Source organism: Cellulomonas wangleii (genome assembly GCF_018388445.1).
Lineage (GTDB): Bacteria > Actinomycetota > Actinomycetes > Actinomycetales > Cellulomonadaceae > Cellulomonas > Cellulomonas wangleii.
The window spans coordinates 285,820-395,162 of sequence record NZ_CP074405.1 but is presented as its reverse complement, the minus strand read 5'-3'; the positions used below and the strand labels follow the sequence as shown (position 1 = coordinate 395,162).

The following is a 109,343-nucleotide window of genomic DNA, read 5'->3' as shown; positions in this document are numbered from 1 at the left end:
AGCGGGCGGCTTCAGCTCGCTCGTGGATGTGCGTCACCCTGCCCCCGCTCCCCGTCGGCAACAAGGGCTCCGCGGCCGTCGAAGCGTTTCACCGCGGACATCGCCGGGCCGCTCCTCGGGTGAGCGGGAGGAGGGATCGGCCGGGCGCCGCCGGGCGGGCCGTCGCCGCGCACGAAAGGTTTCTCGCCCTGGGTGGTCGGCTCATGGACTCGTAACGTCGTTCGTCCATGTCCGACCCGACCCGGTCGAGGTGACCGCCATGAGATCGTCCGCTCTCCCCCGTGCCCAACGACCCCCCGCCCTCCGGCTGCTCCTGTCCGCCCTGGCGGCGGTCGCACTGGCCTTCGCGATGCTCACCGCCGCACCCGCGCCGTCCGCCCAGGCGCACGGCTGGATCTCCGACCCGCCCAGCCGGCAGGACCTCTGCTACACCGGCGCCGTGAAGGACTGCGGCCCGGTCCAGTACGAGCCGTGGAGCGTGGAGGCCAAGAAGGGCTCGATGCTCTGTTCCGGCGGTGGCCGCTTCACCGAGCTCGACAACGAGTCCCGGGCCTGGCCGCGCCAGAACCTCACCACCAACGAGACCTTCACCTGGGACATCGTCGCCAACCACTCCACGTCGACGTGGGAGTACTTCGTGGACGGCCGGCTGCACACCACGATCAACGACAACGGCGCCCAGCCGCCCAAGCGGTTCACCCACACCATCAACAACCTGCCCGAGGGCAACCACAAGATCTTCGTGCGGTGGAACATCGCCGACACGGTGAACGCCTTCTACCAGTGCATCGACGCCTACATCACGCCGGGTGGGAACCCGGCGCCGCAGCCCACCGCCACCACGCCGGCACCGGAGCCCAGCGTGACGACCCCGGCACCGCAGCCGGGCACCGGCGCCTGCACCGCCACGGTGCGTGCGGCCAACTCGTGGGGCAGCGGCTTCCAGGGTGAGGTCACCGTGAAGGCGGGCAGCGCCGCGATCAACGGCTGGAAGGTCACCGTGAACGGCGCCACGATCACGCAGGCGTGGAGCTCCACCCTCAGCGGCAGCGACACGCTCGCCAACGCGGAGTGGAACGGCAAGCTCGGCGCCGGCGCCTCGACGACCGCGGGCTTCATCTCCAGCGGGAGCGGCAGCAACCTGAGCGCCACCTGCACCGCGAGCTGACAGGTACCGCGACGACCGGCCGGGGCGAGTGCGCCCCGGCCGGTCGTGCGTCCGGGCACGGCAGGAGCGATGAGTCCCGTCCCCCTCGGCGGTCTGCACCCATACCCGCGACGCGAGGAGAACCGATGACGACCGCCGACGACCCGCAGCACGCGCACCCGACCGAGCACGCCGTCGTCGTCTCCCGGGAGCTCGACGCCCCGCCCGACGTGGCGTGGACGGCGTGGAGCGACCCGAACCTGGTGCGCCGGTGGTGGGGGCCGACCGGCTTCACGTGCCCGCGCGCGGACGTGGACGTGCGCGTCGGCGGCTCGACCGTCGTGACCATGCAGGCACCCGATGCGTGGGGCGGCTTCCGGATCCACAACCGGTGGTCGTTCCGCGTCGTCCAGCCACCCGAGCGCCTCGCGTTCGTCAGCACGTTCGTCGACGAGGCGGGCACGGCCCTCACCCCGGGCGAGGCAGGCGTGCCGGCGACCGTGCCCGCCGAGGTGCCGCACGTGGTCCTCCTCGAAGCCCTGCCGGACGGGCGCACGCGGCTGACCCTGACCGAGACCGGGTACGTGGACGAGGAGACGCGGGCGCAGTCGCAGGCCGGGCAGGAGCAGTGCCTCGACAAGATGCAGGCGATCTTCGCGCCGTCCCGGAGCGGAAGCGACGCTCCCCTCTCCTGAGCCCCTCACCCCGGAGGCACGCATGGGCAAGCTGATCTACGCCGCCAACACCTCGCTCGACGGCTACCTGGAGGACGAGACCGGCGCCTTCGACTGGTCGGTCCCCGACGAGGCCGTGCACGCGTTCTGGAACGAGCACGAGCGAGGCATCGGCACGTCCCTCTACGGCCGGCGCATGTACGAGACGATGCGCGTCTGGGAGGACGACGACTGGCTGACCGACCAGCCCGCCGTGGTGCGCGAGTACGCGGGGATCTGGCGCGACACCGACAAGGTCGTCTACTCCACGACCCTCGACACCGTGTCGAGCACCCGAACCCGGATCGAGCGGCAGTTCGACGCCGACGCGGTGCGCCGCCTCAAGGAGGAGTCCGACACCGACCTCAGCGTGGGCGGCGCGATCCTCGGCGCGGAGGCGTTCCGCCTCGGGCTCGTCGACGAGACGGTGCTGCTGCTGTGCCCGGTGGCCGTGGGCGGCGGCAAGCCGGCCCTGCCCCTCGGGGTGCGGCTGGAGCTCGAGCTGCTGGACACGCGGCGGTTCGACAACGGGGTGGTCTACGTGCGCCACGCGGTGCGGCACGCCCGGTGACGCGGGACCAGCCACGGAGGGAACCACCCCTCCACGGCACGCCGTCAGCGACGTGCGTGCCGTGACCCCGGGTGCCGAACCACAGCCCACCGAGAGGCATCACATGGACTTCTCCTCGACCCGGCTCCTCGACGACGGCACCCGCGAACGGCGGTTCACGCTCGACGGGGCACCGGGCGTCCTGTGGACACCCTCGACCGCCTCACCGTCCACACCCGTCCCGCTGGTCCTGCTGGGTCACCCCGGCGGGCTGCAGGCGATGCAGACCCGGCTCGAGGCGCGGGCGCGCCAGTCGGCGGGACTGGGGTACGCGAGCGCGACCCTCGAGCTGCCCGGGGGCGGCGGGCGGCCGCCCGTCCCCGAGATCGACCGCGCACGCGATGACCTGCGCGAGGCGATCGGTGCCGGGCGACGGCCCGACGACGATGTCGTCGACCGACTCGTCCTCCCCCTCGTCGAGCAGGCCGTCCCCGAGTGGCGGGCACTCCTCGATGCCGTGCTCGCCCTTCCCGAGGTCGGCGGCCCGGTCGCCGTCTCCGGGGGCGTGACCGCCATGGGCGTCCGGCTGGCGGCCGTCGAGCCCCGTGTGGTGGCCGTCGGCCTGTTCGCCGGCACCGCCGTCCCGCGCAGCATCATCGAGGAGGCGCGGCGGGTCACCGTCCCCGTGCACGTGCTCCTGCAGTGGGACGACCAGGACAACGACCGGCAGAGGGCTCTCGAGCTCTTCGACGCCTTCGGTTCCCCGCAGAAGACCCTCCAGGCGAACACGGGCGGGCACACCGGGGTCCCGCCGCACGCGGGCGAGGACGCCGGGCGCTTCCTCGTCCGCCACCTCGGGTGACGCACGGGCCGCGCGTCGCGCCCTGCCGGCGAGACGTCGACCGCGCCGCGCCGCCGGCCGCGGCGACGTGATCCACCCGGAGGCTTGACCTGGAGCGCGCTCCAGGTTGCACGCTCGTCGTCATGGACACCACGCAGCGCACCCCCGAGCCGGTCCTCGGGGCCATGTACTTCGGCACCCGCGCGGACGAGGCGCTCTCGACCACCCTGCTGGACGCGTTCGTCGACCTCGGCGGGCGCTGGATCGACACCGCGAACTGCTACAGCTTCTGGGAGGACCCGTCAGGGGTCGGCGGGCAGAGCGAGCGCCTGCTCGGCCGGTGGTTCGCGGCACGCCCGGGCGTGCGGGACCGGGTGCGGCTCGCGACGAAGGTCCGGCACCAGCCGCTCGTCCCGCACGAGTGGCCCTCGTCCTCCGAGGGGCTGTCCGCCGACGCCATCGCCCGGGGCTTCGCGGCGTCGCTCGAGCGGCTGGGCCTGGACTCGGTCGACCTGCTGTGGGCGCACGCGGAGGACCGCGACGTCCCCCTGGCCGAGACCGTCGACGCGTTCGGTGCGCTCGTGGCCGCGGGGCAGGTCGGCCGGCTGGGTGCGTCGAACCACGCCGCGTGGCGCGTCGAGCAGGCACGCGCGATCGCCCGCGAGCGCGGCGTCGAGCCGTGGTCGGCCGTGCAGCTGCGCTACTCGTACGTGTGGCCGCGTCCGGGCGTGACGCTCCCCGAGGGCGGGCACGTGCACGCCGAGCGCGACCAGCTCGACCACGCCCGCACGCAGGGCCTCGACCTGTGGGCGTACTCGCCGCTGCTCACCGGGGCGTACGTCCGCGACGACCGCCCGCTCGCGGAGGGCTACGACCACCCCGGGACGTACCGGCGCCTGGCGGTCCTCGCCGAGGTCGCGGACGAGCTGGGCGCGACCCGCAACCAGGTGGTGCTCGCGTGGCTGCTGGCGCAGGGCATCAGCCCGATCCTCGGGGTGAGCTCGCTCGCCCAGCTCACCGAGGCCATGGCGGCCCGCGACGTCGACCTGCCCGACGAGCTCCGGGCGCGCCTCGACGCCGCGGTCTGACGGGCGCTGCCACGATGGCCCGCATGACGGGGTACGCACCGGGTGAGGTCGCGCAGCGCACGGGCCTGACGGTGGACACGCTGCGGTACTACGAGCGCGAGGGCCTGGTCGGCCCGATCGCACGGTCGGCGGGCGGGCAGCGACGGTACGACGAGGACGACGTGGCGTGGATCGGCCTGGTCACGTGCCTGCGCGACGCCGGGCTGGGGATCGCGGAGCTGCGCCGGTTCACCGACCTCCTGCGCACCGAGGCCGGTGCGGCCGACCGGGTCGCGTTCCTGCGCGCTCGCCGCGCGGAGCTCGAGGAGCAGGCGGAGCGGATCCTCGCCGCCGTCCGCGTGCTCGACGGGAAGATCGCCCACTACGCGCAGGGGTCCGGCGACGGCACGGCGCACGGGCCGACTCCTGGCCCGCCCGCGCCCGGAGCCGCCGCTACGGTCGCCGGATGAGGTCGCGGTCGATGCTCCTGCCGGTCGTCCTCGTCGTCGTCTCACCCACGCCCGCGCGTGTGAGAGCGCCTTCGCCGCACTGCTCGCCGCGAGCCCGGAGGAGAGCGCAGGCCCGCTCACGGCGACGTCGGACGAGTGCCCCCTGGATGCCTGGCACCAGCAGAACGAGGCCCTGCAGCCGTCACTTCCCGTGGAGCGCGTCTCGGACCCGTCGCAGCAGCTCGCACTGCTGTGCGCCGGCAGCCGGTGGGAGTTGACGCTGGTCTGTACGGAAGCGGGCAGGTAGAACGGGCCGGTGCCGGGGCCCTCAGCTCCCGGCATAGACGAGCATCCGCACTCGGTGTCGTGACCGAGGAACTGGCCGACAGGGCATACTCACGGGCCATGCCCTCCTCCCTGCAGACGGTGTACCTGGCCCGGCACGGGCAGACGGAGGGGAACGTGCAGGGCCGCTGGCAGGGGCAGCTCGACGCGCCGCTGACCGCGCTGGGCCGCGCGCAGGCGCGGACGGTGGCCGAGCTCGTCGCCGACGAGCCCGTGGACGCCGTCTTCTGCAGCCCGCAGGGCCGGGCGGCGGCCACCGCGCAGGTGTGCGGCGAGCGCCTGGGCCTGCCCGTGGTCCCGCTGGACGAGCTCGCGGAGCTGCACCACGGCGCGATGGCCGGCATGTCCCCCGACGACATGGAGCGGGCGTTCCCCGGTGAGCTCGCCCAGCGCCGTCAGGACAAGTACCGGTGGCGGTTCCCCGGCGGGGAGAGCTACGAGGACGCCGTCCCGCGCGCCGCGCGGGCGCTGGCACGCGTCGAGGCGTCCGGCGCACGGCACCCCCTGCTGGTGTCGCACGAGATGATCGGCCGGCTGCTGCAGCACCACCTGCGCCGCGTCGACGTCGCGACCGCGCTGGCCGGCGGCCACCCGCAGGGCGTCGTGTACCGGGTGGACGTCAGCACCGGGGAGATGACGACGCTCGGCGAGGTCTGACGGCTCCTGGGGTCAGGACGAACCGCTCGGTGTCGAGCCGGTCCGGCATCGGGGAGAAGGCCATCGCCCGATGGCAACACCTCCCAGCACCGCAACGGGAGGACATCCGCCGACCGCTGCCCGGCACCGGCCGGTGTTGACTCTGACACCGTGTGAGGAGGTCCGATGGACCACATGCTGAGGATCGGGGAGATCGCACGGGGCACGGGCGTCTCGCGGCGCATGCTGCGCCACTGGGAGCAGCTCGGACTCGTGGAGCCGGCGTCGACCGACCCCATGACCGGGTACCGCCGCTACGCACCCAGCCAGGTCGGCCGGGTGCGCGCGGTCGCGTCCCTGCGCGCCCTGGGGTTCGGGCTCGACGCGATCGGCGACCTGCTCGACGGGAACCTCGACGAGCGGCGGCTGGTCGACCTGCTCCGGACGCGCGAGCAGGAGCTCGTCGCCCAGGTCGACGAGGCGTCGCGCCGGCTCGCCGAGGTGCGGTCGCGCCTCGCGGCCTTCGAGAAGGGACGGAACACCGTCATGAGCACACTCGACCTGGCGCCCCTGCCGGCGCTGCGGCTGTGGAGCGTCCGCGCCTCCGTGCGGGACGAGACCGAGATCCCCGACACGGCACGTCGGCTGCGCCGCGAGCTGCGCGACCGGCTCGGTGACGACGACGCCGTCGTGCTGCTCTACGACGGCACCGCGGACGACGCGATCGTCGTCACGGCCGGGACGCCGACCCCCGTGGACGGTCTGACCGTGGTCGACGTCGCGGCGGTCGACGAGGGCGTCGCGGTGACCTTCGACGCGCCCCCTGACGTGGCGGACGCCTGGATCGCCCTCGACGCGGCACTCGCGGACCGCGGCCTGCGCGCGACGGGGGTGTACCGCCAGACCTCCGCGCCCGACGGCACCGTGACGCTCCAGGCGCAGGTGCGGCGGCCGGGCTGAACGACGCCCGGCGCGCCCGTCCGCGTCATGGCCCCCGGGCGTGACCCGCGGGCCCGGCGTCAGCTCGGTCAGTCCTCGTCCTCGTCCGCGTCGTCCTCGTCCTCGTCGTCCTCGTCCTCGTCCTCGACCAGCTCGCCCTCCCACGCCTCCCTGCCTTCGTGCACGGCGAAGGCGGCGATGACGAACGCGGCGACCGGGTCGAGCCACGCCGCCCCGGTGAGCGCGTGGAGGACGACCCCCGCCAGGGTGGAGATGCTCAGGAGCACGCAGATGCGAGTCTCGGCGGCGTCGGCGAGGACCAGGTTGTCCCGCAGGCGCAGCCCCACCCGCCGCTTCATCGCGGCCAGCACGGGCATGACGACGATGGACGCGACCAGCAGCCCGATCGCCAACGGCGAGCGGTCCGGCGCCTCGCCGTCGAGGAGGCTGCGAACACCCTCGACCGTGACGTACGCGGCCAGGACGAAGAACGTGACGGCGACCGCTCTCAGGGTCAGCCGCTCCTTGCGCTCGTCGGTCCGGCCGTGGCGCAGCCGAGCCGACAGGCGCAGCGCGACGAGGACGCCGGCCGCGGACTCGATCGCCGAGTCGACGCCGAACCCCACGACGGACACCAGGCCCGCCAGCAGCCCGGCGGTGATCGCGACGGCTCCCTCGACGACGTTGTAGGCGACGGTGAACTGAGCCAGGCGCAGCCCGCGGTGCGTCAGCCGTGCGGTCTCGGCGGCGTCGAGGCCGTGCGTCGCCGCGGTCACGCCGTGACCTCCTCGCGGGCGCCGTACGTCGGGCACCGGACGACGGCGTGGCCGGTGAGGGCCAGCAGGCGTTCCGCGGCGCCGAGCACCTCCGCCAGAGCCTCGGGGTGGGCGAGGCGGAACACCGACGCGCGCCCCTGCGGGCGCGAGGTCACCAGCCCGCACTCGCGCAGGCACGCCAGGTGCTTGGACACCGTGGACTGCGCGAGCCCCAGGTGCTCGGTGAGGTCGACGACACGGTGCTCCCCCAGGGTCAGGTGACGCAGGATCGTGAGCCGCGAGAGGTCGCCCAGACCTCGGAAGAGGCACGCGGCGGCATCGGGGGGCTGCACCTCGGTGTCCGGGGGCTCGGTCTCGATCGCCAGCATCGCCACCCAGCGATGCTAGTCCGAGCCGGTGACCACTGGTCACCCGTCCGGCACGCGCCGAACCGTGTTCGCACCCGTACCGGCGAAACGCTTCGACGGGTGCACCGCGCCGTCCGTCCTGGTGGGCTGGGCGCGCCCGTCCGTACCCGTCGAGAGGGAACCTCCCGTGCACGCTCTGAGGAAAGCGCTGACCGCGACCGCCGCGGCACTCGTCGCCGTCGTCGGCTCGGTCGCGGTGACCGCACCGGCGAGCGCCGCCGCCGGGTGCCGCGTCGACTACACCGTGGCCAGCCAGTGGCCCGGCGGGTTCAACGCCGCCGTGCAGGTGACGAACCTGGGAGACCCGCTCACCTCGTGGGACCTGCGGTTCTCGTTCGGCGCGGGGCAGACCGTCACCCAGCTCTGGAACGGCACCGTCACCCAGACCGCTTCCGCCGTGTCGGTGCGCAACGCCGCGTACAACGGCACCGTGGCGACCAACGGCACCGCGTCGTTCGGCTTCAACGGCACGTTCACCGGCAGCAACCCCGTGCCGACGGCGTTCACGCTCAACGGCGTCGCCTGCACCGGCGCGCCGGTGGTGCCGACGAGCACCCCGTCGACGTCGCCGACCGCCACGCCGACCCAGTCACCCCGGCCGACGTCGACCCCGACGACGACCCCCACACCCGTGCCGTCCGCGGGACCGGTCACCGCCGACCCCGCGCGCCTCGTCGCCGAGATGGGCCAGGGCTGGAACCTCGGCAACCAGCTCGAGGCCAGCATCGACGGGATGCCCAGCGAGACCGCGTGGGGCAACCCGGTGATCACCGGCGCCCTGCTCGACCGCGTCAAGGCCTCCGGCTTCGACACGGTCCGGATCCCCGTCTCCTACCTCGGCAAGATCGGCGCGGCCCCGGACTACACCGTCGACAGCGCCTGGCTCGCCCGGATCCAGCAGGTCGTCGACCTCGCGTACGACCGCGGGCTGTACGTGGTGATCAACATGCACGGTGACGGCTACAAGAGCGTCAGCGGTGCGTGGCTGATCTGCGACGCGTCGGGCCAGGAGCAGATCCGCACCAAGTACCAGAAGGTCTGGCAGCAGGTCGCGACGACGTTCAAGGACTACGACGGCCGGCTCGTCCTGGAGTCGATGAACGAGAACTTCGACGGGCAGTACGGCACCCCGACGGAGCCGTGCTACTCGAACATCAACGCGTACAACCAGGTCTTCGTCGACACGGTGCGCCGCACCGGCGGCACCAACGCCTCGCGGTGGCTGCTCGTCCCGGGCTGGAACACGAACATCGACTACACGACCGGCGGCTACGGCTTCACGATCCCGACCGACCAGTACCGGTCGTCGGCGATCCCCAGCGCCGACAAGCGGATCATGATCTCCGTCCACTACTACGACCCGTGGGACTTCACCGGCACGGAGAGCGGGGCGACCACCCAGTGGGGCCCCAACGTGACCGACCCGTCGCGCAGCGCGACGTGGGGCGACCACGTGCACATGGAGAACCAGCTGAAGAAGGTGCACGACGCGTTCGTGGTGAAGGGCTACCCGGTGTTCATCGGTGAGTACGGGTCGATCGACAAGACGTCCGCCGACCCGACCAACAACCGGTACCGCGCCGACTACGCCCGCACCCTCGTCACGCTGGCGAAGCAGTACGGGGCGGCCACCGCCTACTGGGACAACGGCTACAACGGCGTGTACGGGTTCGGGCTGTTCGACCGGCAGTCCGCGACGGTGACCCAGCAGGGCATCATCACGGCCATCACGGGGTCCTGAGGACGGGCCGGCCGGCGGGTTTCGCGCCCCGCCGGCCGGCACCGGTCACGCCTGCGCCGGTCACGCGTGCGCGGCGGGCACCGTCGACGTCATCACGCAGTTGCCCTTGCCCTTCGGCCGCTGGTACGCGAAGCCCAGCTCCTCGTACATCGTCCGGGTCGCGTTGTAGAGGAAGGACGACGACGTGCGCTTGCCCGGCGGGAGGTCGTGCGGGTAGGCCTCGACCAGACCACCCCCGGCCGCGGCGATGAGCCCCAGGGCGCCACGCACGGCGACCGACGCCATCCCCTGCCGGCGGTACCGGCGGTCGACGAACAGGCACGTGATCCGGAAGTCCGGCCGCTGCTCGAGGCCCTTCTCCCACTCCTTGCGGTGCTGGATGTTCGGCACCTCGTCGACCGTCCCGTACTGGGCCCATGCCACGGCCTCGTCACCGTCCATGACGAGCGCGGCGTGCGCGCGGCCGGCCAGCACGAGCTGCCGCTTGAACTCGCGGTGGCCCAGGGCCCTGCGCTCCTCGACCGGGTCGGGGTACAGGTGGAAGTACGTGCACCAGCACCCACCCCACACGCCGTTGTGCCGCTCGGCCAGGCCCGCGAACGCGTCCCAGGTGCGCTCCTCGAGCGGTTCGATCCGGTAGCCGTCCACGGCCATGCCCCCCATCTCGCGAACGTACGCGCGCCGTCGCACGCGCGGCAAGACCCCGGGGCGCCGGTCCCCTGCGCTCAGCCCGGCGCGCGCCGGGCCGGCCCGTCGACGCGCCCCGCGTCGGGCTCGGCGTCCTCCGCCGCGACGCCCGCCGGGCTGCCCGCGAGCACCACGCACGCGGCCACCGCCACGACGAGGGCGAGCACGACGGGCACCGCCCACCCGTGCCGGACCGTGTCGCCCAGCACCGCGACGCCCACCACGCCGGGCACGAGCACCTCCACGACCGACTCCACCGCGGCCGCGCCGCCCACCGGCCCGCGCTCCAGCGCCCGCAGGTACGCGACCACACCGACGGCCCCGCACACCACGACCACGACCGCCAGGGGCTGCCGCACGGTGGCGAGCAGGTCGCCGGACGCGTGCGCGCCGCGCGCCGCGATCGCGGCTCCCGAGTAGCCCAGCCCGCCGAGCAGCGCGAGCAGCAGCGCACCGCCACGCGCGTACGCGGCGACCGACACCAGGACCAGCGCCCCGGTCGCCACGAGCATGCCCGTGGTGAACCCCCGCGGTGGCGTCACGGCCGGCTGGTCCCCGGACCCGCCGGCCACCACCACCAGGGCGACCACCACGACGGCGACGGCCAGGACGTCACGCCGGCGCAGCCTGGCCCCGAGCACGGGGCGCGCGAGCACCACGGTGACCACGACCGACGACGCGAGCACCGCCTGCACGACGAACAGCGGCAGCCGGTCCAGCGCGAGCAGGGACAGCAGCCACGCGACGCCGTCGAGGAGCAGCGCGGCCAGCACGAGCGGTCGGCGCAGCGCACCCGCCCCCGGGGAGCGCCTGGCCCCGACGGCCTCCATCACGGTGCTGACGCCGTAGCCGACCGCCGCGGCGACGGCAGCGAGCAGCGCCGCGGTCACGCACGTCCCCGGGGCCGCAGGAACGGGAAGGCGAGCGTGTCGCGGATCGTGCCGCCGACGAGCGTCATCACCACCCGGTCGACCCCGACGCCCACGCCGCCGGTCGGCGGCATGCCGAACTCGAGGGCGTCGAGGAAGTCCTCGTCGATCTCCATCGCCTCGGGGTCGCCGGCCGCCGCGAGGACCGACTGCTCGGTGAGGCGCCGGCGCTGCTCGACCGGGTCGGTGAGCTCGGAGTACGCGGTGCCGAGCTCGGCGCCGAACGCGACGAGGTCCCAGCGCTCGGCGAGGCGCGGGTCGGTGCGGTGCGCGCGGGTCAGGGGCGACGTCTCGACGGGGAAGTCGGTGTAGAACGTCGGGACGACGGTCTGCCCCTCGACGAACCGGTCGTACAGCTCCGAGACCAGCGCGCCGTGCGTCTCGGTCGGCTCCCACGCCACGTCGAGCCGGCTGCACAGCGTCTGCAGCTCGGTCAGCGGCAGGTCGGGGGTGACCTCCCGGTCGACCGCGCGCGACACGGCCTCGTGCACGGTGACGACGGGCCACGGGCCGTCGAGGCGCACCACGCCGCCCCCCGGACGGTGCGCCACGGGCTCGCCGTGCACGGCGAGCGCCGCGGCCACGACCAGCTCGCGCGTCAGCTCCCGCATGGTCGTGTAGTCGCCGTACGCCTCGTACGCCTCCATCGACGTGAACTCGGGGTTGTGCGTCGCGTCGACGCCCTCGTTGCGGAAGCTGCGGCCCAGCTCGAACACCTTGCCCGTGCCGCCCACCATGAGGCGCTTGAGGAACAGCTCGGGGGCGATCCGCAGGTACAGGTCCAGGTCGTACGCGTTGATGTGGGTGACGAACGGGCGGGCGTTCGCGCCGCCGTGGATCCGCTGCAGGATCGGCGTCTCGACCTCGAGGAACCCGCGGGCGACGAGCGAGGTGCGGATCGACCACACCGCCGTCGACCGGGCGCGCAGGGCCACCGCCGCGGCGTCGTGCAGCGCCAGGTCCATGTGCCGCAGGCGCACCCGGGCCTCGGCGTCGGCCAGGCCGTGCCGCTTGTCGGGCGGCGGGGTCAGCGCCTTGGTGGCCATCCGCCAGGTGCGCGCGGCGACGCTGAGCTCACCGCTGCGGCTGTGCGTGAGCGGACCGGTCACGCTCACCTGGTCCCCCAGGTCGACCGTGCGCCGGAACAGGTCGAGGCCGGTGGTGCCCGACGCGGTGAGCAGCGCCTGCACCTCATCCGTCCCCTCGCGCAGCACCGCGAACACGACCCCGCCCAGGTCGCGCAGCCGCACGACCCGCCCGACGACCGACACCTCCGGACCGTCGACCTGGACGCCCCGCGCCGCGCGCACGGTGTGGGTGCGCGGCACCGCGACCGGGTACGGGTCCGTCCCGACGGCCCGGAGCACGGCGACCTTGGCCCGGCGGACGCGCTGCTGCTGGGTCAGCCGGCGCGTGGGCGCCCGGACCGCCAGCAGCTCCTGCTCCTGCGCGACGACCGCGGCGACGAGCGCCGGGTCGTCCGCGGCCGCCACGGGCGGCTGCTCGCCGCCGGCCAGGCGACGCAGCGGGGGCACGAAGCCCTCCGCCTGCCCGAGCGCGAGCACCACGCGCGTCAGGTGGCCCGCGGCCTCGTAGCACAGGACCCGCGGCTGCCACTCGGGCAGGTACTTCTCGTTCGAGCGGTACAGCTGCTCCAGCTGCCAGAAGCGCGACGCGAGCAGCAGCACCCGCCGGTTGAGGCGCTGCACCGGCGTGGCCCCGACACGCTCCCCGAGCTGGAACGTCTCGCGGAACATCGCGAAGTTCATCGAGATGCGCTCGACGCCCAGGTCGCGCGACGCGTCCACGAGGCCGGCGACCATGAGCTCGGTGACCCCCGAGACCGCGTCGGGCGAGCGTCGCATGACGTCCAGCGACAGGCCGTGCCGCCCCCAGGGGACGAACGACAGCACCCCCCGCAGGCGGCCGTCCGCGTCGCGCGCGGTGACGACGACCTCGCCCGGGTCGACCGGCGAGCCGAACCGGTCCAGAGCCATGGAGTACCCACGCTCCTGGCCCTGGCGCCACCGGTCGGCCTGCGCCACCACCTCGGCCAGCTCGTCGGGCGGCGTCTCCGCCTGCCGGCGGACCCGGACCTCGTACCCCGCCGCCCGGCCGCGCTCGACGGCGCGGCGCACCCCGCGCATGGCCGGGTTCCGCAGGTCGAACGACCGGGTGACGATCACGGCCTCGTCGCCCATGACGATGGGGTGCAGCCCGGCCGCTCGGTACGCCCGCGCCCCGGCCTCCGTCGTCGACGTCGCCGCGGGTACCCACCCGTAGCGGCGGGCCGTCGCCAACCACCGGGCCACGGCGTCGGGCCACGACGCGGGGTCGCCGATCGGGTCGCCGGCCGCGAGGCAGACCTCCGACACGACGCGGTACGACACGGCGGCCCGCCGGTCGGCGGAGAACTGGGTCGACCGGTCGTCCCGGGTCGCGAAGTACCCCAGGGAGTCGCCGGACGGGTGCTCGAGCAGCAGCCGGCGGACCTGCAGCCGGTCGTCCGCGGCGTCGGTCCCCACCGGCTCACGGGACCGCATGAACAGCACGAGCGCGAGCACCAGCCCGACGGCGGCGACGAGGCCCCCGACGACCCCGACCCACGTCGGCACGTAGCCGACCGTGCCGGGGTCCAGCGCCGAGCCGTACACGCTGAACGCCTGCGCGAACGCCCACTGCAGCTGGTCGCCCACCGTCGGCAGACCACGCCCCAGCACCCGGAGCAGCGCGAACGACAGGAGCGTGCCGGCGGCCACGCCCCCGAACGCCACGAGCAGGGACCGCCACCAGGCGCCGGGCCGCACCCGCGCCGGGAACGCCGAGCGCGCGCTGACCAGCACCGGGACGGCCACGACCGCGACCACCCACGCGACGACGTCCCGCGCCGTCACCCCGGGCTCGCCACGCCCGGCCGGGTCGGCGGCCCACAGGACCGCCGTCACCAGCCCGGCGAGCACCACCGGCGCCTGCCACACCAGCACGAGGACCCACAGCGTGACGCGCAGGCGACGCACGAGCCCCGACGCGACCGTCGCCAGGAGCACGAGCGAGAAGAACCCCGGCTGGGCCGGCAGGTTCAGCACCGAGAGCGCCTCGGCGACGCGACGCACCACACCGGGGGCGAACGGCAGGAGCAGCAGCGCGACCACCTGCCAGGCCGCCATCCCCTGGACGACCCGGCCGGCGACGGTGGCGACCGTGGCGGCCCAGCCCCGCGAGACCGGGTCGTCCCGGCGCGGCGACGCCGGCTCGGGGTCATCCGTGCGCGCGTCCGGGCGGGGTGGCCGGCCCAGCTCCGGCACGGTGTCCACCGGGTCCCTGCTCACGCCGCGCTCCGTCCTGGGCGAGCCGCGAGCGCCCCCCGCTCGTCCGTCCCCCGCACGAGCGTCCCGCGCCAGGGGCAGGACCGCGATCCGACCGACCCCGCCCGCCGCGGTCAGGCCACGCAGACCGCGCCGGTGTTGCCCTCCTGGTCGGCGACCACGGTGAGGGACGGTGCGTCGCTGTCGTCCACCACGGTCCCACCGGCCGCGACCGCGGCGGCGATCCGCTGCTCGAGCACCTCGGCCGGCACGTACACCTCCACGTGGAAGCGCTGGCGTGGCCCGCCCTGCTCGTCGGCGTCGCCGAACCACAGGTTGGGCACCCGGCCCGTGGCGTCGCGGACCTCGTCGCTCGGGGACCCGTGGCCCTGCGCGTCCACGAGGCCCGTCAGCAGCGCGGCCCACACCGGCGCGATGGTCGCGGAGTCCGCCGCGTCCAGTCCGAGCTCGACGACGCTGACCGACGCGGGGTCCGGGGCGAGCCCGTGCTCGGCGGCGATCTGCGTGATCTGCCGGGCCAGGTCGACGTCCTTCTGCGTCACCCACTCCACGACGTGCTCGGTGTCCCCGTCCCGGTAGATCGCGTCCGGGCTGACCAGCTTGAGGTCGACGTGGCCCTTGCTCATCGCCACGGTCGGGTGGTGCCCGGCCGCGTCGCCGGCCTCGCCCACCGCAGCGAGGAACCGGGCGCCGGTGCCGAAGTCGTCGACCAGGTACCGGGCGTGCAGGCCCTGGGCCAGCTTGCGCCAGTCGACCAGCTGCGCCTGGTCGATCTCACGCCCGGAGAGCATGTCCATGTCGCCGGAATCTAGACCTGATCCGCGGACCGCGCGCGCGGACGCGGTCAGGCACGCAGACCTGCGTCCCAGCCCGGCGCCCGGTGCCCGGCCGGTGGCCCCAGGGACGTCACGCCCGCGCGCCCCAGCAGCCACGCGACGACGGAGTTCGACGTCCACATGTCGCCGGTCCCGGCCTCGTCGCGGCCCCACGTCCACACCGGCACGTCGGTCAGGTGCTCGAGCAGGTCCCGTGGGACCGGGACGTCGGCGCTGACGGCCAGGACCCCCGGCGTGGCGTCCGGCCCGTGCACCGTCCGGACCTCGTAGCGGAACAGCGGGCACCGGCCCAGGAGCCGCGAGCCCACCGGTCCGGTCCGCACGACCCGTCGCCCCGCGGCGGTCCGGCCCCAGGTGGGTCCCATGTCGACGCGCGTCGTCGCGCCGTCCACCACGACCTCCAGCACGGCGTGCACGAGCGGCTGCGGTGCCCGGTGCTCCCGGGCTGCGACGGCCCGCTCCCACCACGCGCTCGTCCGCCGCGCGACCCGGCCGCCGGCTCCGACGGCTGCCCACCTCACCCGCGCCACGGCGTCCACGTGCCCATCCCACCGCTGCGCGCCGCGCACGGTCCAGGGGCGACCGTCACGGGTCCGCGGCCGAGGGCCGGGGGTCAGCGCACCGCGGCGAGCGCGTCCTTGATGGCGGCAGCGTCGCGGTCGCGCAGCGCCTTGGCCCGCTCCGGCGGGTCGGTCGGCATGGTCCAGCCGTCGTCGGTGTGACGCGGGATCACGTGCAGGTGGACGTGGAACACCGTCTGGAACGCGGCCCTCCCGTCGCACAGGACGACGTTGATGCCGTCGCAGCGCAGGGTCGAGCGGCGCAGCGCCCTGGCCATGTCGTGCCCGACCGAGAAGACGTGCGCCCCCGTGGCCCCGTCCAGGTCCTCGAGGCCCACCGCGTGCCCACGCGGGACGACGAGAAGATGACCCGGGTTCACGGGGTGCAGGTCCATGAAGACGACGACGGTGTCGTCCTCGAACACCACGCTCGCCTCGGCCCGCCCGGCGGCGATGGCGCAGAAGACGCACTCCTGGTCCGCCGGCGTCTCGTTCGTCGTCATGGGCGCAAGGCTCCCAGCACGTCCGCAGGGGTACCAGCCCTCGCGCGACGTCACCGGGCGGCGGGCCGCCCGACGAGCCTGGACGGCGGATCGTCGGCGTAGGAGCGGGGCGCGAGCCGCGCCGCCGCCCGCGGCCCGATCGTGAGGCGCATGCCCAGGCTCGCCAGCACGCGTGCCACGTCGTCGGCGCCCAGTGAGCCGTGCCGTTCGAGGACCAGGTGGACCCGCCCACGCACCCGCTCGGCGCGGTGCAGGGCGAGGATGCTCGTCGAGACGGGCGTGTGGCAGGGGAAGCGCGCGCGGGCGGCGGCCTCGTCGGCGTGCTCGAGCCAGACGACGGCGTCGGCGACGTCGGCCAGCTCGGTGCGCAGGGCGTCGGCACGCCAGTGGGCGGGTGCGTCCGCGTCGCCCGTGACGTGCCGCGACCGGTTCGCGGAGGTGATCGCGAGCGGGCCTCCGCCGACGGCGTCCGTGGCCGCCGCGAGGAACCGCTGCGACGGGCACGCGTCGCCGGGGACGATCACCTGCGTGGTTCTCGTCGGCCCGTCCCACGCGGTCAGGCCGGCGGGCAGGCGGGCGGCTGCGGGGCCACGGAACCCGAACGGGCCGATCGCCGCGAATGCCTCGACCACGTCGGCCACCAGGCTCGGCGGCACGCCGGGCGGGAGCCGGGACAGGTCGAACGCGTCGAGCACGTGCCCCGTCGCCGCCGTGAGACTGCCCACCTGGTCGCAGGGCCGGCCCTTGAGGACGTTGAGGCGCTGCACCGCGTCACCACGGGCGGTCAGCGCGTAGACGTTGGCGAACCCGTGCGCCACGGGACGCCCCGCGGCGAGCAGCCGCGCGGCCAGCTCGGCGTCGGCGGGACGGTCGAGGACGAGACGGTCGTGGTCGTCGGGCATGGCGGGCCTCCCGGGGTCTTCCGGAAGGAGCACGCAGCGGTGCCACCGGATACCGCCGGCGGGCGCCGGGTCGCCGACGTGGGCGGTGACGGCTCCGGTGCGCCGGGCGGGTCACCGCCCTCGTGGCGTGACGTCACGAGCCTCACCCGGAGGCAGTCCGCCGATCGGCAGAAGTTCCAGCGGCGGGACCGGGTCCGTCGCCAGCCGCGCGTGGGTCTCCACGTCGAACCGGCCGTCCCCGTAGCGCAGCTTGGACCGCTCAAGACCTTCTGCGATGAATCCTGCGCGAGTCGCCACCCGGCACGATGCGGGGTTGTTGACCCGGTGCCCCAGCTCCAGCCGGAAGAGGCCGAGCTCCTCGAGCGCCCACCTGGAGACGGTCGCCAGCGCCCGCGAGGCGAGCCCCTGTCCCCGGTGGGTGGCGGCGACCCAGTAGTACGTCCACGCCGTCTCATGCACCCTGTCGATGCTGCTCAACCCCACGTTGCCCACCGCGCAGCCGTGAACAGTGATCGCGACGTCGTACCGGACGGGGCCGAGGGCCTGCAGATGAGTCTCGATGAACCGGGTGCAGTCCTCCAGCTCGCGAAGGTCGGCCCCGCCCAGCTGCGTGACCAGATCGGGGCTTGCTGCCACCGCGGACTGCAGCGAGGGGCCATCAGCGAGCGACCACGGTCTCAGCTCGACGCGCACCGCCGCGATACTGCCATGCCCGAGGTGCACGTGGGAGACACGCCTAGACCCCCTCGGGGTCCTGCCCGAGCGCGGCGCGACCGCCGTCGACCGGCAGAACAGCACCGGTCACGAACGCGGCGTCGGGCGACAGCAGGAAGGCCACGACGCGCGCCACGTCCTGCGGGCTGCCCACGTGGCCGAGCGGGTGCAGGGCCGCCATCTGCGCGTCGACCCCCGGGTGGACGCGGCGGTACTCCTCGTACCGGGCGGTCGTCACCGAGCCGAGCGCGACCGCGTTGACCCGGATGCCCGCCGGCCCGTGGTCGACGGCTGCCGCGCGCGTGAGCCCCTCGACGGCGGCCTTCGCCACCGCGTACGGCAGCGCACCGCGCACGGGCCGCTGCGCCTGGTGGGAGGACACGTTGACGATCGCACCGGGCCGGCCGTGCGCCAGCAGGTGTCGCACGGCGGTGGAGCAGCCGACGACCGCGAGGTCGAGGTTGCGTCGGACGAGCTCGCTGACCTGCGCGGCGGTCGCCGTGGCGAGGTCCGCGTCCCGGAAGACCGCGGCGTTGTTGACCCAGCCGGTCAGCGGCGCGTGGTGCTCCGCGAGCTCCGCAGCGGCGGCGGCCGCGTCGGCGTCGCCGGCGTCCGCCGCGACGTGGTGCACGCCCGACGTCGCGTGCGCGGGTGCCGCCGGGTCGAGGTTGACGACGACGTGGCCGAGCGCCGCCAGGTGGGCGGCGATCGCGCTCCCCACACCGCCGCTGGCGCCGGTGACGACGACGGACACCGGGCCGCTCACGGCCTCCGCCCCCCTCCGCCGGGCGCACCGAGGTCGGTGCCCAGGTGCGTGCGGAACCAGGCGCGGCCGGCGTCCGTCACGGTGAGCGCTCGCGGCAGGGACTCGACCCGCAGGAGCCAGCCCCGGCGCAGCGCGGTCGCGAGGAGCGCCGCACCGAGCGACCCCCCGAGGTGCTCGCGACGTTCCGTCCAGTCGAGGCACGGGCGCACCGTCGGGCGTCCGTCCGCGCCCGGTTCGACGTCGAGCCCGGAGAGCCACCGGGACCCTGCCGGGGTGAGCGCCGGGGCGTCGCCCGCCGTGAGGAACCTCGCGCCGACCATCCCGTCGAGGAGCGCGACGCCGGCCGCACCGGCGAGGTGGTCGTAGCACGTGCGCGCCGCCCGCAGCCGGGCGTCGGCCCGCACGGCCCGGAACGACGACGGCCGCACGGGCTCGCCGGCCAGCACACCGAGGTCCTCGAGCAGGCGTGCGACCTCTGGGCCGGCGAGGCGCACGTAGCGGTGCCGGCCCTGACGTCGCTCCGTCAGGGCACCCGCGCCGACCAGTGCGCCAAGGTGCTCGGTCGCCGTCGACGGCGCGACCCCGGTGTGACGCGCCAGCTCGCCGGCCGTCCAGGCGCGCCCGTCGAGCAGCGCGAGGCACATCCCGGCGCGTGTCTCGTCGCCCAGGAGCGCCGCGAACCGCGCGATCGACGCCGGTGTGAGGGGCACCCGGCCATCATGCTCGGTCCGGTGCGTGCCGCGACCGGCGACCGTACGGCGACCGGGACGGTTCGGCCCTCGCCGAACCGTCCCCCGCGCACACTCCCGGCATGAGAACCGCACCGTCGTCGGCCCTGGAGGACCCCGCGCTGCGCGTGCCCGACGTGCCCGACGGCACCGCGGGGGTGGCGTGGCTGCGGGCGCACGTGGCCCGCTTCAGCGAGGGCCCGTCGCACACCCGCAGACGCGAGCTCGTGGCGGCGGTCCTCGCGGACCTCACGCGCCGGGTCGTGCCGGGCGGCGACCCGACGGAGTGCCTCCTCCTCGCTCTCGGGCTGCCCGCCGCCCACGGGCCGGACGTCGCGCTGGTGGCGGGTGCGTACCAGCCCCACGTCCCGCAGTCGCCCGAGGCCGACGCGGCCGCCGACCGCCTCGTCGCCGCGCTCGGCCCGCGCGACGAGCTCACCGCCGCCCGCGTCGGCGTCCTCGTGCAGGCGCACGCCGCGACGCGCGCCCTGGTCGACCGGCTGCGCACGGGCGACCCGCGGCCCCCGGTGCCGAGCACCCGGCGGATCGACCCGGACGGCGAGGTCGTCGAGGTGGACCTCGTGGACGCTCCGTTCGGCCGCGGCCCCCACGCCTGCCCGGCGCGGACGCTCGCGCTCCGCCTCGCCACGGCGGTGCCGACGTGACGGCGGTGCCGACGTGACGGCGGTGCCGACGTGACGGCGGTGCCCGACGTGACAGCGGCGCGGACGTGACGGCGACGTCGGGCGAGGCGCTGCGCGCGCTGCACCGGGGCCCCGACCCTTTCGTGCTCCCCAACGCGTGGGACGTCGCCTCGGCGCTCGCGCTGGTGCGGGCCGGGTTCGCGGCGGTCGGGACGACCAGCCTCGGGCTCGCCGCCGGCGCGGGCGTCCTCGACGGCTCACGCGCGGTGCGTCGCCTGACGGCCGACCTCGTCGGGCGCCTCGCCCAGCTGCCGGTGCCGGTGACGGCCGACGTCGAGGACGGGTTCGACGACGACCCGCGGACCGTGGCCTCCTTCGTGGCCTCGTTGCCGGTCGCGGGCGTCAACCTCGAGGACAGCACCGGCGGGCGGCTCGTCGACCCCGAGCGGCACGCGGACAAGATCGCCGCCGTCCGCGAGCGCTGCCCCCTCCTGGTCGTCAACGCCCGCGTCGACACCTTCTGGCTCGGGGAGTCGGCCACCCTCGAGGCGACCACGCGGCGTGCGCAGCGGTACGTGCGGGCGGGTGCCGACTGCGTCTTCGTGCCCGGTGCGCTCGACGCCGCGCAGATCCGCCACCTCGTCGGGGCGGTGGGCGCCCCGCTGAACGTCCTGGCCACGCCGGTGCACCCGCTGTCACGTCTGGCCGCGCTCGGCGTCCGGAGGGTGAGCACCGGGTCGCTGCTCTACCGCGCGGCCCTCGACGCGGCCGTCGACGTCGCACGGCGCGTGCGGGACGACGGGCTGCCGCCGGAGGTGACCGCGTACGGCGAGATCCAGGCGCGGACCGAGTGCATGGCCGCTCCGGGACAGCCGGCGGAGGTCAGGCCGGGACGAGGTTCCGGCGCGGGACCGTGGTCGAGTACACGACGCTCGTGGTGATGGAGCCCAGCGTCGCGAGCCTGCCCGTGAGCCGCTCCAGGTCGGGCATGGAGCGGGCGATCACCTTGATGACGAAGCAGTCGGCGCCGGTGACGTGGTGGGCCTCGACGATCTCCGGCGTGGTGTCCACGAGGTCGTGGAACGGCCGGTAGTTGCCCGACGGGTAGGCCAGGCGCACGAACGCGGTGATCGCGTACCCGAGAGCCTCCGGGTCGACGGTCGCGGTGTACCCGGTGATGACGCCCGCGTCGGTGAGGCGCCGGACCCGGTCGGCCGTCGCGCTGGCCGACAGGTTCACGGCCCGGGCGAGGTCGGCGACGCTCAGCCGGCCGTCCCGCTGCAGGTGCTCGAGGATGCGGTGGTCGGTGGCGTCGAGCACGAGGCGTGGATTCGTCGGCACGACGCGCAACGTACCAGCGGATCCCCGGCGAGATGCCCGATTCCCCGTGCGGAGTGCCTGGTCAGCGGGTCGCGGCCCGCGTTCGATGGTGGGTATGCAGACCTCGATCACCGCCCGCGACTTCTTCGCCGCCAAGCTCGCCTACGAGACCGACCCCGCCGACCTCGCCGCGGACCGCGCCGCCGGCCGCGCGCCGGTGGTCGTCGATGTCCGCTCCGCGGAGGGGTGGCGGCAGGGCCGGATCCCCGGGGCCGTGCACGTCCCCGGCGCCGAGCTCACCGCCCGCGCCGCCGACCTCCTGCCGGACCGCGACGCGGACGTCGTCGTCTACTGCTGGGGGCCGGGCTGCAACGGCAGCACGTGGGGCGCGCTGGCCCTGGCCGAGCTGGGCTACACCCGCGTGCGGGAGCTGATCGGCGGGTACGAGTACTGGGTGCGCGAGGGTTTCGCGACGGTCACCGACGAGGGCCGCACCCGCCGCGCCGCGGACCCGCTGACCGCGCCCGTCGGCGCCACGGTGCCGTCCGCGTGACGCGGCGTCGGCGCGTCAGGCCGGCGGGTCCGGACGGGTGAACACGCTCGGAACGGTCCCGACGCGCGCCCACGCCCTGCCATCGTGCTGCCGTGCCCGACACCCCCCCGGAGCCCGTCGCCGTCCCGTACTGGACGCCTCAGGACGCGCTCGCGGCCGCGTTGCGCGACCTGAGGGACGAGCTGCGCACGAGGCTGGCCGGCTTGGCGGAGGTCGAGGGGCCCTCAACGCCCCCGCCGATGGGCCGGGCCATGCTCGACTGGGACCCGGACGACGTGGCCGTCAGGCCCCGCGCGCCCGGCGCCGCCCCGGTGTGGTGGTCGCAGAGCACGGACCGCGTCAACCTCAACGTCGACGGCACGACCTTCCCGCTCGCACGCGACGACCGCGCCGTCGACATCGTGCGTCAGGTCGTCGAGGCGGCCGTCGAGGGCCGCGTCGAGCGGAGCCGGTACGCCCGCATCGGGTCGCACAGGGTGTGGCTCGCGGACGGGAAGGTCCTCGAGAGGCACCTCAGCCCTACCCTGGCCCCTCGCGTGGGTCTGCCGCCGCAGGGCGACTGGGCCCCGCCCTACGCCGAGCGTCGCGACCTGCTGCAGCGGGCGCTGACCGCCATCGCCCACATGGCGGCGGGGAGGGCAGGGGCCCGCGACGACGGTGCGACGAGCCCCGCCGACCGGTAATCACGCCGGACCAGCCTGGCAGCATCGGGCCATGCGTGTGACGGTGACGCGGGACGACAGCAGGCCGAGCGACGGTCGACCTCTCGACGCGCCCGGCGGCGCGGAGATCTCGACGGACCTGCAGGTCCGTGGCAGGCGCCTCGCCGCCGTGCGGCACGACGCGGGTGGCGACGCCGTCGTGCTGTTCTGCCACGGGTTCCGCGGTGAGAAGTCGGGGCCGAACCGGACCTTCGTGCGCGCCGCACGACGCCTCGCGCAGCACGGCGTCTCCTCCATCCGCTTCGACCAGTACGGGTCGGGCGACTCCTCGGGCGACTTCCTGGAGTCGCGGTTCAGCATCTGGGTCGACGCGATCGCCGCGCTCGCGCGGGAGCAGCAGGACCTGGGGCGACGCGTCGCGCTGTTCGGCCAGAGCATGGGCGGGGCGGCCGTCCTGTGCGCCGCCGCCGAGGTCCCCGTGGACGCGGTGGTGGAGTGGGTGCCGGACGCGAACGTCGACGAGTTCTCCCCCGGCCCGCAGGGCTTCGTCGAGGAGGGCGGCCAGCGGGTCGGCAACGCGTTCTGGCAGGAGGCGCACGACGCCCACGTCCCCGACCGGTTCCGCGAGGTCACAGCCCCGTGCCACCTGGTGTTCGGCACCGCCGACGAGTACGTCTCGACGGAGAACCGCGAGGCGCTGCTGACGGCGGCCCGTCCCGGAGACCTCGTCGACGTCCTGGACGGGTACCCGCACAGCGCGTGGACGTACGACCAGGCGGAGGGCGTCATCGCGCGCAGCGTCGCGTTCCTGGTCGGGCACCTGACGGGCACGGACAAGCCCACGACCCACGACGCCGCCGGTGGCAGCATGCCCCGATGACCGTCACGTCCCTGCGCCTGCGAGCGCTGACACCTCAGGACGAGGCCCCGGCCCGGCGCGCGCACGACGTGATGGCGCGCGAAGGGTTCGAGTTCCTGCTCGGACCGGGTCATGACGGCGACTGGTCCGACTACCTGGGACGCATGGAGGACCACCGCGCGGGCGTCGGCCGGACGACGCGTCGCTACCTCGTGCCGACGGGGTGAGGCGCGGGTCGGACCCGGTGGGCCCACCAGCCGCCGCGTCGCGGTGCCTAGGCTCGCCGCATGGCGACCGTCCCACCCGTCCCCGCTGCCCCCGCTGACCCGCTGTGGCGCCTGGGTGAGCACCCGTGGCTCGCGGACGCCCCGCCCGCGCCCGCCTCCGCGCGGCTGATCCTCGACAACGACTTCGCCGGCGACCCGGACGACCTGTTCCAGCTGGTCCACCACGTGCTGTCGCCGTCGGTGGAGATCCCGCTGGTCGTGTCGTCGCGGCTCCGTCACGACCACGACGGCCGGTCGGAGACGAGCGCCGCCGACGGGGCGCGTGTTGTCGAGGACGTGTTCGCGCGCATGGGCCTGACGTCGACCGATGTCGTGGTGGCGGGCTCGGAGGAGACGCTGACGGACCTGCGCACGCCGCAGCCGTCGGCCGCCACGGAACGGATCGTCGCCGAGGCGATGCGCGACGACCCGCGCCCGCTCTTCTACGTCGCGGGCGGCGGGCTGACCGACCTGGCGTCGGCGTACCTGGCGCACCCCGAGATCGCGGGCAGGTTCGTGGTCGTGTGGATCGGCGGGTTCGAGCACGAGCCCGTGCCGTGGCTCGACGCGCCCCGGTCGGTCGACGAGGAGTACAACCTGTCGATCGACGTGCGCGCCGCGCAGGTGGTGTTCGACGCGCCCGGCCTGGACCTCTGGCAGATCCCCCGCAGCACGTACGCGACGTGCGTGCTGTCCGACGCGGAGTCGCGCACGCGCGTGCGGGCGGCCGGGCCGTTGGGACGCCACCTCGACGAGGAGCTCCGCGCGGAGATGCGGCGGCACGCGAACCCGTCGCGCCCGCCCAGCGAGGCCTACGTGCTGGGCGACTCCTGCCTGGTGGCGCTCACGGCGCTGCGGACCTACTGGACCGGGGACCCGTCGTCGTCGCGGTTCGTCACGCGCCCCAAGCCGGGGCTGACCGACGACGGCCGGTACGTCGAGCGGCCCGACGCCCCGGGGATGCGGGTGTGGACCCACGTCGACGTGCGGCTCGTCCTCGAGGACCTGTTCGCGAAGCTGCGCCTGTTCGAGGCCTGGCGCGCGGGCGCGTAGCCCGGCGGACCTACCGGTGTGTCCACAGCGCTGACCGGCCAGCACGGGTGATCAGGACGTCCAGCGTGACGAACCCTTCCGCCACCTGTGCTGATGCCCTCTCCAGGTCGTCCCGTCGGGCTCGAGACCGCGGTCGAGGAGCGCAGCCGTGAAGTCGCTCAGCGCACGCGGGTGGGCACGCACGTCGATCGCGGCATCGGCGTCGTCGGTCGGGCGCTGGGGCGCCGCGCCGCGCTCCGCGCAGTGCAGGTGGACCATCTGTCCGCCGACGAGCACCCAACCGACCGGCATGTCGCTGTGCAGGTCCATCAGCGTCCACCACGCGTCCCGCTGCGGGACGCGCATAGGCGGGAGCCGGACGCTCACCGTCGGTTCCCGACGACCTCGCGGACGATCTCCCGTGCTCTCGCACGCTCACGCGGCCCGCCGTGCTCGGCGAGGTCCGCCGCGACCTGCAGACGGAGCGATGGCGCCGGCACCAGCTCGGACGAATGCAGCCAGACGTTCGCGCGCCCGCCCGCGGCGTCGACCAGCAGGTGGCGCCGCACGACGGCACGCACGTCGTCCTCGTGGACGTACACCTCGACGTCCACCCCGGCCGACATGCCGGACCGTGCGTCACTGAGGCCGGACGCGACGACGCTGTCGTCCTCGAGCAGAGCACCAGGCTGCTGCGCCCGGTACGGACGGCGTGCCGCCCTGTTGCGGACGAGCGCCTGCAGCGCCACTTCGGGTTCCGGGTCGGCCGCGAGCTTGTCGAGGTGGCGCCTGAGGCGGTAGACCTCGCCGGGTGAGACCCACTCCGGCCGCCGGTCGTCGGCCAGCAGGAGCAGCGCCCACGCCATGCGCGGCGACATCGGGCGCCCCGCCCGACGTGGCATCGCGAGCAGAGCTTCCGGGTCCGTGATGACGTGCTGACGACCGATCCGGCGCGACGGCACCCGGCCTGACCTGACCAGCGCCCCGACACGGGCGTGGCTGAGCCCGGCGGCACGGGCCGCCTCCGCGACGCTCAGGTCGGCGCCGACCCGCTGCTCGGACATGCACACAACCGTAGCAAGCCAACAATGATTGTGTACATGGCACCCCGCCCCGTGATGCGTCAGATCACCGGGTCGAGGTTGACGACGACGTGAGCGAGCGACGCCGGATGGTCGGCGATCGTGCTCCCGACGCCCCCGCTGGCACCGGTGACGACCCCCGCAGTCCTACCCGTGCAGCGGCTCGCGCCCCGGGCTACCGTGCGAGGGTGCCCAGCCGGCTGACGGCCCTCGACGTCGACGCCCACGACCCCGCGCGTGCGGCGCGGTTCTGGTCGGGCCTCCTCGGGCGGACGACCGTCGCCACGGCCGACGGTGTCCTGGTCCCCGGGTCCGCGACGCAGCTCGGGTTGAGGTTCACGGCGAGCAGCGCGCCGCGGGTCGGCCGGGACCGGATGCACCTGCACCTCGCCGGCACCGACCCGGCCGACCAGCGCCGGACGGTCGAGTCCGCGCTGCGGCTCGGCGCCCGCCACCTCGACGTCGGGCAGCGCCCCGAGGAGGGCCACGTCGTGCTGGCCGACCCCGAGGGCGGCGAGCTGTGCGTGATCGAGCCGGGCACGTCCTTCCTCGCCGGCTGCGGGTTCCTCGCGGAGCTGACCTGCGAGGGCTCGCGCGAGGCGGGGTTCTTCTGGTCCGAGGTGCTCGACTGGCCCGTCGTGTGGGACGAGGGTCTCCAGACGGCGATCCAGTCCCCCCTCGGCGGCACCAAGGTGTCGTGGGACGGGCCGATCACGCCCCGGCACGGGCGTGCCCGGCAGCGGCTCGACCTCACCGCCGTCGGCGACCTCGCCGACGAGACCGCGCGGCTGACGGCGCTCGGCGCCGCGCTGCTCGGCGTCAGGCCCGACGGCACGGTCGAGCTGTCCGACCCCGACGGCAACGAGTTCCTCCTGCGGGTCTGACCGCCGGCAGGCGACCCCGCCCGCCTTACAGCAGCTCGACCCGGTCCGCCTGCGGCCCCCGGTCGCTCTGGCGCACCTCGTACTTGACCCGGTCGCCCTCGTAGAGCCCGTCGTCGGACCCGCGCACGACCGACACGTGCACGAACAGGTCGTCGCCGCCCGCGTCGGGGGTGATGAAGCCGAAGCCGCGGTCCGCGTCGTAACGCGCGACCGTGCCCGTGCCACCGCGCGCCGGCGCACCCGAACCCCGGGGCCGCTCGGTGCGGCCGCGGCCGGCGGCGGGCGCACCTCGGCCGGCGGGCGCACCGCGGCGGGCCTGGCCGCCGACGAGCCGCACGTCGTGGGCCTGCGGCCCGCGGTCGCTCTCGGCGACGGTGAAGCTGATGCGGTCGCCCTCGGCAAGGCTGACCGTCCCGACCAGAGCCTTGGCGTGGACGAACACGTCCTCGCCGCCGGCGTCGGGCCGGGCGAACCCGAAGCCCTTGTCCGCGTCGAAGAACGTGATGGTGCCGTCGGCGCCGTCGGGCACGGCGGCCGGGGCGGCGTTCGCGCCGAGCGGCAGCAGGTGGTCGGCCTGCGGGCCCTTCTCGCCGGGCACGACCATGAACGCGACCCGCTGCCCCTCGCGCAGCACGCCACCGCCCACGATGGCGGAGCTGTGCGCGAAGATCTCGGCCTCGCCGCTGTCCGGGGTGATGAAGCCGTACCCCTTGGCCGGCTCGTACCAGGAGACGGTGCCGAGCTGGCCCACGGGCGTGTCGGCGGCGTACTCGCCGACGACCCGGACGTTGCGCGCCTGCGGCCCGCGGTCGCCCTCGCCGAGCTCGAACTCGACCTCCTGCCCCTCCTTCAGCACCTTGCGGTTGTCGTCCCCGACGATCTCGGAGGCGTGGACGAACAGGTCCTCGGCATCCTCCCCGAGGTCGAGGAAGCCGAAGCCTCGCTCGGTGTCGAACCAACGGACGATTCCCTGCGGCACGGTGAGCTCCTCGTCGAAACAGATCCAGCGGCCCCATTCTGCCCCCGCGCGGGAGGTGGATCGCGCGCCGTGCCGGACGGTCGTCCACCGGCATCACCGTGGCACCGGTCGCCGCCGGCCGCGCGTGGGACGAGCGCGAGCCCGCACGGCACGAGGGCCGCACGCCCGGACGGACGTGCGGCCCTCGTGGTGCTCAGACCCCGCGCGCAGGACCGGGCGCGGGTCAGGACGAGACGTCAGGACGCGGTGCAGGTGGCGCTGAGCCCGCTCGAGCTGCCGCTGCCCAGGAACCCGGCGGTGGCCGTCCCCCCGGGTGCGAGCGCACCGTTCCACCCGGCCGAGGTGATGGTGCTGCCGGACGCCGTGCCGTTCCACGCCTGCGTGATGGTCGCGCCGTTCACGGTCGCCTTCCACCCGGTGATCGCGCTCGACCCGGCGGTCACCGTCACCGTGGCCTGGTAGCCGCCCTGCCAGGCGCTCACCACGGACACCGTGGCGGTGCAGCCCGACGGGCCGGGGGCCGGTGTCGTCGGGTTCGGGGCCGGGGTGGTCGGGTTCGGCACCGGGGTCGTCGGGTTCGGCACCGGGGTGGTCGGGTTCGGTGCCGGGGTGGTCGGGTTCGGCACGGGCGTCGTCGGGTTCGGCGCCGGGTCCCCGTCGCCGAGAAGGACGTCGCTGCACTGGTAGTACGGCTGGTCGAGGTGGCTCGCCTGCCAGATCGTGAAGACCACGTGGTGGCCGGTGCGGTCCCGCGGGATGCTCACGTCCGTGACGTACGGGCTGGACGGGGCGTAGCGCCCGGTCGTCGTGAGGAGCTCCAGGTCCGACCACGCGAGCGGCTCGGTGCGCGCGTCGTACCCCTGCTTGGTGACGTAGATCTTCAGGTAGTCGGCCCCGTGGTTGGACGGGTCGTGCAGGGTGAGCCGGAAGTCGTACGGCACCGGGGTGGCCCGCCAGGCGCCAGGGGTGTTCGCCGCGTCGTACAGCGGGTTGTCCGCCGAGCACAGCTTGCCGTCGGGGATGGCCTGCTCGTGGCGCCCACCGACGTTCTCCTTGAACATGCCGTTCCAGTTCCACATGGCGTTCGGGTTGGCCTGCCACGCGCTCCAGCACATGGGGTCCTGGGTCGCCATGGCGGGGTCGGTGTGGTTGCCCGACCAGCGCTGGTAGCACCCGTAGACGCGGGACGGCGGGTCGGACACCGCCCCGTGCGCCGAGGCAGGCGCGGCGAGGGCGACGGAGCCGACCACCGCAGCGGCACCGAGGGCGAGGGCGCCGGCCGCCGCGACGACGCGGCGGCCGGGTGAGAAGCGGGACATGAGCACCTCCGGGACGACGGACGACGTAGATCGACCCTCGGTGGGGGTGGGTGGCGCGGCAACCTCCGAAACGCTTGGGAGGTCAGGTCGGCGCGGCGCGCCCGCGGCGCGGCCGGGGCGGACGCGTGGCCCGCGACCCCGTCGGCCGTCGTTAGGGTGGCGCCCGTGGCGATGACGGCGCAGCAGGTGGCAGAGCGGATCGACGCGCACATCGGTGCGCCGCGACGCGGGACGACGGTCGACGGGTTCCTCACCGGTGACCCCGACGCTCCCGTGCGCGGGGTCGCGGTGACGGTGATGGCGACGTTCGACGTCCTGCGGCGGGCGGTCGAGCAGGGGCTGGACCTCGTCATCACCCACGAGCCGTTGTACTTCGACCACGGCGGCACGTCGGAGGCGACGCTCGCCGCACAGGGCGACCCGGTGCACGCGGCGAAGGCCGCGTTCGTCGCCGAGCACGGCCTACGGGTGCTGCGCGCGCACGACGCCTGGCACGACCGCGAGCCCGACGGGATCCTCACCGGCGTCGCGCGGGCCCTGGGCTGGCTCGACGCCGAGCGCGACGGCGACGCCGGGGTGTACGACCTCCCGACGACGACGCTGGGCCCGACGACGACCCTGGGTGAGCTCGCCGCGCACGTCGCGCGCTCCCTCGGGGCGTGCGCGCTGCGGTACGTCGGCGACCCGGCGGCGGCGGTGTCGGTCGTGGCCGTGCAGCCGGGGTTCCAGGGGTTCGAGTGGAACCGGCGCGTCCTCGCCCGCCCGGACGTCGACGTGCTCGTCATCGGCGAGGGCCACGAGTGGGAGATCGGGGAGTACGCCGCCGACGCAGTCACCGCGGGCACGTCGGCCGGCATGGTCGTCGTGGGGCACGCACCGTCGGAGGAGGCGGGCATGGCCGAGTACGCGCGCTGGCTGACGGACCTCGTGCCCGAGGTGCCGGTCCGGTTCCTCGACGCCCCGGACCACTACCGGACGGTCCCCGCCGAACGGCTCGCCCCGACGACGAGGTGACCGCCGCGCGCGCCCTCGTCTGGGACGGCTACCGCAACGCGCGGGACCTCGGCGGCCTGCCGACACCGCTGTCCCCCACGGGCACCACCCGGTTCGGCCGCGTCGCGCGCGGTCCCCGACGCGAGTGGCTGACCCCCGCCGGCCGGCAGGACGCGGTCCGCTGGGGCGTGCGCACCGTCGTCGACCTGCGCAACACCGACGAGCACGGCACGCGACCCGGTGACCACGGCACGGCGGGCGAGCCGTGGCCCGACGTGACGCTCGTCCACGCCCCCACCGAGGACCCGACGCACGTGCCGTTCATGGCGACGTGCGGTCCGATCCTCGACTCCCCCGAGTACTGGGCGCACAACGCGCGGCTCCTGCCCGACCTGCTGCGCGCGACCCTGCAGGCCGTCGCGACCGCGGAGCCCGGCGTGCTGGTCCACTGCAGCGCCGGCCGCGACCGCACCGGGCTGGTGGTGACGCTCCTGCTCGCGAACGCCGGCGTCCCGCCCGTGGACGTCGCCGCCGACTGGGCGCAGTCCGTGCGCGAGGTCGCCGGACGCCGCGACCACACCGACGACCGGCAGTCGACCTGGGACGAGGCGCAGGTCGAGGCGTTCCTCGCGGAGGCGGTCCCCGTCGCGCAGGAGGCCGCGGCCGACGTCGGCCGGCTGCTCGACGTCATCGGGCTCGACGCGGGCACCCGCCGACGCCTCCGGGACCTCCTGGTCGCCTGACAGGTGCGGACGAGGGCCGGAAACGAGCAGAGGCTGCGCCCGCGGGGTGGCCGCGGCGTTCCTCGACCGGTACGAGGTCCAGCAGGTCGGCGGGCAGACCATCCTCGAGTACTGGATCCCTGCCGAGGACCTGGACGAGCTCAACCGGAACATCGTGGGCCGGATCGAGGTCGTCGCCGAGTACCGCTGAGGACCGCCCGAGGCGGACTCGACGCACGACCTCATCCCTCTCGCCACGGCGCCGGCGGCGCGCCCTCGCGTCCCAGCCGCCCCAGCCACGCGTGCTCCGGCCAGACGCGGGAGACGGCGCCGTGCAGCCAGGTCCGCTGCTCGTCGGTGAGGTGGGGCAGCGCGGACTCGAGGTCGGCGACGTCCTTCGGTCGCGGGTCCTTGGCCTTGTAGTAGAGCTGCACCTCAGGGGCGAGGTACGGCAGGCCGGTGGCCGTCGTCCGGCGGATGGCGGCCACCGGCCGGCGCACGCCCGGGTCACGACGGGACACCCACTCGTCCCCGTCGCTCTCGTCGAGCATCACCTGCACCTGCCACGGGCCCGCCGGGGAGCTGCGGCACCAGATGTCGTGCACGGTCACCGGCAGCACCTCCCCCGGGTGCCACGGGCGCAGGTGCCCGGGCGGGTCCGCGGCGCAGACCTGCCACCCCGGCAACGCCTCGTGCACCGCGGCCTGGTCACGGCGCAGGAGGACGACGTCGACGTCCCCGTGCGGCCGGGTGCGCCGCCCGACGAAGAGGTCGATCGCGACGCCGCCAGCGATCATCCAGACGACGCCGGTGCGGTCGAACCGCGCGGCGACCGCGTCGGGGGTCAGCGGGTCCCACAGGTCGGTCGGCAGGGCGCTCGTGGTCACCCGCCCACCGTGGCACCGGTCGCCGCCGGGCGGGACGCGCTCCTCGTCGCCGAGCGGGCCGGCGAGACGCTCGGTGTCGTGAGCCTGCGGTGGGCGTGCGACTGCGACCCGCCGCAGCCCAGCCGCGGGTCTCGCGGACCCGCGAGCCCAGCAGGTGGTCAGTAGCGGTAGACCGTCTCCGCGCGGTGGACGCCGCGGGGGCCGTAGGGAGCCTTCTCCAACCACACCGACGCCTCGGCGTCCTCCGGCGCGCGCTCGGCGGCCGCCAGCACGCGGGCCGCCGTCTCCTCGTCCGGCCGCAGGTGTGCCAGCGCCTCCCCGGCCGCGTCGCGGTTGAACAGCGCCGCGGACCGGCGGGCGAGCGCGAACGCCTCGACGGGCGTGCGGGCAGCGGCAGCGGTCGCACGCGAGGCCGCGGCGATCGCGATGGCCGCGGCCTCGGCGTCCGGCACCCCGGAGTTGAGCCCGCGCGCTCCGAACGGCGCGAACAGGTGCGCCGCCTCCCCCACCAGCAGCACCCGCCGGTGCGGGTCGGCGAAGTCGTGGGCGACGAGCTGCAGGAACTGGTACGTCGACACCCACGTGGTGCGCTCGGCGTACCCGGGCGGCAGGACCGCGTCGAGCCAGCCGCGCACGCCCTCGGGCGACGCGAGCTCCTCGGGGTCGTCCTTCTCGACGAGCTGCAGGTCGACGCGGTACCCGCCCGCGAAGGGCACGATCAGCACGTTGCGCCCGTCGACCGCCGGGTGGGCGTAGTGGAAGTGCCGCTCGTTCGGCAGGCTCGGCTCGTCCTTCTCGGCGACGTCGACGACGACGTACCAGCCCTCGTCCCGCGTGCCCTCCATCCGCGCACCGATCTGCTTGCGCACGACCGAGCGCGACCCGTCGGCGCCGACGACGTAGGACGCGTCCCACCGGCGCCCGGCCGCGGTCGTCAGCACGACCCCGTCGTCGGAGGTCGTGACGTCCGCGATCTCCTGCTCCCACGCGAACGTGACCCCCGCGGCCACGGCCCGGGCCTGCAGGTACGCCTCGATCTGCACCTGCGGCAGGCTCGTGAAGTGCGGGTACACGCCCGCAGGCGGGTCGGGGTACGTCTTGGCGTACACCTCCTTGCCGGCGTGGAACGTGCGCTGCGTGTTCCAGTACACGCCGTGGCGGTAGAGCTCGGCGCCCAGCCCGGGGCTGATCCGGTCGAGGATCTGCAGGGTCTGGCTGTGCGTGAAGATCGCCCGGCTGCCGGGCCGCTGCCGGCCCTCGGGGCCCGCCTCGAGCACGGTGACGGGCAGCCCGTAGGCCCGCAGCGCGAGCGCGGCGGTCAGCCCGACCGGTCCCGCGCCGACGACGAGGACGTCGCCTGCGGTGCCGTCGCCTGCGGTGCCGTCGCCTGCGGTGCCGGGGCTGGGTGCGCTCACGCCGGGCATGTGTCTCCCTTCGGGGGTGCGACGACGACGGCGTCGAGGACGACCGGGCCGTCGGCGGTCATGCGGACCGGGTTGAGGTCGAGCTCGGTGACGTCGGCGTGGTCGCACACGACCTGCCCGACGGCCCGCAGGACGGCGGCGAGGGCGGCGACGTCGACGGGCGGGGCGCCGCGGAAGCCGTCGAGCACCGTGGCGGGCAGCGCGCGGACCATCTCCTCGGAGCGGGCCACGGACAGCGGGGCGAGCCGCAGCACGGGCTCCCCACCGAGCTCCGCGGCGACGCCGCCCAGGCCCAGCAGGACGACGGGCCCGAAGACGCGGTCACGGACCGCGCCGACGATCAGCTCGGCGCCGGGCTCGGCGAGCTCCTCGAGGAGGTAGCGGCGGGCGGCCGGCGCCGGGGCATGCGCGGGCGGGATCGCGTCGATCGCGTCCAGGGCCCGCTCGAGCCCGGCGGCGTCGTGCACCCCCACGTGGACCCCGCCGACGTCGGACTTGTGCACCACGGCCGTGTCGAGCACCTTCACCACGGTGCGGCCGCCGTCGCGCACCAGGTCGGCGAGCGCCGCGCGGGCCTGCGCCCGGTCGGTGGCGACGCGTCGCGCGGGCGTCCGGACGCCGTAGTGCTCCAGCAGCGTCTTGGCCTCGTACTCGTCCAGCGTGCGGCCGACGGTGCGGGTGGCCGGCACGGGCGGGGCGTCGGCGACGGCGCGGACCCGGGCGTCGCTGACCACGGCGGCGAGCGCGGTCGCCAGGTCGCCGGGGCTCGCGAGCACCGGGACTCCCACGGCGTCGAGGGCCGCACGGCGGGCGGCGAGCGCGTCGGCCGGGCCGCCGCTGGCGAACAGCACCCGGCCGGCGACCGGTGCGAGCGCGGCGACGGGGTCGAGCGCACCGGGCTCGTCGAGCGCGTAGACGCCGACGAGGTCGACCGCCGGGTCGTCGGCGACGGCGCGGAGCACGTCGCCGAACGTCGGCGACGGACGGCCGGTGTCGACGGGGTTGCGCTGGAACGTCAGCGGCGGGAGCAGCTCGGCGATGCGCTCCTGCGTCGCGGCGGTCAGCGTCGGAAGCGCGACGCCCCGCGCCCCGAGCGCGTCGGTGACGACGAGCCCCGGCCCGGCCTGCCCGGTGAGCAGCCCGACCCCGACGTCGCCCGCGGCGGGCAGCCGCACGGCGCGCAGCGCGACGAGCGCGGCGACCATCTCCTCCAGGCTGTCGACGACCACGGCCCCGGCCTGCTGCAGCGCCGCGCGCGTCACCGCGTAGGACCCGGTCAGGGCGCCCGTGTGCGACTGCGCGAACGCCGAGACGTCGGACCGGCCGACCTTGAAGGCGACGACGGGCTTGCGCGCGGTGGTCCGGCGCAGCGCCGCGACCAGCGCCGGGCCGTCGGCGACGCCCTCGACGTGCAGGCCGACGGCGGTGGTCGCGTCGTCCTGGGCGAGGTGGTCGAGCACCTCCGGGAAGTCGACGTCCACCGCGTTCCCGAGCCCGACGCCGAGCCGCAGCCCGACGCCCGCGCGCGCCAGCAGGAACGCCACCGCCAGGTTGACCCCGCCGGACTGCGCGACGACGCCCACCGAGCCGGGCGCCAGGTCGGCGACGGCCGGCATGAAGTTGGCCGTCGTGCGGTCGACCGGGTTCATGAACCCCGACGTGTTGGGGCCGAGCAGCCGGATACCTGCCTCCTGCGCCACCCGGACGACCCGGTCCTGCAGCGCCGCGCCGGCCGGGCCGGACTCCGCGAACCCGCCCGCGCACACCACGGCGGCCCGGACCCCGGCGTCGCGCGCGTCCTCCAGGGCCCCCGGCACGGCGTCCGGCGGCACGACGAGCACCGCCAGGTCGACGTCGGACGCGTCGCGCAGCGTCGTGATGGCCGGGCGCCCGAGCACCTCGCCGCCGCGCGGGTTCACCAGGTGCAGGGTGCCCGGGTAGTGCCGCAGCGCCTGGACCATCGCGTGCCCGGCCTTGCCCGCCCGTGCGCTCGCACCCACGACCGCGATGCTCGCGGGACGGAACAGCGCGTCGAGCGGGCCGGCGCCGGCGCCCGGCCGCCCGGCGCGCGTCCCGGCCGCCGCCGCGGTCGAGGCCGCCGTCACCGGTGCCCCGGCCGGTCGGCGTACGGGATCGCGCCGTCGTCGGTGACCCCGACGTCGAGCCGCCCGAGCCCGGTGATCTCGACCGCCACGCGCTGCCCGGCGGCGATCGGCCCGACGCCGGCCGGGGTGCCCGACGCGATGACGTCCCCGGGATGCAGCGTCATGACGTGGCTCGTGTACGCGACCAGCTCGGCGACCCCGTAGATGAGGTCGGCCGTCGAGGCGTGCTGCCGCAGCTCGTCGTCGACCCAGCAGCGCAGGTCGAGCGCGCCGGGGTCGGGGACCTCGTCGGCCGTGGTGACCCAGGGGCCGAACGGCGTGAAGGTGTCGAAGGACTTGCGGGTCGAGCGGTCCTCCCCCGCGCGGACGGTGATGTCGAGGACCGGGGCGTACCCGAAGACGTGGTCCAGGGCCTGCTCGACCGGCACGCGGCTCGCGGTGCGGCCGATGACGACGGCCAGCTCCCCCTCGTGGTCCGTGCGCACGTCGGTGTACGGCAGGCGGATCGCACCGGTGGGACCGACCACCGACGACGTGGCCTTGAGGAACACCCCGTAGTCGGCGATGGTGCGCTGCTCGCCCATCTCGGCCTGGTGGTCCCGGTAGTTGACGGGGGCACCGACGACCTTGCCGGGGCGGGCGATCGGCGCCGCGAGCCGGGCCGGGTCGAGCGGCCGCGACGGCAGCGCGCCGAGGTCGAGGCGCTGCAGGTCGGCGAGCGTGCCGCCGCGCTCGAGGAAGTCCAGCAGCGGTCCGCCCGCGCCGGGGCGCAGGCCCAGGGCGTCGGTCAGGTCGACCGTCCGGTCGTGCAGGACCGCGTGCAGGCGTGCGTCGTGGGTGCTGGCCAACCTCATCGTCAGTGGCTCCCGGCTCTCAAATGTGACACGACTATCGGCGGACGACGTAAGATATGTCAAGCATCGTCGCCGCCCGCGACGACCGGCAGGGAGGGGATCAGTTCGTGGCACGGAGCAGCGAGGCCGGCACGAGGACGCCGCGCACGCGGGAGGGCTCGCCGCCGAGCCTGCTGCTGACCCTGCTCGGCGACTACTGGTGGGGGCAGACCGACCCGCTGCCGTCCGCGGCCCTGGTCGACCTGCTGGCCGACTTCGGCGTGAGCGACGTCGCGGCCCGGGCCGCCCTCAGCCGCATGGTCAAGCACGGGCTGCTCGTCTCGACCCGCAGCGGCCGCCACACCTTCTACTCCCTGACCCCGCGCGCCCAGACGATCATGCGCACGGGCGCCGAGCGAATCGTCGCCTTCGGCGCCGGCGACGACGCGGACTGGGACGGCCGCTGGAGCCTCGTGGCGTTCTCCGTGCCCGAGGCCAACCGCTCGGCGCGCGAGGCGCTGCGCACGCGGCTGCGCTGGCTCGGGTTCGCGCCGCTGTACGACGCCCTGTGGATCTCCCCGCACGCCCGCCACGACGAGGCCCTCGCCGAGCTCGGGGCCCTCGGCGTCACCCGCGCCACCGCGTTCGTCGCCACGTGCCCCCCGCTGCCCGACGGCACGGTGACGCCCGAGAGCGCGTGGGACCTCGAGGGCCTGGCCGAGACGTACCGGGCGTTCGTCGCCACCTGGGAGCCGACGCACGCGGCGCTGGGCAAGGGCGCGATCTCCCCCGTCGACGCGCTGGTCAAGCGCACCGAGCTCATGGACGCGTGGCGCGCGTTCCCGGGTGTCGACCCCGACCTGCCCCGCCGGCTGCTGCCCGCCGACTGGCCGCGCGACCGGGCGCGGGACCTGTTCCTCGACACCTACGAGCAGCTCGGCGCCCCCGCGTCGGTGCGGGTGCGCCAGGTGATCAGCGGGTACGCGCCCGAGCTCGCGGACCGGGTCGTGCAGTTCTCCGTCGCCTCGGACCCGCCCGGGCCGCGCCCCGCCCTCGCCGCGCCCGCCCGCACCCCGGCCCCCGCACGCTGACGCCCCCGCCCGCCGGGCCGGAGCGGCCTCTCGCGAAGGTCGCAGGGCGCCCGGGCGGGGGTCGGGCCGTCAGGCGTCGAGCGGGGGCAGCGTGATGCCGCTGGGCTGCTGGTGCGGCGCGAAGCCGGCCTCCCACGCCTCGGCGATCGCGTCGGCGGTCCAGCCGCCCTCGCGGAACGTGAGCCCGACCTCCTGCGGCACGGAGTACAGCGACAGCTTGTCGCCACCGATGCCGATGGCCTGCCCGGTGACCCCGGCGGACGCGTCGGACGCGAGCCACACCACGAGCGGCGCGACGTCCTCCGGGCCGCCCAGCGCGTGCTCCTGGCGCACGACGCGCGGCAGCGGCTCCCCGCGGTCGTAGGCGGCAGCGACCTCGGCGTACACCGGGATGGTCGCGGTCATCGCGGTGATCGCCGTGGGCACGACGGCGTTGACCGTGATCCCGGCGCGCGCCAGCTCGAGCGACCAGGTGCGGGCCATCGCGACGATCCCCGCCTTCGCCGCCGCGTAGCTGGTCTGGCCGAAGTTGCCGTGCTGCCCGGCGGGCGACCCGACCAGCACGATCCGCCCGCCCTCGCCCTGCTCACGCATGCGGACAGCCGCCGCGCGGGCCGTCGTGAACGTCCCCCGCAGGTGGGTGTCGACGACCAGGTCGAAGTCCTCGTCGGAGGTCTTCCACAGCACGCGGTCGCGCAGCACGCCGGCGTTGGTGACCAGCACGTCGAGCCGTCCGAACTCCTCGACCGCGGCCGCGACCAGGCGGTCCGCGGTCTCGGTCGGGCCCACGGGCGCGACGACCGCGACGGCCGCGCCGCCGTCGGCGACGATCGCGTCGACCGTGGCCTGCGCGGCGTCGGCGTCGACGTCGTTGACCACGACGCCGGCCCCCGCGGCAGCCAGCGCCCGGGCGTACGCGCGTCCCAGGCCCCGCCCGCTGCCGGTGACGACCGCGGCCCTGCCGGTCAGGTCCGTGCCGGAGGCCGTGCCCGTGCCCACGTTCGCGCCCACCCCGGCGCTCACCGGTAGTACCGCACGATCATGACGGCGACGGCGGCGGGCTTGGCCTGCCCCTCGGCCTCGAAGGTGTTCTCGAACACGGCCTGGTAGCCGCCGGGCACGTCGCTCACGGACGTCAGGGTCGACGTAACGCGGATGCGCGACCCCACGCGCACGGGCGCCGGGAACCGCAGGCGGTCGAGCCCGTAGTTCACGCCGGTACCCACGCCCGTCACCTCGACGACCTCGGCCATGAGCGGCACGACGAGCGCGAGCGTGAGGTAGCCGTGGACGATCGTCCCGCCGAACGGCGTGCCCGCCGCGAACTCGGGGTCGAGGTGGATGGGGTTGTGGTCGCCCGTCAGGTCGGCGAACCGGTCGACCTGCTCCTGCGTGATCGTGCGCCAGGACGACGGGCCGAACGTCGTGCCCACCAGGGACGGCAGGTCGTCCAGGGGCACCGAGGTCAGCAGCGGCGTCGGGTCGGTGGCGGTGGCGGCGGGGTCGGAGGTCATCGGGTGTGCTCCCTCATCGTGGGCTGGTGCGTGGCAGGGCTCGCGGCGTGGACCTGGGTGGGGACGCGGTCGGGGTCGAGCGACGCGATCCGTCGTGCCGCGGTGCGGGACCGCGGGCCGGCGTGGACGCGCGTCATCCGTCGACCCGCACGACGACGGCCCCGGCGGAGTCCCCGGCCGCGCACCCGGTGAACAGCCCGACGCCGCCGCCGCGCGCGTGCAGCGCGTGGACCAGCTCGGTCACGGCGCGCGCGCCGGTCGGGCCCTGCGGGTGGCCGTAGACCAGCGACGACCCGTACGGGTTCATCCGCTCGAGCGGGACGCCGGTCTGCTCGGCGAACCACAGGTCGTTGACGGCGAACGGGTTGTGCGTGGTCACCACGTCCACGTCCCCGATCTCGATCCCCGCGTCCGCGAGCGCGCGCCGGGCCGCGGGGACGGGCGCCTTCGGCATGTACGCCGGCTCCGCGCGTGCGAACCCGGTGGCGAGGATCTGCGCGGTGACGCCGTCGCGCCCCAGCTCCCGTGCCCGGTCGGCGCTCGCGACGACGACGCCCGCGCAGCCGTCGGCCGGGTGGGTCTGCGCGCCGTACGTCACGACGCCGCCCGGGGCCACGGGACGCAGCCGCGCCAGGCCCTCGGCGGTCGTCGGGAAGACGCCGTGGTCCTCCTCGACCCACGTCTCGCCGCGGCGCGTCGGGATGCGGACCGGGACCATGTACTGCCGCTGGACCGCGCGGTCGTCGGCCAGGGCGCTGCGGTACTGCTCGTGGCGCAGCAGCGCGACCTCGTCGACCTGCTCGCGCGTGTAGCCGGCGTCGCGGGCGGTGTTCTCGGCGGTGTCGTTCATGCTCTGCCCGGTGGTCGGGTCGAGCTTCATGGGGTCGAGCACCCAGTGCTCGGGCATGGGCGCACCGCCGGGGCTCGTCGCGCTGCTCCAGAGCATGAGCGGACCGTTGCTGGTGCGGTCCGTGATGACGCCGATGGTCGTGGTGTGCGCGCCGAGCTGCACCTGCGTGGCGAGGTGCTCGATGACGGCGGCCGACGTCGCGCAGGCCCGCGAGATCCACGGCCCGCCGTGCTCTCCCGACCCCAGGCGGCGGGACACGAGCGTGACGCCGTAGAACGAGTGCTGCTGCGGGACGGTGCACCCCAGCGTCCACTCGGTGATCTCCTCCGGCGGCAGCCCGCGGTCGGCCAGGGCGCGGCCCGTGACGTCGACGGCCAGGTCGAGGCTGTTGACCTCGGCCAGCGGCCCCTGCCACTTGGCGAACGGCGAGGTCCAGCTCAGGCCGAACGGGACGTGGGCGTCGGTGAACTTCATCGGGTCCTCTCCGCGGGTGCGGGTCCTGGCGTGGGGGCGGGCGTGACGGGCGCGGGGGCGGGCGCGGGGGCGGGCGCGGGGGCGGCGGCGGGACCGGCCGCGGGGCCGACGACGGCATCGGCCTCGGCGAGGCGCCGCCGCAGCCGGTGCATGTCGACCTTGCCGCTGGGGCTGCGCTGGAGCTCGTCCAGCACGTACAGGCGGCGGGGCTTCTTGTAGCCGGCGAGGCGGCGGCCCACCTCGTCCTGCACCTGCTCGGGGACGAGCGCGACGTCGGGGCCGGTGACGACGACTGCCGTGACGACCTCGCCCCAGCGTGCGTCCGGCAGGCCCAGGACGACGGCGTCCACGACGCCGGGCAGCGCGAGCAGCACCTTCTCGACCTCGCCGGGGAAGACCTTCTCGCCGCCGGTGTTGACGACCCCCGACCCCCGGCCGAGCAGCTCGACGTACCCGTCGCCGAGCACGCGCACCCAGTCGCCGGGCATGACGTGCCGCACGCCGTCGACGACGGGGTACGTCTCGGCGGTGCGCACCGGGTCGCCGTGGTAGCCCAGCGGCATGGCGCCGCGGTAGGCGAGCATCCCGAGGCCGCCGACCTCCTCGACCGGCGTGAGGTCCGGCGCCAGGACGACCGCACCGGGCGCGAGGCGCGGGCGGTTCGGCAGGTCCTCCGGGCCGCGGACGACGCCGTAGGCGAACGGCCCGCCCTCGCTGGACCCGACGATGTCGATGAGGGTGGCGCTCGGCGCGTGCGCGATCAGGCGGCGCTTGAGGTCGTCGGACCAGACCATGCCCGAGCTCAGGACGGTGGTGAGGCACGAGACGTCCGCGTCGGCGCCCGCGTCCAGGGCGTCGACGAGCGGGCCGACGATCGCGTTGCCGGCGACGACCAGGCGCGTGACGCCGTGCTCCTCAATGACCCGGGCGGCGGCGGCGGGGTCGAACCGCGGGCTCGGCAGGAAGACCACGGTGCCGCCGAGCACCATCGCGTTCATGACGTTGAACAGGGCGGTCGCGTGCATCATCGGCGGCAGCGGCAGGCACACCGTGCGGGGCAGGTCCTCGCGGGCGGCGATGCGCGTGACGTCGTCCAGGGTGGCCGGGGGGTCGACGGGCAGCGAGCCGTAGATCGAGAACTGCTGGCTGTCGAACAGGTTGCCGTGCGTCCACACCACGGCCTTGGGCCGGCCGGTGGTGCCGCCGGTGAACAGGAAGATCTTGTGCTCGGGCCCGAGGTCGCGCGGGGCGAGGGGCGCGGCGTCGAGCGCGGTCGCGAACGGCGCACCGGGGCCGATGTGGGTGCCGGGGGGTGCGTCGTCCGGGACGACGAGCACGAGCGGGGGCAGCGGGGACCTCTCGGCGGCGTCGATGACCGCGGTGGCGAGGCTGCTGGGGTAGACGAGCGCGGCGGGCTGCGACATCTCCAGCAGCTCGGCGAGCTCGGCACCCTGGTAGCGGAAGTTGATGTTGACCGGGATCGCGCCGATCTTGTACGCCGCGTACAGCGTGGCCAGGTACTCGACGCGGTTGTACATGAAGACCGCGACGGTGGAGTCGGGACCCAGTCCGTGGGCGACGAACGTCGCGGCGAGCCGGGCGGCCTGCTGCTCGAACGCGGCGTAGGTGAGCGTGGCGCCCTCGGCCCGCACCGCGACACGGTCCGGCACGGCGCGCGCGACCGCGTCCCAGATCGCGGCGTAGTTGGCGCGAGCGAGGTCACCGGGGGACGGCGAGGGGACGTCTGCCACTGCTCACATCCTCGTGGGCGGGCCGCGAGTGACCGCGACGGTGCGGGACGTCCCGATCGTGCCGGTACGCACCTGCACACGTCAATCATTTCCGTGACGATCGTCAGGTAGTTGTCGAATGACGACGGTCGCGGTGGGTGCCCGGAGCCGCGCCTCGAACCTAGAGGGCTCGGAGGTCGAACCTCGAGGGCTCAGGGCTCAGGGCTCCAGCCTTCGGGCCAGCTCGTCGCGCGCCGGCCCGGCGAGGGCGGCGTGCAGCCGCGCGAAGGTCTCGACCGACCGCGTCGCCGGCCAGTCCGGCGCCAGGTGCTCGACCGGCAGGCGGGGGACGGCGCGCAGCAGGTCGAGCCAGTCGGCGACCAGGGCCGTGACGTCCCGCAGCGCGTGCGCGCCCACCGGACCCGCGACCGCGCCTGCGTCCGGCGCCGCGTCCCGGATCGCCTGCGCCCAGCGCTGCTGGAACTGCTCGTGCCGCGCGCGCATCGCGTCCAGCCGCCAGGCGGTCCGGACGCTGCGCGCGGCCGAGAAGCCGGGCACCTCGCGGGCGCGGAACGCGAGGATCTCGACGTCGTCGTCGCGACCGTCACCGTCGTCACGGACCCCGCCCAGCGCCTGCGCCACGTCGACCTCACCGGGGGCGATCCACAGGCCGTCGCGCAGCAGCCCGAACCCCGCCCACGCCAGCTGGGCGCGCACGCGGTGCCGCACGTCGCGGCGGCTCTCCGGGACCGAGAAGCTGACGAGCGTCCACCCGGCACCGCGCGGCGCGAAGGGCTCAGGGTCGAACACGCGGTCGCGCGCCTCGCGCAGCACGCGCTCGCTCTGCGCGGTCAGACCGTAGGAGACCGTGCGCCCGACGCGCTGCGGCGCGAGCAGGCCGCGGCCCGCCATGCGGGTGAGCGCCGCGCGCGTCGCCGCCTCCCCCACCCCGAGCTCCGCCAGGACGCCGATGAGCACGGACGCGGGGAGGGGCCCGATCTCGCCGGCCACCATGAGCTCGCCCATGAACGCCAGCAGCAGCTGCTCGGGGCGCCGCCGGACGGCGGCACCGTCGGGCGCGAGCGCGTCGTCGGGCGGCGTCGGCATGCGGGCGATTCTCGCACGCACACCCGGCCGGCCCCGGACGCGGAGGCGGGGCCCGGAGCATTGACACGTGTGACATTCGACTGCACGATTGCTGGACGAGTGTCATGCATGGTCCGAGCGCTGGTCGGTCCCGACGGCGTGCGGAGGCGCCCGTCACCCCGAGATTCAACGGAGAATTGAGGACCCCCATGAACCGACGTCCCGCACTCGTGGCGGCGCTCGTCGCGGCGCTGTCGCTCGGACTGGCCGCGTGCTCGTCCTCCGGGTCCGCCCCGGACGGCGAGCCGGCGGCCTCGGCCGACGCCCCCGATGCCGACTCCCCGCGCGCCGTGACGATCGGCGCCCTGAGCATCAGCGAGACCGCGCCGCTGTGGGCCGCCGTCGAGGCGGGCGTCTTCGCCGAGCACGGCCTCGACGTCACCGTCCAGCCGATCCAGGGCGGGGCGCAGGCCATGCCCGCGCTGATCAACGGCGACATCGACTTCTCCGTCGGCCAGCCGTTCGGCGCGATGCGCGCGAGCCTGCAGGGCCTCGACGTCAAGATCGTCGCCAACTACGCGCAGAGCCTGACCGAGGGCGACGACATCAACTCGGTCGTCGTGGGCGCCGGCAGCGACATCACGAGCCCCGCCGACCTGGCCGGCAAGAAGGTCGCGGTGAACTCGCTGGGGGCCGCGGGTGACCTGACGATCATGGCCGCGGTCGAGGAGGACGGCGGCGACCCCAGCACCGTCGAGTTCGTCGAGGTCGCCTTCCCCGACGCCCAGGCGCAGCTCGAGGCCGGCAACATCGACGCCGCGTGGGTGCCCGAGCCGTTCGTCTCGATGATCGTCGGCTCCGGCGGCGCCCGCGTCGTCGACCCGTACCAGGCGGTGCTGCCGGGCCTGCCCACGCTCGTCCTGCAGACGACCGGCACGACCGTCGCCGACGACCCGGAGCTCGTCGAGGCCGTGCGCGAGGCGTTCACCGCCGCGTTCGCGTGGGCGGCCGAGCACGACGAGACCATGCGTCAGTCGCTCGTCACCGAGATGTCGCTGCCCGATGCGGCGGCGGCCAACCTGCGACTGCCGCAGTTCTCGACCGAGATCGACGAGGACGTGCTGCAGTGCCTGGCCGACCTCGCGGTCGAGCACGAGTTCTTCGACACCGCCCCGGACCTCGACGAGCTCGTCAGCTCGTGACGTCGACCGACACGGCCACCGGCCCGGGACCCGGGGGCGTCGCCGCCCGGCCCCGGGCCGGTGCGCCGAGCGGGACGGGCGGTGGCCGCACCCGCCGCCCGCGCGGCAGCCGCAGCGCGGTGATGGGTGCCCTCGGGGTCCTCGGCTTCGCGGCCACCTGGGAGATCGTGGCGCTCACGCAGGTCGTGAACCCCGCCTACCTGCCGCGCTTCACGACGACGGCCGCCCGCCTGGTCACCGAGCTCGACGATCCGCGGTTCTGGTCGGCGCTCGGCGACACCGTCGTGACGTGGGCGCTCGGGCTGCTCATCGCGGTGGCCGCCGCCGTCGTCGCCGGCGCGGTCGTCGGCCTCGTGCCGTTCCTGCGCCGGGCCACCCACACCACCGTGGAGTTCCTGCGCCCCATCCCGTCGGTCGCGATCATCCCGCTGGCGGTCCTCGTCGCCGGCCTCTCGCGCGAGGCCGCGCTCGTGGTCGTCGTCTACGCGCCGTTCTGGCAGGTGTTCATCCAGGTGCTGTACGGCGTCGGGGACGTCGACACGGTCGCCGACGACACCGCGCGCGGCTACGGGCTCGGACGGCTGCAGCGCCTGCGGCACGTCGTGCTGCCCACCGCCCTGCCGTACGTCATCACCGGGTTCCGGCTCGCCGCGTCGATCGCGCTGGTGCTCACCATCACCGCCGAGCTCGTCATCGGGAATCCCGGGATCGGCCGGCAGATCGACGTCTACCGGTCCGCCCCCGACGCGCCCGGGCTGTACGCGCTGGTGCTGGTCACGGGCCTGCTCGGGCTGCTCGTCAACCTCGCCACCCGCCTGGTCGAGCGGCGGGTCCTGCACTGGCACCCGTCGGTCCGCAGGGAAGCGGTCGCCTGATGGCCACCGTGCGTCGCGCGCTCGTCTCCGTCGCCTACGGCGCCGGCCTGCCCGTGCTGCTCGTGCTCGGGTGGGCGCTGGCGACCCGCGGCACCACCAACCTGTACTTCCCGCCGCCGTCGCGCGTGCTCGACGCGTTCGTCAGCACGTGGCTCTCCCCCGACACCCTGACGGGGGACGTGCTGCCGAGCCTCGGCCGGTTCGGGATCGGGGTGCTCCTGTCGATCGTCATCGGGATCGTCGCCGGCACCGCGATCGGCGCGACCCCGTGGCTGCGCGCCCTGCTCGAGCCGATGCTCGAGTTCTTCCGGGCGATCCCGCCCGTGGTGCTCGTGCCCGTCCTCATGCTGCTGCTCGGCATCGACGACACCATGAAGCTGGCCGTCATCGTCTCGGGCAGCGTGTGGCCGGTGCTGCTCAACACGATCGAGGGGGTCCGCGGCACCGACCCGGTGCTCGTCGACACCTCGCGCTCGTACCGGGTCCGCGGCGCGCTGGCCTACCGGTACGTCGTCCTGCCGGCCGCGAGCCCGCAGATCATGGCCGGGGTGCGGCTGTGCCTGTCGATCGGCCTGATCCTCATGGTGATCTCGGAGATGTTCGCCTCGTCGTCGGGGCTGGGCTACCAGATCGTCTACTTCCAGCGGCAGTACATGGTCGCCGAGATGTGGGGCGGCATCCTGCTGCTCGGCCTCGTGGGCGTCGCCGTCGCCGTCGTCTTCCAGCTCGTCGAACGCCGGGTGCTGCACTGGTACCACGGCTCGAGAGAGGTCGCCCGTGCCTGAGACCACGCCCCTGCTGTCCGTCCAGGACCTGAAGAAGACCTACCAGGGCTCCTCCGGGCCCGTCGAGGCGATCGGGAGCATCACGTTCGACGTGCGCCCCGGCGAGCTCGTCTGCATCGTCGGGCCGTCCGGGTGCGGCAAGACGACGCTGCTCAAGTGCCTCGCCGGGCTGCTGCCGCCCACGGCGGGCTCGGTCACGCTGGACGGGGCCGCCGTCACCGCGCCGCCGAAGAAGATGGCGCTGGTGTTCCAGGAGTACGGGCGCTCCCTGTACCCGTGGCTCACCGTGCGGGACAACGTCGGGCTGCCGCTCAAGGCGCGCGGCGTGCCGAAGGCGGAACGGCGCCCGGTGATCGAGCGCGCGGTCGAGGAGGTCGGCCTCGGGCACGCGCTCGACACGTACCCCTGGCAGCTGTCCGGCGGCATGCAGCAGCGCGTGGCCATCGCCCGTGCGGTGGCCTACCAGCCGGAGATCCTCGTCATGGACGAGCCGTTCGCCGCCGTCGACGCCCAGACCCGCGCCGACCTCGAGGACCTCGTCCGGCGGGTCTGGCAGGACCTCGGCGTCACCGTCCTGTTCGTCACCCACGACATCGACGAGTCGGTGTACCTGGGCGGACGCGTGCTCATGCTGTCGAGCTCGCCGACGTTCGTGCAGGAGGACCTCGCGATCGACCTCCCCGCCGAGCGCGACCAGCTCACCACCCGGGCGCTGCCGCGGTTCACCGAGCTGCGCACGCACGTGTACGAGCAGATCCAGCGGGCGAAGCGCGGGGAAGTGGTCGCGTCGGGCACCTGAGGCCGGGTCGCCGCCCGTGCGTCCCGCAGGTCCCGGACGGCGCCCCTAGGCGCTGGGCGACGGCTGTGTGAGCCCCGGCGGCGGCTCCGGGCTCCAGCCGGGCTCCGGCTCGCTCGGTGGCAGCCCGCGCATCACGTGGATCCGGTCCACCACGGTGACGACGCCGAGCACGACGACGGCCAGGCCGCCCGCCGCGACGACGTCCGTCAGGAAGTGGTAGCCGAGGTACAGGCGGCTCAGGGCGACCGCGGCGGCACCGACGACACCGACGACCAGCCAGCCGACGACGACCCGCCAGGTCCGGTTCCGGCTCGCCACGAGGTACCCGGCCACCAGCAGGAAGGTCGCCGTCCCGATGGTGTGGCCGGACGGGAACGACCCGGTCGTCTCCGAGCCGGGGATGTACATGGTCTCCTCCGGCGGGCGGGGGCGGGCGACGAGGCCCTTGACCAGGAGCGAGAGCAGCGTGGAGGCGATCATGGCGCCGGCGAGCAGGAGCGGCCGCCACCACTCGCGCGCGCGCAGGCCCCAGGCCACGCACGCGACCAGGATGATGACCGGCAGGACCGTCGGACCGGTGACGAACGTGAGCGCGGCGAGGACCGCGGTGACGACGTCGCTGCGGACGCCGACCAGGAACTCGAGTACCGGCGCGTCCCACAGGGAGAAGTCGTCGCGCTCCTGCACCGCGTCGAACATGCCCCAGAAGACGAGCAGGCCGAGAGCCACGAGCGCGACGCCGGGCAGGACCGCCCGGAGCACGGGCTGGTCGGCGTACCACGCGAGCAGGCGGCGCAGCGGCTCTCGGGCAGGCATCCGGTCACGCTACCGGCGCTCGTCGCGGACGGCTCCCTGACAGCCCTCGGCTCCGCCTACAGGTCGACGGTCACGAGACGGTAGCCGGCGTCGAGCTCGTCGAGCGCCAGCAGGTCGGCGTACCTCTCGGCCCACGCGCCCGTCGCGATGTCGTGCTCGAGCCGCTCCAGACCGTGGCGGATCTCCGCGTCGCCGACCCGGCTCAGCACCGAGATGCCCGCCCGGACCGCGGGATCGAGGTAGGCGGCGGGCCGCCTCCACCAGGCGGCGGCGAACCCGTCGACGCAGTCGTGAGGCACGGGGACGGCCTCCACCTCGCACGGGCCGAGCGCCGCGACGAGGCGCTCCATCGGGACGGCGTGGGCTCGGTCGTACTCCCGTGCGGCAGGCAGGTAGTCGCGCAGCAGCCAGAAGTCACGGGTCACGGTCTCGTCGAACGTCAGGACCACCACGCGGCGACGTGCGACCCGCCTCATCTCGGCGATCCCGCGCTCCAGGTCGGTCCAGTGGTGCACCGTGAGGACCGCCAGGGCCGCGTCCACCGCGTCGTCCGCCAGGGGGATCGACTCGGCCACCGCGCACACGGCCGGGGCAGCTCCCGAGGGGCGCTGGTCGATCATCGTCCTGCTGGGCTCGATGGCGACGACGGTGGTCGGCGGCTCGTAGGACCCCGTGCCGGCGCCGACGTTCACGACGGTCGACGCGCCCTGGAGAGCCCGGTCGATCTGCGCGGCGATGCGGGGGTCGGCCTGGCGGGTGGCGGTGTACGTCCGGCCGATGTCGTCGTAGAGGACCATGCGTCGACTCTGCCAGGCCACGGTCCCCGGCGGCCGTCCCTCAGTCCTCCGTCGGGGCCGCCTGGCCGTCCGCCAGGATCTTGGTGAGCAGCGCCTGCAGCGCCCGTCGCTCCTGACGGGTCAGCGCGGACGTCAGCACGTCGTCCACGCGCGCGGCCGCCGGGACCAGCTCGTCGAGCAGGGCGAGGCCGTCGTCGGTGAGCCGCACGACGTTGCGCCGCCGGTCGTCCTCGGCGCGCACGCGCGCCACCAGGCCACGGGCCTCCAGGCGCGCGACGAGCCCCGCGATGGTCGAGCGGTCGAGGTCCAGGTCGTCGCAGAGCTCGCGCTGGCTGGCCTCGCCGCGGCGGTGCAGCACGTTGAGCACGCCGAACTGCACGTTCGTCAAGCGCGGACCCACCTCCTGCGCCCAGGCCGCGAGGTGGGCCTGCTGCGTGCGGCGCACGAGGAACCCGGTGTGCCGGGCGAGGTCGAGCGGTTCGGTCACGCGCGCCATCGTCCCAGGCGGCGCCGGGGTCTCAGCTCGCGCACGTCCCGGCACCGGAGGCGTTGCCCGCGCGGGTGGCCGCTCACAGCCACCGCGGCGGCGACGGGACGGGCGAGCCGTCCGCCGTCGTCAGCAGGGCGGCACCGCCCCGGCCCGTCGCCCACCGCGCGAGGTCGGCGGCACGGCCGCGGACGTGCACGCCATCACCGACCGGCGCTTGCGCAGGGGCACCGGCCACGGCACCCGCCGCGGACTGCGCCGCCGGTCGCGGCCGGTCCGTCGGTTCGAGCACGGGAACGGGCTCGCCGCCCGGCCGGGCACCCCACATCCGGGCCACGTCCGCGAGCAGCGCGTCGACCAGCTCGGGCGGCAGCTGCCGGAACGACGCCCCGTTGTCCAGGTCGACGGCGTGCACCCAGACCTCGCGCGTGCGCATCCACACCGTCTCGCTCGCCGGCACCGTGCGCCCGAGCGCGGTGCGGACCGGGGCCGCCCACGCCGCGGGCGGCAGGTCGCGCCACTCGACGTCGAGGTGCACGGCCGCGTGCGCGGACAGGCTCCGCAGCGCCCGCGCCGGCAGGGTCGCCCCGTACTCGATCTCCGCGTCCCGCTCCTCGCGCGACGCGTACATCGGGGTCTCGACGCCCGTCGCGGCCCACTCGGTCAGGCGCGTGAGCGCACGCGCGTTGAGCCCGACGTGCGCGACGACGTGCCGGCGCGTCCACCCGGGCACCAGCGACGGCACGTCGAGCTCGTCGTTGCCGAGCTCGTTGAGCTTGCGGGAGAAGTACGCCTGCCCGCGACGCGCCAGCAGCAGGGCCGCGAGCAGGTCCGGGTCGGTGGTCCGGTCGGTGCGTGCGGGCACGTCAGGCCTCCGCGACGACGTCGTTGCGGAGCTCGCCCAGGCCGGTGACCGACGTGGTGAGCGTGTGCCCGGGCCGCAGGTAGCGCGGGGGCGTGCGGGCGTGGCCGACCCCACCGGGCGTGCCCGTCGCGATGACGTCCCCGGGGTGCAGCGTGAGGATCTGCGAGACGTACGCGACGAGCGCGGCCGGGCCGAAGACCATGTCGTCGACGGGTGTGTGCTGCACCTGCTCGTCGTCGACGACGGTCCGCAGCTCACCGGCGGGCGGCGCGTCCGTGACGGTGAGCCACGGCCCGAACGGCGTCGTCGCCTCGAACGTCTTGCCCTGCAGCCACTGCGCGGTGCGGTACTGGTAGTCGCGCATGGTGACGTCGTTGAGGACCGCGTACCCGGCGATCGCGGCGGCCGCGGCGGCCTCGTCGAGCCGCCGGGCGGTCGCGCCGACGACGACGGCGACCTCGCCCTCCCAGTCGACGGCGTCCGCCGCGTGCGCGGGCAGGACGATCGGGTCGTACGGGCCGATGAGCGCCTCGGGGTACTTCGCGAACAGCGTCGGGTGCTCGGGCAGATCGCGGCCCATCTCGAGGATGTGGTTGCGGTAGTTGAGCCCGACGCACACGATCTTCGAGGGCCGCGGGACAGGCGGCGCCCAGGCCCACGGCTCGAGGTCCGCCAGCGCGCGGCGGGGCCCGCCCGCCGACGCGGCACGCTCACGCCAGTCCGGTGCGGCCAGCAGCGCCCCGACGTCCACCGCGCCGGGGATCTCCACGGCGACGGCGTCGGAGTCGATGCGCACCGCGACCGTCGCAGCCGGTGTCGGGCCACCGGGCGCGGCGAGGCGCAGCGTCCCGAGCCTCACGCGAGGTCCTCGTTGCGCTGGCCCGGCACGTACGTGCGCGTGAACTGCAGCCGGTCGATGATCGGCCCGTCGCTGAAGCGGAACAGGTCGAACTGCGTGTCGGCGTGCAGCGACCACGGCACCCAGCTCGGCACGGCGAACAGGTCGCCGGTCTCGACGTCGTGCTCGGTGTCCCCGAGCACGACCGTGCCCTCGCCCTCGAACACCTGCCACACGGACGACCCGACCTCGTGGCGTGCGGGCGTCTCGGCACCCGCGCGCAGCCGGTGGAACTCGCAGCGGAGGGTCGGCATGACGTCACCGCCGGTCGTCGGGTTGGTGTACCGGATCGCGGCGTGGCCCTGCTCGACGGTCGCCGGGTGGCCCTCGTCCTCGAGCCGGAGCTGCTCGGTGAGCGCGCGGTCGGTGTGCTCCCAGCGGTAGGCGGCCAGGGGCGAGCTCGTCTGGTCCTGCAGCCCGGACAGCGGGCGCAGGCCGGGGTGCGCCCACAGCCGCTCGGAGCGCGAGACGTCCGGCGACGCCTCGTCGGTGACGCGCTCGGACCCGAACTCGAAGAAGCCGACGTCGGCGTAGTGCGAGAACGGCACGTCGAGGCCGTCGATCCAGGCCATGGGCTGGTCGGTGTCGTTGTGGTGCCCGTGGTAGTTCCAGCCCGGAGTGAGCAGCAGGTCGCCGCGGCGCATGGCGACGGGATCGCCGTTGACGACGGTCCACACCCCCTCGCCCTCGACGACGAACCGGAACGCGTTCTGGCTGTGCCGGTGCTCGGGCGCGGTCTCGTGGCCGCCGAGGTACTGGATCGCGCACCACAGCGTCGGCGTGGCGTAGGCGGTGCCGGGCAGGCCGGGGTTCGCCAGGCCCATCGCGCGCCGCTCGCCGCCGCGTCCGACGGGCACGAGGTCGCCGGAGCGCCGGGCGATGTCGTACAGGGCCTTCCACCGCCAGACGTACGGCACGGCCTTCGGCGAGGGGGCCATGGGCATGAGGTCGTCGCGCTGGGTCCACAGGGGGGCCAGGCTCTCGGCCTCGAAGTCCGCGTAGAGCTGCTTCAGCTCGGGGGTGTCGGCGGTGCCGTCCATCTGGTGCACGGTGGCCTCCTCGGTGGCGTCGTCGCCAGTCGTTGGTATGCCAACGATAGGGGTGATCCACGTCACACGGAAGGGGTGCGCGCCGCACCGACGGTGAGTGAGACGCCCCGGGACGGAGCCCCGCGGCGTCGGTAGGGTGCGCCGACCGCTCGACGACGAGGAGGCACCCGTGCTGGCACTGCGGCCACCGACCCTGGAGCACTTCTGCACCCTCCAGGTCGAGCTCGCACCGGTCATCGACGTCGGTCTCGGCCGGTTCGCCGAGCGGCGCATCATCCCGATCATCGGCGGCCGGGTCACCGGCAGGGTCAGCGGCACGATCCTCGACCTCGGCGCCGACTGGCAGTCCGTGACCCACGACGGCGTGGCCGAGCTGCACGCGCGGTACGCCTTCGAGACGCCCGACGGGGCGATCGTCGAGATCGTCAACACCGGCTACCGCCACGGCCCGCCCGAGGTGATGCGGCGGCTCGCGTCCGGCGCCCCGACGCCGCCGGAGTCGTACTCCATGCGCTCGACGGCCCGCCTGGAGAGCGGCCACCCGGACTACCGGTGGCTCAACCGGATGGTGTTCGTAGGCACCGGCGCACGCGACGCGGACGCCGTGCAGATCGACCTGTACAGCGTCGGATGAGCGGGCCGGACATGGCGCAGCCGCGTGTGCTGGTCGCCGGCGGCGGGATCGGCGGCCTGGCCGTCGCCCTCACGCTGCACCAGGTCGGTGTGCCGTTCACGGTGCTGGAGGGCGCGCGCGAGCTCGCGCCCCTCGGCGTGGGCATCAACCTGCAGCCCAACGCCGTGCGCGAGCTCGGCGACCTCGGCATCGGCCCCGACCTGCTGGACACGATCGGCGTCCCCGCGCGCGAGTGGGCGCTGGTCGGGCGCAACGGCCATGACATCTACAGCGAGCCCCGCGGTCTGGACGCGGGGTACCGCTGGCCGCAGTACGCGCTGCACCGCGGGCGGCTGCAGCTGCTGCTCGCGCAGGTGCTGCGCGAGCGGGCCGGTGCGGACGCGATCCGGCTGGGCCACCGCGTGACCGGCTACGAGACGCACACCGACGGGACCGTCACGGCGACGGGGCAGCACCCCGACGGCACGGTCTGGCACGAGCACGGGTCCGTGCTGATCGGCGCCGACGGCATCCACTCGGCCGTCCGTGCGCAGATGCACCCCGATCAGCCGCCGATCCACTGGGGCGGGACCATGATGTGGCGCGGCACCACGCAGGCGGTGCCCGTGCGCACGGGCTCGTCGTTCGTGGGCCTGGGCTCGGCCCGGCACCGCGTCGTCGTCTACCCGATCTCCCCCGCCGACCCCGTCACCGGCCTGGCCACCGTCAACTGGATCGCCGAGCTGCGGGTGGACGACACCGCCTGGCAGCGCAGCGGCTGGTTCCGGCAGGTCGACGTCCAGGAGCTCGCGCACCACTTCGACGGCTGGACGTACGACTGGCTCGACGTGCCCGACCTGCTGGCGCGCGCCGAGGTGGTCTACGAGAACCCCATGATCGACCGCGACCCCGTGCCGACCTGGCAGGACGGCCCGGTGCTGCTGGTCGGGGACGCCGCGCACGCCATGTACCCGACGGGGTCCAACGGGGCGAGCCAGGCGATCATGGACGCCCGCCACCTGGGGGCCGCGATGCTGCGGCACGGCGTCACCCCGGCCGCGCTCGCCGCCTTCGACGCGCAGCTGTGCGGACCGGTCTCCCGGCTGGTGCTGCGCAACCGGGGCGCCGGGCCGTTCGGGCTGCTGGACCTCGTCGACGAGCGCTGCGGCGGGGACTTCGACGACATCGACGACGTCGTCCCGGAGGTCGAGCGGACCGCGTTCATGGCCGGGTACAAGGCCGCTGCGGGGTTCGCGGTCGAGCAGCTCAACACCGCCGGGCCGACGATCGCGCCGGGTGCGCGGGTGGAGGGCCTGCGGGTCTGAGCCCGCGCCGGGCTCTGGCCCGTCGGCTGGACGTCCGGAGCCTGGAGCCCGACCGGGACGCGCCGACGGGCCCTCCACCCCGGGGCGGGGGTGAAGGGCCCGTGCGGGCGTCGGGCCGTCCCCTACGCGACGGCCGTCGCCACCCGCGTCGTGCGGCGCGCCGCCAGTGCGGTCGCGATCAGCGCGAAGACCACGACGGCCGCGCTGACGACGCCGTACGCCGGCACGTCCACCACGGGAGGCCCGTCGAGCACGCCCGCGCTCACCCCGATCAGCGCCGGGACGACCGCCAGGGTCCCGACGACCCAGGCCGTCACGCCCGTGATCGCCGCCTCGACGGTGGTCATCGCCATGAGCTGGCGACGCGTGGTGCCGGTGCGGTGCAGCAGCGCGAGCTCGTCGCGCCGCGCGACCGTGGTCATCGCCAGCGTGCTGGCCGCCCCGACCGCCACGACCACGAGCAGCAGCAGGAGCAGTGCCGTCCCGACCTCGTTCTCGTCGCCGGCCGCACTCATGGCGGTGGTGATGTGGGTCTGCGGGTCCGCCGCCGTGGCGCCCAGGGCGGTGATCGCCGCGGTCGTGGCGGTCGCGTCCGCGCCGTCGGCGAGGTCGACCAGAAGGGTGTCGGCCATGACCGGCAGCCCGTGGGCCTCGGCCGTCGCCGGCCCTGTGATGACCCCCGCGACGCCCATGCCGCGGGAGAACACGGCGACGACGGTCGCGTCGACCTCGTCACCCCCGAGGCGGAGCGTGAGCGTCTCCCCCAGCCCGGCACCGGACGTGAACGCCGTGTCGCTGCTGACGGCCACGGTGTCCGGTGCGTCGAGGTCGGCGAGCGACCCCTTCACGACGTCCGGGTCGAGCGCGGTGGTGCCGACGGGGACGACCCGCAGCGCGGCCGCCTCCCAGGCCAGCGCGCCGCCCTCGCTGTCGGTCCGGACCTGCGCCGGGACCGTCGCGAGCGGCACGGCAGCAGCGACCCCGGGCACCTGCGTGACCTGCGCGACCAGGTCCTGCGTCGCGTCCTGCGGGGGCGTGACGACGAGGTCCGCGCTGACCGCGGCGACGAACTCCTGCTCGGCCGCGGTCGTCAGGGCCCGGTTCACGCTCGTCTGGATGGTCGCGGCGGAGACGACCAGGGCGAGCGGCACGACGACCGTGGTCAGGCGCCGCGAGAAGCCGCGGACGTTGCGCACGGCGAGCATGGTGGCGGGACGACCACCGGCCGGGTGCATGCGTGCGACCCGGTCGAAGATCCAGCCGACCAGCACGGGACCGGCGAGCGCGACCGCCCCGATGAGCAGGAACGCCGACAGCGAGGCCATCGCGCTGCCGGTGGCGCCGGGGATCCACAGGGTCGAGAACGCCATGACCAGGCCGACGACGCTCATCGTCGCCGCGGTCAGGCGGCGGCCGGGGCCGACCTGCCGGTCCTCGACGGCGCTCTGCTGGAGCGCGGCGGTGGGTGCGGTGCGGGCGGCCTCGCGTGCGCCGAGCCGCCCCACGGGCACCGCGGTGACCACGATGAGCGCGACGGCGGCCAGGACGGGCAGCGGGGAGAGCGACGACGCGAAGTCCGGCGCGACCATCCCGCTGCGCACGAGCAGCGGGTCCAGCAGGCGGGCGCCGAACAGGCCCGCGACCGCCCCGAGCGGCGCGGCGACGAGCGACACGACCCCCACCTCGAGCGTGACGGTGCGACGCACCTGGGCCGGCGTCGCGCCGACGGCACGCAGGAGCGCGAACTCCCGGCGGCGGCTGCGCAGCGCCAGGCTGACGGTGGCCGCGACGACCATCACGACGACGACGATCAGCGTGCCGGCGTACGACGAGGCGAGGGCGACGAGCAGCCCGCCGGACGTCGGGTCGGCCGCGCCCTGCGTGCGCATGCCCGACTCGAACAGGACGCCGGTGACGGCGAGCACCGCCGCGGCGACGGCCAGGACGACGGCGGTGCCGGCGAAGGCACCGCGGTGGGCGCGGACGCCCGAGGACGCGAGCTGCCACATCGGGCTCACCGTCCCTTCGCGAGGAGCCGGGCGGTGACCTGCTCGGCGGTGGGACGCTCGAGCCGGTCGACGACCAGCCCGTCCGCGAGGACGACGACGCGCTCGGCGGAGGCGGCGACCCCCGCGTCGTGCGTCACGATGACGACCGTCTGGCCGAGCTCGTCGGCCGTGTCCCGCAGCACCTGGAGCACCGCGGCCCCGGTCCTGGAGTCCAGCGCGCCGGTCGGCTCGTCGGCGAAGACGACCGCCGGCCGCGTGATGAGTGCGCGGGCGATGGCGACCCGCTGGGCCTGCCCGCCGGACAGCTCGCCCGGCAGCCTGTCCACGAGGTCCGGCACACCGAGGAACTCCAGCAGCGCCGCCTCCCACGCCGGGTCGACCTGGCGGCCCGCGAGCAGCAGCGGCAGCCGCACGTTCTCGCGGGCCGTGAGGTGCCCGATGAGGTTGTAGGCCTGGAAGACGAAGCCGACGTGCTCGCGGCGGAACCGGGTGAGGTCGTCGGGGCGCATCGTCGTCAGGTCGTGGCCGCCGACGACGACCGAGCCGCGGCTGGGGGTGTCGAGGCCCGCGGCGCAGTTCAGCAGCGTGGACTTGCCGGAACCGGACTGCCCGACGACCGCGGTGACCGACCCGGCCGGCAGGTCGAGGGAGACTCCGCGCAGCGCGTGGACGGGCTCACGAGCGGGGTAGGTCTTGTGCACGTCGACGAGGCGCACCGCGGTGCCCGTCGTCGCGGCCGTGGTCTGCGTGGCCATGGTGGTCTCCTGGTTGTCGAGGTCCTGGTGTTGCTCTCGAACCTAGGGACCGGGCGGGGTCACCATCGAGCCTCGGAAGAGGGCCCCGGGCGAGTTCCATCCTTCGACGGAGGCGCCGTGCGGGACGTGGCGCGTCGGCGTGCGGGACGTGGCGCACCGGGGTGGGATGGGCGGATGCAGACACGACACATCGCCGACGTCCCGGTCAGCGCCATCGGCCTCGGCGGCATGCCCATGTCGATCGAGGGCCGCCCCGACCGGGAGCGCTCGATCGCCACCATCCACGCCGCGCTCGACGCGGGCGTCACGCTCATCGACACCGCGGACGCGTACCACCTGCACGCCGACGAGGTCGGCCACAACGAGGACCTCATCGCCGAGGCGCTGCGCACCTGGTCGGGCGACGCCTCGTCCGTCCTCGTCGCCACCAAGGGCGGGCACCTGCGCCCCGGCGACGGCTCGTGGACGGTGAACGGCCGCCCCGAGTACCTGAAGCAGGCCGCGCAGGAGTCGGCCCGCCGGCTCGGGGTCGAGGCGATCGGCCTGTACCAGTTCCACCGCCCCGACCCGGACGTGCCGTACGAGGAGTCGGTCGGCGCGCTGGCCGAGCTGCTCGACGCCGGCACGATCCGCCTCGCGGGCGTCTCCAACGCGAACCCCGAGCAGATCCGGCTCGCGCGGGAGGTGCTGGGCGGGCGCCTCGCGTCCGTGCAGAACCAGTACTCCCCCGCCTTCCGGTCCTCCCAGCCGGAGCTGGACCTGTGCGCCGAGCTCGGCATCGCGTTCCTGCCGTGGAGCCCGCTCGGCGGCATCGCCAAGGCCGCCGACCTGGGCGACACGTTCGCCCCGTTCGCGCAGGTCGCCCAGGCGCACGGCGTCAGCCCGCAGCAGGTGGCGCTCGCGTGGGAGCTCGCGCAGGCCGACGTCGTCGTCCCGATCCCCGGGGCGTCGCGGCCCGCGTCGATCCAGGACTCCGTCCTGGCGGTGGACCTGCGACTGACGCGCGAGGAGATCGAACGGCTCTCCGCGGCCGCCTGACGCACCGGCAGGCCCGGCCCGCGCGCGCGGGTCAGGCGTGCCTGTCCTTCGTGGCGGAACGACCCCCGCGAGGCGTACCACTGAGGTATGGGCACGTTCGTCCACCGCCTGCTCGACTACCCGGTCGTCCTCGCGACGGTCGCGGTCGCGGCCGTGGGCGGGCTGCTCGAGGCGACGGGCGACGGCACCACGGCCCGGTGGGTCGTCTCCGTGTACGCCGTGGGCGTCGCGCTGCTGCAGGCCCGCGGGATGGTGGCGGACCTGCGGGCGGGGAACCACGGCGTCGACCTGCTCGCGGTGACGGCGATCGCCTCGACGGTCGCGGTGGGCGAGTACTGGGCGGCCCTGGTGGTGTGCCTCATGCTGTCCGGCGGCGAGGCCCTCGAGGACTACGCCGCGGGTCGGGCCCGGCGCGAGCTCACCGGGCTGCTGCAGAACGCGCCCCGCACGGCGCACCTGCTCGGACCGGACGGGGAGCCCACCGACGTCCCGGTCGGGGACGTCGTGGTCGGCGACCGGGTCCTCGTGCGTCCCTTCGAGGTCGTCCCCGTCGACGGCGTGCTGGAGTCGGACGACGCGATCCTCGACGAGTCGTCGCTGACCGGGGAGTCGCTGCCCGTCGAGCACGTGCGCGGCGACGGCCTGCTGTCCGGCGCGATCAACGGTGGCGACGCCATCGAGCTGCGCGCCACCGCCGCGGCGGCGGACTCCCAGTACCAGCGGATCATCGCCCTCGTCCGCGAGGCGCAGGACTCCAGGGCGCCGTTCGTCCGGCTCGCGGACCGGGTGGCGGTGCCCTTCACGCTGTTCGCGTTCGCGGTGGCCGTCACGGCGTGGCTGGTCTCGGGGGACCCGGTCCGGATCGCCGAGGTGCTGGTGGTCGCCACCCCGTGCCCGCTGATCATCGCCGCCCCGGTCGCGTTCATGGCCGGGATGTCCCGCTCCGCGCGGGCCGGGATCATCGTGAAGAGCAGCGGCACCCTGGAGCAGCTGGCCCGGGCGCGCACCGCCGCGTTCGACAAGACCGGGACCCTCACCCACGGGCAGCCGCGCGTCACGCACGTCGACGCCGAGGGCCTCGCGCCGCAGGACCTGCTGCTGCTCGCCGCGGCCGTGGAGCAGTACTCGAGCCATCCCCTCGCCGAGGCCGTCGTGGAGCGCGCCCGCGGGACGGGCCGGACGCTGCCGCCCGCGCAGGACGTCGTCGAGGTCCCCGCGCACGGTGTGCGCGGGACGGTCGACGGGCGGGTGGTCGTCGTGGGCAAGGCCGGCTGGGTCGCGCAGGAGTCGGGGGCCGCACCGGCGTCGTCGGACGGGGAGACGAGCATCCACGTGGCCGTCGACGGGCGCCTCGCGGGCAGCCTCACGCTGGCCGACGAGCTGCGCGCCGAGACGGCCGCGACCATGGCCGCGCTGCACCGCGCCGGCATCCGCACCACGATGATGCTGACCGGGGACGGCGAGCAGGTCGCCCGGCGGATCGCGGCCGAGGCCGGCATCGACGACGTGCGCGCCGAGCTGCTGCCGCAGGACAAGGTCGCCGCGGTCCGGTCCGCCCCCCTGCGCCCGGTGATGATGGTCGGCGACGGCGTGAACGACGCACCCGTGCTGGCCGTCGCGGACGTCGGCATCGCGATGGGCGCGCGCGGTGCGAGCGCCGCCAGCGAGTCCGCGGACGTCGTCATCACGGTCGACGACCTGTCCCGCGCGGCGCGCGCCGTGCAGATCGGCCGGCGCACCATGCGGGTCGCGTGGCAGTCGATCGCCATGGGCGTCGGCCTGTCCGTGGCGCTGATGCTCGTGGCGGCCACCGGCAGCCTGCCCGCCCTCGCGGGCGCGTGGCTGCAGGAGGCGGTGGACCTCACCACGATCCTGTGGGCGCTGCTCGCGGTCCGGGCGAGCCGGGCCGAGCGCGTGGAGACCGCGAGGATGACCGAGGACGTGGCCCGCTCGCGTGCCGACCGGGAGCGCGCGGCGACGGTCGACGACGGGCGGACCGCGGCCCTGCGGGGCGCCTGACGCGGCGCCGGCCGCAGGGCCGCGCGGGTCCCCCTACGCCGAGACCAGCTCCGTGCCGTCCGGCTTCAGGTCGGCCAGCGCGACGCTCTGGATCGCCGGGTCGTCGTACAGGTTCCAGTAGTACGTCGTCGTCCGGGACGAGAAGAGACCGGTGTAGATCGTCTTCTCGAACGCCCCGTCACCCATGGCGGCGGCGCCGTCGACCATCGCGACCTGCTGCAGGGTGTGGAACGCCCGGCTGACGTTGTCCTCCTCGCTGGTCTTGGTCGGGTAGTGGGCGTTGACGTACGCCGCCCGCACGAACCGCGAGGTGGAGTAGTAGTCGCCCGGGATCCCGCGCATGTGCGAGCCCGAGCCGAACGGCGTGAGGCTGGCCCGCCCGACCTGCAGGGCCTCGGGGAACTCCGGGCCCGTGTTGAGGTAGTTGCGCAGGTTCTCGTGGTGCCACTCGAACCCGGGCTGGTTGGCCAGCACGTCCACGTCGTCGTCGAAGACGTGCAGGCCGGTGGCCGTGTGCTCCACCACGATCGCGCGGTTCGCGTCGGCGATGATCCAGTGCAGCAACGAGCTCGGGAACTTCTCGTTGATGGGCTTGTCGACGATCGTCACGTCCGCGAGCGCGGCCTCCACCTCGTCCACCGAGGCGAACTGCGAGCCCACCCAGAGGGGGAACTCCCACGCGGCGACGTTGGTCCTCCCGTCGACCGGCCCCGGCGCGTACTGCGCGTACCCGGGGAAGTTCAGGCCCGCCACGGCGAGGCCCGCGTCGTTGCCGAGGTCGAAGTACAGCGGCGTGTCCTCCTCGACGATGCCCATGCCGATCGTCGCGTGGCGGATGCTGCCCACGGCACCGAACGGCGACCTGGGCGTGTATCCGGTGGGCGTGACGAGCACCCGCTCCCCGTACCCGACGGTCCAGTCGAGGTTGCGGGCGAGGTAGAGGTTGCCGTCACCGTCCGAGAATCGAATGCCTGTGCACATCTGGTTGCCCCCCTGTCTTCGGCGGGCCGGCCGCCCGCCGCCCTTCGATGATGCACCGCCGTCCAGGAACGGGCATGTCCGGACAGGACGGACGCCCGGTCGGCCGACCTGCGGGGAGAGGGGACGATGGGCGCGTGCTGACCATCAGGGAGTTCTCGCGCCTGACCCACCTCGGCGTGCGCACGCTGCGCCGCTACCAGGAGGCGGGCCTGCTCGAGCCCACGGCGGTCGACGACGCCACGGGGTACCGGTCGTACGACCCCGAGCAGATCCCCGACGCGCAGCTGGCGCACCGGCTGTGCGAGCTCGGCGTGCCGCTGCCGGAGGTGCAGCAGGTCCTGCTGTGCGACGACCCCGCCCAGCGCGCCGACCTGGTCGCCGACCACGTGCGTCGCCTCGAGGTCGACGGCAGCGGTGCCGCGGTCACGTCGCTGCGTCGGCTGCTGGAGCCGGGGCCGGCACCGGTGGACGCCGAGCTCCGCGCCGTCCCGGAGCGGGCCGTCGCCGCCGTCGAGGGCCACGTGAGGCGCGACGACGTCCTCGCGTGGCACGCCGACGCGAGGGCCGAGCTCGACGCCGCCGTCACCACGCCGACCGGCGCACCGGGCGGCATGTTCGACAACGCGCTGTTCGAGGACGGGCGCGGGCGCGCCCTGGTGTACGTGCCCACCGAGGACGCGGCGAGCGGCGGACGGGTGCGGGCGACGACCCTGCCCGCGGTCGAGCTCGCGGCCACGACGCACGTCGGTGGGCACGAGGACGTCGACGTCACCTACGGCCGCCTCGGCGCGTGGGTCGTGGCGAACGAGCTGGCCGTGGCCGGCCCGGCACGCGAGACGTACCTGGTCGGCCCGCGCGACACCTCCGAGCGGTCGGCATGGCGCACGGAGATCGGCTGGCCCGTCTTCCGGGTCACGCCCTGACGGCACGCCCGTCACCTGCGAGCCGTGCAGTCGGCCGCGGCCGTCCGCCCGGGGTCAGCAGGCGTCGGCGGGCTCGATCGTCCGCACGACGCGGGCCGGGTTGCCCACGGCCACGACGTTCGCCGGCAGGTCGCGCACGACGACGGCCCCGGCGCCGACGACCGTGTTGTCCCCGATCGTCACCCCGGGGCAGACGATGACCCCGCCGCCGAGCCACACGTTGTCGCCCAGGGTGATGGGCTGCGCGGCCTCGAGCTTGTCGCGGCGCGGCTGCGGGTCCACGGGGTGCGTGGGCGTCAGCAGCTGCACGTTCGGGCCGATCTGGCAGTCCTCGCCGATGGTGATGGTCGCGACGTCGAGGGCCGTGAGCCCGGAGTTGACGAAGGTCCGGGCGCCGACGTGGATGTTCTCGCCGTAGTCGACGGCCAGCGGCGGCTTGATGAACGCGCCCTCGCCGAGCGAGCCGAGCAGGTCGCTCAGGATCGCGCGCGCACCGGCGTCGTCGGAGGCGACGACGGCCCGCTGGTACGCGTCGACCAGCGCGGTGGCGCGGCGCGCGATGCGCTCGCTCTCCGGGTCGTCGGCGATGTAGAGGTCACCGGCGAGCATCCGCTCGCGGTTGGTGCGGGGGTCGCCGGCGAAGTAGTCGTGAGCCATGCACTCGAACGTACACATGGAGCCACGGCGTCCGACGCCGACGGCGCGTGCGGCAGGTCAGCCCACGACCTGCACGGCAACGATGTCGCACTGCACGGGGAGCGACTCCCGGCAGGAGTCGCCGATCCAGACCTCGATCTCGTCGCCGTCGGCGACGGCGTCCACCGGCGCACCGTCGGCGTCGACGACCACGGCCTCCGCGAGCCGCAACGGCATGCCCTCGTAGTAGGCGTCGGACGCGCCCGTCAGGGCCTGCTCGGCGACGGTGCCCGTCACCTCCGCAGACCGGCCCGGCAGTCCGGACGCGCCCGGCGAGCTCGACGTCGCGCACCCGCCGATCAGGACGACGAGAAGGACCGGGACGGCCAGACGCGCGCGCACGCTCATCCACCGAGGGTGGCATGCGGCGGCGGTGGCGACCAGGCTCTCGCCGTCTGCGTCACGGCACCCCCGCGTGGATGAGGACCTCCCGCTGGTCGTCGCCGTACCGGGCGCGCTTCTCGACGCCCAGCCCGATCTTCGACGCCACCCGCTGCGACGCGACGTTCTCCGGCGCGATGATCGCGATCAGACGGGTCGCCCCCAGCACCTCGCGGGCGAAGTCACGCGCGGCCAGCGCGGCCTCCGTCGCCAGCCCCTCGCCCTGACGGTCCGGGCGCACGTGGTACCCGACCTCCAGCTCGTCGACACCGTCGACGTGCTGCACCGTCAGCCCGCAGTCGCCGAGGAACTCCCCGGTCGACCGGTCCACCATGACCCACAGCCCGAACCCGTGATCGCGGTAGGAGCGCCGGGTCCTGTCGATCCACGCCTGCGCCTCGTCGCGCGTGCGCGGCCGGGGGTAGTGCGCCATGACGACGGGGTCGCCGAGCAGCGCCGCCATGTCGTCGAGGTCGTCGTCGGTCATCGGGCGCAGCAGCAGGCGGGGGGTGGGGCCGGGGACGTCCATGCCCGACAGCGTGGCGTCCGGGGGGTGCGACACGCCAGCCCGTCGGTGCGGCCGGCCAGCCCCGGGCGCACGCGCGGCTCACCGCGCGGCGGTGTCCCACGCGGCGCGGACGACGGCGATGGCCTCGGTGGCCGTGACGCCGAGCCGGGTCTGGTGACCGAGCGCGCGACGCCACATGGCCTCGTCGGCCGGCACGTCGAAGACCCACGCGCCCGGCGGCTTTCCCATCGGTCCTGCAGCCAGGAAGACGTCCAGCGCTGCCGCGTCCACCAGCCCGCGCCGGGCAAGGGCCCACAGGTCGTACAGGTCACGAGGTGCACGACGGTCGATCCACGCGCTGAGCTTGGCGGCCGCGAAACCCGCTGCCGTCAGGGTCCGAAGGCGGGCCGGAGGCGCGTCGGAGTACCGCTGCTCGACCTGCCGCACCTCCGTCGGCCACAGGAACCCGTCGTCGGCCAGGAGCTGGACCCGGACGGCCAGCGTGTCACCCACCTCGAGCAGGGCAGGCTCCGCGCCACGCGCTGAGGCGAGCGCGGGTCGCCAGGTGGGCCGCCCGTGGCTCCGGGCGAGACCCCGCCGCACCGCCCTGTCGATGTCCTCCGCGACCCTGCTGCGCGGCGCGAGCGCGACCAGGTCGATGTCCTCGCTCAGGCGGGCGTCGACCAGGTGGGTGCGCGACAGGGCTGTCCCTCCGAAGAAGACCAGGTCGTCGGTGGGGACTCCCGCAGCGAGGGCACCCAGGACATGAGAGATCAGGTGGTCGCGTCGGACCTGCTCGAGAGCGACGCCGAAGCGCTCGGCCACAGCCGCCCACTCCGCGTACCCGCTGCCGGTCATCGCCCGGCCTCGAGCCGTCGGAGCGTCGCCCGCATGCGCTGGTGCTCCGCGAGGTCCTGCAGCTGCGCGGGGTCGCACGCCGGCCACAGGGCGTCGATCGCCTCCTGGGCGTCGACGTCGTGACCTCGCGGGTCCGTGCGCGCGAGGTCGAGGACGGTCTGCTCCGGGGTGGTCGCGAGGGCGGGCCCCAGATCCGTCGGGACGAGGACGGCGTCCAGCGCGGAGACGTCCCGCTCGGTGAAGACCACGCGGGCGTCGCGATCCGCCAGCACCGTGGGGCGCCGGTAGGTCGGGACCGCGACGTGCCCTTCACCGACGGCACGCGGCAGCGCTCGGTGGACCCGGGCGGCCGTGAGGCCCATCAGCACGGGCACCCGGTCGCCGACGTGCGCAGTCGCCACCGCAGCGGTCGCCGCCTCCAGGGTGGGGCGCCACGTCGCCGCATCGACGTCGAGGGGCACGGCGCAGTAGATCCCCCGGGCCAGCCGGTGCAGCACGCCGCGCAGCCGGAGCTCGCGGATCTCCTTCTTGGGGTGCGCGTACACGTGAGCCAGGTCCGCGACGCGGATGGTGCGCAGGGGTGCCCGGGCCGCGAGCCGGGCGATCTCTTCGCGTCCACTCATTCTGCAGATGGTAACCGCAGGAGGTTACCTTGTGCAGACTGAATCGGGCTTCTCCTCGCCGTGAGCGCACGGCCGGACAGCACTGCCGCTCGCCCGGAGCTTTGTTCGCTGCCGCACCGCGCCGACCTCCCCGCCCTTGACAAATATTCTTGTCAAGGGTTCTCTGGACCCATGCAGGACGTCGAGGTCATCGAGGACGCGGACACCGCCGCCGTGGCGCTGGACCCGGTCCGGTCACGGCTGCTCGGCGAGCTGACCGAGCCCGCGTCGGCCGCCGGGCTGGCCGCCCGCGTCGGCATCCCCCGCCAGAAGGTCAACTACCACCTCAAGGCGCTCGAGGCGCACGGCCTGGTGGAGCTGGCCGAGGAGCGCCGCCACGGCGGCATCACGGAGCGCGTGCTGCGGGCGTCCGCCGCGCGGTACGTCGTCTCCCCCGCGGCCGTCAGCGCGTCGGCCGCCCAGCCGGACGCCACGTCCGACCGGCAGTCCGCCGGGTACCTCGTCGCACTGGCCGGCCGGCTGGTGCGGGAGGTCGGCGCGCTGGTGCGCCGGGCCGGGACGTCGGGGGCACGCGTCCCCACGCTGACCATCGACACGCAGATCGGGTTCCGCTCCGCTGCCGACCGTGCGGCCTTCGCGGACGACCTCACCGCCGCGGTGCTCGACCTGGCCGCGCGCTACCACCACGACGACGGGCGCCCGCACCGGCTCGTCGTCGCCGCGCACCCGCTGCCCGAGGAGGACGCATGACCACCGCACCGCACGTCCCGTACCGCCTGGAGTTCGACGTCGAGGTCCTCGGGACCCCCGAGCAGGTCTGGCAGGCCATCGCGACCGCCCGTGGCCTGAGCTCCTGGTTCCTGCCGACCCGCATCGAGGAGCACGAGGGCGGCACCCTGCACTTCGCGATGGGCAGGGACATGGGCTCCGACGGCCACGTCACCGCCTGGGAGCCGCCGCACCGCCTCGTCTACGAGGAGGACTGGGCCGGCCTCATGGGCAAGGACCCGGACGACCTGAGCCCCATGACGTCGCAGTTCGTCGTCGAGGCACGCTCCGGCGGGACGTGCGTCGTGCGCGTGACCACCAGCGGCTTCGGCATCGGCGCGGACTGGGAGCAGGACTGGTGGCAGGACATGGGCGCGAGCTGGAGGCCCTCGTTCGACGTCCTGCGCCTGTACCTCGCGCACTTCGCGGGCCAGGAGGCCACGCAGCTCGAGGCCGACGCCGTCCACCCCGGCGACGAGCCGACGGTGTGGGCGGCGCTGCGCGGCGCGCTCGGGCTCGGCGACGTCGGGTCGACGCTCGACGTGCGCGGGGCGACCGGGACCGTCGAGAGCGTCGGCCCGCGGCACGCGGTCGTCCGGCTCACGGGCCCGGTGCCCGGCGTGCTGAGCGTCGGCGTGCACGACGCCGGCGAGGGCACGACGAACGCGTCCGTGCGCGCGCACCTCTTCTCGCCCGACGCCGCCGCGTACGTGCAGCGCGAGGAGCCGGCGTGGCGTGACTGGCTGCAGGGGCTGAGCGTCCCGGCGTGAGACGCCCGCGCGGTCTCCTGGCACGCGCGGCGACGCGGTCCCTACAGTGGGCAGCGCGCCGACTCGTCCCGATCGTCACGGTGCACCCAGGGGTGTCGGCGGGGGCCCGCGCCCGGTGGGCCGGACGCCCCCGTCGAAGGGGTCCACCGATGCGCTCCAGCCTGACGACCACCCTGGCCACCGTCGTGGCCCTCACCCTCCTCACCGCCGTCCCGGCCGCCGCGCAGGAGACGCGGGTGCAGGACGTGCAGACGCAGGAGCGGCACCGCCCCGACCTGCCGACGACGTACCTGCTGGACCCGGTGGGCCCGGCGGCCGACGACATCTACCCCGAGGGCATCGCCGCCCGGGGGAACGAGTTCTACGTCAGCAGCACCACCGACGGGACGATCTACCGCGGTCGTCTCGACCAGCCCACCGCCGTGCCCTTCCTGCCGGGCGGCGAGGACGGCCGCGTGGTGGCGGCCGGGCTGAAGGTCGACGGCCGCACGCTGTTCGTCGCCGGCGGCCCCACGGGGCTCGTCTGGGCGTACGACCTGCGGACCCGCGAGCTCACGGGGTCGTGGCAGGTCGTGCAGGACGGCACCCCGGCGTTCCTCAACGACATCGCCGTCGGGCCCCGCGGCGACGTCTACGTCACCGACTCGTCGCGTCCGGTGCTCTACCGGATCGACGCCCGCGACCGCAAGACGACGGGCACCGAGCTGCTGGAGCCGGTCGTCTCGTTCGAGGGCACCGTCTTCACGTACGACCAGGACATCAACGCCAACGGGATCGTCGTCTCGCGCGACGGGCGGTACGCGGTGGTGTCGAAGCCGCGGACGGGCGAGCTGTTCCGCGTCGGGCTGAAGGACGGCAGCGTGGTGCGCGTCGACCTCGGGGGCGCCTCGGTGGCCGGCGACGGCCTGCTGCTGGACGGCCGCACGCTGTACGCGGCCGAGTGGACGGCCGGGCCGCCGCAGTCCGTCGTCGAGGTCAGGCTGAGCCGGGACCTCGCCTCCGGGACCGTGGTCTCCCGCACGACGGACCCCTCGTTCGACGACCCGACGACCATCGCCCGCGCCGGGCGCAGCCTGCTGGTGGTCAACAGCCAGTTCGAGATCCGGTTCGGCGGCGGGGGGACGCCGGGGCCGTTCACGGTGTCGCGGATCCCGCTGCCCTGACGCGTCGGCCGGCTCCGTCCGCGGCGCTGCACCCGATCGGGTGGGTTCTGCGCGGCGGAGCCGGCCGTCGGCCGGAACCTGCCCGCGCCCTGCGGCGGTGTGGTGCGATGACCCGCATGGCGTGGTGGAGCAGGTTCTTCGGCGGCGGGCAGGGCAGTACGACGCAGCCGGCAGCGGCGCCGCCGGGGCCGGCAGCCTCACCGGCGGTTCGCCCGGCACCGCCGACGCCCACCTCCGGCGCCGCGCCGACGACGCACGTCCTCGGCGTCACGCCGTCGGGCGTCGAGGTCCGCGGTTTCCACGCGCCGGCGGCGGACCTGCTGCCGTGGTGGCACCGGCTGCGCGCCGACCACGGGTCCACCGGCCTGTGGCCCGTCCTGCTGGGCCCCGACCTCGGCGACCTCGCCGCGGCGCTGACCCCCGAGACCCGGGGGGACTACGACGACGCCGCGCAGGTGCGGCGTGCCACCGCGATGACCCTCCGCGAGCTGCAGGCCCTGCGCGTGGAGCGGGCCGCGCGCTTCGGCGGCGCCGAGGACGACGACCAGGACGACGCGGACGACGAGCCCGACGTCGTCCGACGCCACCCGCCACGCTTCTCGGTCACCGAGGAGGACGGCCTCGTCGCGCTCGTCCCCGCCGCCCACGGGTGGCAGGTGCCGGTGGTCCTGGGCTGGGAGGGGGGCGTGAACTACGACCTGGAGCCGGTGGACCACGGCGTCGTCCTGCGGGACTGGCAGGAGCGCTTCGGGGCCGAGCTCGTCGCCCTGAGCGACGGCCAGGTGCTCGAGGTGCTCGTGCACCGCCCACCCACGACCCCCGGCGAGGCGCTGGCCGTCGCGCGTGAGCAGTACGACTACTGCCCCGACCTGGTCGACCAGGGCGTCGGCGACCTGCAGACGCTCGCCCGGGAGCACGCCGGCGCGGAGGCCTGGTCCTTCTGGTGGGACTGACGGCTCACGGCCCGGCGCCGACGCCCGGCAGCACGGACGGGCACCCCGGCCGCGTCGTCACGGCCGGACGTGCTCGGTGCTCGCCGGTCCGTCGACCGGGCTCGGCCCCGGCGTGAGGGCCAGGTGCGACGCCTCGGCGAAGCTGCGCAGCGCCCGCCCCAGGAACGTCGCGGGCCGGACGCCGCACGCCCGCAGCGCCGCACGGTGGTCGACCGTGACGACCACCGCGGCGCCGAGGGCGACGGGCCACCACAGCGCCCGCACGCCCCACCGCGCGGGCGCGGGCAGGTCCGCGAGGCCGTCGTGGAGCCGGTGCACCTGGAACCGGACGTGCTCCTCCTCGTCCGCCAGGATGCGCACCGCCATGCGCGCGACCTGCGGGTCCCGGCAGCCGTCGCGCAGCGCGGTGAAGTAGTGCAGGGCCACGGCCTCGGCGACGAGGAACAGGGCGACCTCGGTGCGCAGCCCGAGGGCCCGGCGCAGCGCGGTGAACGCCGCGTCGGACCAGTGCGACGTGAGCGGAGGCCACCCCAGGTGCGCCAGCGCCTGCCCGAAGAGCGCGGAGTGCCGCTGCTCCTCGGCCACGAACAGCTCGAGCGCCGCGAGGTACGTCGGGTCCCCGGCGCGCTCGGCCTTGGCCAGGAGCACCGCGCCGTCGCCGGACTCCCCGAGCTCGAACCGCTGCAGGGAGCGGGCGATGGCGGCGCGTTCCGGGCCGGTCAGCGGCGTCGGCTCGGACCAGTCGATCGCCGCCTCGAGCCGCGCCTGACGCTCGGGGTTGCGCCGGTAGTACGTCAGCCAGGCATCGAAGGACATGGCGCGACCGTAGCGACCGCGGGTCGCCGCCGACGTCCTCGGCTGACGTCATCCGCCGATCTCGACGATCCCGTTCTGGTACGCCCACACCACGGCCTGCAGCCGCGACTTCACGCCCAGCTTCGGCATGACGCGCGCCAGGTGCGACTTCACCGTCGAGACCTCGAGGTAGAGCTCGCGCGCGATCTCCTCGTTCGACATGCCCTGCGCCAGCAGCAGCACGATGTCGAGCTCGCGCGGGGTCAGCAGCTCGCTGGCCCGCGCCGCCGTGACGGGCTGCGTGCGCCGGCGCGTGACGACCTCCCGCAGCACCCGGCGGGTCAGCGCGTTGGCGAGCATGCCGTGACCGGCGGCCACCGAGCGGACGGCCTCGACGAGCGTCACCGGCTCGGCGTCCTTGAGCAGGAACCCCGACGCGCCGGCCTCCAGCGCGCCGAACAGGTACTCGTCGACGTCGAACGTCGTCAGCACCAGCACCGGGATCGGGTCGTCGACGTCCGGGCCGCACAGCGCGCGCGTCGCGGTGATGCCGTCGGTGCCGGGCATGCGGATGTCCATGCAGACCACGTCCGGCCGCAGCTCGCGCGCCAGCGCGATCGCCTCCCCGCCGTCGGCGGCCTGCCCGACCACCTCGATGCCCGGCTCGGTCGCCAGGACGGTGGACAGCCCCATGCGCACCAGCGGCTGGTCGTCCGCGACGACCACCCGCACGGTCCCGGTCTCCGTCATCGACCCTGCCCCTCGCTCGTCGTCGGCCCGGGAGCCGGTCCGCCCACGGGGACCGACAGGACGACCTGCCACCCACCCTCGAGCGTCGGGCCGAACCGCAGGGTCGCCCCCGTCAGCTCGGCACGCTCCTGCATGCCGACCAGACCGTAACCGGGGTCGTGAGGCCCGCGCGCCGCACCGCCGACGGGCGGACGGTTGCGCACCACGACCTCCAGGCGCCCCTCCTCCTGGGCGTCCAGGCGCACCGAGCACGGCGCACCGGGCGCGTGCCGGGCCGCGTTGGCGAGCGCCTCCTGCACCACGCGGTACGCCGCGAGCTGCGCCAGCGGCCCGACACCCCCCGACGCGGCGACGTCCGCGACGGGCCCCACCGTCTCCAGCGACACGTCCGCCCCCGCCGCCTGCGCCCCCGCCACCAGGTCGCCGATCCCGGCGAGCGTCTCCATCCGCACCGGGCCGCCGGGCTCGACGGGCACGTCCACGTCACGCAGCAGCACGACGAGGTTGCGCAGGTCCCGCAGCATCGCGGTGCTCTGCTCGCGCACCTGCGCGACCGCGACCTTCGCCCCCTCGGGGTCGACGTCGATCTGCCGCCCGATCGCCCCGGTCATCACGGCGATCCCCGACAGGTGGTGCGCGGCGATGTCGTGCAGCTCGCGGGCCATCGCCGTGCGCTCCCGCTCGACGGCCACCTGGACGAGCGCGTCGCGCTCGCGGTGCTGCGCCTGCGCGGTGCGGGCGAGCGCGTCGACCGCGTCACGGCGGGACCCGACGACGCTCGCGAGCACGAGTGGCAGGCCCACGGCCGCCAGGGCCTGCAGCAGGCCGGCCACGACCACGGTCCACCCCTCGGCGCCGTTGCGGGCGGTGGCCGCGGCGACCCCTCCGGCCACCAGGGCAGCGGCCGCCACGAGGGTGGTGGCAAGACGCCCGGCGGGCCGCGCGAGCACCGCCCGGTACGTCGCGACCATCACCGCCAGGAGGAGGACACCCATGGCGTCACCGAGGACGAATCCCGCGGGCACCCCCGCGGCGACCGCGAGGAGCGCGGCACGCGGCCGCCCCGACGACCACACGGCGAGCGCCACGGCCTGCAGGGTCAGCACCACGGCCGACCACCACCACGCGGCGTCGCCGAAGCCCGGGAGGACGAGCGCGGCCTCCGGGTCGGCCTCGCTGACGACCACGGAGGCGGCCAGCAGACCGACCGAGAGCACCCAGACCACCGCCGGCACGACGTCCGTCGGCCGGCGGTGGTGCTGAGCAGGAGACTCGGTCACGGTCGTCACGATAGAGGGGTCGGTGCCAGCCGGCGGTCGGTCCCCGCGCCGTGCGCCTGCTCGACCGTGACGGCAGGCGCCTCCTCGTGCGACGTCCAGCCCAGTCGGCCGCGGCTGCGGACCAGCACGACGACCGCCGCGACGGTGGCCGCGAGGATGAGCGCACGCTGGAACGTGTCACGGTCCATGCCGGGGAACATGCTCTCCCACACGGTCGACGCGGTGTTGTTGATGCTCACGTGCAGCAGCATCGCCATCGGCAGGCTCTGGCCGGTGCGGTTGAACACCCACGTCATGACGATGTTGAACACGATGCAGAAGGCGATGAACTCCAGCGGCCGCGACCACGGCATCTCGGGCCACCCGGCCCACGACGTGAGGTGCAGCGGCAGGTGCCACACGCCCCACAGGAGCCCGATGAGCAGCGCCGCGACCACCGGCCCGAACCGACGCTGCGCCCGGGGCAGCGCGAAGTCACGCCAGCCCGGCTCCTCGGCCAGGCCCGTGGTGACCATCTGGATGAGCAGCCCGGGCACGAGCGCGACGATCGCGAGCATGGCCGGCGCCTGCATCTGCCCGCCGGAGAAGACCAGCCCGGACAGCACCATCGCGGTCGGGACACCCAGCAGGATGCCGACGTACCAGCGCCAGTTGACGCGCCACCGCCACAGCCGCCCCACCCACGCCCGCAGCCCGGCGCGGCCGTCCGCGACCGCGGTGACCAGCAGGGCCGAGCCGATGGGCCCGAGGTAGGCGCCGGGCAGCATGCCGAGCAGCTGGCCGCCCTCGTCGCCGGGGAACGTGAAGTCCCAGACACCGAGGCCGTGGTTCGACAGGATGAAGGGGATCCACGCGATCCAGCTGAGTCCCAGCGCGAGGACGACGAACGACAGCAGCGGGCGGCGGCGGATCAGACCGGGCAGGCCGCCCCGCTGCTGCGGGGGTGCCGGTGGGGTGAGGACGCTCATCGGAGTTCCCTTTCGTCGGGGTCGGTGCGACATGACTCGACGCTAGGAATCCGGGGGGTGCTGCCGCGCCGGGCGCAGGGACGAACCGGGGCGGTTGCATCGAAGGATGGAGGCGGGCGTGGCGGCGCGTGGGAGGGTGCGCGCGTGGACTCCGCGACTCTCCCCGCACCGCCCGTGCCCGGCGTCGTCCCGCCGCGGGTGCGCACCGTCAGCGTCGTGACGCACCCGGAGGCGACGCACCACGTCGACGGGCTGGTCGGCGGGCAGCACGACTCGGACCTCACGCCGCGCGGCGAGCACCAGGCGGCGGCGATCGCGGCCGTGCTGCGCGAGCGCGTCGGCGCGTCGAGCGTCGCCGTCGTGTCGTCGGACCTGCGCCGCACGTGGCGGACGGCGCAGGTCGTGGCGGCCGCGCTGGGCGCCGCACCGGAGGCGGACGCCCGCCTGCGCGAGATCTCCTACGGCGACGCCGAGGGCCGCCCGCAGGCGTGGCTCGACGCGCGGTACACCCCGGCGCCTGCCGTGGGCGACCGGCTGCGGCACCACCCGGGCGTGCCCGGCGCGCAGACGCGGCTCGACGTGGCGCTGCGCGTCTACGGCGCGATGACGGACCTGCTCGCGCGGGACGTCGACGAGCTCGTCGTCGTGACCCACGGGTTCACCGCGACCCTCGTCGTCGCGGCGTGGATCGGCATGCCGGTCGAGGCCGCCGGGCACGTCGCGTTCCCCGTCCCGTCCGGCAGCATCACGACGCTGCGGGAGGACGGGTTCTTCCACAACCGCGCGGTGGTCACGGTCGGGGACGTGGCGCACCTGACGGTCTGACGACGCCGAGGGACGCCGTACCTCACCGCACCAGACGCACCGCCTCGATCCCGCCGAACGACGACCCGTCGTCGGTCGCACCGTCGGCGGCGAACCCGTTGCGCTCGTAGAACCGCACGGCCCGCGGGTTGCCGCGCGCAGCCCAGAGCTGGGCGGGCTCCGCCGGGGGCAGCACCGCGTCGAGCAGCGCCTGCCCGACGCCCGTGCCGTGGTGCGCCGCCAGCACGTAGAGGTTGGACAGCTCGCGCTCGCGGACCGGCTCGTGCCCGTGCCGCGCCGTCGCCTCACCCACGATCGCGAGCCCGACGACCTCACCGTCGACCTCGGCCAGCGTCGCGTCGAGCCCGTCGTCGAGGAGCCGCCGCCAGATGGCGACGCTGCGCTCCTGCGACGCGCGGGCCCAGAACTCGGGTGAGGCGAGCCCGGTGAACGTCTCGACCCACGACGTGAAGTGGACGGTGCCGGCGCGCTCGGCGTCGGCCGGCACCGCACGGCGGAGCAGCATCCCGGGGTGCGTCATGCGGGCAGGCTACGGCCGCCCGGGTGACGGTGTCAGCGGGTCCGCACCGACAGCAGGAACTGCCCGCCGCCGGGCTCGACCTGCGTCGTGACCGGCAGGTCGGGGGCGAACCGCGACAGCCGGTCGACCAGCCACTCGGCGGCAGCGTCCGCGTCGGCCCGGCCGGGGCAGCGCGCCACGACCTCCCGCCCGCCCTTGCGTCGCAGCCGCTCCACCGTCTCCGCGATGGGCGCGGGGTCGACGACGAACAGGTCGGGCGACCACGGGACCACCGGCTTGACCGCACCCTTGCGGGTGTTGCACGCCCGGTGCGCCAGCCGCTCGGGAGCGGCCGCACCCTTCTTCGCCTTGGGGGCGACGCCCGCGTCCACGCTGGGCCCCAGGTCGGAGTTCACCGACGCGTCGGGGTCCACCGGCTGGTCGCACAGCCAGCAGCGCCACGCGTCCCGCTCGCCGACCTCGTTCAGGTTGCTCATGGGCGCACCGTAGCCGCCCGGGCTTCCTCTGCCACGATCGCCGCATGGTCCTCGAGCACGCGCTGCTGTCCGTCGTCCCCGGCCGTGAGGCGCAGTTCGAGGACGCCTTCGGGCGTGCCCGGGCGATCATCGCCGGCACGCCGGGGTTCGAGGGCCTGACGCTGTCGCGCTGCGTGGAGCGACCGGGCACCTACCTGCTGCTCGTCACGTGGCGGTCGCTGGAGGACCACACCGTGGGGTTCCGCGGCTCGGCCGGGTACCAGGAGTGGCGCCGGCTGCTGCACCACTTCTACGACCCGTTCCCGGTGGTCGAGCACTACGAGCAGGTGCTCACCGCCTGAGCGTCACGCGCGCGGGCCCAGAGCCCAGCGCAGCGCGTCGGGCAGCAGCACGCCGCCGTGGTTGGTGCTGTGCCCACCGTCCCCGAGGACGAGGCGGTGGTCGTACCCGGCCTCGGCCAGGGCGGCGCCGACACGCAGGTTCTCGGCCAGCCAGTTCCGCGTGGGCGCGTCGTGGTTGAGGTCGCGGTGCCCGGCCTGGAGGAAGACCCGCAAGGGCTTGCGCGGGGTGCTCGCCAGCAGCTCGGGGTACGGGTTGCCGCCGGGCATCTGCGCGAAGCTCGACAGGAAGCACACGGCCCGCCGGAACCGGTCGGGGCGCATCCAGGCCACCGTGAAAGCCGCGTCGCCGCCGCTGCTGCCCCCGCACACGCCCCACCGCTCGGGGTCGTCGGTGACGTCGTACCGCGTGGTGACCAGCGGGAGGATCTCGTCGAGCAGGAAGGTCGCGTAGCGGTCGTCGAACGCGTCGTACTCGACGTTGCGGTTCTTCGGCTGCGGGCTGCCGACGACGACGCCGGGGTCGACGAACACGCCGAGCGTGTACGGGACGTCGCCGGCGTGCACCAGGTTGTCGAGGACGACGCCGCCGCGGACGTCCCCGTCGGGGTCGAGGTACAGCCCGCCGTCGTTGAACACCATCACCCCCGCCGGCGGCGGGGGGCCGTCGTGCGCGGGGACGTGGACCCGGACCCGGCGCGTCGTGCCGGGGTAGACCCTGCTGGTGTCCCACTGCAGCTCCACCGTCTTCCCGGCCGGCACCTCCGGGCGACGCTCCGAGTCGGGACCGTGCGCGTACCGCACGTCCGTGAGGTCGAGCGGCAGGGGGCGGTACGGGACGACGGTGGCCATGCGCGCACGCTAGGCCAGGGGCACGTCGGACGTCACCGGCGATGACGCCGCACGTCGACCTCGGACCGCGGGGCCTGCGCCTCAGGCGCGACCCTCGCCCCCGAGCGCGATCGTCGTCCGGACCGCGGTGACGGTCGGGCGGTGCGGCACGGACGAGAAGCCGAGCTCGACGGGCGGCACGTCCGGCAGCAGCGGTCCGCACGGCACGCCGTCCCAGGTCGCGTCGACGTCGACGACCCGGTGCTGCCCGGTGGCGCCGTACCACTCGCGGCGCCCCTGCCCGGCGCTGCCGACGGTCCGCACCCCCGGGACCAGCCGCGACGCGACCGGGTCGACCGCGGCGGCGAACGCCCGCGAGCGCGTGACGGGCCGGGGCAGGGCGGTGAGCAGCGCCCCGAGCGCGGTCCGCCCGCCCAGCGTGACGTCCGCGGTCAGCGGGCCGGAGGTGACGTGCCAGCGTCGGGTGGCCGGGTCGCACGTCACGCGGACCGGTGTGACGACGACCTCGTCGACGACGTACGTCGCGGTGACCTCGTCGGCGACCGCGTCGGACGGTGCGAGCAGCGTGCGGCGGCCGCGCGCGTCCTGCGTCATGACGTCCGCGAACCGCCCCCACGGCGAGCGCAGCCACCGGCCCACGACGACGCGACGCCCGTCCGCGGTGGCCAGGCCGAGGATGTGCCCCTCGTACCGGTCGACGGCGCCGGTCACGACCCGCGGTAGTCCGCGTCGGTGACGTGCTCCAGCCAGGTGACGACCTCGCCGTGGTCGTCGGCCTGCTGGAGCGCGACGTGCGCCATGAAGCGGTCGGGGCTCGCGCCGTGCCAGTGCTCCTCGTCCGGGTCGATGTGCACGACGTCCCCCGGGAGGATCTCCTCGACCGGGCCGCCGCGGCGGGCGACCCGGCCGATGCCGTCGGTGACGTAGAGCGTCTGCCCGCGCGGGTGGCGGTGCCACGCCGTGCGGGCGCCGGGCGCGAACCGCACGTGCCCGCAGCCGGCCGACCCGGGACCGTCGGGGTTCCGGACGCCGTCGATCCAGACGGTGCCGGTGAACCAGTCCTCGGGGCCGGGGACGGACCGGCCGCCGCTGCGCGTGATCTTCATGTGATCCTCGTTGGCGGGCGGGTGAGGGCGTCCGTCGTCGGGCGTCCGCTGCCAGTGTCGGACGCCGGGGGCGTGCCCGCGCGCGGTGCCGGGCCACCGGGCGCGGTCCCGCTGTCGCCACCGCGACGTCACCCGGCGCGGCCGGTGCAACGTCCCGGCACCCGGCCGAGGTGGCCGGGAGTAGGGTCGCGCTGCGCGCACCACGGGGGTGCCGCACCCCGCGTGCCGGGCCGTCGGCGCGCCGCGCCCAGGACCGGGGAGCCGGATGACCGCCACCACCGAGTACGACCGGTTCGGCCCGTGGATCGACGAGGTCACGACCCCCGACGACGTCCCGCGCCTCTACCGCGACCACCCGCTCGACCTCGACGCCGCGCGGCTCGTCCTCAAGGTCCCCCGCAACATCGCCCGGCGCGACGCGACCGCCGACATGGACCTGTACGACCACCTGCTGGTCGTGGACGCGACGACCCTGACGGTGCTCAGCCGACGCGCGGCGGAGCGGGCGCGCCGCGGCGTTCCCGCGGTCCCGGCCGGGTACGACGTGCGCACGGTGCCGCTGACGCGCGTCGTCGTGGTCCAGGAGTCCGTCGACCTGCTCGATGGGCGGCTGACGGTCCGCACCGACGACGGCGCCGCGCTGACGGTGCGGTTCAACGGGTCGGCGCGCACGCAGGTCACGCGGCTGGTCGACGTGCTGCGCGCGGGAGCGGTCGTCGGCGCGCCGACCGCGGTCGGGCGCGCCCTGGACGCCGCGGGGCGCGCCGCCGCACCGTGCCCGCTCGACCCGGGCCCCGAGGACCTCGCCCTGGTCGCCGACGTCACCGCGGCGGTCCGCGCGAACCCCGGCCTGGTGCCGTGGGCGTGCCACGGGCGGCGCCGGCTGACGGTCCGGCCCACCGGGGCGCTCGGCCTCGTGCGGCTGGCCGCGCACGTGCTGTCCCCGGCCACCGTGGAAGGGGCGGTCGTCGCGGGCGACGGGTCGGCCGTCGAGGTGCTCGGCCGCAGCACCTGGGTCACGCGCGGGCAGACGCCGCAGCACTCCGCGTCGCGGCTCGTGCTGCCGCTCAGCCGGCTGGACACCGTCGCGCTGACCCCGCACCCGCTGTACGCGGACGCCACGCAGGTGGAGCTTACGCTCGGCGCCGCCGTCGCGACGATCGTCGTCCCGGCGGGGTCGGCGATCGAGTCCGTCGTCGCCGCCGCACGAGCGGGGTGAGGCGGCCCGGTCGGTGAGCCTGCGCGACTGTCGGCGCCTGCTGCCATGCTCGCCGGGTGGAGCTGCGGTTCGGCGGTGAGGTGATCTGGTGGCGCGGACCCGCGCCGTACCACTTCGTCGCGCTCCCCGACCCCGAGGCCGCACGCCTGCGGGCGATCGCCTCGCGCGTCACGTACGGCTGGGGCTGCATCCCCGCGACGGTCACGCTGGGCGCGACGACGTTCACCACGTCGATCTTCCCCAAGGACGGCGGCTTCATGGTGCCGGTCAAGGTCGCCGCCCGGCGCGCCGAGGGCGTGGAGCTCGGTGACGACGTCGACGTGGTCGTCGTGGTGGGCGACCCCGACGGCCCGGACGACGCCGACGACGCCCTCGACGCGCGACCACCCGACGGACCGTCACCCCCCGCACAGCCGGCCGCCCGCCCCCGGCGCAACGACCCGGCGGACGACGACGACTACTACGACCCCGCGGCCCGGACCCCGACCACGGACGGTCCACCGGCGCAGCCCTGACCGGTGCCCGGGACCGGTGCGCGCCGCACGTCCGGATGCCGAGCAGGTCGCCCGAGGAACCCCCACGTACCGTCACGCTTCCGCCCATGACGACCGTGGGAACCGTGCCGTCCGGACCGACCGTGCGCCGCGTCGCCGCGGGTGACCACGCTGCCTGGACACGGCTGTTCCGCGCGTACCGCGCCTTCTACGAGCTGCCCGACGACGACCACGCCATCGCCACCACATGGGGGTGGGTCGTGGGCGAGCAGCACGGCATGACCGGTCTGGTCGCGGTCGGGGCGGACGGCGCCCTGCTGGGGCTGGCGAACCTGCGCGCGTTCGCCCGGCCGTCGACCGGCACGACGGGCCTGTACCTCGACGACCTCTTCGTCGACCCGGACGCGCGACGCAGCGGCGCCGGCTCGGCCCTGCTGCGCGCGGCGGGCGACCTCGCGGCCCAGCGGGGCGACACGGTCGTGCGGTGGATCACCGCGCAGGACAACACGCGAGCCCGGGCCCTGTACGACCGTCACGCCACGGCGACCCCGTGGGTCACGTACGACATGGCCCCGGGGCGGGTCGCCCGGACCTGAGCGACGCCGCTGCCCCGCCGCACGCCGGACCGCGCGCTCTGTCCCCCGCCGTCCGCTGCCGACGCCACGCCCCGGCCCGGGACTCGTCCCGTCCCGCCCGCTCAGCGCGCCAGGTGCTCGGCCAGGAACCGGCCCGCCCGGTCCAGCGCGCGGTCCGCCTCGTCGATGCGCCCCTCGAAGTTCTGGAAGACGTGAGGCGCCCCGGCGACGGCCTCGAGCGTCACGTCCACGTCCGCCGCGGCGGCACGGGCGGCCAGCCGGGTGGCGTCGTCGAGGAGCACGTCGTGCGCGCCCACCTGGACCAGCAGCGGGGGCAGCCCGTGCAGGTCCGCCAGCAGCGGGCTCGCGGCGGGGTCGGCGGGGTCGGCGCCGTCCAGGTACCGGGCCGCGTTCTCGGCGAGGCCGGCGGCGCTGTTCATCGGGTCCACCGCCTCGTGGGTGCGCAGGCTCTCCCCCGACAGGGTCAGGTCGACCCAGGGCGACATCAGCACGACCGCGGCGGGCTGCGGCAGGTCGGCGTCCCGGGCGGCGAGGAGCACCGCGAGCGCGAGGCCCCCACCGGAGGACTCGCCGGTCAGGGCGACCCGGTCCGGCGCGTACCCGGCGTCGAGCAGCCCTCGGTACGCGGCGAGCCCGTCCTCGACCGCCGCCGGGAACGGGTGCTCCGGCGCGAGCCGGTAGCCGAGCGAGTGGGCGCTCGCACCGGCCCGGTGCGCGAGGGCCGACGCCAGCGCCACGCCGGAGCGCGCGGACCCGAGGGCGTAGCCGCCGCCGTGCAGGTGCAGCACCGTGCCGACCGTGGTGGTCGACGGCTCGACCAGCAGCGCGGGGACGCCCCCGAGCGTGACCTCGGTGACGGTGACGCCCGGATCGGGCGGGCGGGTGGAGAACATCTCGAAGCCGGCGCGCCGCTCGGCGAGCGTCCCCGACGGCGCGGGAAACCCGCGCAGCTCGCGCTCGAGCGCGATGAGCTGGTCCTTCGACATGTCGCCCCCTGGCCCTCGACCCCATCACTCCCAGGTTGCCACCCGATGAGTCGGACCGCTCCCGCCGGTCGGGACAACGACACCCCGGAAGCCCTGCGAGAGGACCCCCATGACCGCCGCCTACACCTTCGACGTCTTCGCGAGCCTCGACGGCTACGGCTCCTACGGGCCGCCGGGCGACTGGGGCGGGTACTGGGGCAAGCAGGGGCCGGAGCTGCTGCGCCGGCGCCACGAGCTCTACGAGGGCGAGCAGCGCATGGTGTTCGGGGCCACCACGCTGCGCGAGTTCGTGACCATGTGGGCGGACAGCCCCGACGACTCGGGGATCCACGACTCGTGGGCCGGGCGCATGCGGGACCTGCCGGCGACCGTGGTGTCCTCGACGCTGCACGAGCCCGTCGACTGGCCCGAGGTCACGGTCGCACGCGGGGACGCGGTCGAGGTCGTCGCCCGGCTGAAGGAGGAGTCCGACCTGCCGCTGCGCTCGCACGGCAGCCTGTCGCTGAACTGGGCGCTCATGGCCGCGGGCCTGGTCGACCGCGTGCAGGTGACGATCTTCCCGGTGATCACCGGGAGGACGGGGACGGCGCCGGTGTTCGGCGGCGCGGGCGACTTCGACCTCGAGCTGCTCGACAGCCGCGTGCTCGACGGGCGCACGCAGGAGCTGACCTACCGGCCCACGGCCCACTGACGGCCGGCGGAACCGGGGATCGCGACGCAGCTCCACGTCTCACCCTTGACCTCGACGCCGATGGACGCGGTGAACGTGAGCTGCTGGGTCGACATCGCGCCACCGTGGCGGGCCCGGGGCGCCGTCAGCGGTCCACGGCGTCGTCGTCCCGCACGGCGGGCCGCACCATCGCCGTCGCGGCGGCGCCGGGCAGCCGGACGGTCCCGGTGGCGCGGAACCCGAACCGCTCGTACAACCGGCGGCTGGCCGCGGTCGTGGACTCCAGGTAGGCCGGCAGCCCTGTGGTGTCGACGAGCGCGAGGCGGTGCGCGAGCAGGGCGGACCCGACGCCGTGACCGCGGGCGGTGGGCTCGGTGGCGACGTCGGCGAGGAACCAGTGCGGGTAGCGGGGGCGCAGCGCGGCGAACGCGCGCAGCGCCCGGGCGCTGGCCGGCAGGCGCCGCACACCCACGGCGCGCACCAGGCCCGGCAGCTCGCGCAGCAGCGGCCACCCGCCCGGCGAGTGGTCGGGTCCCTCCCACATCGCGACGCCCACGACGGGGCCGTCCGGTCCGTCCCGTGCCACGTCGACGACGCCCCGGCCCGCCAGCGCCATCCGCACGGCCGCCGCGTAGACGGACGTCAGCCGTGCGAAGCGGTCGTGGTCCCCAGGCACCAGCGAGCGCACGACCGCGTCGTCGCGCAGCGCGGCGGCGATGACGCGCGCACAGGACGGCACCTCGCCCGGGGCCACCTCGCCCACCTGCACGTCCACCGCGCCTCCCCGTGTGCCGCCGTCCGTCGACTCTCCACCCCCCGGGGCCGTTCCGCCACGTGGCCCCTCGCGCGACGCCGGGCGCCGGTACCTAGTGTTGCCAAGCAGCGGTACCTAGCGTTACTTTGTTCCAGTACTCAGTGACACCGAGGAGTGGGGACGACCCGTGGCCAACCAGCTGACGGAGATGCTCAAGGGCACGCTCGAGGGCATCGTCCTGACACTCCTCGAGACCCGGCCCGCCTACGGGTACGAGATCACCGCGCACCTGCGGGAGCAGGGCTTCACCGACATCGCGGAGGGCACCGTCTACGCGCTGCTCGTGCGCATCGAGCAGCGCGGGTTCGTGGACGTCGAGAAGGTGCCGTCCGAGAAGGGCCCGCCGCGCAAGGTCTACTCGCTGAACGCGGCGGGCCGGGACCAGCTCGCCGAGTTCTGGCGGACCTGGGACCTGCTGGCCGGCCGGATCGACCGGCTCCGCACCGCACGCACCGACAGCACCGCACGCACCGACAGCACCGACAGGGAGCGCTGACATGGTCGCCAGGTGGATCGAGGCCCTGACCGGGCCGTGGGAGCAGAAGAAGCAGTACCGGCGGGACGTCGCGCGCCTGCACGGCCTGCCCGAGCCGTACCGGACCGCCGCCACCGGCATGCACCGGTACCTCATGGCGACGTGCGGCCTCACGGACGGCGACGCCCTGGTGCAGATGGTCGGCGACCTCGCGGACCTCTGGGAGGGCGCCGCGGCCGACGAGCGGCCCGTGGGGGCGATCGTCGGCGAGGACCCCGTCGAGTTCGTGGAGGGCTTCGCCGAGGCGTACACCGGCGAGCGCTGGATCGACAAGGCCCGCACCCGCCTGGTCCGCGCCATGGACGAGGCCCAGCGCCGGGAGCAGCCGTGAGCGCGGCAGCCGTGCGCGCCCCGGCCGTCCGGGTGCGCGGCGTCGAGAAGTCGTTCGGCGACGTCCACGTGCTGCGCGGCGTCGACCTCGACGTGATGCCCGGCAGCGTCGTCGCCCTCCTCGGGTCCAACGGCGCGGGCAAGACGACGCTCGTGCGCATCCTCGCGACGCTGCTGCGGCCCGACGCCGGCACGGCCGTCGTCCACGGCTTCGACGTCGTGGCCGAGGCCGCGCGGGTGCGCGGCGCCATCAGCCTGACCGGTCAGTTCACGGGCGTCGACGACATCCTCACCGGCCGCGAGAACCTGGCGCTCGTCGCCCGGCTGCGCCACCTGCCGGACACGGGCGCCGTGGCCGACGACCTGCTCGCCCGGTTCGGCCTCACGGACGCCGGCGGCCGCCGCGCCGGCACGTACTCGGGCGGCATGCGGCGGCGGCTCGACATCGCCATGAGCCTGGTCGGGGACCCTCCCGTGATCTTCCTCGACGAGCCGACCACAGGCCTGGACCCACAGGCCCGGCTCGAGGTGTGGGCGACGATCACGCGCCTCGCCGCCGCAGGCACCTCCGTGTTGCTGACCACCCAGCACCTCGACGAGGCCGAGCACCTCGCCGACCGCATCGCGATCCTCCACGAGGGCGTGATCGTCCAGGACGGCACGCTGGCCGAGCTCCGGACGCTCCTGCCGCCCGCCACCGTCGAGTACGTCGAGAAGCAGCCGTCGCTCCAGGACGTGTTCCTCGCGCTCGTCGCCCCGACCTCCACCGACGGCCCGACCCAGGAGGACCCGTCATGAGCGCCACCCACGCGGTCGCCGACACCGCCGCCCTCACCGGCCGGTCCCTGCGGCACGTCCTGCGCAGCCCGGACACGATCGTCACGAGCGTCGTCACCCCGATCGCGATCATGCTGATGTTCACGTACGTGTTCGGCGGCGCCATCGAGACGGGCACGCGCGGGTCGTACCTCGACTACGTGCTGCCGGGCATCCTGCTCATCACCGTGGCGTCCGGTGTCGCCTACACCTCCTACCGGCTGTTCCTCGACGTGAGCAGCGGCATCGTCGAACGCTTCCGCTCGATGCCGATCGCGCGGCCCAGCGTGCTGTGGGCGCACGTCCTCACCTCGCTGGTGGCCAACCTCGCGGGGGTCGCGGTCGTCGTCGCCGTCGCGCTGCTGCTCGGGTTCCGCACCGGGGCGTCCGTCGGCGCGTGGCTCGCCGTGCTGGGGATGCTGACGCTGTTCACGCTCACCCTCACGTGGATCGCGGTGATCGCCGGCGTCGCCGCCACCTCCCCCGACGGGGCGAGCGGCGTCGGCTACGTGCTGCTCTTCCTGCCGTTCATCAGCTCGGCCTTCGTGCCGACCGGCACCATGCCGGGGCCGGTGGCGTGGTTCGCCGAGCACCAGCCGGTGACGGCGGTCGTCGACACGATCCGCGCGCTGCTGGCCGGGCAGCCCGTGGGCTCGGACATCGGTGTGGCGCTGGCCTGGCTGGTCGGCGTGCTCGTCGTGGCGTACCTGGTGGCGGTCGCGACGTACCGGCGGCGGATCGGCTGACGGGTAGCCGGGCCGGGCGGCGGAGGGGGCCGCCCGGCACCGGGTCAGCTCGCCGCGCCGCGCTCGATCCCGAGCGTCGCGACGAGGTCCTCGTGCAGCTCGAACCACACGCGATGGCACGAGTCGACGTCCGTGCCGTCGACCCGGCCCGGCTCGCCGGCGGCGGCGCGGCGCCGCGCCCGCGCGAACCGCTCGTCGTAGCCGGCGAACCGCTGCAGGACGCCGACGAGCCGGGCGACCAGCGGCACCAGGCCGCGCTCGACGGCCGCCAGGTCGTCGAGCACCGCGGCGTCCCACGCGGTGTCGGTGTGGTCGTTCGGGGCCAGGGGGTCGGCGGGCGTCGGACGCAGCTGCCAGCGGGTGCACGCCTCCTGCAGCCGGGTGTTCAGCGGCAGGAAGTCGCGGTGGACCGCACGGACCTCGTCCCACCCGTCGACGTCCGTGAGCTCGGCCGCCAGGCGACGCTCCCCCTCCGCGCGACCGGCCGCGGTGAGCGACCAGCCGCCCAGGCCGGCGAACGCCGCGTGCGTCACCCAGCCACGGGCCTCGGCGTCGAGCAGCAGGTCCTCGGTCACGTCGGCGCCGACGCCCGCACGCCGGGCGAGAGCGCCGACCTCCGCGAAGCCGGCGACGCGCACGGCGTGCAGCACCCGCAGGTCGGGCGCCGACGTGCGGGTCATGACGCGGTCCCGCGCCGGGCAGCGAGGCGGGCGTGGTGCTGCTGGCACGCCTGCGGTGAGTTGAACCCCATCGCGTCGGCGATCTGCGCCCAGGTGAGCCCGGCGCTGCGGGCGGCGAACAGCAGCCCGTCCTCGAGACCGTCGACCTCGGCCCGCGCGGCGGGGAGCATGGTCAGCGCGGCCAGCAGGTCGTCGGGGCCGAGGTCGGCCGAGCGCCACACGGCGTCCTGCACGAGGTCGACGGCCGACGGCGGCATCGGTGCCGGCCGCCAGGGCTGCTCGCGGATCGCGTCCGCGCCCGCAGCCCGTAGCCGGCGACGGGCCTCGTGCTCGCGGTGCGCCTGCGCCTGGTCGTCGCGCGCCGCGGCGGCGAGACGGTCCTTGTGCTCCATGCGGCGATCGTCCACACTCAACAGTCGGTTGTCAACGGATCGTTGAGGACGTGAGGGGGTGCACCGTGCTCATCCCGCTCGCCGACGCCGACCGCCCGACGTGCGGCGGCAAGGCCGGTGCGCTCGGGGACCTGGTGCGGGCAGGACTGCCGGTGCCGGACGGGTTCGTCGTCCCGGTCGCGGCGCACCGGGGAAGCGACGCCCCCGGCGACCGGCCCGTGCCGCCGGACCTCCACGCCACCCTGACCGACGCCCTGCACGCGCTCGGCGACGTGCCCGTGGCCGTGCGCTCGTCGGCGGGGCACGAGGACGGGACGCACGCGTCGGCCGCCGGGCAGCACGCCACCGTCCTCGGTGTGCGTGACGTGGCCGACGTCGTCGACGCCGTCCGCGCCTGCTGGACCTCCCTGCACGCACCGGGTGCGGTCGCCTACCGCGCCGCGACCACCGGCCCGGGCCACCCCGTCATGGGTGTGCTCGTGCAGCGCCTGGTCGACGCCGACATCGCGGGCGTGCTGTTCACGCGCGACGACGGCACCGTCCTGATCGAGGCGTCGTGGGGGCTGGGCGCGACGGTCGTCGGCGGCACGGTCACCCCCGACGCCCACCGCGTCCAGGGCGACGGCACCGTCACGCGGACCGTCGCGGACAAGCGCACCCGTGCGGACCGGGTCGGCACCCGGATCGTCGTGCGCGACGTCCCCGACGGCGACCGCCTGCGACCGGCCCTGGACGACGCCACCGCCGTACGGCTCGCCGACCTGGGGCGACGCGCCGCCGACCTGCTCGGCGCGCCGCAGGACGTCGAGTGGGCGGTGGCCGACGGCACCGCGTGGGTGCTGCAGGCCCGGCCCGTGACGTCCGAACCGCCCACGGACGCCCCGGCCGCGGCCGCTCGTGCCCTCGACGGGGGCGCACCGGACGGCGTCGCCACGGACCTGCTGACGGGCACACCGGGCAGCCGCGGAACCGCGACCGGCCCGGCGCGCGTGGTGCACGGGCCCGCCGACTTCGCGCGCGTCCGCCGCGGTGACGTGCTGGTCTGCCGGTGGACCGACCCGTCGTGGACGGCACTGCTGCACCTCGCCGCCGGCGTCGTCACCGAGACCGGCGGGGTGCTGTCGCACGCCGCGATCGTCGCCCGCGAGCGCGGGATCCCCGCCGTCCTCGGTGTCGCGCACGCGACGACCGCGCTGGCGGACGGCTCGACCCTGCAGGTCGACGGCACCACCGGCACCGTCGGCGCACCTGGCACCCCGAGGACGTGATCGCATGGCGACCCGCCACCTGTACGTCGCCCGCCACGGCGAGGCGGACGCGCTGGGGACCCTCACCGCCACCGGCCGCCGACAGGCCGCACTGCTGGGCGAGCGCCTCGCACGCGTCCCGGTCACGGCCGTGTGGCACTCGCCGCTGCCGCGCGCCGTCGTGAGCGCCCACGAGGTCGCCCGGCACCTGCCCGGGGTGGCCGTCGCACCGGCCGACGAGCTCGTCGACCACGTGCCGCACGTCCCGGCGCCGGCCGACGTGCCGCGCCCGCTGGTGGGGTTCTTCGACGGGTTCGACACCGCCGAGGCCGCCGCGGGGCGACGCACGGCCGACGCCCTCGCCCAGCGGTTCGCCGCCGCGCCGGCCGGCGCGGACGACGTCCACGAGGTCCTGGTGACCCACGCCTACCAGGTCGCGTGGCTGGTCAGGCACGCACTGGACGCCCCCGACGCCCGCTGGATCGGGCTCGAGAGCGCGAACGCCGCCCTGACCGTCCTGGAGTACCGGCCCGACCTGCCGCCGACCCTCGTGACGTTCAACGACCAGAGCCACCTGCCACCCGGGCTGCGGTGGACCGGCTTCCCCGGTGACCCGCGGGTCTGACCGCGTCGTGCGGCACACCCCGCCCGGGTCCGGCGCGCGGACGACGCCCGGGCTTTCCCCCGACGCCCCGGACGGTGGATGCTCATCCCCGTGAACCGAGCAGCCGCGGCAGTGGTGCCCCTGTCGATCCCGAGCCCCGACCTGTCCTGGTCGGGCATCTCCGTCGGCCCCCTGACGTTCCACACCTACGCGCTGTGCCTGATGGCGGGCATCGCGGCGGCGGTCTGGCTGACCTCGCGGCGGCTGACGGCGCGCGGCGGACCCCCCGGGGCGGTCCTCGACATCGCGATCTGGGCCGTGCCGTTCGGCATCATCGGCGCCCGGATCTACCACGTGGTCACGCACCTCGGGAACTACGTGGACGACCCCGTGAGCGCGCTCTACGTGTGGGAGGGCGGCATCGCGATCCTCGGCTCGCTCATCGGCGGGACGGTGGGCGCCGCCATCGGGTGCCGCCGCGCCGGGGTGCGGCTCCTGTCGTTCGCCGACGCGCTGGCCCCGGCCATGCTGCTCGCGCAGGCGATCGGGCGGCTCGGCAACTGGTTCAACCACGAGCTGTACGGCAGCCCCACCACGCTGCCGTGGGGCCTGGAGATCCCGTCGAGCAACGGCGCCTTCCCCCCGGGCCTGCCCGACGGGACGCTGTTCCACCCGCTGTTCCTCTACGAGATGCTGTGGAACCTGCTCGGGATCGCGGTGATCCTGCTGCTGGAGCGGCGCGTCGCGATGCGCTGGGGCACCGCGTTCGGCGCGTACCTGGTCTGGTACGGCGCGGGCCGGGTGTGGCTCGAGCTGCTGCGCATCGACCCGACCAGCGTCACGCCGCTGGGCCTGCCCGCCAACGTGTGGGGCGCCCTGGCCGCGGTGGTCACCGGGGTGACGCTCATCGTGGTGCAGCGGCGCCGGCACCCCGAGCCGGAGACGTCGGTGCTGCTGCCCGGCCACGAGCCCGCGGCGTCGGACGGGCAGGACGCCACGGAGCTAGATGAGGCGTCCGGGCAGCAGGCCGCGTCGAGCGGACCGGGCGTCCCGCCGACGACGGGCACCTGACCCCCCGCGCGCCTCAGACGGACGACGCCCCGGACGTCAGGCGTACGACGCGGTCACCGTCCGCGCGGCACCGTCCAGGGTCATCCGCCCGCCGTACGGGACGATCCACTGCGGCCGCGTGTGGCCGAACGGCACGCCCACGCACACCACGGCGTCGGGGTTGTACCGCGCGACCTCCCCGACGACGGCGTCGCGCTGCTCGGCCCTGCGGCGCGCACGCTCGTCGGCGTCGAGCCGCACCTCGAAGCCCGTCACGGGCGGGCGCGCGACGCACACGCCGGCGACGGCGGCCAGCATGCCGCGCTCACCGAGCGAGCGCACCCAGCGCTGCACGGTCGGCGCCGAGGGCAGCTCCTCGCTCGTCTCCAGCAGCAGGATCGCGCCCTCCAGGTCCGCGGTGGGCGGGAACCGGTCGGCCATCGCGATCCAGTCGAGGACGTCGAGGCACCCGCCCCAGGTGGGGCCGGTGACCGAGCGCGCCGGGCCCGCCCACGTCCACGGCCCGGTGGGCTCCCGCTCGCCGTACTCGGTCAGGGCGCGGGGGTCGAGCCAGTCGTGGCCGAGGTCCTCGGACTCACCCGGCTCGGTCAGCGTGAGCGTCTCCCCCGTCAGCAGCGCCGCGCGCAGCGAGGCGAGGTGGACGTCGTCGACCGCGGGTCCGGGGCCCAGGTGCACCTGCGTGGAGCCGCCGTAGAAGCCGGCGACGCCCTGCTGCCACAGCCAGCTCAGCAGGTTGGTGTTGTCGCTGTAGCCGAGGAAGGGCTTGGGATCCGCCCGGACGGCGCCGGCGTCGAGGTGGGGCACGACGAGGACCTGGTCCTCGCCCCCGATCGTCGCCAGCACCGCCCGGATCGTCGGGTCCGCGAACGCGGCGTTCAGGTCCCGCGCGCGTTCCTGCGGGGACGCCCCGAGCTGCCGGGTCGTCGGGTACTCGACGGGCACCAGACCGGTGGCCTCGACCAGCCGGCGCATCGCCTGCTCGTGCACGGCGGGCGCGAACCCGGGCGCGGCGAACGACGGGGACACGACCGCGACGCGGTCACCCGGGGCGAGCTTGGGCGGCGTGACGAGGGTCGGCATCGCGCCACCCAACCAGAGACCGACCCGCCCGACCCCTTGATTTCCTACTTGTCCAGCGCGTTCATGATCCTCACGCGGGAGTTCTTCCAGACGTTCTCCGACCGGCCGGTCGGCAACCCCGCCGAGTCCGTGTCGGTGTCCACCGCGATCTTCCTCGACGGCCGCGAGGACGTCGACGCGACGATCGCCCTGGGGACCGCCGCCGGCGGGCGGGAGGAGCGCCCGGCCGCCGACTACGGCTTCATGTACCAGCGCCAGCTCGCCGACCCCGACGGCAACGTCCTCGAGTTCGGCTGGATGGACCCGACCGCGGCCGAGCAGGGACCCGAGGCCTTCATGAGCCAGCAGGCCTGAGCCCTGTGGCGGCACGCGACTACGGGCAGTACTGCGGGATCACGCGCGCCCTGGAGCTCGTGGGCGAGCGGTGGGCGCTGCTCATCGTGCGCGACCTGCTCGTCGGCCCCCGCCGCTACGGCGAGCTCGCCGCCGGGCTGCCGCGCATCCCCACCAACATCCTGGCGACGCGCCTCAAGGAGCTGCAGGAGGCGGGCATCCTGCGGCGCGCGCCGCGCTCGCGCGTCATCGTGTACGAGCTCACGCCGTTCGGGCACGAGCTCGAGCCGGTGGTGCTCGCGCTCGGCGCCTGGGGCTTCAAGGCCCTGGGCGACCCGCGCGACGAGCAGGTCCTCACCCCCGCCGCCCTCACCATGACGCTGCGCGCGGCCTTCCGCCCCGCGGTGGCGGTCGGCCTGCCGCCGACGGCCTACGCGGCGCGGCTGGGTCCCGACGGCCTCGTCGTCCGGGTCGACGGCGGAACGCTCGACGTCACGCCCGGCGACGGGACCGTCGACCTCGCGTTCACCGCCGGACCCGGCCTCCACCGGGTCATCTCCGGCGAGCTCAGCCCGGACCGCGCCGTCGCCACCGGCGCGGTCGAGGTGCTGCACGGCCCCGGTACGCTCCTCGACCGCTTCGTTCACCACGGCCGCCGACGGCGCCCCCGCGCTCGTCGACGGCGCGGGCCGACTCTCCGAGGAGGGGACGTCGGTGCTGGTCGAGACCGGCGCCGCCACCGCCGCCGACTACGGCATCAAGTACGCCGTCATCCAGGCCGGTGCCGACCGCGCCGCGACCGAGTCCATGGCGTACGGCGGTCCCGAGGGCGCGGCGTCCGTCACCGCGTACTCGATCGACATCGCCGCGGCCGACGGGGCGGGCGCGAGCTCCATCGGGCGCGGGGTGGCTGCCGCCGCGCTGTTCGGGCTCGGTGCGCTGCTCGCCGGGGTGGCACGGCGTCGGTTCGTCTGACGGACGTCGGCGGGCCGGGCTCGAAGCCCGGCCCGCCGGCGTCACGCCTCCGGGGGGACGGTGCCGAGGATCGGGTCGTCCGGGACCGCCCGAAGGCGCGGCGCGCCTCCACCCGTCGCACCGCCGACGCCGCCGGACCGACACCTGCGACTGGACCGGATGGGTGAACCGCCATGCCGGCTCCCGCACGAAGTCATGCGCTCAAGAGAGATGGCAGGCGAAAGGGACCTTCTGGGCCCGACTCGTCCACTACGGTCCGGGCTGCGCGTGGCTGCGGCACCAGCGGCGTCAGTGATCGGAGTGCCGGGCCGGCGACGGCGCCGACGGAGCCAGGGAGCGCTCGTGTTCGAGTTCGGGGTGAGTGAGTCGTCCGCGGGGCTGGCCGCGTTGTTCGGTGAAGGAATCCGCCTCGTCTCCAGGTACTACGTCGAGGACCCCGAGACCGGGAGCCTCCTGGTCGAAGCCGGAGGCGTCGGCCGCGGGGAGAGCGGCGAGACCCTCGTCCTGCGCTGGCACGGGCGCCCCATCGGGCTCGAAGCCCGCGTGACACGTCGGGACGACGAACACGGCACCCACCCGCTCGCCACCCTGTCGGAGCTGGGCACGAGCAGCTTCGCCCTGCTGAAGGCGGGGGTTCCTCATGTCGAGCTGACACCGGAGGACGCCACCCGGGCCATGCAGGTCGCCGCCGAGGCGTACGTCGTCTACGCGACCTACCGCGAGGACCACGGGCCTGGTATCCGCGTCACCGACCCGCTGGACCCGAACCACGAGCTGTCACCCGCCGACTTCGGCTACGGCGAGATCACGCCCGAGCGGTGGGGCAAGCGATGAGCGCCGCGATGCGGGGGGCCCCGACGCGCCGCTCACCGAGTACATCGCCTGGCTGGAGGCGCGCAACGCGGACGTCCGCGAGAACGGTGCGCCCCCTGACCACCGACGCGCTCGCCGAGCTCGCGAGCCGTGCGTCGGTCGAGAGCCCGAACGCCACCGACGGCGCGATCTTCTACAGCGGGAAGAACCCGTACGACGCTAATGCGTCCGCCATCGGGCTTGCCACCGATGCGGCCGGGAAGCTAGCCGTGATCGACGAGACGACATTCGCGTACCTCATCGACTCGCCACAGCTCAAGAACGCCTATAAGGACGCGACCGGGCGGCAAACCACTGGACTGGAGTTACGACAAGCCGACGGAGAATTTCGTCAACCGGATCTGGGGCGAGGCGTCCGAGCGCTACGTGGCTGCCGCCCACGCGACGTCATCGTCCTGCTCCCGGATCACGCGCGCATTGACCGCGTTCTCGGCACGCCACCGCGTCTCGGCCCGACTCGTCCACTACTGTCCGGCTGCGCGCCGCCGTGACACCAGCCGGCGCCGGTGATCGGAGTGCCGGGCCGGCGACGGCACCGGCGGAGCCAGGGAGCGCTCGTGTTCGAGTTCCGGGTGAGTGAGTCGTCCGCGGGGCTGGCCGCGGCGTTCGGCGAAGAGATCAGAGTGGCCGCCGCGAGTGTCGAGGGAGCACACGTGTTCGAGTACCGCAAGGGCCGCACCGTGGGAGAGGTCGCCGCGCTGTTCGGCGACGGGGTCACGCTGGCGGACAGGACCTACGTCGAGGACACCGAGACCGGCAGCCTCCTGGTCCCCGCCGGCGGGGACGGCCCGGAGAACCCGGGCGGCTCCTACGTGCTGCGGTGGCACGGGCGGGCCATCGGGGTGGACTACCGGATCACCCGCCGCGACGACGAGCACGGCGACCACGCCCTCTTCACGCTCAGCGGGCCCGGCGCGTCCCACGGCGCCCTGCTGCGGGCCAAGGTGCCGCTGGTCGACCTGACGCCGGAGGACGCGACGCGCGCACTGCACGTCGCCGCCGAGGCGTGCGTCGTGTACGAGTCCCACCGCGCCGACTACGGCCCGGGCGCCCGCGTCACCGATCCGCTGGACCCGGCCCGAGAGCTGTCGCCCGCGGACTTCGGCTACGGCGAGATCGCGCCTGTGACGCGAGGTGCCCGATGAACCCGATGCCGGCGCCCGGAGCGTCCCTCGCCGAGATGGTCGACTGGCTCGCCGCCCACAACGACGCGGTCGCGGACGGCACAGCCGCACCGCTTACCGAGACCCAGCTGCTGGACCTGGGCTGGGGTGACCCGCTCGACCCGGGCGTCAAGTGGAACAACGACCTGTGGGCGACAGCCTCGGCCCGGTACGCGGCCGCAGCACGGGGCGACGTGATCGTCCTGCTGCCGCAGGACGGCGCCGACTGGACCCGCGACTTCGGGACCGTCGAGCTGCCCGGCCTGCTGGCCGACACCGCCGTCGACACCATCAACGGCATCTCGCGGGACTCCCTCGTGCGCGCCTGGGAGAACACGCGGAGCGACGCGCTCGCCAACGGGTTCACGCCCGACGAGGCCCGCCAGCACGCGCTGCTGGCCGTGTTCGACGACCGGCGGAGCCAGGGGAGCGCTCGTGTTCGAGTTCCGGGTCGGTGAGTCGTACGCGGGGCTGTCCGCGTTGTTCGGTGAAGGGATCAGGCTCGCCTCCAAGTTCTACGTCGAGGACCCCGAGACCGGCAGCCTCCTGGTCAGGGCCGGAGGCGTGGGTCGCGAGGAGAGGGGCGAGGCCCTCCTGCTGCGCTGGCACGGGCGCCCCATCGGGCTCGAGGCTCACGTGACGCGGCGCGACGACGAGCACGGCGCCCACTCGCTCGCCACGCTGTCGGAACTGGGCACGAGCAGCTTCGCCCGGCTGGCGACGGGGGTGCCCCATGTCGAGCTGACGCCGGAGGACGCCACCCGGGCCATGCACGTCGCCGCCGAGGCATTCGTCGTCTACGCGACCCACCTCGGGTTCTACGGACCCGGGATCCGCGTTATCGACCCGCTGGACCCAGACCGCGAGCTGTCACCCACCGACTTCGGCTACGGCGAGATCGCGCCCGAGTGGTGGAACAACCGATGAGCGCCGCGATGCCGGGACCCCACGCGCCGCTCGCCGGGAGTACCTCGAATGGCTGGACGCGCGCATCGCGGACGTCCACGAGAACGGCGCGCCACCGCTGACCACCGAGGAGCTCGCCGAGCTCGCGAGCCGCGCGTCGGCCAAGAGCCCGAACGCCACCGATGGTTAGCTCACCCTCGTTGACGGGATCACCGCGGCCGCGCTGCAGGCCGGGGTGGCGCGGCGTCGGTCGTCTGAACGCCGGTCCGCCCGGCGGACGTCACGCCTCCGGCAGCACCTCGCGCAGCCGTGCGGCGAACGCCTCCGGCTGCCCCGGCATCCCGAACTCGTCGCCCAGGAACCCGCCGTGGTTGCTCGGGAAGATGGCGACCTGCGTGCCGAGGAGGTCTGCGAGCGCGTGGGTCGACCGCCACGTGATGATGCCCTCGCTCTCGATCCCGGCGGCGAGCACGACGCTCGTCGGTGAGGACCGCAGCGCGGCGACGTCCGGCTGGTACGCCGTCACCGGGGCCGACGCACCGGAGAGCAGCGGGTCGTCGCGGGAGCCGTCGTCCTGCGCGGGCATGCCGAACGCCGCCGGGTCGGGCAGCTCGGCGAGGAAGTCCGCGGGGAACGGGCCCTGCCACGACGTGAGGGCGATGAACGCGGCCATGCCGTGCCCCCAGCCGTGCTCCTGGTAGGCGGCGTCGGCCCGGGCGGACGCGGCCCGCGCGTTCTCGGCGTCGGGCAGCACCCCGAGGATCGGCGGCTCGTGCGCGACGAGCGTGCGGACGTCCTGCGGGTACGCGGTGACCCAGGCGAGACCTGTGATCGCGCCCCCGCTGCTGCCGAGCAGGTCGACCGGGCCGGCCCCCAGCGCGCTGACCAGCGCGTGCAGGTCCTGCGCCTGCACCGCCGGGTCGTGGTCCGTGCGCCCGTCGTCCCGCGTGCTGCGGCCGATGCCGCGCGGGTCGTACGTCACGACCGTCCGGTCGGTGAAGTGCGAGGCCAGGGTGCCGAACCCGGTGGCGTCCATCGGCTGGCCGATGAGCACGAGCGGCGGTCGGCCGTCCGCCGTCGGCAGCGGACCACGCACGTCGTAGGCGATGGTCGCGCCGGGCACGTCGAGGGTGCGGTAGGTCGCGGTGTCGGTCATCGGGTCCTCCGGGGTGGGTGCGGGGTACACGGTTCCGACCCGGCGGGCCGCCGTAACTCATCGGCTCCGCCCACCACGCGCGAGCAGGAGCACGGCGTCGACGAGGGCGCGGGTGTCGGTGGCCGCTGCCATGCTCGGTCCTGACGCCGCGGCTCGACGGTGGGCCGGCGTGGTGGCGCACCCGACGCCCCACCTCGCCGCCGTGCTGCCGGTGCTGGAGGTCCCCGTGCCCGACGACGACGCACCCCGCACGACGACACCGGAGACCGCCGCGCCGCCCCTGACCGTCCACGAGCTCGACGCCTCGACGTGGGACGCGTTCGCCGAGCTCGTCGAGCGGAACAACGGGATCTTCGGCGGCTGCTGGTGCATCGGCTGGCACCCCGAGTGCGGGCAGCGCGGCATCAGCCACCGGGACGTCAAGGAGCAGCGCGTGCGCACCGGGGGCGCCCACGCGGCGCTCGTCGTGGACGCCGACGGCCTCGCGCAGGGCTGGGCCCAGTACGGCAGCCCGCAGGAGCTGCCGAACATCAAGCACCGCCGCCGGTACGACCAGGAGCCGCCGCCGGTGCCCGACTGGCGGATCGCCTGCGTGTACGTCGACCGGCGCCACCGGGGGCAGGGCGTCGCACGCGTCGCCCTGGAGGGTGCGCTCGACTCCATCGCCCGGCAGGGGGGCGGTCTGGTCGAGGCGATCTCCGAGACGACCGCCGGACGCGACGCGCAGGGCCGCTTCCTGTTCAGCGGGACGGTCGAGCTCTTCGACCAGTACGACTTCGAGCGGGTGCGGCAGGTCGGCATGCACGCGTGGATCGTCCAGCGGGTGCTGGCCGCGCACTGAGCGGGCGGCCGGCGGTGGGGGGCTGCACCTGGCCCGGCAACGTGACAGTGGTCGCACCACCGTGGCGCGCACACCCCCGACGCGTACCATTTCTGCGGCCCTCGCCCCCCGAGACGGCTCTTCCCCTGCAGGACGGACGGCGCATGCCCGCGCACACCACCACGCCGGTGCCCCCCACCGACGACACCCCCGACACCCCCGACGCGACGACCGGCGCCGGTGTCGACCCCGCCGAGTTCGCGACGTTCCTGCGGGTGATGGACCAGGTCGCCGTCCTGCCGCAGGACCACCCGCAGCACGCGGCCGCCCGACGCGCCGCGTCGGGCCTGTTCAAGGCCGCGAAGAAGCACCGCCGGGGCGAGAAGCGGCGCCTGCTGGCCGACGCCGACGCCGCCGTCATCGCGGCCACCGCCACCGGCAGCCCGGGGCGGATCGACGACGAGACCAACGGCATCCCGCTGTCGTCGTCAGCCACCGGGGCGATCGCCGGCACCCTGCTCAAGCCGCGTCCGTGCTACGTCTGCAAGGAGGACTACACGGTCGTCGACGCGTTCTACCACCAGCTCTGCCCGGCGTGCGCGGCGTTGCACCACGCCAAGCGGGACGCCCGGACCGACCTCACGGGCCGCCGGGCGCTGCTCACCGGCGGGCGCGCGAAGATCGGCATGTACATCGCGCTGCGGCTGCTGCGCGACGGCGCGGACCTGACGATCACCACGCGGTTCCCGCGGGACGCGGTCCGCCGGTTCGGCGCGATGGCCGACTCGTCCGACTGGATGGACCGGCTGCACGTGGTCGGCATCGACCTGCGCGACCCGTCGCAGGTGGTGTCGCTCGCCGACCACGTCGCCGCGCAGGGCCCGCTCGACATCCTCATCAACAACGCCGCCCAGACCGTGCGCCGGTCGCCGGGCGCGTACGCCCAGCTCGCGGAGGCGGAGGCCGCGCCCCTGCCGGCCGAGGCCGCCGCGATGGTCACCACGTTCGGGCACACCAGCGACGCGCACCCGCGCGCCCTGGCCGGGTCCGTCAGCGAGCTCACCAGCCCTGCGCTCGCGATCGAGCGGGCGACCCGCGCCGCGGACGAGCTGGTCGCGCAGTCCCTCACGGCGCAGGCCGCGAGCCTCGAGCGGCTCGTCGCCGGCACGTCCATCGACGCCGGCGGCCTGATCCCCGACGTCGCCGAGACCAACTCCTGGGTCGCGACGGTCGAGCAGGTCGACCCGATGGAGCTGCTCGAGGTGCAGCTGTGCAACCAGACGGCGCCGTTCATCCTCATCAGCCGTCTGCGCCCCGCGCTGGCCGCGTCACCCGCGCGGCGCACGTACATCGTCAACGTGTCCGCGATGGAGGGCGTGTTCTCCCGCGGCTACAAGGGCCCGGGCCACCCGCACACCAACATGAGCAAGGCCGCCCTCAACATGCTCACGCGCACCAGCGCGGCGGAGATGCTGACCGACGGCATCCTCATGACCGCGGTCGACACCGGCTGGATCACCGACGAGCGCCCCCACTTCACCAAGGTGCGGCTCGCCGAGGAGGGCTTCCACGCCCCGCTCGACCTGGTCGACGGCGCCGCACGCGTCTACGACCCGATCGTGCGCGGTGAGGCCGGCGAGGACCTGTACGGCTGCTTCCTCAAGGACTACGCCCGCTCGCAGTGGTGAGGAGCCGCCCGGAGCGGGCGGCGGATCACGAGCTGGCGGCCACCGCCGTCGCGGCACCAGCGGCGGCCGCCGTCGCCTGGACGGCCTCCCACGCCTTGCGCGCCGCCTCGCCGCCGACGTCGCCCTCGGCGACCCGCTTGCCCCGGGCGCGCAGCTCGCGGTTCGGCAGGCCGGTGCCCGGCAGCACCTTGGGCAGGGCGTCGACCGCCGAGAGCAGCGCCACGACGGACGCCTCGTGCGGGGTGGGCGCACGTCCCGCCACCAGCACCTCGTGCAGCCCGCGGCGGACCTCCGCCTCGTGCAGCCCGTCGACCGCCGGCCACGAGGACGTCGGGAAGATCCCGAGGACCCGCCCCTCCTGCGCCCGCAGCACGCCGCGCTCGACGAGCCGCGCGTAGAGCCGCTCCCGCAGGCCCTTGCGGATCCGGTCGAGCACCGCGGCCGGCGACCCGTTGCCGGCGCCGACGCGCGCAAGGGCCTCGTCGAGGACGTCGTCCCCGACCGCGGGCCCGGGGACGACCTGCAGCGTCGTGCGGCGCAGCACGCCGCCGGCGGTCACGGCCTCCAGCCGCCCGGCGGCCGCGAGCTCCGCGATCACCGCGCCCGCCACGGCGATGTCGCGGCGGGTCCCGTCGACCAGCGACCTCCCGGTGGTGTCGTCGGTGAGCAGCAGCAGGACGTCCTCGGCCATGAGCATGCGGTCACGCTAGGGACGCGCTGCGGCGGACGCATCATCCGCGCGACGGAGATGGCGGTGTCGTGTCGCACCCCGCGGCGGCCCCCGGCCGTGCCCCGTCACCGTGGCGCGATGGCCGACCGGAGCCCGCTCGACGCGGCGGGCTGGGGCCTGGGACGATGGAGCGGCTGCGGCAGCTGCGCGCGGCCGCCGACAGGCCGCCGGCGATGTCGGTCAGGACCTCACGGACGTGGTCGAGCTGATCGGTGGCGAAGGTGACCGCGCTCATCGAGTAGAACGGCGGCTGACCGTCCACCGGGCGGGCCCGGTAGGACTCGTCCAGGAACGCCACTGCCCCAAGGGTGTTCTGGTACAGCTCGACGAGCTTCTGGTCGCGCAGCGACGGGCTGGTCACGAGGCGCTACTCCACCACACGGCTGACGGCCGTCGCTCGGCGTCGCCTTACTACCTCGGCGGCGGTGGGTGCCTGTCACGACGTGGGATTGATCTTCGCGCGGCGGACTGCGAACGGGTGGTCGTCGCGCCGGGCTGCGGGCACCCTGCTGGGCGTGCTCCTCGTCGAGGGCCCGCTGACCCCGCTCGAGCGAGGTGTGCTCTTCGGTCGTGCGCGCGGTGCTCGCCTCGCGCAGCTTGCGGACGTGCTCGGCCAGGGCGCCGGCGTCGGTGGTGGGCGTGGTGGGCTCGCCAACAGCCGCTGCTCGGGCCGCGCACCGGCCTCAGGCCCGGGCGGCGTCCTCGGTGGTCCGCCCGGGTGCGGACGGGTCGACGGCCCGGTCGCCGACCAGCGTCGCCAGGTCCGCCTCGAGCGCCGCGAGCCGGTCCGGGCCCAGCCGCTGGGCCCACTGCGCGCGCAGCCCGTCGAGGGCGTCCTCGCCGCGCCGCAGGACCTCGCGTCCCAGCGGCGTGACCTCGAGGCGCGTCCGGCGTCCGTCCGCCGGGTCGGGCGCCGTGGCGACGTAGCCGCGCTCGACGAGGACGGCGATGGTCTTGGCGGCGGCCTGCTTGGAGACGCCGGTGCGGCGCCCGAGCTCCGTCGCGCCGTCGGCACCGGCGGCGATCGCCCGCATCGCGAACTCGTGCACGGGGCGGAAGTCGCCGTGCCCGCCGACTGCGAGGCCTGCCGTCGCGGCGTCGACCAGCGCCCGGTACCCGCCGAGGAGCAGGAGAGCGAGGTCGGCACCGGTGCGCGGCATGGGCTCAGCCTAGGGTCTCGATTTTCGTCAACCCGGTTGGCTACAATGGACAACCGAGTTGACGAAGGAGTGCCCATGCACCCGCCCGCCATCCCGACCACGCCCGACCTCTCGACCACACCCGACGTCGAGCACCACCACGTCGATGTGGGCGACGTGACGCTCCACGCCGTGTCCGCGGGGAGCACCGGCTCGCCCGTGCTGCTGGTGCACGGCTTCCCGGAGACCTGGTGGGCGTTCCGCCGCGTCCTGCCGCTGCTGGCCCCGCACCACCGCGTCGTCGCCGTGGACCTGCGCGGGTTCGGCGACTCCGGCGGCGCGGAGGACGCCGGCACCACGGGCGACGCCGACAGCGCGGCGGCCGCAAGGGACCTGCACCGGCTCGTCGAGCAGCTCGACCTCGGCCCGGTGCACGTCACGTCGCAGGACCTCAGCGGTGCCGCGGTCACCCGGTTCGCGGCAGCGCACCCCGAGTCCGTGCGCAGCCTCACGGCGGTGGAGACGGGCCTGGCCGGCTTCGGCCTCGAGGCGCTGGCCGACGTCGCGCGCGGCGGCTCGTGGCACATCGGGGCGCTCGCCTCGCCCGGCGTCCCCGAGCTGCTGCTGGCCGGCCGCGAGCGGGCGTTCCTCGCCGACTGGTTCGGCCGGATGACCGCCGTCCCCGGGGCCGTCGGACCCGCGGACCTCGACGAGCTCGTCCGGACGTACGCGCGGCCGGGCGGGTGGAGCGGCGCGGCCGGCCTCTACCGGTCGCTGCTCGCCGAGGGCGACGAGCTGCGTGCTCTCCTCGGGCGCTCACCGCTGCGGATGCCCGTCCTGACCGTCGGTGCAGGCGGCGGCCCGTTCACGCACGACACGTTCCGGCAGGTCACGGCCGGCCGGGTCGAGGCCGTGCAGCTCGACGGCGTCGGCCACCACGTCGCGCTCGAGGCGCCGGACCGCCTGGCCGACGCGCTGCTGCACTTCGTCGCCGGCGTGGACGCCGAGGCCGCCGAGCGCACCAGGAGCTGACGCTCGGACCGCACGACGACCGAGCCCGCCCGACCGCAGGGCGTCGCACGGGCCCGGCCGCCGCGGCGGGCGGGCGGCGCCGGGCTCCTGGTCCCGGCGCCGCGCCAGCTCACTCCGTCGGCGGCTCGTCCTTCCCCGCCTCCTCGGCGGCGTCCGCCTCCTCCTTGGTGCGGTGCACCGCACCGTCGGCGTGCTCCGGCGGGCCGTAGACCGTGTAGAGGATCAGCGGGTTCTCGCCGGTGTTGAGGAAGTTGTGCGTCCGCCCGGCCGGGACGACGACGAGGTCGCCCTGCGCGACGTTGCGCTCCTGGCCGGAGACGACCGCCTTGCCGGTGCCGGAGACGAACGTGAGGATCTGGTCGATGTCCTCGTGGACCTCCTCACCGATCTCCCCGCCCGGCGGGATCGTCATGATGACGAGCTGGCTGTGCTTGCCGGTCCACAGCACGCGCCGGAAGTCCGGGCTCTGCTGCGCGACGGTCGCGATCGTCCAGTGCTCCACGGGTGTCTCACCTCTCGCTGGGGGTCGGTGTCGCTGGTCATCCTGCTGCGGGCGGCGCGATCCCGCCTGCGGAACGGGTGGTCTGTCCGCGGATGTCCGCCCCTGCACGGGGTCGGTCACCGTGCGGCGCGGTACCGTCCCGTCCCGTGACGATGGAGCACGAGGACGGCGGCACCGCGCGGTCCGACGCGACGGCCCTGCTGCTGCGGCGCCTGCACGCGGCCGGGCTGACGGACGTCGTCGCTGTCGAGCACGCGGCGGGCGGACAGGCCGCCGTCGCGGGTCTGGCGCGCCGCGCGGACGGGACGTCCGTGTTCGTCAAGGGGTTCGTCGAGTCGCCGTCGGACGACGCGTTCGCCGCGGAGGCCGAGGGCCTGGATGCCCTGCGCACGCTCGGCGGGGCGGCGACGCCGCGGGTCGTCCTCGTCGCAGCCGACCTGCTCGTGCTCGAGCCCCTGCGCCCGCGGCCGGCCGACGCGGCGTTCTGGGAACGGTGCGCGCACGTCCTGGCCCGTCTGCACACGACGACCACGCACTCCCGGTTCGGGTGGCACCGCGACAACTGGCTCGGCCGGCGCCGCCAGGTCAACACGTGGCACGACGACGGGTTCGAGTTCTTCGCGCAGCACCGGCTGCTGCGGTGGCTGGACGAGCCCCGGGTCGCCGCCGCCCTGGACACGGGCGACCGCGCGGCGCTGGAGCACCTGTGCGCGCGGCTGCCCGAGCTGCTGCCGGTGCGCCCGGCCTGCCTGGTGCACGGCGACCTGTGGGCGGGCAACGTCATGGCCACGGCCGACGGGACGCCCGCACTCATCGACCCGGCCGTCTCCTACACGTGGGCCGACGTCGACCTCGCGCACGTCTGGACGACCGCCCCACCGCCCGAGGCCGACCGCTTCTTCCCGCTCTACGCCGAGCTGACGGGCCTCGACGACGGGTGGCGCGAGCGGATGCCGATCCTCCAGCTGCGCCAGCACCTCGCCGTCGTGGCGCAGTTCGACGACGACTGGGGCGCGGCCGACGCCCTGCGCGCGACGCTCGCGCCGTTCCGCCGCCGAGCCTGAGGCGACGTCGTCCGTCCGTCCGGCGCGCGCAGCCGCCCCGCCACCCGCCCCGGGGTCACCGCCGGAGCGACCACCGCCGGCGGGCAGCGCGGGCCTCCGGCGCGGGGGCGTCCTCCAGCGACATCACGAGGTAGACGACCCCGGCGAGCACCGCTCCCGGCGCGGGCGCCTGCGGGTGCTCCGACGCGGCGAGGCACACGTCCGCCTCGAACCCAACGGTCCGCACGCGCGCGACGTGGAACGTCCCACCGGTGAGCGCCGTGCGGCAGGTCCGCGAGTGCAGCACCGTGCCGTTGAGCCGGGCGTACGCCTCGGCCCCGGCCGGGTCGCCGAAGACGCCGTAGGAGACGAACGACTCCGGGCCCATCCGCGGGGGCCAGGGCCAGCCCTGTTCCACGTAGTGCGCCGGCGGCTCACCGTGGTCCTCCTTGTCGGGGCTCAGCAGCGAGGCCGGCGACGAGCCGAACGCCTGCACGTCGGGGAGGACCTGGACCTGCGAGCCGAAGGCGACGACCGCGGCACGACCACCGCGCGGGGCGGACGGGTCCAGCAGGGCCGACTGCTCGACGTCCGCAGCGAGTGCGGTGACCTTCTCCCCGCCCTGCAGGACGTCGGCACTCCACACCTGCTGGTTGAGGTGGCCGAGCGACGCGACCTCCGCACCCGCCTCGGCCGCGAACGACGGTGTCACGGCGAGGACCCGCCGCTGCCGGTCGACCTCCAGGACGAGCCGGGCACCTCCGTCGTCCTGCCAGCGCATCACCGTGATGCCGTCCCGCTCACCGAGCGGCGTCGCGCCCGCCCCGGCCGCTTCCAGGATGCGGTCGAGGTCACCCGGTGCCGTGGCGTCCAGACCGATGCAGGTGAAGTTCGCAGCCATGGCGTGACAGTAGGGGTTCGCGGTCGCGCCGCGTGGGGGGTTTCGGCACCGACGCGCGGCGCCTACCGTGAGGAGGTGAGCGCCACCACCCCCGATCCGGGCGTGCTCGTGATCGGTCTGGACCCCTACCGGGCGCCCGGCCCCTGGGACCCCGAGCCGGTCGCGCGCGCGGTGGCCCAGGGGATGACGCGCTTCGACGAGGCCGGCGTCACCGCGGTCCGGTGCCTGGTCGCTCTCGACGGGAGCGACGACGTCGAGCAGGTCGTCACCGACGCGCTCCGGTCCCGCGCCTGGCAGGTGGTGGTGGTCGGCGGCGGCATCCGCAAGCGTGAGGACCTGCTCGAGCTGTTCGAGCGCGTCGTCAACCTGGTGCACCGGCACGCGCCGCAGGCGGCGATCGCGTTCAACACCGTGCCGGACGACGTCTACGACGCCGCGGCCCGCTGGCTGGACTGACGTCCGCGAGTTCCCGACATCGGACTCGGGGCCACGTCAGGACGCCGGCCTCAGCCGCTGGTGACGCAGCGTGGCACCGGCCAGCAGCACGCCCCAGACCAGGAACCACGGCTCCCACAGCAGCAACCGCCACCGCAGGGCCCGGGCGGAGAGCACCTCGTCGGGCACGACGACGTGCGCCGCGACGAGCGCCACGGACGTCACCTGCAGCACGCCGTAGACGACGAGGACCGCCGCCCCCGCCCAGCCGAGCGACAGCAGGGGTCGGCGCGGCAGCCTGCGACCCCATGGCTGGACCAGCGCGAGGGCCAGCACCCCGCCCAGCACCTTGAGCACGAGCGCCACCGCGTTCGCGGAGAGCAGCGCCGGGTCACGTGCACGCCCGAGCCGCTCGACCGTCCCGCCGAGGGTGTCCAGGCCGAGCGTGCTGCCCGTCGCCCAGAGCAGGCTCACCGCGGCGAACGCGAACGCGGCCACGACCGCGCCCCACGCCACCCACGCGGGCGGCACCCACGCCCGATGCTCCGGACCCATGCCTCGTCACGCTAGCCACGGCCGGGGCCGCACGCAGCGCGGGCGGCAGGTGACGACGCCCCCGCGGTCGACGTGGCGGGCGCCCCACCCCCGACCGTGGGACGATCCAGGCAGATCCGGACGTCTCTCAAGATGCTCAGCGTGCTGACTGTTGTCACTCTGGTGCCATGGAGACCATGAACCCCGCCGCCTCAGTCGGCCGCACCACGTCCCAGGACCGGGTCCGTCAGGTCACGGTCCTCGTCGGCGCCGTGATCGCCATCGTCGGTGCGACCGTCGGCTCGGGCGCGTTCGGCGGGCAGCCGATCGCCGAGGCCGCGGGCGGCTCCCTGTCCGCCACGGCGACGCCCGTGGCCCCCGACAGCCCCGCCTTCTCGATCTGGTCCGTCATCTACACGGGCCTGGCGGTGTTCGCGATCGTCCAGGCGCTGCCCCGCCAGGCGACCGACCGTCGGCTGCGCGCCATCGCCTGGTGGGTGCTGGCGTCGATGCTGCTCAACGCGCTGTGGATCGCGGTCGTCCAGGCCGGGTCGGTCGGCGGCAGCGACCTCGTCATCATCGTGCTGCTCGCGGTCCTCGCGACGATGTTCGTCAAGCTCGTCCGGATGAACCACACCACGACGCTGCCCTCGGTGGTCACCGACCTGACCGTCGGCCTCTACCTCGGCTGGGTCAGCGTCGCGACGCTCGCCAACACCGCGGCGTTCCTGGCGATCGCGGACGTCGGCGAGCTGGGCCTCGGGGCGACGGGCTGGTCCGTCGTGCTCGTCTCGGCCGCCGCGCTGCTCGCCATCGCGTACGGCGCCTACGGCCGCCGGCGCCCGGCCCTCGTCATCCCCGTCGGCCTCGCGATGGCCTGGGGCCTGACGTGGATCGGCATCGGACGCACCAACGGCCCGCTGGTCGACGAGACCGTCGCCACAGCCGCCTTCGTCGCCGCCGGCGTCGCCTTCCTGGCGCCGGTCGTCGCGACACTGACCGCCCGCCGCCGCTGAGGCGACGGGGCGACGGATCGCGCGGACGGGTCCCGGAGGGGGCGGCCCGTCCGCGCGGTCGCGTGCGCTGCGGACGCAGGTCCGCCGCGCCGGGCTGCGCTCAGGAGCGGAACGGGAACCGGAACGGGATGGGGATGCCACCGCAGCAGCAGACGCCGCTGACGTCGGACTGCGCGAGCATCGTCGCCGCCTGGTAGCAGGCCACGAGCTGCACGACGGCCGGCACCACCGCACGGGTGACCCCGCGGCTGCGCACGGCCTGGCGGACGACGCCGGAGCAGGACGCGTCGCCGTGGGCGACGCGGTAGGCACAGCTGAAGCCCTTGCGGGGCGAGACGGACCGCTGGTACGCGGCGATCAGACGGTCGACGGCATGAGCGGCAGGAGTCATCGCCACAAGGTAGGTCGGGTGCGCGCGGTGCGCGCGGCGAGCGCCTTGCCGCTACGGTCACCGCGTGGCCACCTACGCGGCAGCGGACGGCACCGAGCTCACGTACGACGCCCACGGCCCCGCCGACGCCCCCGTCGTGATCGCACTGCCGGGCGGGCCCGCGCGCGACCCCGCGTACCTCGGTGACCTGGCCGGCCTGGCCGGGGCCCGGCGGCTCGTCGTACCCCACCCCCGTGGCGTCGGCCGCTCCCCGCTGGACCCCGCCCACGCCTCGTGGTGGGCGCAGGCCCAGGACGTGCAGGACCTGCGCCTGCACCTGGGTGCGTCGCGCGTCGTCCTGCTGGCGCACTCGGCGGCAGCACGCCAGGCGCTGGGCCACGCGCTGCGGTTCCCGGGCCTGGCCGGGCTCGTCCTCGTCACGCCGTCGGCGGCGTCGCTGGTGGACGTCGCCTCCGACGCGGAGGCGGTGGCCGCCCGGCGCGCGGACGACCCCGTGTTCCGGTCCGCGGTGGCGGTGCTCGAGGGCGGCGCCGACACGAGCAGCGCACAGGCCTACGACGCGTGGCAGCGGGCGGGTGCGCCCGCCGGGTACGCCGCGTGGGGACCCGCGGAGCGGGAGCACGCCGCCGCCGGCCGGTGGCACCTGGCGGCCGCCCGGGCGTACCTCGCGGGACCGCCGCCCGACGACCTGCGTGCGGGCCTGCCGACGCTGACCGTCCCCACGCTCGTGGTCGCCGGCGCCGAGGACGCCCTCACCGGTGTCACCCCGGTCGCAGCGCTCGCCGCCGCGCTGCCCGCCGGTCGGCTCGCCGTGCTGGCGGCGTGCGGGCACTACCCGTGGGTGGAGCAGCCCGCCGCGTTCCGGGGCGTGGTCGACGGCTTCCTGGCCGAGGTGCTGCCCGGCTGACCGCCGTCGGCGGACGGTGCGACCACCCCCGGGACGGACCGACGCCGATCGACCACCGGTTCCGGCCCCACCGGGCACCGCCGGCCACTACGTTCTGGCCATGCTCCTCTTCCCGCGCCGCCGGCCCGCGCCCGTCCCGTACCCGACGGGCTCCCCCGAGGACCTGGCTGCGCGCTGGCTCCGCTGGGTCGCGGGTCAGGACTGGGCGACCTCGCCGGTCGCCGACCTCAACGGCGAGCACGCCGGCCGGGACCAGCCGGACGACGTCTGGTTCCTCGCCGGGACGTTCGGCGGGCCGGTGCAGCGGGACTGCACGGTGCCGGCCGGGCGGCCGCTGTACGGCCCCGCGGTCAACATGTGGGGACCGGCGGGTGACGGTCCGCCGGTGCTGGGTGACGGGTTCGGCCGGATCACCGTGGACGGCGCGGACGTCGAGCTGCGGGAGGTCGTCGTCGACGCCGTGGACCTCGCGGGCTCGGAGGACAACCCCGTCACGCAGACCCGCCGGATCGTCCCCATGGCGATGTGGGGGCTGTGGGGCCTGGTCCCACCGCTGCCCGCCGGTCGCCACGAGGTCGTGATCAGGGGCGGCGACGGTCACGGGTTCACCGTCGAGGCGGTCTACACGCTCGACGTCGCCGCGGGCTGACCGCCCGCCTCGATCGCGTCGAGGTCCCGCACCGCGTACCGGTGGTGCTCCCACTCCTCCTCGAGGATCGTGTGCAGGCACGACAGCGTCGTCTCGGGGTACTGCGGCGCCCAGGGGTTGCGGCGCTCCACCGCGAGGTCGTCGACCGTGACGTCGGCCAGGTAGTCACGCACCATGGCGACACGCTCGGCGCGGACCGCCAGCACGTCGTCGTACGCGGGGGTCCCCGGGGCGAACACCGACGGGTCGTTGCCGTCGGCCTCGTACTCCTCGTTCGGGTGACCGAGCGGGTGGAACGGCTGCTCGACGCCCAGCACGGCCCGTCGCAGCCACGTGTCCGTGGCCATGACCAGGTGACGCAGCGTCTGGGCGAACGACCACTCGCCGTCGACCTGCACGTCGACCGTGCCCGGCGGCATGGCGGCGGCCCGTGCGAGGGTCGCCTCCCACGTGCGCTCGAGCGCCGCCCACGCCGCGCGCAGCCCGTCGGGGTCGGATGCGCGGCGCAGCTCGCGCCCCGGGAACCGTCGGTCCGGCTCGGCGTCGACGAACGGCACGACGTCGACGCCGTTGACCAGCAGGCTCCCGCTCTCCACGAGCCACGGCGAGTCGATCTCGGCGCCGTCGACCTCGACGCCCCGCATGACGACGCCGGACAGGTCGGCACGCACGAACCGCGCCCCCCGCAGGTCGACGCCCGTGAGGTGCGCGCCGCGCAGGTCGTCGTCAGGTCCCGGCACGGTCATCCCCGACCCCCTCGTCGTCCCGACAGTGCCCCGCGCCGTCCGCGGGCGCGCTCGCCCCTCACACGGTCAGCAGCACCTTCGTCGCCCGCCGCTCGTCCATCGCACGGTAGCCCTCGGCGGCCTGCTCGAGCGAGAGGGTGAGGTCGAAGACCCGTCCGGGGTCGATGGTCCGGTCCCAGATCCGGCGGATCAGGTCCGGCAGGAACCTGCGCACCGGAGCCGGCCCGCCGTGCAGGTGCACGCCGGAGAAGAACAGCTCCTGCCCGGGCAGGGAGACGCCGTGCGAGACGCCGACGTACCCGACGTGCCCACCGGGCCGGGTCGACCCGATCGCCTGCATCATCGACTCCTGCGTGCCGACGGCCTCGACGACGCTGTGCGCGCCCAGCCCGTCGGTGAGGTCCTTGATGTGCGCCACCCCCGCGTCGCCACGCTCCTCGACGATCTCGGTCGCTCCGAGCTCGCGCGCGAGCGCCTGCCGGTCGGCGTGCCGGGACATGGCGATCACGCGCTCGGCGCCGAGCTGCCGCGCCGCCAGGACGCCGAGCAGGCCCACGGCCCCGTCACCGACCACCGCGACCGTCTTCCCGGGCCCGGCCTCGGCGGCCACCGCCGCGAACCACCCGGTTCCCAGCACGTCGGACGCGGCCAGCAGCGACGGCACCAGGTCGGCGTCCGGCATGCCCGGCGTCGCGACCAGCGTGCCGTCGGCCAGCGGGATGCGCGCGTACTGCGCCTGGGTGCCGATCGACCCCATGGGCACCCGCTGCACGCAGTGCGACTGGTACCCGGAGCGGCAGATCTCGCACGTGCCGTCGGACGCGAAGAACGACCCGACGACGAACTGCCCCACCCGCACGTCGCGCACCTGCGGCCCGACCTCGCGCACGACCCCGACGTACTCGTGGCCCATCCACGCGTGGTCGACGGCCTCGATCCCCCGGTAGGGCCACAGGTCGGAGCCGCAGATGCAGGTCGCGGTCACCTCGATGACGGCGTCGGTCGGCTCCTCGATCCTCGGCTGCTCCCGGTCGACGACGCGGACCTCCCCGGGTCGTTCCATGACGACTGCACGCATCGCGGCGCCCCCCTGCCGGCTGGCGGTGGCGGATCCGGACGGCGCCGCCGTCCCCAGCATGCGGAGGCGGGCCACACCCCGCACGCGCAGGGTCCGTCCGGTCGCCTCAGGCGGCCGGGAGCGCGAGCCCCGCGAGCCAGTGCCGCAGCAGCGCGGCGACCAGGTCGGGCTGCTCGTGGAGCAGCGCGTGGCCCGCGCCGTCGGCCACGGTGAGCGAGGCACGCGGGTAGACGTCGAGCAGCCGCACGGCGTCGGCCCACCCCACGGAGGCGTCGTGCCGGCCCGCGAGCACCAGCGTCGGGTAGGGCTGCGGTGCGTCGGCGTCGGGGGCGTCACGCAGCTCCCAGCGCCCGTACACCTGGCCGAACCCCTCCTCGTCGCACAGCCGGGCGCCGGGCAGCACGTGGTCCCGGTACGCCCGGGCGGTCCGGGCGGTGCGCACGACGAGGTACTCCTCGAACCCCGGCACGTCGGCACGGTCCAGCGCGTCCGCGGCACCGGGCTCGTCGTGCAGCACCCGGTGCGGCGGGACGTCCCGGGCCGTGCGGCCGGCCGGGCAGACGAGCGCGAGGCCGACGACCCGGTCGGGCCGCCGGGCGGCCACGGCGCGCGCCAGGTACCCGCCCAGGGAGTGCCCGGCGATGACGAACGGCCCGCCGCCGGTGACCCGGTCGACGAACCGCAGCAGCACCTCGACGACGTCGTCACCGCTGGTCAGGTGAGCGGGTGCGGCGGTACGACCGTGCGCGGGCAGGTCCGGGTAGACGCGCCGGACGCCCGCGAGGTCCGCGAGCGCGGGCTCGAGCGCCCCGACGACCTCGCGGTGGTCGACGCCGGCGCCGTGCAGCACCACGAACGGCACCCCGCCGCCGTGCTCGACGTGGTGCACGCGGACGCCCCCGACCTCGCGGTACACGCCGCCGACGCTAACCCGGTGCGTCCCGGCGTGCAGCCGCGGTACCGACGGGCGACGGCCCGGTAGCCTCGACGGACGTGAGCACCGTGCACCCCGAGGCCGAGCAGTTCCTGCGTGACTACCTGCGTTCGGCCACCCCGCAGCAGCGGCACACGTTCGTGCGCCGGGCCAACTACGACACCGGCGAGGCGCTGGTGCGCTTCGTGCTCGACGACCCGACGACGGACCGCGCCAGCGCACTGGCCGCCTACTGGATCCTCGGCGCCGGGTACTACTGCCGGTACGCGTCGGCCGACGAGGTCCCGGAGCCCGACCGCCCGACGTGGGAGCTGCTGCGCCTCATCGAGGAGCGCTACGCCGCCGGGTACTGGGCCGACCACGGCATCGGTTTCGACCCCACCGACGACGACGAGATCGACTGGACCGAGGGCGAGGGCGACGACCCCGAGCCGTACCCGGTGCCCGACCTCATGCTGCGCGCGCTGCCGGGCGAGCTCGTCGACGACGAGGACACCGAGGACGGGCTGCCGCTGGACGTGCACCTGCGCTACAGCGCACTGCTGCGCGGCTGACGCACCCGCACGGGCGGGTTCTCGCGGCGATCGACGCCTGAGTCGGACCGGCGGCCCGGCCGCCGGCCGACGCGGGAGCCTCGTGCGCGCCGGACGGGCCCCCGTGGAGTTCACTGGGGGTGCCCGGTGATCGACGAAGGGGAGGCCGATGAGCGAGCCGGTGATCGACGTCCAAGGGCTGCGCAAGTCGTTCGGCCGGTTCCGCGCGCTCGACGGCCTCGACCTGCAGGTCGAGCGCGGGCAGGTGCACGGCTTCCTCGGCCCCAACGGCGCCGGCAAGTCCACGACCATCCGCGTGCTGCTCGGGCTGCTGCGCGCCGACGGCGGCACCGTCCGGCTGCTGGGCGGGGACCCGTGGCGGGACGTCGTGGCGCTGCACCGGCGGCTGGCGTACGTCCCGGGCGACGTCTCGCTGTGGCCCGGCATGACCGGCGGCGAGGCGATCGACCTGCTCGGTGCACTGCGGGGCGGCCTCGACGAGCGCCGCCGCGCCGAGATGGTGGAGCGGTTCGAGCTGGACCCCACCAAGCGCGGGCGGCAGTACTCCAAGGGCAACCGGCAGAAGGTCGCCCTGGTCGCGGCGCTGGCGTCCGACGTCGAGCTGCTGGTGCTCGACGAGCCGACCAGCGGGCTCGACCCGCTCATGGAGAACGTCTTCCAGGAGGTGCTCGCCGAGGCCAGGAGCCGCGGGACGACCGTGCTGCTGTCCAGCCACGTCCTGGCCGAGGTCGAGACGCTGGCCGACCGGATCAGCATCATCCGCGACGGCCGGGTCGTGCAGTCCGGGACCCTGGCCGACCTGCGCGGGCAGACCCGCACGA

The 109,343-nt window shown here is 75.1% G+C and carries 128 protein-coding genes and 2 pseudogenes (1 of these 130 running past the window's edge); 65 read left to right on the top strand and 65 right to left on the bottom strand.

Going from position 1 to position 109,343, the window contains the following annotated elements:
• Positions 1–259 precede the first annotated feature (259 nt).
• From KG103_RS18725 to KG103_RS01945, 8 genes are all read left to right on the top strand, one after another.
• Positions 260–1,168, top strand: coding sequence for a lytic polysaccharide monooxygenase (locus KG103_RS18725; RefSeq protein WP_242635969.1), 909 nt, complete (start codon positions 260–262; stop codon positions 1,166–1,168).
• Between the two features lie 125 nt (positions 1,169–1,293).
• Positions 1,294–1,842, top strand: coding sequence for an SRPBCC family protein (locus KG103_RS01975; RefSeq protein WP_207341839.1), 549 nt, complete (start codon positions 1,294–1,296; stop codon positions 1,840–1,842).
• 22 nt (positions 1,843–1,864) lie between these two features.
• Positions 1,865–2,431 carry a dihydrofolate reductase family protein gene (locus KG103_RS01970; RefSeq protein WP_207341838.1) on the top strand — a complete coding sequence of 189 codons (567 nt, stop codon included), beginning with the start codon at positions 1,865–1,867 and terminating at the stop codon, positions 2,429–2,431.
• Between the two features lie 103 nt (positions 2,432–2,534).
• Complete coding sequence (locus KG103_RS01965) at positions 2,535–3,272, top strand: dienelactone hydrolase family protein (RefSeq protein ID WP_207341837.1); 738 nt, start codon at positions 2,535–2,537, stop codon at positions 3,270–3,272.
• A gap of 122 nt (positions 3,273–3,394) precedes the next feature.
• Complete coding sequence (locus KG103_RS01960; RefSeq protein WP_207341836.1) at positions 3,395–4,339, top strand: aldo/keto reductase; 945 nt, start codon at positions 3,395–3,397, stop codon at positions 4,337–4,339.
• 23 nt (positions 4,340–4,362) lie between these two features.
• Complete coding sequence (locus KG103_RS01955; protein ID WP_243656520.1) at positions 4,363–4,788, top strand: MerR family transcriptional regulator; 426 nt, start codon at positions 4,363–4,365, stop codon at positions 4,786–4,788.
• A 384-nt stretch (positions 4,789–5,172) separates the two neighbouring features.
• Complete coding sequence (locus KG103_RS01950) at positions 5,173–5,769, top strand: histidine phosphatase family protein (protein ID WP_207341834.1); 597 nt, start codon at positions 5,173–5,175, stop codon at positions 5,767–5,769.
• Between the two features lie 165 nt (positions 5,770–5,934).
• On the top strand, positions 5,935–6,708 hold the full coding sequence (locus tag KG103_RS01945; RefSeq protein ID WP_243656519.1) for a MerR family transcriptional regulator: 774 nt from the start codon (positions 5,935–5,937) through the stop codon (positions 6,706–6,708).
• Between the two features lie 68 nt (positions 6,709–6,776).
• Here the strand turns inward: KG103_RS01945 and KG103_RS01940 are convergent, their stop codons facing one another.
• Positions 6,777–7,463, bottom strand: coding sequence for a cation transporter (locus KG103_RS01940; RefSeq protein WP_207341833.1), 687 nt, complete (start codon positions 7,461–7,463; stop codon positions 6,777–6,779).
• The gene (locus KG103_RS01935) at positions 7,460–7,831 is read right to left on the bottom strand and encodes an ArsR/SmtB family transcription factor (protein WP_207341951.1); all 372 of its coding nucleotides are present in this window, start codon (positions 7,829–7,831) and stop codon (positions 7,460–7,462) included. Before KG103_RS01935 ends, KG103_RS01940 begins: the two co-directional genes overlap by 4 nt.
• 166 nt (positions 7,832–7,997) lie before the next feature.
• Between KG103_RS01935 and KG103_RS01930 the strand changes: the two genes are divergently transcribed.
• Entirely contained in the window at positions 7,998–9,611 is a 1,614-nt protein-coding gene (locus tag KG103_RS01930) for a cellulase family glycosylhydrolase (RefSeq protein ID WP_207341832.1), read from the top strand.
• Between the two features lie 60 nt (positions 9,612–9,671).
• Here the strand turns inward: KG103_RS01930 and KG103_RS01925 are convergent, their stop codons facing one another.
• From KG103_RS01925 to KG103_RS01880, 10 genes are all read right to left on the bottom strand, one after another.
• Positions 9,672–10,274 (bottom strand): GNAT family N-acetyltransferase, encoded by a 603-nt coding sequence (locus tag KG103_RS01925; protein ID WP_207341831.1) that lies wholly within the window; start codon positions 10,272–10,274, stop codon positions 9,672–9,674.
• A gap of 62 nt (positions 10,275–10,336) precedes the next feature.
• Positions 10,337–11,188, bottom strand: a complete 852-nt coding sequence (locus KG103_RS01920) for a hypothetical protein (RefSeq protein WP_207341830.1) — start codon at positions 11,186–11,188, stop codon at positions 10,337–10,339.
• The gene (lysX, locus tag KG103_RS01915) at positions 11,185–14,556 is read right to left on the bottom strand and encodes a bifunctional lysylphosphatidylglycerol synthetase/lysine--tRNA ligase LysX (RefSeq protein WP_207341829.1); all 3,372 of its coding nucleotides are present in this window, start codon (positions 14,554–14,556) and stop codon (positions 11,185–11,187) included. Before lysX ends, KG103_RS01920 begins: the two co-directional genes overlap by 4 nt.
• Before the next feature lie 110 nt (positions 14,557–14,666).
• Positions 14,667–15,350: a 4a-hydroxytetrahydrobiopterin dehydratase gene (locus KG103_RS01910; protein WP_207341828.1), complete on the bottom strand. Its 684-nt coding sequence runs from the start codon at positions 15,348–15,350 to the stop codon at positions 14,667–14,669.
• 47 nt (positions 15,351–15,397) lie between these two features.
• Positions 15,398–15,928 carry a hypothetical protein gene (locus KG103_RS01905; protein WP_207341827.1) on the bottom strand — a complete coding sequence of 177 codons (531 nt, stop codon included), beginning with the start codon at positions 15,926–15,928 and terminating at the stop codon, positions 15,398–15,400.
• 74 nt (positions 15,929–16,002) lie between these two features.
• Complete coding sequence (locus KG103_RS01900) at positions 16,003–16,452, bottom strand: HIT family protein (protein WP_207341826.1); 450 nt, start codon at positions 16,450–16,452, stop codon at positions 16,003–16,005.
• Positions 16,453–16,502: 50 nt separating this feature from the next.
• Positions 16,503–17,354: a hypothetical protein gene (locus KG103_RS01895; protein WP_207341825.1), complete on the bottom strand. Its 852-nt coding sequence runs from the start codon at positions 17,352–17,354 to the stop codon at positions 16,503–16,505.
• A gap of 111 nt (positions 17,355–17,465) precedes the next feature.
• The gene (locus tag KG103_RS01890; RefSeq protein WP_207341824.1) at positions 17,466–18,047 is read right to left on the bottom strand and encodes a GNAT family N-acetyltransferase; all 582 of its coding nucleotides are present in this window, start codon (positions 18,045–18,047) and stop codon (positions 17,466–17,468) included.
• Positions 18,048–18,090: 43 nt separating this feature from the next.
• On the bottom strand, positions 18,091–18,834 hold the full coding sequence (locus tag KG103_RS01885) for an SDR family NAD(P)-dependent oxidoreductase (protein WP_249670699.1): 744 nt from the start codon (positions 18,832–18,834) through the stop codon (positions 18,091–18,093).
• On the bottom strand, positions 18,831–19,544 hold the full coding sequence (locus tag KG103_RS01880; protein ID WP_207341823.1) for an ArsR/SmtB family transcription factor: 714 nt from the start codon (positions 19,542–19,544) through the stop codon (positions 18,831–18,833). Before KG103_RS01880 ends, KG103_RS01885 begins: the two co-directional genes overlap by 4 nt.
• A 101-nt stretch (positions 19,545–19,645) precedes the next feature.
• On the opposite strand from KG103_RS01880, the gene KG103_RS01875 reads away from it, so the two are divergent.
• Together KG103_RS01875 and KG103_RS01870 are read left to right on the top strand one after the other, a co-directional pair.
• On the top strand, positions 19,646–20,227 hold the full coding sequence (locus tag KG103_RS01875; protein WP_207341822.1) for a hypothetical protein: 582 nt from the start codon (positions 19,646–19,648) through the stop codon (positions 20,225–20,227).
• Positions 20,228–20,292: 65 nt separating this feature from the next.
• Complete coding sequence (locus KG103_RS01870) at positions 20,293–21,147, top strand: isocitrate lyase/PEP mutase family protein (RefSeq protein ID WP_213319967.1); 855 nt, start codon at positions 20,293–20,295, stop codon at positions 21,145–21,147.
• Here KG103_RS01870 and KG103_RS01865 read toward each other — a convergent pair.
• Complete coding sequence (locus KG103_RS01865) at positions 21,089–21,547, bottom strand: Lrp/AsnC family transcriptional regulator (protein WP_207341821.1); 459 nt, start codon at positions 21,545–21,547, stop codon at positions 21,089–21,091. The two genes, KG103_RS01870 and KG103_RS01865, sit on opposite strands and share 59 nt — an antisense overlap.
• 85 nt (positions 21,548–21,632) lie before the next feature.
• Here KG103_RS01865 and KG103_RS01860 point away from each other — a divergent pair, with 85 nt between their 5' ends.
• From KG103_RS01860 to KG103_RS01840, 5 genes are all read left to right on the top strand, one after another.
• Positions 21,633–22,079: a rhodanese-like domain-containing protein gene (locus KG103_RS01860; protein WP_207341820.1), complete on the top strand. Its 447-nt coding sequence runs from the start codon at positions 21,633–21,635 to the stop codon at positions 22,077–22,079.
• A gap of 92 nt (positions 22,080–22,171) precedes the next feature.
• Positions 22,172–22,762, top strand: a complete 591-nt coding sequence (locus KG103_RS01855; RefSeq protein WP_207341819.1) for a hypothetical protein — start codon at positions 22,172–22,174, stop codon at positions 22,760–22,762.
• Between the two features lie 31 nt (positions 22,763–22,793).
• Complete coding sequence (locus tag KG103_RS01850; RefSeq protein WP_207341818.1) at positions 22,794–23,621, top strand: alpha/beta hydrolase; 828 nt, start codon at positions 22,794–22,796, stop codon at positions 23,619–23,621.
• A complete protein-coding gene (locus KG103_RS01845; RefSeq protein ID WP_207341817.1) occupies positions 23,618–23,827 on the top strand; it encodes a hypothetical protein in 210 nt (69 codons plus the stop codon). Before KG103_RS01850 ends, KG103_RS01845 begins: the two co-directional genes overlap by 4 nt.
• A 60-nt stretch (positions 23,828–23,887) precedes the next feature.
• The gene (locus tag KG103_RS01840) at positions 23,888–24,919 is read left to right on the top strand and encodes a nucleoside hydrolase (RefSeq protein WP_207341816.1); all 1,032 of its coding nucleotides are present in this window, start codon (positions 23,888–23,890) and stop codon (positions 24,917–24,919) included.
• Between the two features lie 51 nt (positions 24,920–24,970).
• Here KG103_RS01840 and KG103_RS01835 read toward each other — a convergent pair whose 3' ends face one another.
• Positions 24,971–25,285: a hypothetical protein gene (locus KG103_RS01835; protein ID WP_207341815.1), complete on the bottom strand. Its 315-nt coding sequence runs from the start codon at positions 25,283–25,285 to the stop codon at positions 24,971–24,973.
• Entirely contained in the window at positions 25,282–25,962 is a 681-nt protein-coding gene (locus KG103_RS01830; protein ID WP_207341814.1) for a MerR family transcriptional regulator, read from the bottom strand. Before KG103_RS01830 ends, KG103_RS01835 begins: the two co-directional genes overlap by 4 nt.
• Positions 25,963–26,168: 206 nt before the next feature.
• Here KG103_RS01830 and KG103_RS01825 point away from each other — a divergent pair, with 206 nt between their 5' ends.
• Positions 26,169–26,864, top strand: a complete 696-nt coding sequence (locus KG103_RS01825; protein ID WP_249670698.1) for a VOC family protein — start codon at positions 26,169–26,171, stop codon at positions 26,862–26,864.
• Between the two features lie 25 nt (positions 26,865–26,889).
• Here the strand turns inward: KG103_RS01825 and KG103_RS19105 are convergent, their stop codons facing one another.
• The gene (locus KG103_RS19105; RefSeq protein ID WP_207341813.1) at positions 26,890–27,843 is read right to left on the bottom strand and encodes a cold-shock protein; all 954 of its coding nucleotides are present in this window, start codon (positions 27,841–27,843) and stop codon (positions 26,890–26,892) included.
• A 236-nt stretch (positions 27,844–28,079) separates the two neighbouring features.
• Positions 28,080–29,162, bottom strand: coding sequence for a lytic polysaccharide monooxygenase (locus KG103_RS01815; RefSeq protein WP_207341812.1), 1,083 nt, complete (start codon positions 29,160–29,162; stop codon positions 28,080–28,082).
• Between the two features lie 171 nt (positions 29,163–29,333).
• Between KG103_RS01815 and KG103_RS01810 the strand changes: the two genes are divergently transcribed.
• From KG103_RS01810 to KG103_RS01800, 3 genes are read left to right on the top strand one after another with little or no spacing between them, the layout of a single operon-like run.
• Positions 29,334–30,176 (top strand): Nif3-like dinuclear metal center hexameric protein, encoded by an 843-nt coding sequence (locus tag KG103_RS01810; RefSeq protein ID WP_207801498.1) that lies wholly within the window; start codon positions 29,334–29,336, stop codon positions 30,174–30,176.
• Positions 30,173–30,898: a tyrosine-protein phosphatase gene (locus KG103_RS01805; RefSeq protein ID WP_207341810.1), complete on the top strand. Its 726-nt coding sequence runs from the start codon at positions 30,173–30,175 to the stop codon at positions 30,896–30,898. Before KG103_RS01810 ends, KG103_RS01805 begins: the two co-directional genes overlap by 4 nt.
• 46 nt (positions 30,899–30,944) lie before the next feature.
• On the top strand, positions 30,945–31,088 hold the full coding sequence (locus KG103_RS01800) for a hypothetical protein (RefSeq protein ID WP_243656518.1): 144 nt from the start codon (positions 30,945–30,947) through the stop codon (positions 31,086–31,088).
• A gap of 31 nt (positions 31,089–31,119) precedes the next feature.
• Here the strand turns inward: KG103_RS01800 and KG103_RS01795 are convergent, their stop codons facing one another.
• The 4 genes from KG103_RS01795 to KG103_RS01780 form a co-directional block, all read right to left on the bottom strand.
• Positions 31,120–31,764, bottom strand: a complete 645-nt coding sequence (locus tag KG103_RS01795) for a nucleotidyltransferase domain-containing protein (protein ID WP_207341809.1) — start codon at positions 31,762–31,764, stop codon at positions 31,120–31,122.
• A 158-nt stretch (positions 31,765–31,922) separates the two neighbouring features.
• Positions 31,923–33,179, bottom strand: coding sequence for an FAD-dependent oxidoreductase (locus tag KG103_RS01790; RefSeq protein ID WP_207341808.1), 1,257 nt, complete (start codon positions 33,177–33,179; stop codon positions 31,923–31,925).
• Positions 33,176–35,293: an acetate--CoA ligase family protein gene (locus KG103_RS01785; protein ID WP_207341807.1), complete on the bottom strand. Its 2,118-nt coding sequence runs from the start codon at positions 35,291–35,293 to the stop codon at positions 33,176–33,178. The genes KG103_RS01790 and KG103_RS01785 overlap by 4 nt, the downstream gene beginning before the upstream one ends.
• Positions 35,290–36,147: a fumarylacetoacetate hydrolase family protein gene (locus KG103_RS01780; protein WP_207341806.1), complete on the bottom strand. Its 858-nt coding sequence runs from the start codon at positions 36,145–36,147 to the stop codon at positions 35,290–35,292. The genes KG103_RS01785 and KG103_RS01780 overlap by 4 nt, the downstream gene beginning before the upstream one ends.
• 107 nt (positions 36,148–36,254) lie before the next feature.
• Here KG103_RS01780 and KG103_RS01775 point away from each other — a divergent pair, with 107 nt between their 5' ends.
• On the top strand, positions 36,255–37,217 hold the full coding sequence (locus KG103_RS01775; protein ID WP_207341805.1) for a PaaX family transcriptional regulator: 963 nt from the start codon (positions 36,255–36,257) through the stop codon (positions 37,215–37,217).
• 69 nt (positions 37,218–37,286) lie between these two features.
• On the opposite strand, the gene KG103_RS01770 is transcribed toward KG103_RS01775, so the two are convergent.
• The 5 genes from KG103_RS01770 to KG103_RS01750 all read right to left on the bottom strand — a co-directional run bounded on the left by KG103_RS01770 (position 37,287) and on the right by KG103_RS01750 (position 42,892).
• Positions 37,287–38,240 carry an SDR family NAD(P)-dependent oxidoreductase gene (locus tag KG103_RS01770; RefSeq protein WP_249670697.1) on the bottom strand — a complete coding sequence of 318 codons (954 nt, stop codon included), beginning with the start codon at positions 38,238–38,240 and terminating at the stop codon, positions 37,287–37,289.
• Positions 38,237–38,731, bottom strand: a complete 495-nt coding sequence (locus tag KG103_RS01765) for a MaoC family dehydratase (protein WP_207341804.1) — start codon at positions 38,729–38,731, stop codon at positions 38,237–38,239. The genes KG103_RS01770 and KG103_RS01765 overlap by 4 nt, the downstream gene beginning before the upstream one ends.
• A gap of 133 nt (positions 38,732–38,864) precedes the next feature.
• Entirely contained in the window at positions 38,865–40,055 is a 1,191-nt protein-coding gene (locus tag KG103_RS01760; protein ID WP_207341803.1) for a thiolase family protein, read from the bottom strand.
• Complete coding sequence (locus tag KG103_RS01755; protein ID WP_207341802.1) at positions 40,052–41,806, bottom strand: AMP-binding protein; 1,755 nt, start codon at positions 41,804–41,806, stop codon at positions 40,052–40,054. Before KG103_RS01755 ends, KG103_RS01760 begins: the two co-directional genes overlap by 4 nt.
• Before the next feature lie 198 nt (positions 41,807–42,004).
• Positions 42,005–42,892: a PaaX family transcriptional regulator gene (locus tag KG103_RS01750; protein ID WP_207341801.1), complete on the bottom strand. Its 888-nt coding sequence runs from the start codon at positions 42,890–42,892 to the stop codon at positions 42,005–42,007.
• A gap of 188 nt (positions 42,893–43,080) precedes the next feature.
• On the opposite strand from KG103_RS01750, the gene KG103_RS01745 reads away from it, so the two are divergent.
• From KG103_RS01745 to KG103_RS01730, 4 genes are read left to right on the top strand one after another with little or no spacing between them, the layout of a single operon-like run.
• Positions 43,081–44,073: an ABC transporter substrate-binding protein gene (locus KG103_RS01745; protein WP_207341800.1), complete on the top strand. Its 993-nt coding sequence runs from the start codon at positions 43,081–43,083 to the stop codon at positions 44,071–44,073.
• Positions 44,070–44,948: an ABC transporter permease gene (locus tag KG103_RS01740; protein WP_207341799.1), complete on the top strand. Its 879-nt coding sequence runs from the start codon at positions 44,070–44,072 to the stop codon at positions 44,946–44,948. The genes KG103_RS01745 and KG103_RS01740 overlap by 4 nt, the downstream gene beginning before the upstream one ends.
• Positions 44,948–45,733 carry an ABC transporter permease gene (locus KG103_RS01735; RefSeq protein ID WP_207341798.1) on the top strand — a complete coding sequence of 262 codons (786 nt, stop codon included), beginning with the start codon at positions 44,948–44,950 and terminating at the stop codon, positions 45,731–45,733. The genes KG103_RS01740 and KG103_RS01735 overlap by 1 nt, the downstream gene beginning before the upstream one ends.
• Positions 45,726–46,532, top strand: a complete 807-nt coding sequence (locus KG103_RS01730; protein WP_207341797.1) for an ABC transporter ATP-binding protein — start codon at positions 45,726–45,728, stop codon at positions 46,530–46,532. Before KG103_RS01735 ends, KG103_RS01730 begins: the two co-directional genes overlap by 8 nt.
• A 45-nt stretch (positions 46,533–46,577) precedes the next feature.
• Here the strand turns inward: KG103_RS01730 and KG103_RS01725 are convergent, their stop codons facing one another.
• The 6 genes from KG103_RS01725 to KG103_RS01700 form a co-directional block, all read right to left on the bottom strand.
• Positions 46,578–47,348, bottom strand: coding sequence for a phosphatase PAP2 family protein (locus KG103_RS01725; RefSeq protein ID WP_207341796.1), 771 nt, complete (start codon positions 47,346–47,348; stop codon positions 46,578–46,580).
• A 56-nt stretch (positions 47,349–47,404) separates the two neighbouring features.
• Positions 47,405–48,145, bottom strand: coding sequence for a methyltransferase domain-containing protein (locus KG103_RS01720; RefSeq protein WP_207341795.1), 741 nt, complete (start codon positions 48,143–48,145; stop codon positions 47,405–47,407).
• A gap of 40 nt (positions 48,146–48,185) precedes the next feature.
• Positions 48,186–48,632, bottom strand: a complete 447-nt coding sequence (locus KG103_RS01715; RefSeq protein ID WP_207341794.1) for a MarR family winged helix-turn-helix transcriptional regulator — start codon at positions 48,630–48,632, stop codon at positions 48,186–48,188.
• Positions 48,633–48,714: 82 nt separating this feature from the next.
• A complete protein-coding gene (locus KG103_RS01710; protein WP_207341793.1) occupies positions 48,715–49,497 on the bottom strand; it encodes a maleylpyruvate isomerase family mycothiol-dependent enzyme in 783 nt (260 codons plus the stop codon).
• 1 nt (position 49,498) lies between these two features.
• A complete protein-coding gene (locus KG103_RS01705) occupies positions 49,499–50,356 on the bottom strand; it encodes a fumarylacetoacetate hydrolase family protein (protein ID WP_207341792.1) in 858 nt (285 codons plus the stop codon).
• Positions 50,353–51,435: a cupin domain-containing protein gene (locus KG103_RS01700; protein WP_207801490.1), complete on the bottom strand. Its 1,083-nt coding sequence runs from the start codon at positions 51,433–51,435 to the stop codon at positions 50,353–50,355. Before KG103_RS01700 ends, KG103_RS01705 begins: the two co-directional genes overlap by 4 nt.
• A gap of 178 nt (positions 51,436–51,613) precedes the next feature.
• Between KG103_RS01700 and KG103_RS01695 the strand changes: the two genes are divergently transcribed.
• Together KG103_RS01695 and KG103_RS01690 are read left to right on the top strand one after the other, a co-directional pair.
• Positions 51,614–52,078, top strand: a complete 465-nt coding sequence (locus KG103_RS01695) for a DUF3237 domain-containing protein (RefSeq protein ID WP_207341790.1) — start codon at positions 51,614–51,616, stop codon at positions 52,076–52,078.
• A complete protein-coding gene (locus tag KG103_RS01690) occupies positions 52,075–53,382 on the top strand; it encodes a flavin-dependent oxidoreductase (protein ID WP_243656516.1) in 1,308 nt (435 codons plus the stop codon). The genes KG103_RS01695 and KG103_RS01690 overlap by 4 nt, the downstream gene beginning before the upstream one ends.
• Before the next feature lie 122 nt (positions 53,383–53,504).
• Here KG103_RS01690 and KG103_RS01685 read toward each other — a convergent pair whose 3' ends face one another.
• Both KG103_RS01685 and KG103_RS01680 read right to left on the bottom strand, forming a co-directional pair.
• Positions 53,505–55,391: an FtsX-like permease family protein gene (locus KG103_RS01685; RefSeq protein WP_243656532.1), complete on the bottom strand. Its 1,887-nt coding sequence runs from the start codon at positions 55,389–55,391 to the stop codon at positions 53,505–53,507.
• Positions 55,392–55,396: 5 nt separating this feature from the next.
• Entirely contained in the window at positions 55,397–56,146 is a 750-nt protein-coding gene (locus tag KG103_RS01680; RefSeq protein WP_207341788.1) for an ABC transporter ATP-binding protein, read from the bottom strand.
• A 174-nt stretch (positions 56,147–56,320) separates the two neighbouring features.
• Between KG103_RS01680 and KG103_RS01675 the strand changes: the two genes are divergently transcribed.
• A complete protein-coding gene (locus KG103_RS01675) occupies positions 56,321–57,184 on the top strand; it encodes an aldo/keto reductase (RefSeq protein ID WP_207341787.1) in 864 nt (287 codons plus the stop codon).
• An 87-nt stretch (positions 57,185–57,271) separates the two neighbouring features.
• Positions 57,272–59,203 carry a heavy metal translocating P-type ATPase gene (locus KG103_RS01670; RefSeq protein ID WP_207341786.1) on the top strand — a complete coding sequence of 644 codons (1,932 nt, stop codon included), beginning with the start codon at positions 57,272–57,274 and terminating at the stop codon, positions 59,201–59,203.
• Between the two features lie 33 nt (positions 59,204–59,236).
• Here KG103_RS01670 and bsh read toward each other — a convergent pair whose 3' ends face one another.
• The gene (gene bsh / locus KG103_RS01665; protein WP_207341785.1) at positions 59,237–60,184 is read right to left on the bottom strand and encodes a choloylglycine hydrolase; all 948 of its coding nucleotides are present in this window, start codon (positions 60,182–60,184) and stop codon (positions 59,237–59,239) included.
• A gap of 134 nt (positions 60,185–60,318) precedes the next feature.
• On the opposite strand from bsh, the gene KG103_RS01660 reads away from it, so the two are divergent.
• The gene (locus KG103_RS01660; protein WP_207341784.1) at positions 60,319–61,107 is read left to right on the top strand and encodes a MerR family transcriptional regulator; all 789 of its coding nucleotides are present in this window, start codon (positions 60,319–60,321) and stop codon (positions 61,105–61,107) included.
• A gap of 54 nt (positions 61,108–61,161) precedes the next feature.
• Here KG103_RS01660 and KG103_RS01655 read toward each other — a convergent pair whose 3' ends face one another.
• The 5 genes from KG103_RS01655 to KG103_RS01635 are packed head-to-tail and all read right to left on the bottom strand — an operon-like array spanning position 61,162 to position 64,173.
• Positions 61,162–61,764 (bottom strand): sugar O-acetyltransferase, encoded by a 603-nt coding sequence (locus tag KG103_RS01655; RefSeq protein WP_207341783.1) that lies wholly within the window; start codon positions 61,762–61,764, stop codon positions 61,162–61,164.
• A gap of 57 nt (positions 61,765–61,821) precedes the next feature.
• Positions 61,822–62,151: a hypothetical protein gene (locus KG103_RS01650; protein WP_207341782.1), complete on the bottom strand. Its 330-nt coding sequence runs from the start codon at positions 62,149–62,151 to the stop codon at positions 61,822–61,824.
• Between the two features lie 52 nt (positions 62,152–62,203).
• Complete coding sequence (locus KG103_RS01645; RefSeq protein ID WP_249670696.1) at positions 62,204–62,746, bottom strand: GNAT family N-acetyltransferase; 543 nt, start codon at positions 62,744–62,746, stop codon at positions 62,204–62,206.
• Positions 62,747–62,791: 45 nt separating this feature from the next.
• A complete protein-coding gene (locus tag KG103_RS01640; protein WP_207341780.1) occupies positions 62,792–63,550 on the bottom strand; it encodes a nucleotidyl transferase AbiEii/AbiGii toxin family protein in 759 nt (252 codons plus the stop codon).
• Positions 63,547–64,173, bottom strand: coding sequence for a type IV toxin-antitoxin system AbiEi family antitoxin domain-containing protein (locus KG103_RS01635; RefSeq protein ID WP_207341779.1), 627 nt, complete (start codon positions 64,171–64,173; stop codon positions 63,547–63,549). The genes KG103_RS01640 and KG103_RS01635 overlap by 4 nt, the downstream gene beginning before the upstream one ends.
• 171 nt (positions 64,174–64,344) lie before the next feature.
• On the opposite strand from KG103_RS01635, the gene KG103_RS01630 reads away from it, so the two are divergent.
• The 4 genes from KG103_RS01630 (at position 64,345) to KG103_RS01615 (ending at position 67,827) form a co-directional block, all read left to right on the top strand.
• Positions 64,345–64,923: an ArsR/SmtB family transcription factor gene (locus KG103_RS01630; RefSeq protein WP_207341778.1), complete on the top strand. Its 579-nt coding sequence runs from the start codon at positions 64,345–64,347 to the stop codon at positions 64,921–64,923.
• A complete protein-coding gene (locus KG103_RS01625; protein ID WP_207341777.1) occupies positions 64,920–65,711 on the top strand; it encodes an SRPBCC family protein in 792 nt (263 codons plus the stop codon). Before KG103_RS01630 ends, KG103_RS01625 begins: the two co-directional genes overlap by 4 nt.
• A 149-nt stretch (positions 65,712–65,860) precedes the next feature.
• Complete coding sequence (locus KG103_RS01620; protein WP_207341776.1) at positions 65,861–66,874, top strand: SMP-30/gluconolactonase/LRE family protein; 1,014 nt, start codon at positions 65,861–65,863, stop codon at positions 66,872–66,874.
• Positions 66,875–66,981: 107 nt separating this feature from the next.
• On the top strand, positions 66,982–67,827 hold the full coding sequence (locus KG103_RS01615; RefSeq protein WP_207341775.1) for a DUF4253 domain-containing protein: 846 nt from the start codon (positions 66,982–66,984) through the stop codon (positions 67,825–67,827).
• A 57-nt stretch (positions 67,828–67,884) separates the two neighbouring features.
• Here the strand turns inward: KG103_RS01615 and KG103_RS01610 are convergent, their stop codons facing one another.
• From KG103_RS01610 to KG103_RS01595, 4 genes are read right to left on the bottom strand one after another with little or no spacing between them, the layout of a single operon-like run.
• On the bottom strand, positions 67,885–68,643 hold the full coding sequence (locus tag KG103_RS01610; protein ID WP_207341774.1) for a ferritin-like domain-containing protein: 759 nt from the start codon (positions 68,641–68,643) through the stop codon (positions 67,885–67,887).
• Positions 68,644–68,691: 48 nt separating this feature from the next.
• A complete protein-coding gene (locus KG103_RS01605; RefSeq protein WP_207341773.1) occupies positions 68,692–69,372 on the bottom strand; it encodes a response regulator in 681 nt (226 codons plus the stop codon).
• Positions 69,369–70,652 (bottom strand): sensor histidine kinase, encoded by a 1,284-nt coding sequence (locus KG103_RS01600; protein ID WP_207341772.1) that lies wholly within the window; start codon positions 70,650–70,652, stop codon positions 69,369–69,371. Before KG103_RS01600 ends, KG103_RS01605 begins: the two co-directional genes overlap by 4 nt.
• Before the next feature lie 5 nt (positions 70,653–70,657).
• Positions 70,658–71,620, bottom strand: a complete 963-nt coding sequence (locus KG103_RS01595) for a CPBP family intramembrane glutamic endopeptidase (RefSeq protein WP_207341771.1) — start codon at positions 71,618–71,620, stop codon at positions 70,658–70,660.
• Between the two features lie 144 nt (positions 71,621–71,764).
• Here KG103_RS01595 and KG103_RS01590 point away from each other — a divergent pair, with 144 nt between their 5' ends.
• Positions 71,765–72,445, top strand: a complete 681-nt coding sequence (locus tag KG103_RS01590; protein WP_207341770.1) for a histidine phosphatase family protein — start codon at positions 71,765–71,767, stop codon at positions 72,443–72,445.
• Positions 72,446–72,467: 22 nt separating this feature from the next.
• Here KG103_RS01590 and KG103_RS01585 read toward each other — a convergent pair whose 3' ends face one another.
• Positions 72,468–72,965, bottom strand: a complete 498-nt coding sequence (locus tag KG103_RS01585) for a GNAT family N-acetyltransferase (protein ID WP_207341769.1) — start codon at positions 72,963–72,965, stop codon at positions 72,468–72,470.
• A 32-nt stretch (positions 72,966–72,997) separates the two neighbouring features.
• A complete protein-coding gene (locus KG103_RS01580; RefSeq protein WP_207341768.1) occupies positions 72,998–73,441 on the bottom strand; it encodes a hypothetical protein in 444 nt (147 codons plus the stop codon).
• A 44-nt stretch (positions 73,442–73,485) separates the two neighbouring features.
• Here KG103_RS01580 and KG103_RS01575 point away from each other — a divergent pair, with 44 nt between their 5' ends.
• Positions 73,486–73,782, top strand: a complete 297-nt coding sequence (locus KG103_RS01575; protein WP_207341767.1) for an antibiotic biosynthesis monooxygenase family protein — start codon at positions 73,486–73,488, stop codon at positions 73,780–73,782.
• A gap of 3 nt (positions 73,783–73,785) precedes the next feature.
• On the opposite strand, the gene KG103_RS01570 is transcribed toward KG103_RS01575, so the two are convergent.
• From KG103_RS01570 to KG103_RS01560, 3 genes are all read right to left on the bottom strand, one after another.
• On the bottom strand, positions 73,786–74,631 hold the full coding sequence (locus KG103_RS01570; RefSeq protein WP_207341766.1) for an alpha/beta hydrolase: 846 nt from the start codon (positions 74,629–74,631) through the stop codon (positions 73,786–73,788).
• Positions 74,632–74,712: 81 nt separating this feature from the next.
• Positions 74,713–75,342: a hypothetical protein gene (locus KG103_RS01565; RefSeq protein ID WP_207341765.1), complete on the bottom strand. Its 630-nt coding sequence runs from the start codon at positions 75,340–75,342 to the stop codon at positions 74,713–74,715.
• Positions 75,339–75,737 (bottom strand): (R)-mandelonitrile lyase, encoded by a 399-nt coding sequence (locus KG103_RS01560; protein ID WP_207341764.1) that lies wholly within the window; start codon positions 75,735–75,737, stop codon positions 75,339–75,341. Before KG103_RS01560 ends, KG103_RS01565 begins: the two co-directional genes overlap by 4 nt.
• A 265-nt stretch (positions 75,738–76,002) precedes the next feature.
• On the opposite strand from KG103_RS01560, the gene KG103_RS01555 reads away from it, so the two are divergent.
• The 3 genes from KG103_RS01555 (at position 76,003) to KG103_RS01545 (ending at position 78,046) form a co-directional block, all read left to right on the top strand.
• On the top strand, positions 76,003–76,956 hold the full coding sequence (locus tag KG103_RS01555; RefSeq protein WP_207341763.1) for a hypothetical protein: 954 nt from the start codon (positions 76,003–76,005) through the stop codon (positions 76,954–76,956).
• 56 nt (positions 76,957–77,012) lie between these two features.
• On the top strand, positions 77,013–77,471 hold the full coding sequence (locus KG103_RS19100; protein ID WP_207341762.1) for a DUF1905 domain-containing protein: 459 nt from the start codon (positions 77,013–77,015) through the stop codon (positions 77,469–77,471).
• A gap of 86 nt (positions 77,472–77,557) precedes the next feature.
• Complete coding sequence (locus KG103_RS01545; RefSeq protein ID WP_207341761.1) at positions 77,558–78,046, top strand: GNAT family N-acetyltransferase; 489 nt, start codon at positions 77,558–77,560, stop codon at positions 78,044–78,046.
• Positions 78,047–78,147: 101 nt separating this feature from the next.
• Here KG103_RS01545 and KG103_RS01540 read toward each other — a convergent pair whose 3' ends face one another.
• Positions 78,148–79,032, bottom strand: coding sequence for an alpha/beta hydrolase (locus KG103_RS01540; protein WP_207341760.1), 885 nt, complete (start codon positions 79,030–79,032; stop codon positions 78,148–78,150).
• A gap of 109 nt (positions 79,033–79,141) precedes the next feature.
• On the opposite strand from KG103_RS01540, the gene KG103_RS01535 reads away from it, so the two are divergent.
• A complete protein-coding gene (locus KG103_RS01535; protein ID WP_207341759.1) occupies positions 79,142–79,723 on the top strand; it encodes a dihydrofolate reductase family protein in 582 nt (193 codons plus the stop codon).
• Positions 79,724–79,847: 124 nt separating this feature from the next.
• On the opposite strand, the gene KG103_RS01525 is transcribed toward KG103_RS01535, so the two are convergent.
• The gene (locus KG103_RS01525) at positions 79,848–80,477 is read right to left on the bottom strand and encodes a GNAT family N-acetyltransferase (RefSeq protein WP_207341758.1); all 630 of its coding nucleotides are present in this window, start codon (positions 80,475–80,477) and stop codon (positions 79,848–79,850) included.
• 166 nt (positions 80,478–80,643) lie between these two features.
• Between KG103_RS01525 and KG103_RS01520 the strand changes: the two genes are divergently transcribed.
• The 4 genes from KG103_RS01520 to KG103_RS01505 are packed head-to-tail and all read left to right on the top strand — an operon-like array spanning position 80,644 to position 82,943.
• On the top strand, positions 80,644–81,012 hold the full coding sequence (locus tag KG103_RS01520; RefSeq protein WP_307860965.1) for a PadR family transcriptional regulator: 369 nt from the start codon (positions 80,644–80,646) through the stop codon (positions 81,010–81,012).
• A 1-nt stretch (position 81,013) separates the two neighbouring features.
• Positions 81,014–81,382 carry a DUF1048 domain-containing protein gene (locus KG103_RS01515; RefSeq protein WP_207341757.1) on the top strand — a complete coding sequence of 123 codons (369 nt, stop codon included), beginning with the start codon at positions 81,014–81,016 and terminating at the stop codon, positions 81,380–81,382.
• Positions 81,379–82,179, top strand: a complete 801-nt coding sequence (locus KG103_RS01510; RefSeq protein WP_307859657.1) for an ABC transporter ATP-binding protein — start codon at positions 81,379–81,381, stop codon at positions 82,177–82,179. The genes KG103_RS01515 and KG103_RS01510 overlap by 4 nt, the downstream gene beginning before the upstream one ends.
• Positions 82,176–82,943, top strand: a complete 768-nt coding sequence (locus tag KG103_RS01505; protein WP_207341756.1) for an ABC transporter permease — start codon at positions 82,176–82,178, stop codon at positions 82,941–82,943. The genes KG103_RS01510 and KG103_RS01505 overlap by 4 nt, the downstream gene beginning before the upstream one ends.
• Positions 82,944–82,987: 44 nt before the next feature.
• Here KG103_RS01505 and KG103_RS01500 read toward each other — a convergent pair whose 3' ends face one another.
• Positions 82,988–83,623, bottom strand: coding sequence for a transcriptional regulator (locus KG103_RS01500; RefSeq protein ID WP_207341755.1), 636 nt, complete (start codon positions 83,621–83,623; stop codon positions 82,988–82,990).
• Positions 83,620–84,015: a DNA-binding protein gene (locus KG103_RS01495; RefSeq protein WP_207341754.1), complete on the bottom strand. Its 396-nt coding sequence runs from the start codon at positions 84,013–84,015 to the stop codon at positions 83,620–83,622. The genes KG103_RS01500 and KG103_RS01495 overlap by 4 nt, the downstream gene beginning before the upstream one ends.
• A gap of 50 nt (positions 84,016–84,065) precedes the next feature.
• On the opposite strand from KG103_RS01495, the gene KG103_RS01490 reads away from it, so the two are divergent.
• The 3 genes from KG103_RS01490 (at position 84,066) to lgt (ending at position 86,937) form a co-directional block, all read left to right on the top strand.
• Positions 84,066–85,283 (top strand): PEP/pyruvate-binding domain-containing protein, encoded by a 1,218-nt coding sequence (locus KG103_RS01490; protein ID WP_249670695.1) that lies wholly within the window; start codon positions 84,066–84,068, stop codon positions 85,281–85,283.
• A gap of 4 nt (positions 85,284–85,287) precedes the next feature.
• Entirely contained in the window at positions 85,288–85,887 is a 600-nt protein-coding gene (locus KG103_RS01485) for a histidine phosphatase family protein (RefSeq protein WP_207341753.1), read from the top strand.
• A 114-nt stretch (positions 85,888–86,001) separates the two neighbouring features.
• Positions 86,002–86,937 (top strand): prolipoprotein diacylglyceryl transferase, encoded by a 936-nt coding sequence (gene lgt, locus KG103_RS01480; RefSeq protein ID WP_249670870.1) that lies wholly within the window; start codon positions 86,002–86,004, stop codon positions 86,935–86,937.
• 36 nt (positions 86,938–86,973) lie between these two features.
• On the opposite strand, the gene KG103_RS01475 is transcribed toward lgt, so the two are convergent.
• Positions 86,974–88,017, bottom strand: coding sequence for a S66 family peptidase (locus KG103_RS01475; protein ID WP_207341751.1), 1,044 nt, complete (start codon positions 88,015–88,017; stop codon positions 86,974–86,976).
• Between the two features lie 54 nt (positions 88,018–88,071).
• Here KG103_RS01475 and KG103_RS01470 point away from each other — a divergent pair.
• The 8 genes and pseudogenes from KG103_RS01470 to KG103_RS01435 form a co-directional block, all read left to right on the top strand.
• Positions 88,072–88,371: pseudogene (locus KG103_RS01470) on the top strand (VOC family protein); the annotation flags it as partial.
• A gap of 5 nt (positions 88,372–88,376) precedes the next feature.
• A pseudogene (locus KG103_RS01465) lies at positions 88,377–88,991 on the top strand (winged helix-turn-helix transcriptional regulator); the annotation flags it as partial.
• 73 nt (positions 88,992–89,064) lie between these two features.
• The gene (locus KG103_RS01460) at positions 89,065–89,325 is read left to right on the top strand and encodes a hypothetical protein (protein ID WP_207341959.1); all 261 of its coding nucleotides are present in this window, start codon (positions 89,065–89,067) and stop codon (positions 89,323–89,325) included.
• Between the two features lie 342 nt (positions 89,326–89,667).
• Positions 89,668–90,159, top strand: a complete 492-nt coding sequence (locus KG103_RS01455) for a hypothetical protein (RefSeq protein WP_207341750.1) — start codon at positions 89,668–89,670, stop codon at positions 90,157–90,159.
• An 86-nt stretch (positions 90,160–90,245) separates the two neighbouring features.
• The gene (locus KG103_RS01450) at positions 90,246–90,689 is read left to right on the top strand and encodes a hypothetical protein (RefSeq protein WP_207341749.1); all 444 of its coding nucleotides are present in this window, start codon (positions 90,246–90,248) and stop codon (positions 90,687–90,689) included.
• Positions 90,690–90,755: 66 nt separating this feature from the next.
• Positions 90,756–91,343: a hypothetical protein gene (locus KG103_RS01445; RefSeq protein ID WP_207341748.1), complete on the top strand. Its 588-nt coding sequence runs from the start codon at positions 90,756–90,758 to the stop codon at positions 91,341–91,343.
• Positions 91,340–91,819, top strand: a complete 480-nt coding sequence (locus KG103_RS01440) for a hypothetical protein (RefSeq protein ID WP_207341747.1) — start codon at positions 91,340–91,342, stop codon at positions 91,817–91,819. The genes KG103_RS01445 and KG103_RS01440 overlap by 4 nt, the downstream gene beginning before the upstream one ends.
• Positions 91,797–92,288: a hypothetical protein gene (locus tag KG103_RS01435; RefSeq protein ID WP_207341746.1), complete on the top strand. Its 492-nt coding sequence runs from the start codon at positions 91,797–91,799 to the stop codon at positions 92,286–92,288. Before KG103_RS01440 ends, KG103_RS01435 begins: the two co-directional genes overlap by 23 nt.
• A gap of 259 nt (positions 92,289–92,547) precedes the next feature.
• Here KG103_RS01435 and KG103_RS01430 read toward each other — a convergent pair whose 3' ends face one another.
• Entirely contained in the window at positions 92,548–93,423 is an 876-nt protein-coding gene (locus tag KG103_RS01430) for an alpha/beta fold hydrolase (protein WP_207341745.1), read from the bottom strand.
• Between the two features lie 169 nt (positions 93,424–93,592).
• Here KG103_RS01430 and KG103_RS01425 point away from each other — a divergent pair, with 169 nt between their 5' ends.
• Positions 93,593–94,264: a GNAT family N-acetyltransferase gene (locus KG103_RS01425; RefSeq protein WP_249670694.1), complete on the top strand. Its 672-nt coding sequence runs from the start codon at positions 93,593–93,595 to the stop codon at positions 94,262–94,264.
• A gap of 143 nt (positions 94,265–94,407) precedes the next feature.
• The gene (locus tag KG103_RS01420) at positions 94,408–95,931 is read left to right on the top strand and encodes an SDR family NAD(P)-dependent oxidoreductase (protein ID WP_207341744.1); all 1,524 of its coding nucleotides are present in this window, start codon (positions 94,408–94,410) and stop codon (positions 95,929–95,931) included.
• Between the two features lie 25 nt (positions 95,932–95,956).
• Here the strand turns inward: KG103_RS01420 and KG103_RS01415 are convergent, their stop codons facing one another.
• The 3 genes from KG103_RS01415 to KG103_RS01405 form a co-directional block, all read right to left on the bottom strand.
• A complete protein-coding gene (locus KG103_RS01415; protein WP_207341743.1) occupies positions 95,957–96,628 on the bottom strand; it encodes a GOLPH3/VPS74 family protein in 672 nt (223 codons plus the stop codon).
• A 34-nt stretch (positions 96,629–96,662) separates the two neighbouring features.
• Complete coding sequence (locus KG103_RS01410) at positions 96,663–97,022, bottom strand: hypothetical protein (protein ID WP_207341742.1); 360 nt, start codon at positions 97,020–97,022, stop codon at positions 96,663–96,665.
• 322 nt (positions 97,023–97,344) lie between these two features.
• Positions 97,345–97,821 (bottom strand): MarR family winged helix-turn-helix transcriptional regulator, encoded by a 477-nt coding sequence (locus KG103_RS01405; protein ID WP_207341741.1) that lies wholly within the window; start codon positions 97,819–97,821, stop codon positions 97,345–97,347.
• A gap of 75 nt (positions 97,822–97,896) precedes the next feature.
• Between KG103_RS01405 and KG103_RS01400 the strand changes: the two genes are divergently transcribed.
• On the top strand, positions 97,897–98,832 hold the full coding sequence (locus tag KG103_RS01400) for an alpha/beta fold hydrolase (RefSeq protein WP_207341740.1): 936 nt from the start codon (positions 97,897–97,899) through the stop codon (positions 98,830–98,832).
• 109 nt (positions 98,833–98,941) lie between these two features.
• On the opposite strand, the gene KG103_RS01395 is transcribed toward KG103_RS01400, so the two are convergent.
• Complete coding sequence (locus tag KG103_RS01395) at positions 98,942–99,334, bottom strand: cupin domain-containing protein (protein ID WP_207341739.1); 393 nt, start codon at positions 99,332–99,334, stop codon at positions 98,942–98,944.
• Between the two features lie 152 nt (positions 99,335–99,486).
• Between KG103_RS01395 and KG103_RS01390 the strand changes: the two genes are divergently transcribed.
• Positions 99,487–100,398, top strand: coding sequence for a fructosamine kinase family protein (locus KG103_RS01390; RefSeq protein ID WP_207341941.1), 912 nt, complete (start codon positions 99,487–99,489; stop codon positions 100,396–100,398).
• A 55-nt stretch (positions 100,399–100,453) separates the two neighbouring features.
• Here KG103_RS01390 and KG103_RS01385 read toward each other — a convergent pair whose 3' ends face one another.
• Positions 100,454–101,278, bottom strand: coding sequence for a hypothetical protein (locus KG103_RS01385; RefSeq protein WP_207341738.1), 825 nt, complete (start codon positions 101,276–101,278; stop codon positions 100,454–100,456).
• 75 nt (positions 101,279–101,353) lie between these two features.
• Between KG103_RS01385 and KG103_RS01380 the strand changes: the two genes are divergently transcribed.
• Positions 101,354–101,734: a hypothetical protein gene (locus tag KG103_RS01380; protein ID WP_207341737.1), complete on the top strand. Its 381-nt coding sequence runs from the start codon at positions 101,354–101,356 to the stop codon at positions 101,732–101,734.
• Positions 101,735–101,770: 36 nt separating this feature from the next.
• Here the strand turns inward: KG103_RS01380 and KG103_RS01375 are convergent, their stop codons facing one another.
• On the bottom strand, positions 101,771–102,268 hold the full coding sequence (locus tag KG103_RS01375) for a DUF3995 domain-containing protein (protein WP_207341736.1): 498 nt from the start codon (positions 102,266–102,268) through the stop codon (positions 101,771–101,773).
• Positions 102,269–102,435: 167 nt separating this feature from the next.
• Between KG103_RS01375 and KG103_RS01370 the strand changes: the two genes are divergently transcribed.
• Positions 102,436–103,263, top strand: coding sequence for a TspO/MBR family protein (locus KG103_RS01370; RefSeq protein WP_243656515.1), 828 nt, complete (start codon positions 102,436–102,438; stop codon positions 103,261–103,263).
• Positions 103,264–103,363: 100 nt separating this feature from the next.
• On the opposite strand, the gene yidD is transcribed toward KG103_RS01370, so the two are convergent.
• Positions 103,364–103,654 (bottom strand): membrane protein insertion efficiency factor YidD, encoded by a 291-nt coding sequence (gene yidD / locus KG103_RS01365; protein WP_207341735.1) that lies wholly within the window; start codon positions 103,652–103,654, stop codon positions 103,364–103,366.
• Between the two features lie 64 nt (positions 103,655–103,718).
• Here yidD and KG103_RS19055 point away from each other — a divergent pair, with 64 nt between their 5' ends.
• Both KG103_RS19055 and KG103_RS01355 read left to right on the top strand, forming a co-directional pair.
• Positions 103,719–104,561: an alpha/beta fold hydrolase gene (locus KG103_RS19055; RefSeq protein ID WP_207341734.1), complete on the top strand. Its 843-nt coding sequence runs from the start codon at positions 103,719–103,721 to the stop codon at positions 104,559–104,561.
• 100 nt (positions 104,562–104,661) lie between these two features.
• Entirely contained in the window at positions 104,662–105,210 is a 549-nt protein-coding gene (locus KG103_RS01355; RefSeq protein ID WP_207341733.1) for a hypothetical protein, read from the top strand.
• Here the strand turns inward: KG103_RS01355 and KG103_RS01350 are convergent.
• From KG103_RS01350 to KG103_RS01340, 3 genes are all read right to left on the bottom strand, one after another.
• Complete coding sequence (locus KG103_RS01350) at positions 105,183–105,956, bottom strand: DinB family protein (RefSeq protein ID WP_207341732.1); 774 nt, start codon at positions 105,954–105,956, stop codon at positions 105,183–105,185. The genes KG103_RS01355 and KG103_RS01350 overlap by 28 nt on opposite strands.
• Positions 105,957–106,014: 58 nt before the next feature.
• A complete protein-coding gene (locus KG103_RS01345; RefSeq protein ID WP_207341731.1) occupies positions 106,015–107,034 on the bottom strand; it encodes a zinc-dependent alcohol dehydrogenase family protein in 1,020 nt (339 codons plus the stop codon).
• 106 nt (positions 107,035–107,140) lie between these two features.
• Entirely contained in the window at positions 107,141–107,950 is an 810-nt protein-coding gene (locus tag KG103_RS01340) for an alpha/beta fold hydrolase (RefSeq protein ID WP_207341730.1), read from the bottom strand.
• 77 nt (positions 107,951–108,027) lie between these two features.
• Here KG103_RS01340 and KG103_RS01335 point away from each other — a divergent pair, with 77 nt between their 5' ends.
• Positions 108,028–108,522: a DUF4274 domain-containing protein gene (locus tag KG103_RS01335; RefSeq protein WP_207341729.1), complete on the top strand. Its 495-nt coding sequence runs from the start codon at positions 108,028–108,030 to the stop codon at positions 108,520–108,522.
• 148 nt (positions 108,523–108,670) lie between these two features.
• Positions 108,671–109,343, top strand: partial view of an ABC transporter ATP-binding protein gene (locus KG103_RS01330; protein WP_207341728.1) — the 5' portion only. 242 nt of this gene lie beyond the right edge of the window; the window shows 673 of its 915 coding nt (coding positions 1–673); its start codon is at positions 108,671–108,673; the stop codon falls past the right edge of the window.

Coding starts and splice junctions, on each gene's coding strand:
- KG103_RS18725 (WP_242635969.1), top strand. CDS start 260: ATGAGATCGTCCGCTCTCCCCCGTGCCCAACGACCCCCCGCCCTCCGG.
- KG103_RS01975 (WP_207341839.1), top strand. CDS start 1,294: ATGACGACCGCCGACGACCCGCAGCACGCGCACCCGACCGAGCACGCC.
- KG103_RS01970 (WP_207341838.1), top strand. CDS start 1,865: ATGGGCAAGCTGATCTACGCCGCCAACACCTCGCTCGACGGCTACCTG.
- KG103_RS01965 (WP_207341837.1), top strand. CDS start 2,535: ATGGACTTCTCCTCGACCCGGCTCCTCGACGACGGCACCCGCGAACGG.
- KG103_RS01960 (WP_207341836.1), top strand. CDS start 3,395: ATGGACACCACGCAGCGCACCCCCGAGCCGGTCCTCGGGGCCATGTAC.
- KG103_RS01955 (WP_243656520.1), top strand. CDS start 4,363: ATGACGGGGTACGCACCGGGTGAGGTCGCGCAGCGCACGGGCCTGACG.
- KG103_RS01950 (WP_207341834.1), top strand. CDS start 5,173: ATGCCCTCCTCCCTGCAGACGGTGTACCTGGCCCGGCACGGGCAGACG.
- KG103_RS01945 (WP_243656519.1), top strand. CDS start 5,935: ATGGACCACATGCTGAGGATCGGGGAGATCGCACGGGGCACGGGCGTC.
- KG103_RS01935 (WP_207341951.1), bottom strand. CDS start 7,831: ATGCTGGCGATCGAGACCGAGCCCCCGGACACCGAGGTGCAGCCCCCC.
- KG103_RS01925 (WP_207341831.1), bottom strand. CDS start 10,274: ATGGGGGGCATGGCCGTGGACGGCTACCGGATCGAACCGCTCGAGGAG.
- KG103_RS01910 (WP_207341828.1), bottom strand. CDS start 15,350: ATGGACATGCTCTCCGGGCGTGAGATCGACCAGGCGCAGCTGGTCGAC.
- KG103_RS01900 (WP_207341826.1), bottom strand. CDS start 16,452: ATGACGACGAACGAGACGCCGGCGGACCAGGAGTGCGTCTTCTGCGCC.
- KG103_RS01895 (WP_207341825.1), bottom strand. CDS start 17,354: ATGCCCGACGACCACGACCGTCTCGTCCTCGACCGTCCCGCCGACGCC.
- KG103_RS01875 (WP_207341822.1), top strand. CDS start 19,646: ATGAGAACCGCACCGTCGTCGGCCCTGGAGGACCCCGCGCTGCGCGTG.
- KG103_RS01860 (WP_207341820.1), top strand. CDS start 21,633: ATGGTGGGTATGCAGACCTCGATCACCGCCCGCGACTTCTTCGCCGCC.
- KG103_RS01850 (WP_207341818.1), top strand. CDS start 22,794: ATGCGTGTGACGGTGACGCGGGACGACAGCAGGCCGAGCGACGGTCGA.
- KG103_RS01845 (WP_207341817.1), top strand. CDS start 23,618: ATGACCGTCACGTCCCTGCGCCTGCGAGCGCTGACACCTCAGGACGAG.
- KG103_RS01840 (WP_207341816.1), top strand. CDS start 23,888: ATGGCGACCGTCCCACCCGTCCCCGCTGCCCCCGCTGACCCGCTGTGG.
- KG103_RS01830 (WP_207341814.1), bottom strand. CDS start 25,962: ATGTCCGAGCAGCGGGTCGGCGCCGACCTGAGCGTCGCGGAGGCGGCC.
- KG103_RS01815 (WP_207341812.1), bottom strand. CDS start 29,162: ATGTCCCGCTTCTCACCCGGCCGCCGCGTCGTCGCGGCGGCCGGCGCC.
- KG103_RS01810 (WP_207801498.1), top strand. CDS start 29,334: ATGACGGCGCAGCAGGTGGCAGAGCGGATCGACGCGCACATCGGTGCG.
- KG103_RS01780 (WP_207341806.1), bottom strand. CDS start 36,147: ATGAGGTTGGCCAGCACCCACGACGCACGCCTGCACGCGGTCCTGCAC.
- KG103_RS01765 (WP_207341804.1), bottom strand. CDS start 38,731: ATGACCTCCGACCCCGCCGCCACCGCCACCGACCCGACGCCGCTGCTG.
- KG103_RS01760 (WP_207341803.1), bottom strand. CDS start 40,055: ATGAAGTTCACCGACGCCCACGTCCCGTTCGGCCTGAGCTGGACCTCG.
- KG103_RS01750 (WP_207341801.1), bottom strand. CDS start 42,892: ATGCCGACGCCGCCCGACGACGCGCTCGCGCCCGACGGTGCCGCCGTC.
- KG103_RS01745 (WP_207341800.1), top strand. CDS start 43,081: ATGAACCGACGTCCCGCACTCGTGGCGGCGCTCGTCGCGGCGCTGTCG.
- KG103_RS01735 (WP_207341798.1), top strand. CDS start 44,948: ATGGCCACCGTGCGTCGCGCGCTCGTCTCCGTCGCCTACGGCGCCGGC.
- KG103_RS01725 (WP_207341796.1), bottom strand. CDS start 47,348: ATGCCTGCCCGAGAGCCGCTGCGCCGCCTGCTCGCGTGGTACGCCGAC.
- KG103_RS01720 (WP_207341795.1), bottom strand. CDS start 48,145: ATGGTCCTCTACGACGACATCGGCCGGACGTACACCGCCACCCGCCAG.
- KG103_RS01700 (WP_207801490.1), bottom strand. CDS start 51,435: ATGGACGGCACCGCCGACACCCCCGAGCTGAAGCAGCTCTACGCGGAC.
- KG103_RS01690 (WP_243656516.1), top strand. CDS start 52,075: ATGAGCGGGCCGGACATGGCGCAGCCGCGTGTGCTGGTCGCCGGCGGC.
- KG103_RS01685 (WP_243656532.1), bottom strand. CDS start 55,391: ATGTGGCAGCTCGCGTCCTCGGGCGTCCGCGCCCACCGCGGTGCCTTC.
- KG103_RS01680 (WP_207341788.1), bottom strand. CDS start 56,146: ATGGCCACGCAGACCACGGCCGCGACGACGGGCACCGCGGTGCGCCTC.
- KG103_RS01675 (WP_207341787.1), top strand. CDS start 56,321: ATGCAGACACGACACATCGCCGACGTCCCGGTCAGCGCCATCGGCCTC.
- KG103_RS01670 (WP_207341786.1), top strand. CDS start 57,272: ATGGGCACGTTCGTCCACCGCCTGCTCGACTACCCGGTCGTCCTCGCG.
- bsh (WP_207341785.1), bottom strand. CDS start 60,184: ATGTGCACAGGCATTCGATTCTCGGACGGTGACGGCAACCTCTACCTC.
- KG103_RS01655 (WP_207341783.1), bottom strand. CDS start 61,764: ATGGCTCACGACTACTTCGCCGGCGACCCCCGCACCAACCGCGAGCGG.
- KG103_RS01650 (WP_207341782.1), bottom strand. CDS start 62,151: ATGAGCGTGCGCGCGCGTCTGGCCGTCCCGGTCCTTCTCGTCGTCCTG.
- KG103_RS01640 (WP_207341780.1), bottom strand. CDS start 63,550: ATGACCGGCAGCGGGTACGCGGAGTGGGCGGCTGTGGCCGAGCGCTTC.
- KG103_RS01635 (WP_207341779.1), bottom strand. CDS start 64,173: ATGAGTGGACGCGAAGAGATCGCCCGGCTCGCGGCCCGGGCACCCCTG.
- KG103_RS01630 (WP_207341778.1), top strand. CDS start 64,345: ATGCAGGACGTCGAGGTCATCGAGGACGCGGACACCGCCGCCGTGGCG.
- KG103_RS01625 (WP_207341777.1), top strand. CDS start 64,920: ATGACCACCGCACCGCACGTCCCGTACCGCCTGGAGTTCGACGTCGAG.
- KG103_RS01620 (WP_207341776.1), top strand. CDS start 65,861: ATGCGCTCCAGCCTGACGACCACCCTGGCCACCGTCGTGGCCCTCACC.
- KG103_RS01615 (WP_207341775.1), top strand. CDS start 66,982: ATGACCCGCATGGCGTGGTGGAGCAGGTTCTTCGGCGGCGGGCAGGGC.
- KG103_RS01610 (WP_207341774.1), bottom strand. CDS start 68,643: ATGTCCTTCGATGCCTGGCTGACGTACTACCGGCGCAACCCCGAGCGT.
- KG103_RS01605 (WP_207341773.1), bottom strand. CDS start 69,372: ATGACGGAGACCGGGACCGTGCGGGTGGTCGTCGCGGACGACCAGCCG.
- KG103_RS01595 (WP_207341771.1), bottom strand. CDS start 71,620: ATGAGCGTCCTCACCCCACCGGCACCCCCGCAGCAGCGGGGCGGCCTG.
- KG103_RS01585 (WP_207341769.1), bottom strand. CDS start 72,965: ATGACGCACCCCGGGATGCTGCTCCGCCGTGCGGTGCCGGCCGACGCC.
- KG103_RS01580 (WP_207341768.1), bottom strand. CDS start 73,441: ATGAGCAACCTGAACGAGGTCGGCGAGCGGGACGCGTGGCGCTGCTGG.
- KG103_RS01575 (WP_207341767.1), top strand. CDS start 73,486: ATGGTCCTCGAGCACGCGCTGCTGTCCGTCGTCCCCGGCCGTGAGGCG.
- KG103_RS01570 (WP_207341766.1), bottom strand. CDS start 74,631: ATGGCCACCGTCGTCCCGTACCGCCCCCTGCCGCTCGACCTCACGGAC.
- KG103_RS01560 (WP_207341764.1), bottom strand. CDS start 75,737: ATGAAGATCACGCGCAGCGGCGGCCGGTCCGTCCCCGGCCCCGAGGAC.
- KG103_RS01555 (WP_207341763.1), top strand. CDS start 76,003: ATGACCGCCACCACCGAGTACGACCGGTTCGGCCCGTGGATCGACGAG.
- KG103_RS01545 (WP_207341761.1), top strand. CDS start 77,558: ATGACGACCGTGGGAACCGTGCCGTCCGGACCGACCGTGCGCCGCGTC.
- KG103_RS01540 (WP_207341760.1), bottom strand. CDS start 79,032: ATGTCGAAGGACCAGCTCATCGCGCTCGAGCGCGAGCTGCGCGGGTTT.
- KG103_RS01535 (WP_207341759.1), top strand. CDS start 79,142: ATGACCGCCGCCTACACCTTCGACGTCTTCGCGAGCCTCGACGGCTAC.
- KG103_RS01515 (WP_207341757.1), top strand. CDS start 81,014: ATGGTCGCCAGGTGGATCGAGGCCCTGACCGGGCCGTGGGAGCAGAAG.
- KG103_RS01505 (WP_207341756.1), top strand. CDS start 82,176: ATGAGCGCCACCCACGCGGTCGCCGACACCGCCGCCCTCACCGGCCGG.
- KG103_RS01500 (WP_207341755.1), bottom strand. CDS start 83,623: ATGACCCGCACGTCGGCGCCCGACCTGCGGGTGCTGCACGCCGTGCGC.
- KG103_RS01495 (WP_207341754.1), bottom strand. CDS start 84,015: ATGGAGCACAAGGACCGTCTCGCCGCCGCGGCGCGCGACGACCAGGCG.
- KG103_RS01485 (WP_207341753.1), top strand. CDS start 85,288: ATGGCGACCCGCCACCTGTACGTCGCCCGCCACGGCGAGGCGGACGCG.
- KG103_RS01475 (WP_207341751.1), bottom strand. CDS start 88,017: ATGCCGACCCTCGTCACGCCGCCCAAGCTCGCCCCGGGTGACCGCGTC.
- KG103_RS01440 (WP_207341747.1), top strand. CDS start 91,340: ATGAACCCGATGCCGGCGCCCGGAGCGTCCCTCGCCGAGATGGTCGAC.
- KG103_RS01430 (WP_207341745.1), bottom strand. CDS start 93,423: ATGACCGACACCGCGACCTACCGCACCCTCGACGTGCCCGGCGCGACC.
- KG103_RS01420 (WP_207341744.1), top strand. CDS start 94,408: ATGCCCGCGCACACCACCACGCCGGTGCCCCCCACCGACGACACCCCC.
- KG103_RS01415 (WP_207341743.1), bottom strand. CDS start 96,628: ATGCTCATGGCCGAGGACGTCCTGCTGCTGCTCACCGACGACACCACC.
- KG103_RS01405 (WP_207341741.1), bottom strand. CDS start 97,821: ATGCCGCGCACCGGTGCCGACCTCGCTCTCCTGCTCCTCGGCGGGTAC.
- KG103_RS01400 (WP_207341740.1), top strand. CDS start 97,897: ATGCACCCGCCCGCCATCCCGACCACGCCCGACCTCTCGACCACACCC.
- KG103_RS01390 (WP_207341941.1), top strand. CDS start 99,487: ATGGAGCACGAGGACGGCGGCACCGCGCGGTCCGACGCGACGGCCCTG.
- KG103_RS01385 (WP_207341738.1), bottom strand. CDS start 101,278: ATGGCTGCGAACTTCACCTGCATCGGTCTGGACGCCACGGCACCGGGT.
- KG103_RS01375 (WP_207341736.1), bottom strand. CDS start 102,268: ATGGGTCCGGAGCATCGGGCGTGGGTGCCGCCCGCGTGGGTGGCGTGG.
- KG103_RS01370 (WP_243656515.1), top strand. CDS start 102,436: ATGGAGACCATGAACCCCGCCGCCTCAGTCGGCCGCACCACGTCCCAG.
- yidD (WP_207341735.1), bottom strand. CDS start 103,654: ATGACTCCTGCCGCTCATGCCGTCGACCGTCTGATCGCCGCGTACCAG.
- KG103_RS01355 (WP_207341733.1), top strand. CDS start 104,662: ATGCTCCTCTTCCCGCGCCGCCGGCCCGCGCCCGTCCCGTACCCGACG.
- KG103_RS01350 (WP_207341732.1), bottom strand. CDS start 105,956: ATGACCGTGCCGGGACCTGACGACGACCTGCGCGGCGCGCACCTCACG.
- KG103_RS01345 (WP_207341731.1), bottom strand. CDS start 107,034: ATGCGTGCAGTCGTCATGGAACGACCCGGGGAGGTCCGCGTCGTCGAC.